Here is a 115,343-nt window from a genome sequence, read left to right as displayed (position 1 = left end):
TTCCAGAAGCAACCAGGCGATTACAATCTTCGTTTGAAGGTCTATAACCATGCGCCGGGCGGTGGGCAAATGGTCCTGGCGTTCCTCAGTGGCTTCACGTTCACGATCATTCCTGCGTTGGCAACCGACCAGTACACCATGAGCCTGGAAACCCTGGACGAGCAGGGCCAGCCGTTGGGCAAGGCCAGCAATCATGATGCGATCAACACCTGGATGGGCATCTGGTTCCTGCCCCTGGCAGGTAATACGCCCAAGGCGGCCATCACCGACACCTTCAACCGCCAGGTCAATGCTCTGTTGAAGAACTGGGTCGACAACAACCGCATAAAATACTCCGCTGTCGACACCCGCATTCCACGGGGCTGACACCGATAGAAAAAGAGCCGCAATCGCGGCTCTTTTTTTAATTACTTCAACGCTTGAGTGAACTGCGGGTCGTTGTACAAGCTCTTGAGCAGGTCTTGCACCATTGGGTTGTAGTTGTTCGCGGCCGCCGGAATGGCGATCGGACCGAAGAAACTGCTGTCCCAATCACGCTGCACGTCTTTAGTGGTTTCGTATAAAACCTGATCACCTTTACGCAGCGTGAAGCGCGCAGCCACTTCGCCATGGCCGCTGCTCATGCCTGCGGTGAGCTGGCTCTTGACCAACTGAACCTGCAGCTGCCGATCAGCCCGAGGGTCCAACAGACCCGCCTGGCGGAGCTCATCGTTGATCGCGGCCTGGATGTGCAGTGGAACGCTGCCCTCGGGCGACGAAATCGGGTTCAGGCGCACCATCAGCGACCCTTGACCTGAATCCGCATTCACCTGCGTCTCGCGCAAGGGCTGCATGGGTGCATTTTTCTTGAGCTGCTGAACGTTCTGAAAGTTGGGTTCATAGCGGGTCATGGTCACACCACAACCTTGTAGCAGCAGCGCGCAGAACGGTAGAGCCAAGTAGAGCTTCTTCACAGCAAATCCTTATGTGCTTTTTTAGAAGGGGTGATTATCGACTGGTGGCCTTGAGCTATCAATGGTGAAGTGCGGTTTAGAATGCAGTGGATGATGAGAACGAGGGGGAAGCGAAGGCCGTCTTCGACCTTATCGGTCGACTGGAGGGTAGGATACAGCCTGTCATAGATCTCTGTTCTCCTGGCAGGCCGTACGCATTCGTCGCCCAGCCGAGGCCTTCGTCGTCACTCGGCATGTGGGCGATTTGCGCGTGGGCCTGTATGCTACGGCGGGGCTACTCGAGCACCGAGGATGGCCTCGATGCGCAAAGGAACTGAGCGAATACCCAGTTATCGGACCGGACCGCAACCTGGCGGAGCAGGCGTTCCAGGCACAACAGGGCTTTGCCTGTACAGGGGAACATGCGGTATTTCGCAGCGACGATCACCTGGCCCAATTCGCAGCGCTCCGCTCAGGGCTGGGCATTGGCGTGTACTCAAGCCAACTGGCGCGCCGTCATGCGCTGGCGCGCTTGCTGCCCGAGCAGGTGGACTTCTCGGTGGACGTCTGGATCGCGATGCAGTACGAGGCGGAACTATTTAAGATATTCCATGCGTCGTTTGGCCCTGTAACAGTCATTGGTATCGATGGCCTTCTGGTAATACTCCAAGCGCCGCGCACGATTGCTGTCGCCCTGTAAACGGTAGATCTCAGCTTGATAATCACGACCGTTGCCCCACTGCATGGCGAAGCCGACCGGTTCCTCACGCTTGCACTCAAGCCTGACAACAGGCTGTGGAAAATATTTTTCGTAAAGCGGCATGCTGGTTTCTATGGCTTGCAAGGCTTTTTGGTACTCGGGCGTATCGGTAAACGCCAAGCACCAGGAGGCAATTTCAAGTGCTGGTGGAGCAAAGCCTTGGGCGAGGCTTCGTTCGAACAAGGGGCAAGCTTTCTCTTTGATCACTTCGCTCGGAGATAGCATCGCGTAAATCAATCCGAGACGATATTGGGCCACGGGATGATCAAGGGCCGCTGCTTGTTCAAGCAAGGTAAAAGCTGGCTTGAGTAGCGCACCTCCTTCTTCGGCTAGGGTGAGGGAGCGCTGCCTTTCCTCCTCGCTTGTCGTTGGGGTATCGGCTGTCACTGCTTCAAGCTTGTCATTCGCTTGTAGCAGGTATGGGAGAGCTTCCTGATAAAGGCTCTCGCCACGAGGATCGATATGCAGTGTGCTGGCCAGGCTCAATTGTGGCAGCAAACAAATTAGTAGGATGTAGCTCCAACGATGTAGGTACACAGATTGGCCTTCTTGCATCAGCTATTAAGGTACGGTCTAGACAAACTGTCCGGTGGTTTTTTCGCCGCCAGAGGCATTTAATTTGGCCGACCGCCGGCTAGTATCGGCCGGTTCGCTTCAAAAATTAGCTGCGCTGTCTGACCGACAGCAAAATTTTTGTATTGGCCGGCGGGGGATCGCGGCACGATGAGACAGTTATCAAGTGGGTGGGAGCGGATGTTTTACTCGTTCAACCTGGGGAAGATGGGCTGGGGCTGTGCCGTCGTTTCTTGGGTACCATCCCCCCGACGAGGGCGCTCTTTTTCTGGTAGCGTCACGCAGCCATCAAGGATGTGAATATCTACGACACGGTGCTTCATCTGGCAGACACTGGATGGACGCATAGCAGAAATCTAAACCACAGCGGCCTAACGATGTATTGCCCTGCTTAACTACTGGGGTTGGAATAAATCTCACTGATGCAACGCTCGTACTGCTGCTTGCTGCTCGAAGTTGTCAGCCTCGAGCAGGCCAAGCCAGGTGTGCTATATAATCCTCGTGCCGAAGCTTTCCCGGAATACGGTATTTAATATAAAAAAGCGGCACCTATTTCGACAATCAATGCCTAAAATGCAATTCTAACCGTTTGATCGCTGTCATCATTTACCTTTGGATTCGTAGATGGCAACAGGCTGTCAGAGGACATATTTCGCCTATCGCGCAAGCACGAATGTCAACTACCCTAATCAAAGTCGGGATGGATTTGCTTTCAATGTTTGAACTACGTCTTTCGGTTTCTTTTTGTAGCATTCAATCATATGCTTGCAATAATCACCGACAGTGTAAATTGTCAAATTTCCAGAGCTTATCGCTTTGCGTGCCTCTTTGGTGCATACATCCAGAATGTCGCCTTCAATTATATCGCACTCATTTGGGTTAAAGAAACCAGGAGCGCGAGTGGCGTTTAGGTCGCGTCCAAACACTGAGCTTTCAGTCAATTCATCTACAGAGATTTTGAATACACTTGCAATTCGCTGCATGGCGAGCCTGCGAATAGTGTCATCTTGGGTTGTCATATACTGACCTCATATTTATTTTGCGTAAATGCAATCGCCTGCGGAGGTGGTTTCCCAGGCAGCCCTTCCTATTACTCCCCAATCATAAAACCCCTCCATCACAACCGAAGCGGTGGCTATAGTGCTTGCTGCGACTATGGTTAGCGTGCGTCCAATAACTCTCAATGCTCTAGATTTGGAATCTACTTGGCCAACGACTTAATTGACTAGTTTACGGGTTTACCTCGCTTTTGGAATCCCGAGAGCTCTCATCTCACTTGAGGCTTTCACCTTTGATTGCATCGTATTTAGTTGGATTTAATAAAGCCAAGAGGGAGAGTGACTTTAAGGTCACAGCCAATACCAGGCTGTCATAAACTCGTTTGCAAAGATGTTGGTTTCACTTGAAACTCAAGGCAAGCTTGCGAAATGATTTTGCTTTGATTTTTAGTATTTTAACCTCATGCGTAGCCGACCCTGTTTCCTGTGGGACCTTGTCACTTGACGCATAGCGACTGATATAGGTATGTAACCTACCAAAGTTATTGTCGCGTACGTGCGGATTCCGTCAAAGCATTTTTAGCACTCTGCCGCACAATCTCGCAAAATTTTTCCGCCTCTGCATTGTTAATGCATGTATTGGAATTTAGTATGATCCTGTTCAGGTCGTCATCTGAAACGGTCGCATCGATATGCTGTATCGCCCAGCTTTGAAAATCAGGGTGTGTTTTTGCCAGTGAGACAAATGTATCGAATTGATCCCATCTTCTGGCGAAGAGGTTTGCCACGGCTTCAGAGTAGCCTTCGCCAAGCTCACCATCATCACAAGAAACGAAGGCCTTTTGATGTTTAAAAAGAGATGACCAATCTCCGCGTGCTTCAACTAACAAACCCGCTGCTCGGTTATTCATCTCGGGAGGGCACTTTCCGTACGCCGAAGCCTGGGAGAATGGCATATATCCCAATCCAAGTCCGAAGAGCAAGATCAAGAAGATCAGGGAGCGAGAACATATAAATCTGCTGAGCATCATGATTATCACCCTTTCGATCATACTACTGTTGTGTACCAAACTGAGGGGCGTTGGCGTTGTTATTGATAACGGTCATGGATGTTACTGGGTCAGTTGTTATGAGATTACGCACAAACCCCATAGCCGCGTCTGTCGTTCGGATACATCCCAGCGTCGGATGGTTTTGTGCACCGCTATTCGCTCTGCCTGAATGGAGCCCCATTCCTGTTCGCCCCGGAACGTTGAAGATAATAATTCCATGCGAGCCATATGGACCATTGGCACCGCTCTCTGGATGCGGATTAGAACCGCTGTAAGAATAAGTTCCATTTGGCCAAGGCCCGTTGCTTGTTGTCGTGGTGTTATTGTTTGCAGGGTAGGTTCCGACCGTATTTCCAGCGCTATCCCTGATGGTGACAGTGTGCGTTTGGCCGTCGTAACTGACCGATGAGAGACCGTTCGGGTCTACCCAGCTCATAGGGTTACCGCCCACATATGCGTACGTATTAATCCCCCCCGCAAGATCAATCGGATCTCCCGAGATAAACCGCCCAAAACTTGGAGAGTAATACCGTGCCCGATAGTAATAGAGACCCGTGCCATCATTTTCTCGACCGGTGTATTGCTGGCTGTTAACACTGACGGAGCCGCTGCTGCTGGTCTGGCCATAAGGATCATAGGTGTATTGAGTGGTGGATGCTCCGCTGCTGTCGGTGAGCGCCTGGGTGGAACCCAGTGCATCAGCCAAGTAGTTGTAAGTGCTGCCACTGGCTTCGGTGCGGCTAAATATTTCATCTAGGCCGCCCGTGAGGAGGTTGGCTTGCACCGTCGGGGGGGCGGTACCGGTCAGCTCTTGCACCAGGTTGGGGCCATCGAAAACATAGCCGGTGGTCTGTCCGGCAATCGTCTTCTGGCTTCGTCTGTTGGCCGCGTCATAACTGAAGCTGCCGGACATGGTGCCCGTAAGAGTGCTCAAGCGCTGGCGCGAATCCCATGTGTAGCTATTGCTGCCGTCACTGGTCATGTTGCCGTTGGCGTCATATAGCAAGGAGGCACTGCTCCATGCCGTCAACTGGTTAGCCGCATTATAGCTGGTGGTGCTCACGGCACCGGGGAGGGTGGTGCGGGCCAAGCTGCCGCCAAGCTGCACTCGTTGGCCGGCGTTGTCGTAGCCGTAGCTCAAATTACCAAGGCTCGTGCCGCCCTTGGCGTAATTGAGGTTAATCAACTGGCCGGCGTTATCATTAACGTAACTGACGGTCACCCCGTTGGGCAAGGTCAAGGTGGCACGACGGTTGTCCGCGTCATAGGTAAACGCCGCGCTCTGACTGCCGTTACTGAGACTGGTCAGGCGACTGCCAACGTCATAGGTGTAATTCACAGCGGCCTGGCCCGTCACAATAGATCCACCAGTGATGGCTTTGGAGAGCGAGTGCTCAGCCCTTGGTTTTCTTGGGGTCGGCTTTCCGGGGATAGGTTCGCTCCTCTTGGATTTTGCCGTCCTGTTTATGAATCTTCAGTGAGGCATTTTTACCGGCGAGGAACTCTCTGGCCACCGCCGTGATTTCGGCTTTGGTCTCAGCTGTCTTGGAGGCATGATCTGCGCCCTCCTTCTTGAGGGCCCAACCGTCGTCTGTTTTGGTGATGTGATAGTTATCCATGACTTTCTCCTTTTGATCGCTGGCGCTCTCGAACTTGAGAATCAGCATTGATGCTAGTAGTTCCAAAGGCTTCTCGCCGCATTGGGTCGCGCTCATGACCGGTACCAACCACCCTCGCAAGCCAAGCCTGGGTGCTGAGATTGCACGGGCTATGCCGTAATGCCACTATCACACGATCAGTTTGCGTGAACCTGCAGGCCAGATACGTCCGGCCGTAACGTCATTTGCATTGGTAACCGGCCACTAGAAGGGATTCGCATGTATCTACGGCAATTGGATGTCACTGGATTCAAATGCTTTGGTGAGCCGTTCACCATCGAGTTTCGAGACGGGCTGAACGTGCTCGTGGGAGAGAATGGGGCCGGCAAGACTGGCGTGGTCAGTGCAGTGCGTCAGCTCTTCAACGACTCGGAGTCAGGCAAACGAATCATCAGTGAGCGCGATTTTTACCGGGGTTTTGAGGCGGGCGCGGTCGCTGCTGAAAGCATCCAGATTCAGGCGACGTTTTCAGGTCTGGATGATCAGGACGCCATTGCGTTCGAATCCTGGTGTGGAAATCACGACGAGGCCAAGCTGACTTTTGAGGCGCGAAATCAAGAGTCTCGCGGGCGCTTCAGGCACCACACCTACGCGGGTCACGAGCATGCCAAACCGTTTGAGTCCGAGACGCTGGACTACATACATTGCATCTACTTGCCTCCGCTGCGTGACGCCGAGAACAAGCTTCGCGAAGGACGCCAATCCCGCCTTGCTCGACTCATGAAGGCCCTCTGCCGCAAGGATCTCGCTGCGGCCAGGAGGGCACAGACTCTTCATCCGCTGGAAGAGCATGTCGGGAACTTCAATCGTGAGCTTTCACAGAGCGACGAATTTGCGATCAAACAAGCCAATCAGCGAATCGGAGACAACCTGAAGGCAGCGCTGGGGCTCAATCTCTCTCAGGGCACCATGATTCAGTTCTCCGAGGTCAGCTTCTCCCGGATCGTGGAGGGATTGCGGCTTTTGTACTTTCCTAATCTCAGCGAGGCTGACACGACCCAATTCCGATCGCTGGAGGAGAACAGCCTTGGCTACAACAACCTCCTGTACATCGCATCGATCCTGGCTGAACTGATCCTGGAGGAAGAGGAGGATCGAGGCGAAGAGACCTATCTGCGGCTCCTGCTGATCGAGGAACCAGAGGCGCATCTTCATCCTCAGCTTCAACTACGCCTGCTTCGGCATTTGAAAACGGTGGCTGAAGAGCGCCGCATTCAGGTCATCATCACCACGCACTCGACTGTCATCTCCGCTGCCGTCTCCCTGGATCACCTCATCCACATCTCCAATGACACCAGGCCAGTTGCTATACCACTCAGCGCGTGCGGCCTTCCTGAAAACAGTCGCCGTTTTGTGGATCGCTGGTTGGACGTCACAAAATCCAACCTCCTTTTCTCCAAAGGGGCACTGCTCGTGGAAGGAATCGCTGAGGCCATGGTGCTGCCAGTGCTGGCGCGTATTGTCCTGCGCCCCTACGGCGAGGGAAAGAACTGCCTGGACGACTACGGCGTCTCCGTGATCAACCTCGGCGGCATCTACTTCAATCATTTCATGCAGCTGTTTTGCGATGTCACAGGTGATCAGGCGGGCGAGAATGTCCCGATCAGGTGTGCAGGTCTTACCGACAATGACCCTCCGAAATCTATCCGGTCGGTTGCGGGGGAGGACGGTAAAGAAGCTCCTGTTCCGTTCCTTCCCCATGATGATGACCTCCGGGTAGGGGACAATCCGGCATTGGCGTTGATAGCGCCGATCAGCCAATCGCAGTTCGGCAGATTGTTCGTGGGTAAGTACAAGACCTTTGAGTACGACATTGCGATGGAGGGTAACAACCTCAGATTGATGTCGACAGCAGCGGCCAGTCTCTGGCCTGTTCAAGGTGGGGGAGTGGTGAGGGAGCTGACTAGCCGCGCTGCACTGGACTACTCGACCATGAGTTCAGCGGAGAGGGCGCCGTACGCGAATGACATGCTTGATCGAATCGAAACCAAAGCAATTGGCAAGGGGTTCTATGCGCAGGCATTTGCGGATGCGCTGGCTAACGTGAGGGATGGCTTCATCGTGCCGGAATACATCCGCTTAGCCATCCTCTGGGCTTGCGGGATCGAGGAACAAGCCGAATGACCCAGGTCAGGCCTAAAGACTCGAGGCCGAAGGATGCCGGGCGATGAACTTTACCAAGGAGCAGTTGGAATACATCGCGGCGCCGCTTGATCAGCACAGCTACCTGAAAGCATGCCCAGGTAGTGGCAAGACCGAGGTGGTGGCTGCGATGGTCTCGCAAACCATTCAGGCGTGGTCACGTTCGCCTTCGGGTATCGCTGTTCTAACATTTTCCAACAGCGCGACCGACGAGCTCCGGAGCAGGGTGCACAAGTACTTGGGCGGGCCGATCGGCTTACCGCACTGCATCTCTACCTTCGACAGCTTCGTGTTGACCAGGTTGGTGGCCAGCATCGCCAGTGAACTGACGGGCTATCCAGGCAAGGAGGGCGATTACCGTATTCGGATCCTTGAGAGAGAAGCAGATATCTTCCAGACCCGGCAGCGGATTTGTGGTCGCCGCGTGTCAGCCTGCCGGTACAACTACGATCTTGAAGCAGGCCGGTTCAAGTTTGCGACGGGTGAGCGAAGGTTCGATCAGCAGCTCAATGACGCAGAGATCACTGGAGAGATCAAAGCTGATTTAGTAGCTACCAAAAGGCGACTCTGGCTTGCCGGTTACGCGACCTATGCTGACATCGACATGCTGGCGCTCATGGCATTCAAGGAGCGTCGCTTCGATGGCTATATCTCGCGTGTTGCCCGCCGCTTCCCTGTGGTGATCGTGGATGAATGCCAGGATCTCTCCGCCGAACAACTGATGATCGTACGCAAGCTCAGCGGGATAGGGGTTAAATTCCACTTCGTAGGCGATCTCAATCAGTCGATCTACGGCTTTCGCAGGTCGAATCCAGCCAATGTCAGCCAATTGATGGAGACACTCCAGTTCAAGCAGTACGAGCTGACAACCAACTGGCGAAGCGGCCAAGCCATTGTCGACCTCTGCAGTAACATCGTCGGTACTGAAAAGGTTTCGGGGAATCCTGAAATCGCCTCCATCCAGCCCAAGATTCTCGAGTACGTAGGCTGTCCGTCAGAGCTACTACCAACGATCCGCGCCCTGACAACGGAGTACGGTAAGGTCGTGATGGTTGCACGAGGGCATACGACCCTCCAACGGCTGCGCAACGGGAAGACCTTCGAAGGCATAGAGTTACTCGCAGTCGCCTGCATCGGCGCCAGCTCAGGAAGCCTGAATGACCTCAAGGTGAGTGTGAGAACATTTGCCTACTGGCTGGCGGGGAAGCTCCAGCTACAAGTCACAAAAGCAGGGCCCTATTGCCCGGTCTCAATGGAGTCCAAATTGAGCTGGCGCAAATTCCTCCACCAGAGCCTCCAGTTCTTGGTCGCCAATGGCGCCGGCGACGCTAACCAAACATGGACGGCATGGGTTCGTACCGCAAAGCTCGCGCTCCGGCAGCTACCAGATCAAGGCTTCGTGCCCGACGAAATACGGGAGGAGCTGCAGGAGTTGAGAGGGCTTAATCTCGTCGCCCAGCGTGGAGAGGGCAACAAACCGGTGTCCATACGCCTTTTAAGCCAGGAGATCCAGGATGGAGCACCGGAGACACTACGCTACGAGACAATTCACCAGGTCAAAGGCGAAACGCACGATGTCACCGTGGTTGTATCCTCCAAAACCCGAGGCAAGCACGAGTCCCATTGGGCCGACTGGCTCTCTGATCGCAAATCTGAAGCCGCAAGCTTCGCCTACGTTGCAAGCTCCCGCCCCCGGCATATGCTCATCTGGGCGGTGAAAAAACTGAAGCCGAAGGAGCGCCAAGCATTGGCCGAATTAGGCTTTGAACTACCCTGAGCAATACGCTGGCTTAGCTTGGTGGTGCTCTTATTTGGGAGGCGACGCCGGCGGTGCCCAGAGTCGGTGTAAACCTATTTGTTTACCTGTTAACTGCTTTGATTTACAGCTCAGAGAATAGGTTTACACCTTTCCAAGACGCTTGTTCGAAGGTCGCTCTGGTGTGGAAAGAAGGAGACTGCGATCACGAGTCCAACCCACACCTGAGTGCTTACTCATCAAGGGAGTGCGAGATGAAATACGCCTTCGTAGGCGGTACAAGGGTGCAAGCCGAGCCAAAACTACGCGGCGTTTGCCCATCCTGTGAGTCGGAAGTGATATCCAAATGTGGCAAGCACGTGATCTGGCACTGGGCGCATCGATCACGCTCGAGCTGCGATCCCTGGTGGGAGAATGAGACGGTCTGGCATCGTGGATGGAAGAATCGATTTCCAGCGGAGTGGCAGGAGGTAACACACCAAGATCCTGTCAGTCGCGAGCGCCACATCGCCGACGTGAAGACCAGCCATGGTGTAGTCGTCGAGTTCCAGCGCTCCACCATTGTTCCCATGGAAGTGACGGCCCGAGAACAGTTCTACAAACGAATGGTCTGGGTCATCGATGGCACTCGCAGCGAGCTAGATCCATCGATCTTCAACCTTTCACGCGGGACGCTTAGAGAAGACGGCCTCGCTCATTTGAAATGGTGGGGACGGAGTCGGCTATTTCACCGGTGGCACACCCGTACTCCAGTCTTCGTGGACTTCGGTGATGCGGGCTTTTGGAGGGTATGCCAGTTCAATCCAGCAACCAAAGAGGGAATCGTCGGTATCGTCGATCGGGATCAGTTCTGCCACGGACTGATTCTTGGAGAGACAGACTTCAGCCGGGGAGGCGGCCCCGCTGGGATGCCTTGAAAGCTGGGGCTGTACGGCCTTCGCTCCAAAGGTAAACTAAACCAACCGCTCCGATCTCCTCACCGCTTGCCACGGCCCTTAGGACAACTCGTTTTCAATTGTAACAACCAGGTATCAAGATGAGTGAGAACCTAACAGAGGAGGATATGCGCCGTGCCTTGTTTGGCGGTGCATCGCCAGTTCCAACCGCCAGCTATTCGTCGAGACAGGAAGTCCAAGCGCGATCACGCCCATCAGCGCCCACCACGAAACCTACAAGATCTGGGACTTCTAAGCTTCGCGTGATACTCCATGTCAGCAAGGAGTATGAAGGAGAAGTCGAGGAATTCGTCCATGACGTCAGCACCCTCAGCACACTGCTCGCTGAACAGGAAGCCAAGGCTGCGGCGAGGAAGAAAAGGTACAAGTACATGGAAGTGCTATCGGTGAAGGCGATCTAAACTGTCCAGCCGCAGCGACATGAGCAATACATTCAGCCCATGACTAAGTGAGCGCGGGGTAGCTATGGCAGTGGTGTTTTTTCTACCTTGGATAGCGGCTACTGAGGAGCTAAGGATCGCAGACATGCGCCTCATCCCTTACGAGCGCGGTCGACTCCCTGGCGAACTGCTGGGCATCCCTCAGGCAGCTTTAGACGGCGTTCTAGGTAACTATGGCGACCGGGGAATTGGCTCTCACCCCGCGCAGCCAATCGATCAAGCGACCCTAATCATCTGGGACGCGGACACGCCGGGCCTGGACGCATCGGATGCCCAGATCCAGGAGCGGTTGGTTCAGGGTTCCTACCTAGCATTTTCCGCCCTAACACAACGCAAGTTCTGCTCCACGAATGAGTACTACAACGCAGACACCCTACAGGTCGTGGCGCAGCGGTTTGATGTCGGCACGCCGACTTACTCTTGCATGACCACGCGCCGGCGTGACGGCAATACGCAAAACATGCTGGCGGGAAGCGGGGGGCTCAAGTTCGTTCGGCCGTACCACGTCGACAACCTCACGCGCATAACACTCGACACACCACTGCTGGAAGCTTTGCTCAAACTCCCTGACGGAGAACTGAAGGAGCGCATCGACGAAGCGATCATCTCGTACCTCAGGGCCAACACTGATGCCCCGTCCATGGATGACCGATCGGAGTTGATCCTGATGAGGGTCGCCATCGACGCGCTGCTGGCCGTTCCGCATGACAAAGCAGCCTTTCGCAGGGCCATCAATGAACACTTCGACGAGCTACCAAACCCGCCCATCTGGTACAAGGGCAATTTGGACGAATCCTGGTGGTGCAAACACTGGGACAGCAACGTCAGCCGCCCACTCGACGCCTGGGTTCATGATTTCAGTGCCGCTCGCAATGCTGCCGCGCATGGCCCTGGTACAGGTCAGAAGGGAAGCGTCTGGCCTCGCCATAACCACCTAATTTTCTCTGCGTGGTTGTTGCCGCTGATCGTCAAGAAGCTGCTCGTCCAAGCAGGGCTTTATGAGCTCTGCTCCGAAGATAAGGTCGCACGGGCAGGATTTGAGGTGTTTCTGGCCCACGATCTGCTGGCGTTTACCGACAAGCATGAGAACAAGGTTTGGTGGCAAATAGCCGAGTCCGAGCTTTTTCTGCCTCTGTTTGCTGAGCAATTGCACCGAGCATGCGAATGACCAAACCATGGCGTTGTGGACTTGAGTCAGCGTGTGCTGTCACGCCGTAGAAGACGGGGAGGGAATCCGGGAAATAAGTGAAGGGCTAGCTTGAAAGCAGCCTCGACACTGCTTGTAAACCAATTTTTCAATGTGTAAACCACAGAGCTTTACAGGTCAAAAAATTGGTTTACACATTTTCTGAGATGTCTGCCTGATGCCAACGTAACCACCTACCAGGATCGTAGTAACAGGCACGCCTGAATCTGGCACCAGGGGGCTCGTGCATGAGAGGGGGACAGAGGGCGGATGGCGATAGTGTAGGATAGAGCTAGACCATCCAAGGACTGTACTCATGAGCACTTTGCCCCCCGATCAACAGGCCCGTTATTTGGAAGTGCTCGACGCCGCAAAGAGCTTGTATGGCGGCGATTTCGACGCAGCCATGCACTGGATGACACGTCCGATAAAAGCATTTGGCGGCAAAGCCCCTGCCAGCATGATCACCAGCAGTGTGGAGACTGAGACCACTGTCGAATATGCCAGGCGTTTGGAGCATGGATTCGTTGCCTGATAGGCCTGGATTTGCGTACTGAAGCATTCATGCGGACTGCCGCCGGCTCCGATACTCAAGCTCAAGCCGAGGCTGGTCGACCGTCTACTAAGTCAGGCCCCTGACCCTAAATCGTCGCACGGCTGCGCCCGGGCGACCTCACGGTATGGCCCACGGAGAGCAGGCGAAGGAAGGGACGCCGGCAATGAGCTCGGAAAGAGATTGCAAGGATGATGGCCAGGATCGAACGCCTGCAACTATTCAGGTTCAGCAGGTGATCATCGCGCGCAATATGATTCGCGAAGTTCAGTCCTAGACAGCCAACCTTTAGCCATGGGCCGGGTTGGATTTTCGGAAAGTGAGTTGCTCTTTCAACGAAAGTGCGGCTCGGCTCTACTGAACTTGAAACCAGAATGCGTGAGTTTTGCCATGTGGCAGGACTCATGTTTTTTATCGCACGATAGTCAAGGCTTCTTTCTGAAAGGCTGGTTATGAAATCCATAGGAGCTGCGAGGGCAGCTCCCTTCTTTAAATCTCCTACTTAACGTAAGCCTTTTTCAGCGACCCCATATTTGCAGGTCACTTGGCGCTGGAACGCCCCACGGCCACCTACCTGGATAATATAATTGATGCGCTCTATCTCCAGGTCTTTAGCACACTGCTTTAGCGTTTTTGCTATGTCGTAATGAATTTTACGGACATCCTCGGGGAAGTTTGTAATTGAATTCTGGATATTCAATCGCCCAAACAGTGTCGACACTATCTAGTTTAACCCATTCTTTTTCGGCCAGAAACCCGTAAGCTTTCTTGCGAACAGCGTTCGCATTTTCAAAGTCAAGCGACAGTGTTACGTGAGTCATATTAATTTCCTTAACGACCTCGCTACCGGGTGGTAGCAAGTCCATAAAGATCATGTCAGAGACTTTATTTAACTTTCCACCCATAGTTAGCACCTGCGCTCACATTGTCCTCCATGCACTACAAAGTGCGCATGGATTGCCAATTGTCCGCGTCAGAGGAAATTCGGGCTGGACAGCCCAGAAGTTGACGATATCATTGCGCCACTAGCAAGGACGTGGCCGCATGACAACAGACGCTATCGCACCAGGAAGCGAAATCCTCAAGAAAACCCAGCGTGGGCTGAGCGCGAACCTTCTCCGTGCTATGCAGGTATCAGGCATCACCGAGACCGGCGAGCCAAAGAAGCTGACGCAGCAGCACCTCTCGAATGACTCAGGCATCGCGCGATCAACGATCAGCAAATACCTGACGCAACACACCGATGCCAATCCTGACCTCGAAACGCTCTGTCGACTGGCCTCTGCGCTAAACATTTCTCCGGCGCTGCTCTTGATGAGTGAGGAGGACTGGCTGCAGTTAGCACGTGCGCTGCTTGAAGTCGGTCATGTTCGGAATAATGAGTCCATCCGCACCATGATTGAAGCGCTGGGCAATGAGCAGAACAATCGCCCTTTGACACGAGCGGCGACTGTGTTGCGTATGGCCAAGTACGTGGGGGTTGAGAATCGCTCTGATTCGAACCTGGGAAGGAAGGTACAGCAAGGCATTCTTGCTGCCGCTGCGATGCCAGCGCATCCGGATTTCGAGCAAGGCATCTACACGCATCTTTTACCGCTGTGCATCGTGATGGGTGCACGGATCATTGACCGGGGAGCAACCCATGAATCTTGATGAAATCTTGTCGACCTCCAGCATTGAGGCGATTCTGTCGGTCTCCGATGTTGAGGACATCAGCGCAGTTGTGAATTACCTCACCGACAATGGGGAAGGTCGCCTGGCCCTAGATGGTGACGTCTGCAAACGACTTGTGGCTGCCCGCGATGCAGGCCGCTACACAGATGCTGATCACCAGCTAATCGCAAGAGAGATTCGTCTGTTCGGTGGTAACTCGCTGCTCAACTTATTCCGCAAGGACGGAGTCGCGTACGACGAGATCGTCAATGATGTGGCTAAGCATCTTAAGGTCAACCATGCAGACGATCCCGTTAACGTGGTGGAGCAGGAGATTCTCGGGAAAATTCTGTCCCGCGCATTCGAGCAAATGACTGACGCGGAACGCAAAGCGGTGTTGGATGAGTTGGGCGTCGTGAGCTATTCCACTGCAGGCCCTGCAGCGGCGATCGCCGCGATCTGTGCCGCAAAAGCCGGAGGCTTTGCGACTTACAAAATCGCAGCGATCGTGGCCAACGCCATAGCCAAGGCCATACTCGGCAAAGGACTTTCATTTGTAGCTACCGGCCAGCTCATGAGGAGCATCAGTGTTGCGATTGGGCCTATCGGGTGGGCGATAACTGCGTTGTGGACAGCTGCTGATCTGGCCAGTCCGGCCTATCGGGTAACGGTTCCGTGTGTGGTGCAACTGGCCTACATGCGTCAGAAGGCAATCATGTTGCGCACAGTGAAAACTTGCAGCCAATGTCAGCATCCAATTGCCCACACTGCACGCTTCTGTTCAGAATGCGGCAACGCTGCGGCTGCTTAATCACCAATGAAAGATATGAGATGGAGAGGTGCGCGCCCCATCTCAAGGAAAGGTAATGCTTGGGACAATTAAATTAAGAACCTACTGGCGTAGGGTTGACTCATTCGAAATGGCCGTTGACGACCTTCATAGGCTCAGAGCTCATATTGTGTCGGAAACCGAGGAGCCCATCCGTATTGGCTCTAAGGTGTTTAGGTTCTCCAACGGGTTCACGTTTTTTGCGGACAGTGGCATCCCTCAAGACCTGCATTTTGATGAGTCGCCTGAAGAAGTTATTGCATTAATTGACGCTGAGCTGAATAGAATATTGGCAGGAGTGCATAGTTAGTCAGGCCAGCAGGAGCAGACTGTTATAGGTTACGGATAAATGATGCACTTTTCTATCGTGCCATGCTCCATCGCTAAATTCCCTCGAAACAACCGAAAAGTTCAGAAGCGTCCTGGGGATAAATATCAATGGGCAGAGACTTCCAAACAGCATCAGCATCAGCATGCAGATCGCAGTCTCGCTTACGCGGTGCGGAGTTTATTGACCTTTAAGGAGGGGCCATGGTCTCAATAACGTACGTAGTTGTCCTGCCAGTCGGCGATAGTATGAGCATGTTCCAAGGATGGCATAGAGATGTCATGGCTTGGGAGACTTTAAGCATCCTCACCGCCGTCACTATGGGGCCTTTTGATACGGCTGAAATATTTATGAGTCAAGAGAGCCTAATAGAATATAGAAAGAAGTCTAGAGGAAGAATCGTTAAGGTGATCGGCGGGCACCTTATAGAATCCATTCCGAATCTGGTAGAGAGCCCGATGGCGATCATTCTTTATCCTAAGAGGTACTCAAGCGACGTGTCTAGGCTGGTATTACCTGAAGGGGTATCAGCCATTTTTGCTACAACGGGAGAGGTTCGCGGCGCGATTAATCTGGAAAATTTAGAAAATAGATTTTCGGTGCAAAATTTCGACTATGATATTTATAAAAAAATCAAGCATGCGAGGGTCTCGGCTGGCATCTTAAAAAAAATGCCGAAGCTCAGGTCGGCGTACAAAGTCGGTGCGGACTTAACGTTTTTCGGTGCGGGCACGACGATAGCGAATGAGTTTGTCCTTGCATCTCTTGGGTATGACTACCCAGACACTGAGTACATAAATCCGCTTGAGAATCAAAATTATTTCGATGCCATCGCTTCCGGCGCCGAGACTGTTCTTGATGTTTTGAAGAGTGATGGCAAGCGGGGTGTTGTTTTATATTCCCCGGCTATCGTTAGCGAATTGTACAATACAGGATCGCATCGCTGGAATCAGTTGCTGAGAGAAATAAAGAGACCTCAGCATCGAAACTTTATTAAGAATGCCCTAATAAAAAACCCTGGGTATTCAGGGTATATTGTGCCGGAGGGGCACACAGCAGAGGATCATCCGAATACAGATCCGCTGACAGTAACCATATTAAACGAGAGGCAAAAGGAACTAAAAGTAACTAATTACTCCGTAGCTTTGCTAGCAAGTTCCTTAGGAGTTCCGGCCATCAGACTCCCTAATTCAGTGAACTTACAAATGTCTAGCCTGCGGGAAATAGAGCGTTTGCACGATGGTTGGGGAGTGACAGGAAACAAAAAACTGCAGTCGAAATTCAAGGCTCTGTCTGATGGTTTGGGCAGTGTATTTAGTGAGCGATTTAAATACTTATTGAAGAAAAGGATCGATGGGTGTGTTATTTGCAGCGACTCTCCGTTAGAGTGGGCTATTGTAGATGATTTGCCGCTTATGATTAGTCATGAGGTCTGTCGAATACCAATGACGCCAGGGAATATGTTGTTACAGTTCTCAGCAGTTGGCTCGACCCATGAACTGCCCGTTGAAAAACTGCGGGACATCTTGGTCATTCGCTCTTTTAAGCGAGGAGACAAGCTTGAGGGAGTTTTGCAGCGCGCAGTGGAAGCCTTTCCCATGTCGGATAAGATTTCCGTAAAATTCGTAGATGTATGTAGTGTAGGTGAGGTTGTTGCCGCCCTGAATGAATACTCCGGCGGCATGGTGATATTCGATTGCCATGGGCACCATGATGGCATCAGCGATATCGGTTGGTTGAGCATTGGGGATGAGCAGCTCAACACTTGGACGCTCCATGGTGTAGCTAGAATTCCGCCAATCGTGGCTCTGAGCGCTTGCTCAACCTCTTCAATTGCGGGGTCATATGTTTCTGTCGCCAATGGATTTATGCGATGCGGCGCTTTGAGTGTTATAGGCACATATCTTCCCGTTGATGGCTTACACTCATCAGCATTCATGGCTAGGATTATCTTCAGAATAGATATGTTTTTATCTTACCTTCAACATAACGAATATGAAGTAATTAGCTGGCGCTTATTTATTTCGCACTTTATGCGCATGTCATATGCTACGGATGTCTTGATGCACTTCGTAGAGTGCGATATTTTGACTACTGAAGATTATGCCTCGATCCATGTGCAGGCGAATGAACTAATTAATGGCTTCGATGAAAATTGGTATGAATTCTTAATTGGCAAAGTGGCAGAGATCTCTGGGAGTCAGCCGGTAGAATTGAAGCGCCAGATTCGGGAGGACTTAGCTCTTACGGAGTCAATGCTTTATTGCCATCTCGGACGTCCAGACTTGCTTAATATAATCCTCAATTGAAATCCGCTTAGAGTGCGAATTGCATGCCAGAAATGGTTCTGGCTTACTCAGATTGTTGTATTGGGTGGCTACCAGAGACTGGAAGACGAAGTCAGTTGACTTGGGAATAATTTCGGACTTTTTTGCTACACAACCAGCTCGATGGCCGACTAGCCGGAGTTCTGAGTGAGGGCCTCCATAGCAGATGGAACTCCTCGACACATGGTTGATTTCTGACACTTATGCGAGCGCAGCCGAAGGATTGTGCCAGACACATCCTTCAGCGCAGAGAGGATGTTAGCTTTGGTTCAGAATTTGGCTTGAATCTTCAAGCCCGCCACTACCGCGTTATCAACTTCAGATACGTCTCCAGGATGGCGAACATATTGAATGTTCGGACGAACCGTCATCCAGTCAGTTAGATGAACGCCGTAATACAGCTCCATATCGTACTCGGCACGCTGTATGGGCATGAATCGTGGGTCATCATAATTGCTGACGCCGTTTGCATCGTTCACGTGGCCTTGCCGTGTGGAGACGTCGTCGTTGACGTGAATTCTTGCTAAGGCCAGGCCGATGTCATCCTTTGGTCTGGAGGCGAAGGGGCCGTCACGAAGAACTTCGCAGCAGCATTCGCACAGCGGCATCTGGCCGTGCCCATTGGCTTTTTAGTTAATATATTTATTTAAACGCTGAAATGGGTTTGAGCGCAAAATACCAGCCTGCACTAGGTGGATGTAGCAAGCATTGCACCAGTTCACGATCATACCGGCGCGAGGAACATTGTTTTCTTTGCCCGGCCGAAGCTTAAGAAATGGCCGCCATAAAATACTCGATCTAGGATAGATCCGCGCGCCGCCCCACTGCGCTGGAGGATTCAAGCAGAATAGGTAAAACGATTTGGCATCTGACGCATCAAGATCTGCCGGACTCTTACCAGCTACAAGGGTCGACCAAAGGGTAAGCTTTTCAAACGCGCGAAGATTCAGATAGTTCGGCTCCCTCTGAACAAATAAACAAAACAGTGACGCTCCAGCCGAGCAAATCTCCTTACGGCCAGCTGGATTAAACGAGGTCAAAAAGTAAGTTATTACTTTTTCAGGCAATTGCGCTGTGACTCCTTCTTTTACGAGATACAAAGGGACTGGCGTAGCAGCGGTGTCATGGTTAACGTTATTAGACTCTTGGTAGAGCCGTTCAATAGTAGAAAAAGCCTCCTGCTTATTAACGACTTTATTTCTGTATTTTTTGCTTCTATCAAAGCTGCTCAGGAGTTGACCTTCCGGCTTACGACACCGTGCGCAACCCTCATTAAAAGCTCTTAACATTGTTGTGGGAAGCACACCATTTACGTCAAATTTTGGAAGATAAGCTGTCGGGTAATTTTTTGCTCGCCGATGAAACAATGGTTGCATTTCATCAGGTGTGGGGTAGGGCAGCAGTTGAGAAATCTGTGTCCAGCGAAAAAAATATTCCATATAATGTTCAGGGATTCTTCCGGAAATCGATCCTTTACCTGTGTTGACTTTGAATCTTCCATTGGTTCTGTCCGAAAAATCAAAGCAATCGAAAGTTAGATATTCAAGGCAATCCCTCAAGGGTATTTTGAGATAAAACGAGGTGGCGAACATAAACAAGCCAAGCTCTAACCCCTTCTTTCCTTTCGTGATTTCTTTTAACGCACCGAGGTATTCGCAGCACAGCGACTCTGCATCGGTGCAACTGCATGTATTCACATGAGGAGTTTGGGTTGGACTAGGAGGACAAAGGACAAGGCCGATGACTTCAGAGTTAAAACCAAAAAAACGATTAATAACGCACCTGACTCCATGCGAGCGTAAGGGAGAGTGAAATGGACGCCATTCTGGGTTGGCTTTTAGAAGGCCAAATTCTTTTACAAATCTATCGTTGCTCTTTGACATCCATGATTCAGGAGGGGCATTGCAGAAGCTCAAAAAAATCTTGCACATCGCTATTATTTAGTTCCGCCAGGGGCTTCGTTTTAACAATGAAGCTCCAAAGCAAAAACTTTTCTAAAACCGATTGATTCCACCGCGCCTGAGCGGGCGCAGCCTTGGTAGCCAGCGCATAATCAGTCATCAACGCATAGCTTTCTTGAGCACGCAAAGCCGACGGAAGACTTTGGAGGTAAACACGCACCAACTCCTTTTCTGCACAAGACCGTTCGCTGGCGCCCTCGGCAGGCGAGTCAGGGTGCGTCAGCAGTCCATGAAACCTCAGAACCATAATATGCATCCCAAATGCGGGCCGGCAATTGCGAAGGCTAACAGCCTTGAGCCTTAGAGATTTCAGCATCTGAATCTATACAGTAGGTGCTATGAACGCAAACATCTGGGCGCATCAGCCATGCAGGCGAATTTTGTCCGATTAACTCTCGTCAATCGCCCAGAGTACGGGAGCAGCTTAGGATATTGACGCGGAAATAAGTTTATTGAAAACAGGGGTATGCGCCGAGGCCGGTATGGCTGAGTTCTATTTTCTAATTTACTTTCGCCACGCGGTACGCCAGGGAGAGATTTGGTCGCAGGCGGCGGACACCAGAAATCAGGGGGCTACAGAGCGGTTTTTCCAATTTAGTACTGACAGAAAAGGCGTAGCCGGGTTGAGATAGTACGTCAGTTGTGCAATCTAACTGCTTGGCGTGGAAAGCTTTCCGGTTAAGTCGTCCACGCTTCCAATTAATCAGTGGGGGTCACACACAAATCCAGTGCATAGGTTAGTGGAAACAGACAAGCAGGTATGTCGAATCTCACATAACATCAGATTTAACATAATATACATTACACGTAACAGTATATTCAGATTCTGCCTGGTTACCCCATGCAGCCATTCTCAAACGGCTGCCACTCGACTTGGCTGGACGCCGCTGCATTGGGCAAGTCGATGTTCAATTTCAAGCGCGCGCCGATAAGCTGGAGAAAATATGAGGCCATTATCCATTGGTCTGGCGCACCAGTGGTTCCGGGCTAGAGTGATTCCTTCAGGATATTTTTGAAGGATGCAGACATGGCCAGCACTTACAGCGCCCCGGGGATCATGATCGTCGATATCGCCGGGCACACCGATAATGTCCAGGACATGATCTTACAGCCCGACGGTTCAGTACTGATCGCCGGCTTCAGTTACCACAGCGATGACCTGGATGACGGCAAGGATTTTTCCCTGACCCACCTCTACGCCGATGGTAGTTTGGATACGACCTACGGCAACGCTGGTCGGCTGGTGATTCACAAGCAAATCCCCCTCGACAAGGCGTACAGCCTTCAAGTCCAGGCCGATGGCGCCGTGGTGACGGCTCACGAAGGCCACGATGACACCCCTATCGTCCAGCGATGGGGGCCAGACGGTAAAGCCGATACCGCGTTCAACAGCAATGCCCAAGCCAGCCTGTCCAGCGGGTTCGGCGCCGCGCCGCTAGTGGACGTCAACGCCGACGGCAGCTTGCTGGTCGGTGCAATCGAGGGCAATACGTTGAAAGTGGCGCAGCTGCTTGCCGACGGCACGCGGGACCTGTCCTTCGGCACGGATGGTGTATTGACCTTGCAGGCCCAGGGAACGTTTGCATTCATGCAGGGCATCACCGTCCTGAAGGATGGCGGCGTGTTGGTCCAAGGCGCGCCAGGTTTTGACAACAGCCTGCTCAAATACACTGCCAGCGGGGAGCTGGACAGCCACTTTGGCGATAATGGCGTCGTCGCGCTAACCCACTTTGCCAGCTACAACGGCAACGTGGCTGTACAAGACGATGGCAAAATATTAGTCGCCAGCACTGTAGCTTACGATGATTTTTCCGTACTGCGGCTCAATGCCGATGGCAGCCCCGACACCAGTTTCGGTAATCAAGGGCTGGTCAGCATCGACTTGCCCGGGGTTTCGGCGGCAGCCAACGAAATCACCCTGCAGAACGATGGAAAATTTTTGCTCAGTGGAAGCGCTTTTGCCAACGGCGGCAGCGACTATGCGGCCGTTCGGCTCAATGCCGATGGCAGCCTGGACACCACGTTTGGCAGCGCGGATGGCAACACAAGACTTACCGGCTCCTCTGGCCATGATGAATTGCAAGGCTTGGGTACTGACGAAATCCTGCGCGGTCTTTCAGGGGACGACGTGCTACAGGGCAATCTCGGCCGTGACCTGCTATCCGGCGGCTCGGGAAGCGATGTATTCAACTACGCCAATGTGGCCGACAGTTTTCGCACCGCTGACAGCAGCGGCAGTGACCGCATACTCGACTTCAACCCCACTGAGGATCACATCGACCTCAGTGCCCTGGGCTTTACGGGTATCGGGAACGGATACGACGGCACCCTGGCGATCGGAACTAACGCAGACGATACCCGCACGTACCTGAAAAATTTCGAGGCCAATGCCGACGGCCAACGCTTCGAGCTGGTGCTCGACGGCAACCTTGCCGCACAGCTCAACGACAGCAACCTGATATTCAGCACGGCGAGCGACGCCGCCCGCTCCGGCTTCGATGCTGCCAAGGGCCAAGTCGAGCTTTACGCGCCTGAACACGTGGAGCTGACGCTGATAGGCAGCGTGAATTCACCCAGCCATGACCTGACCTGATCGGCCACGCAGTGGCTGAGCCAGCCTTCATCCCCATTAATGTCCTGCTCAACGCTGCTTCAAATAAACCCCCGTCAACATATCCGGGGAATCTGGCGCAGCGTTGTAATTGATGACCGCAAAATTCTTCACAAGCTGTATGTGATATGGGCCATTTTTCTCGGAAGCTTGCGGCTCGCGCACGATGATCAGGTTGTCGCTTTCCATCGGTACGATGTGATGCTCGGTCACGCCGCCCTTCAAGGTCACGGTGAATTCGGTGACTTCTTTCCCGTTGGCGTCGCGGTCCGGCAGGATCTTCAAGTCCAGGTCCGCGTCGCGCCCCAGGGTGTCCTGGCGCATCTGGTAATGGCCGCTGCGCAGGTCACGGTCGACGTCGTCGATTTTGTCGCCATCCAATTCGCGCTCTTCATCGTGCAGCAGGATCGCCAACTTGCGGTCGTCGCCCTGAGTGCCGCTGACCCAGGTGCCGGTGTGATTGTAGGGTTCGACGTTTTCCCGGGAGATCCTCCAGGTACCCGTTTGACGACCGTCATCGGCATATTCGTGGAGGCTGATGAGGTCGTCGTCGGCGTCTTCCCGGGTTCCCAGCAGCTTGATCGGTTCGCCACTGCCCGCCTGGGTATAGCGCACCTCGCCAATGATCACGACACCTTGCGCCTGGTACCAGAGTTCTACCGGGGTCTTGGCATCGAGGGTTCCGGCAAGAATCACCGGATCCTCCTTTTCCGGGCCTTCCAGGCTCGATTGTTCGCGCCACTGGCCATCTTTCAATTCGCCGGTGGTGCGTAGCGTGTAGCCGCTGGGCATGCTGGTATTTTCGCCTGGCTCGGTCGGCTGGATCTGCTCCTCGGTGTCTGAGTGAAGCAGGACCAATTCGTCGCCGCGCATTTTCCAGTGGGTGGCGCGAGTCCAGCAGCAGTCACGGTCGGTTTGCGAAAGCAGGACGCCGTCCAGCGGGCTGACGGCGAACATGCCTTTGCTGTCCTCCTTTGCCAGGCCCGTCAGCGCAGGGTTGAGGACCCACTGGGTTTTCTGCGGGTCTTGCAGGTAGACGTCGAACGCCGGTTTGTAGCTCGCGTCGGGATCGTTGCCGTTACGAATCGCCAAGTCCAGGCGGCCATCGAAGTTGAAGTCGTCGAAGTACAACAGGCTCTGGGGGCCGAGTAGCCAGTTGTCGACTTTGCCGTTGCGGTCCACGGGCACATTGCCGGCGGGCGTCTGCAACTGCTGCAAGGCTTCGTGGGTGGCGTTGTCGCGAATGGTGATAAACGCGTGCGCCAGTTGATGCGGGTCTTCCGGCGGTTCCGGGAACAACACTTCGACCAGGTATTGGCCGCTGCGATCATTCACCGAAAACGCCCTTGGCTCGGCCATGACCGGGGCTACCAGCGTCATGGAAAGAAGCACACTGCTGACAAGCGAACGCATCCACCCACTTCCTTGCTGAAATTCGGGCCAGTAGTTTAGCGATTACCGTGATGCATCGCGAGAAACGACTGTTGCTATCAGATTGGCCCGGACTGTAACTGACGCCCTCCTCGTCATTCGCTTACTGTCGTGGCTCATCCCACGGAGTGATCCCCATGCCGGATACCGCCAATCTCTACCTGTTCGTGGTTGCTGTCGTGCTTCTGCTGATCGTCCCAGGGCCCAACATGGCCTTCGTCACCAGCCATGCGCTGGCCCACGGCTGGCGTGCCGGCGTTGCCGCCGCCCTTGGCATTTCCTTCTCGGACGTGCTCATGACGATGATGGTCAGCGCGGGCATTGGTGCGCTGGTGATGAGCTGGGCACCGGCGTTCGACATCCTGCGCCTGGCCGGGGCTGGTTATCTGCTGTGGCTTGCCTGGCAAGCACTGAGAACGCCAGCAGCGACTCAGGATAGCCAGCTCCAGTCGGCTTCGCTGTGGAAAATCTTCTGCCGCGGCGCCCTCAACAGCCTGTTGAATCCCAAGGCGCTGCTGTTCTTCATGGTGTTCCTGCCCCAGTTCGTCAACGTCAAGGTCGGCGGCGTGAGCCTGCAGTTGATCTTCCTGGGCGCGCTGCTGGCGCTGATTGCACTCATCTTCCATACGCTGCTGGGTGTTTGCGCCGCACAGCTCAGGGCGAAACTGGCAAGCGGCGGGATTTCAAGGCGCTTGGGCACGTATGGTTTTGCCGGGGTCATGGCAGCGCTGGCGGCACGCCTGTTGTTTCTTGACCGCCCGCTTTGAGCACTGGCTTCCCTGCGCCAGCGATTGGCCTATGCTTAGCCAATCCATTGCGGAGCTGGATCAATGTCATCCTCGGAAACCACCCTCCTTCAAAGCTGGCACCACAATGCCCAATCCTGGATCGAAGCCATCCGTACAGGTGCCATCGAAAGCCGGCTGACGGTCACGGACCAGGCCATGCTACTGGCGGTACAGAGCCGCCAGCCCGAGCGCGTGCTCGATCTGGGTTGCGGCGAAGGTTGGCTGTTGCGGGCGCTGGCTGAACGGGGCATCGAAGCGGTCGGTGTGGATGGCGACGCGACGCTGGTCGATGCGGCGCGGGCGGCGGGTTCCTCGCCAGTGCATCTGGCAAGCTATGACGCGCTGGTGGAGGCGAAGGTGGACGTCGGCAGCGGCTACGACCTGATCTGCGCCAATTTCGCCCTGTTGCACCAGGACATCATCCCATTGCTCGCCGCGATGAATGCTCTGCTCAGCCCAGGCGGCGCGCTGGTGGTTCAGACGCTGCATCCATGGACCGTGGCGGCGGGCGATTATCAGGACGGCTGGCGAGAAGAAACCTTCGATGGGTTCAAAGGCCAATGGCAACGTATGCCGTGGTACTTCCGCACCTTGTCCAGTTGGCTCAACGCCCTGGACATGGCCGGTTTCCGATTGGTGGTCCTGCAGGAACCGCAGCATCCACAAAGCCCGATGCCGCAGTCGTTACTGCTGGTGGCCGAGCAATCCCCGTCATGGCGTTAGCGACTCGACGGTAAAACACCCCGAGCGATACACCCTGCGCGCCTGCAGTCCGCGCTTTTGCAGGGTTTTCCTGACAGTTCTGAGAAACATGCCGTGGGAGATAACGATCGTGGTCTTTCCCGGTTCGCCGCAGCTGCTGTAAAGCTCATCGGCGACACCGAGCGCCCGCTGGTGTTCGGCTTTCCGGCTGGCGGCTCCCAGTGAAATCCCCAGCAACCACAGGATCCTGTGCAAGGCGAACCAATGCCTCACGCCCATTTTCAAGACGGGAATGCTGCTCAGCCGCAGGTCGTATTCACGTAGTCGAGCATCCTGTTGGATACGTGTGGCTTCGAATAGCCGGCATGCCGTCGCGTAGGCTCTGTTGACGGGCGAGGAAATGATGTTGGCTTCGGTCGCCAAAAGCACTTGGGACAAGTCCGGTTGGCTCAGGAATGCGGCAATTTCACCCTCATCGATGGACGAGGTCTGATTGTATTCATCCAGCAGCAGCTTGGCCGAATGCGCATTGCAGGGTTTGTAATCGATCAGCGGCGTGGCATGGCGTATCAGGTAAATCACAGCGACAGCTCCCTTGTGTTGTCTTGAAAATCCCTTTCGAAGCGCACCTGTATACAGGCAACGACGCCATTGATCGAGTGCAATGCTATTTTTATTCAAGGAGTGATGACCCTGTGGCGAGGGAGCCAGCTCTCTTGCCACAGGATCGGTTTTACCGGCGATCTCTTTACCAAAGCGCCATCGTGTAGCTGACAATCAACCGGTTCTCATCCAGGTCATTGCCAAAATTCGAGCGCACCGTCGCGTTGCGCCATTTCAAGCCCAGGCCCTTCAACGTTCCGTCCTGTACCACATAGGCGATATCCGTGTTGCGCTCCCATTCCTTGCCTTCGCCCGGTGCGCTGCGCTGGACGTTGTCGCCGGTGATGTAGCGGGTCATGAAGGTCAACCCGGGTACGCCAATGGCCGCAAAATTGTAGTCATAGCGCGCTTGCCAGGAACGCTCGTCGATGTTGGCGAAGTCGCCGATCTGCACGAAGTTGACCAGGTAGGGATCGCTGCGTCCGATGTACGGGAACGGATCGTCGCCGCTCATGCGCTGGTAGCCCAGGCCCAACGCATGGCCCGCCAGGCTGTAGGTGAACATGGCGCCGAAGGCCTGGTTGTCGAGTTCGCGAAAACTGCCGTCTTCGGTGCTGCGCGAATAGCGCACGTCACTCTTGAACGACTGGCCTGCGCCCAGGTCCAGGGTGTGGACGAAGCCGAGGTAGTTCTGCTGGTAGATGTCTTCCAACAGGCTATAGCGGTATTGCGCGGTGAGGTTCGGCAGGAACTGATAGTCCGCTCCGGCGAACTGGAACTTGTCGCTGCTGCCGCCGATGCGGTTGGCGGTCATGTCCTGGTAGTCGGTGGAGTCGACAAAATTGATCTGCGTGAGTTGCCCGGCGGTCAGCTTCAAGCGATCGATTTCCTGCACGCTCAGCAAGCCGCCCTTGAAGGTTCCTGGCAACAGGCGCGTGTCGTTGGAACTCACCGCAGGGTCCTTGATCTGCAACGTTCCCAGTTTCAAGGTGCTGTTGGACACACGGACTTTGGCGGTCAGGCCCAGTTCGCCATAGCGGTCTTGCGAACCGCCAGACAAATCCGCTGGCAGCAGGTTGGTGCCCGCCGTACCGCCCCCGGAGTCCAGTTTGAAACCGGCCATGCCCAAGGCATCGAGGCCGAAACCCACGGTCCCGGCGGTGTATCCCGACTCCATCCGCAGCAGAAAGCCCTGCGCCCATTCTTCGGCCTTGTCCCGTGCCCCTTCCTGGCGAAAGTCACGGTTGAAGTAGAAGTTGCGGGCCTCCAGGCTGCCTTTGCTGTCGGCGATGAAGTCGGCCTGGGCGTTCGGCACGCCGATCAGGCTCAGGCCCAGCAACGTACCGGCGGGGGTATAAAACCAGGTGGATGTGAAATGCCCCATGGCATGCTCCTTTTTTATGGACACGAGCGAACCCTCTCGGGGGCGTTGCAATCGCGTCCGATGGTTGTTGTTTTAAGGGGTGTAGCGGCGTCCGCGCTGTGCACGGACGTCACAGGTAGTCAGGACTCGAGTTGTCTGCCGCGGGTTTCCGGCAGGCTCAACGCCGCCAGGATCACCACGCCATAGGCGCCAGCGGCGAATACGCCGATCCCGGTGCCGATGGGCAAGGTGTTGCTCAACGCGCCGATGAACAAAGGGAACAGCGCCGCGATGGAACGCCCGGCGTTGTAGCAGAATCCCTGCCCCGACCCGCGCATGCGGGTGGGAAACAGCTCGGTCAGGAATGCGCCCATGCCGGCGAAGATGCCCGAGGCGAAGAAGCCCAGTGGAAAGCCCAGCCAGAGCATCCAGGTGTTATCGATGGGCAACTGGGTGTAGGCCAGGACGATTGCCATTGAGCCGACTGCGAACAGGATGAAGTTCTTCTTGCGGCCGATGGCATCGGTCAGCAATGCACTGGTCACGTAGCCGATGTAGGAACCGACGATGACCATCGCCAGGTAGCCGCCAGTACCGAGCACACTAAGGCCGCGTTCGGTTTTCAGGTACGTCGGCAACCAAGTGGTAATGGCGTAGTAGCCACCCAGCGCGCCGGTGGTCAACAGCGAGGCGCGCAACGTGGTGCTGAGCATCCGTGGGGCAAATATCTCGAAGAATGCCCAGCGAGAGCCCAGTTCCGGCTTGGCCTGACGCTCCCGCACCGCATGTTCGAAGGTATCCGACTCCTTGACCAGTCGACGGATCACCAGCACAAACAACGCCGGCACCAGGCCGATCATGAACAACGCCCGCCAGGCGTCTTCCGGCGGCAGGAAACTGAACAGCCCGGCATACAACAGCGCCGTCACTCCCCAGCCCAGCGCCCATCCGGCCTGCACCATGCCCACTGCTTTGCCACGGTCCTTGGAGCGGATCACCTCGCCAATCAATACCGCCCCTGCGGTCCATTCACCGCCGAAGCCAAAGCCCATCAAGGTCCGGGCCACCAGCAATTGCTCGTAGTTCTGCGCCAGCCCACACAGGAAGGTGAAGAATGCGAACCACAGGACCGTCAATTGCAGGGTCCGTACCCGGCCGATGCGGTCGGACAGGATCCCGGCAATCCAACCGCCGGCCGCCGAGGCCAGCAGCGTGCAGGTGCCGATCAAGCCGGCGTCGCCCTTGGAAATCCCCCAAGTCGCGATCAGGGTCGGGATGACGAAACTCAGCATCTGCGTATCCATGCCGTCCAGGGCATAGCCGATCTTGCAGCTCCAGAATGTACGTTTTTCATTTTTCGACAGGGGGCCGTACCAACTGAACGGGCCCGTGCGCCCTGTCCCGGTGGTTACGCAGTCAGTCATGGTCTTTTCCATGGAAGGTTCCTGCGGCAGCAAGCGAAGATGACGGACACGCCTCGTTATTTTTTTGTGAAGGCGTTGTCGTTGGGGATGCGGACGCAGTGGCTGCGTCGTGGAGCGGATTCTTGGTGGCGAATCGGCACAGCGTCAAACGGGAAAAACAACAGATGGGACATAAGAAAATTTGATGCCCCAACGGCCCGATCTGGAGTAACAATTGCAAAACAATTGCAACATAAGAACCACACGCCCCCAGAGAGCCTTCATGAACCTCAAATTCCTCGAAACCTTTGTCTGGGTCGCCCGGCTACAGAGTTTCAGCCTCACCGCCGAGAAGATGTTCAGCACCCAGGCGGCGATCTCCAGCCGGATCGCTTCGCTGGAAGAGGAGTTGGGCCTGCGCCTGTTCGTACGGGATTCACGCGGGGTTTCGCTGACACCCGAAGGCCTCAAGGTGCTCGACTACGCCGAACAGATGCTCGAAGTGCAGCGGGCGTTGAAGCAGTCACTGGACACCAGCAGCCCGCAACAAGGCCTGGTGCGCATCGGCGTGATGGATACGGTGATCCACACCTGGCTCAGCCCGTTGATGTCGATGCTGATGCAAGCCTTCCCCGCCGTGGAAATCGAAATCACCGCCGATGCCGCGCGCAATCTCTGCGAGCAATTGCAGAAAGGCTACCTGGACATCGTGTTCCAGACCGATCTGGTCCGCCACGAAAGCGTGCGCAACCTGGAACTGGGGCACTATCCCATGCACTGGATCGCCGCCAGCCAGTCGATCTATGCCCGCCCCTATGCGTCGCTGGTGGAGATGGCCGGTGAGCGCATCATCACCTTCGTCAAGCATTCGCGACCGCATCAGGATGTGCTCAACCTGTTGTACGCCCATGGCGTGAGTGCGCCGCGGGTCAGTTGCGTCAACTCGGTATCGGCCATGACCCGGCTGATTCGTGACGGATTCGGCATCGGCGCCCTACCCGCCGCGCTGGTGGCCAAGCCCCTGGCCAGCGGCGAATTGATCCAGCTCGAACCCGGCACCGCCCTGCCCCAACTCGACGTCGTCGCCTCGTGGCGCGCTGGTGTCGGCCTGGAACTGATCGAGAACATCGTCCAGATGAGTCGCCAGGTGGTCAGCCAATACGCCGTTGATGTCGGGCCGCTACGCATGGTGGCGGCCCCCGGCCTGAACAGCCAACCTCCTCTTGAATAACTTTTAGTTGTCACGGGGTAGCAATATTCCTTGTTGGACGTCATCGCCACGGTGTTCTCAAAGTAGCGAACGAACGCTTGGAGAGCCCCGTAATGATGTCCTTCGAACAACTGCAGCAATGCACGCCCCTGGCCCTGCGCCAAAACATCGCCGCCGGCCAGTACCAGGGCCATACCAGCGGCCTGGGCCAGGGCCGCGTGCAAGCCAATATCGTGATCCTGCCCGGCGACTGGGCCAATGAATTCCTGCGCTACTGCACCCTCAACCGCCAGGCCTGTCCGGTGCTTGATGTGACCGAGCCAGGCGATCCGTTCTTGCGCAACCTGGGCGCCGCCATCGATATCCGCCACGAGGTGCCTCAATACCGGGTCTACCGCCACGGCGAGTTGAGCGAAGCGCCGTTGGACATCGAGCACCTGTGGCAGGACGACCTGGTGGCCTTCGCCCTCGGTTGCTCGTTCTCGTTCGAACAACCCCTGCTGGAGGCCGGCATCCGTTTGCGGCACATTGAGTTGGGGCGCAATGTCGCGATGTTCCAGACCAACATCGACACACGCCCCACCGCCCGCCTGTCTGGCAAAATGGTGGTGACCATGCGGCCGATGAAAGCCGCCGCGGCCATCCAGGCGATCCAGATTACCGGGCGCATGCCCAACGTTCACGGCGCCCCGGTGCACATCGGCGATCCGTCACTGATCGGCATTCAATCCCTGGACTCGCCGGATTACGGCGATGCCGTGCCGGTGGCAGCGGACGAGATCCCGGTATTCTGGGCCTGCGGCGTGACGCCTCAATCGGTGGTCCAGGCCTCACGTCCACCGCTGTGCATCACCCACGCCCCGGGCTGCATGCTGGTGACGGACTTATGGAACAGTGATTTGTAAACCTCGGACGAGGCTGTTTTTCAACTTGAAGGGACACACGATGAACACCGCTCAGCAATCGATTCAACAGTACATCAGCGCCAAGGACGGCAACCGCCCTCACCTGCTGGACCAGGCTTTTACACCGACTGCTATTCTGCACATGGTGGTGCGCACCGGCTCCATCACGTTTCCCGACCACGTCGAAGGCCGTACCGCCATTGGCGACGTGCTGGTCAGTCGCTTTGGCCAGACCTTCGAAAACGTCTACACGTTCTGCCTGGCCGCCCCGCCACCGGCCAACGCCGAGGCGTTCCAGTGCAAATGGCTGGTGGCGATGTCCGACAAGAACAGTGGCGAGGCACGCGTCGGTTGTGGCCTGTATGACTGGCAGTTCGATCCGGCGTCGAGCCTGGCCGAGCGACTGACCATCACCATCGAACACATGAAGACCCTGCCGACGACCGATCTGCCGATGATCATGGCCTGGGCATCGCGGCTGGAGTATCCATGGTGCCGGCCTGAGGCGGTTATCGATAACGTGCCGGATCTGGACGAGTTGCAAGAAGTAGTTCTGTACATGGCTAATGCCGAGCAGTGAAGAATATGAAGCTTGCCTAGCCACTGTGCGAAGGACTTTTCTGTGGGAGCAAGGCTTGCCCGCGATGCAGGCGCCTCGGTCCCAGGGAGAGCGCATTGACCTCATCGCGGGCAAGCCTTGCTCCCACAGGGTGTGGAGACACTCCCCGCGCCACAGTTTCTATGCTCCCATGACTGCGCCAAGGAATCGCCCCAAATGAACATCAAGTTTCTCGAAACCTTCGTCTGGGTCGCCCGCCTGAAGAGCTTTCGCCTCACCGCGGAAAAGCTGTTCACCACCCAGGCGTCCATTTCCAGTCGGATCGCCGCCCTGGAGGACGAAATGGGTGTGCGCCTGTTCGTGCGCGATTCCAAAGGTGTGTCGCTGACCTCCGAAGGCCAGCGCGTGCTGGAGTACGCCGAGCGCATCATGGACACCATGCAAAGCATGAAAGCCGTGATCAAGGATCCGCGCCAGGTGCGCGGCCGGATTCGCATCGGTGCGATGGATACGGTGATCCACACCTGGCTCAGCCCCTTGGTGACACGCCTGATGGAATGTTACCCGGCCCTGGAAATCGAACTCTCGGCCGACACCGCGAGCAACCTGTGCTCGCAACTGGAAAAAGGCTACCAGGACATCATTTTCCAGACCGACATCCTGCGCCTGGACAGCGTGCGCAACGCGCTGCTGACCCGTTACCCGATGCACTGGGTGGTGCGCACCGGCTCCGCCTATGACCGGTCCTATGCATCGCTGGAGGACTTGTCCCAGGAACGCATCGTGACGTTCTCGCGCAACTCACGGCCCCACCAGGACATCCTCAACCAGTTGCACTCGGCCAACATCGTCTCGCCACGCATCAACTGCGTGAACTCGGCCTCGGCCATTACCCGCCTGGTTCGCGACGGCTTTGGCATTGGCGCCATGCCCGCGGCGCTGGTCGTCGGCGAACTGGCCCAAGGCACATTGACGTTGGTGGACGGTGTGCCGCTGCCATCGGTCATGGACATCGTGGCCAGTTGGCGGACCGGCGCGGGAATGGAACGGGTGGAAGACATCGTCAGCCTGACCCGCGAAGTGGTCAGCGAATTCGTCGCACAATTACCGGCCGGGTACCGACTCGATATGAATTAAGCCGCACATTCATTTCGTCATCAGATATTCACACCGGTGACATACCGTGGGCACCGATTGATCCCGTCCCTCGATCGGTGAGCCATCTGCCTGATGCAAGCATTCCTGAAAAAAACAACGCCCAACGCGCCGACTACAACGACGAATCATCGGGAACACAGGCATGACGCGCAGAACAGCGACAGATCCCGTGAAGGTGAGATCTGTGTTCGGTTCCTGTCGTGTGCAGACATCCCCTCGTTGCTTGAGCTCGAGCAAAAGAAATGGACGGACGATCAGCGGGCCGATGCCGCCATGCTGGCCTCGCGAATCGCTGCATTCCCTGCCCTGAGTGTCGGTGCGTTTTGCACACGCAGCGGCACCGCGCATGCATCGCTGTTCATGAAACCGACCCGGCACGATCATATTCGCCAATGCCCGACCTGGGCAGACTGCGCGAGGAAACAGCAGGGTGACGAAGCGGCCGGAACGGATGCGTTGTTTGGCATCAGCCTGAGCAGCGTCGACCCGAAAGCGGCCAATGCGATTTTCGAGTTCTTCTGGCCCTACGCGCTGAAACAAGGCTGGTCGGTCATCTACCTGGGATCCCCTGTCCCGGGCCTAAGGGATTGGCGCTCGAAAAACCCGGGTATCACGCTGGCGCACTACATCCTAAGTAAACGCCAAGGGCTGCCGTTGGACCCACAGTTGCGGTATTACTTCAAAAAAGGCTTTCGCAAGATTGTCGCCATCAAAGACAACTACTTCCCCCATGAACCTTCGCTGGATGTTGGCGTGCTGATCCAAGGCAAAGTGCCGCTGTCGGGCCTTTCGTTCATCTGGAAGAGAGTTCCGTTGCCCTGGTTGCAACGCATGAAAAAACTGGTCTTCGTGTGCCTGTGAACACCTCCCAGGCTGTAGACGTTGCGCGCGCAGTGGCTTTTCCTTCATCGAGCAGCAATCTTCCCAGCTACCTATTCATGATGCTGTGTGTCCTGAATAGCACCGCGATTGCCTGGCTGGCGACGCACGAGGCATTCGTATGGCTGGCTGTCGCGCCACTGATCGTGCTCCAGGCAATCCTGATGATCGGTGTCCAGGAGATCAAGCATCAAGGCGTGCATCGCCGGTTCCTCGTGGGCACACGGCTCAATGACGCAGTGGGTGTGTTCGCGGCGGGCATTTTTGCGGCCAACTTCGTGGGCTACCGCTACTTCCACCTCGAACACCACCGCAAGACCTGCCAGGCCGATGATCCCGAAGGCTTGATGTACGAACAGACCTGGCCGACCCGCTGGATCAGCCTGCTGGGCGCCGCAGAGCAACTCTGGGTGGCGATCTCCACCAACAGGATCTCCCGCCGCTACTTGCCGCCACACGCGGTCTGGCGCTGGCGCTGGAACAACGCCTTGATCGTCGTTTTTGCCGGTGCGCTGGCGTTCGGTCTCTATGAGGTGCCTCGCCTGGTCGTCTGCGTCTATCTGCTCCCGTATTGCCTGTTTGCCTGGATGGATTTCTGGCTGACGCAGGCCGAGCACTATGGCGTACGGATCTCGGCCCAAGGCCCGCGCCGCGCGCCCTGTGAGATCACCACAGACGTGCGCCTGCCAAAGGCCCTCTCCTGGCTGATCCTGCATCGCTCGCTGCATCGCACCCACCATCATGCGCCGGCAACCCGCTGGTTCCACGCGTACGCGCAATCGACGGTGCTTGCCAAAGACAAGCCCGGTGGCATGACAGACCTGCCCGCGTTCGTTGCGACATGGATGCGACTCGGCCCCCGACTCTGGAAATAAGCCATGAAAAACAATTGCGAGCCCTTCTGGAACGACACACCGATCAGGACCTACCTGTTCGATGCCTTTTCGGTGCTGCTTCCTGCCGGCGAACAATTCGTGATTTCTGTGGTGGAATCATCCGCTTTGCAGTTGCCGCCAACCTCGACACTGGCTGACCAGTCGCGCGACTTCGTGGCCGAGGAGCGCGCCCACCAGCGAGCCCATCGTCTCTACAACCAACAACTGGAAAAGCAGGGTTTTGAAGTCAAGAAATACGAACGCGAGATCGAAAAGGACCTCGATGCCCTGCGCGCCAAACTGTCACTCCATGCGCAGCTGTCCCTGGCCGCGGCGTTCGAGCATGTGACGGCCGTCACCTCGCGGATCGCTTTGCGCAGCGGCGGGCTGCTGTCTACCAGCGCCTCCCCGCAAACACGCCTGTGGCGCTGGCACTGCGCCGAAGAAGTGGCTCATCAGCACGTCACCACCGATCTGCTCCAGGCGCTGGGTGTTCCCTATTGGCAGCGGATTTTCTATTTTTTGGCCGCATCGGCGCTGATGACCTTCGATGTCCTGCGGCATCTGCACGGTTTTGCTCGCCTGGACGTTGCCCGCGGCCGCGTCAGCACCCGGCAACTTGGACGGGCCACGGGGCGCCTGCTGCTGCGCGATGGCGCGAACCTGGCGCTGCTGGCAGCCGGATGGGCTGCCTACTTTCTTCCGCTGAAAACGAATGCGGTGGCGGACTGTAAGTGAACTGCAACATCCCCGACTTATTCTGGACCGAGCGCACGGCGGCGAATGGCTGGTTGTGCATGTCGCCCGCTCGGAACGATCCAGGGAGTTCGCCATGAAAATCAGTGTATTCGGAAGTGGTTACGTAGGCTTGGTGCAAGCCGCCGTGTTGGCCGAAGTGGGCCATGACGTGGTGTGCATGGACATCGATGAGCGCAAGGTCGACAGCCTGCGCCAAGGCCAAGTGAGCATTTACGAGCCTGGCCTGGCCGCGCTGGTGCGTGAAGGCCTGGAGGCTGGCCGTTTGCATTTCACCTGCGACGAACAGCTCGCCGTGCAGCACGGCCAGGTACTGTTTATCGCAGTGGGCACGCCTTCCCGGGACGATGGCAGCGCCGATCTGAGCCAGGTTCTGGCCGTCGGCGAGGCCGTCGCCCGCTACCGCGAGCAACCGCTCATTGTGGTGGAGAAGTCCACCGTGCCGGTGGGCACCGGCGACGTTCTGCGGGCGCACATCGACAAATGCCTGCTCAAGGCCAGTCGCCTGCTGCAGTTCGATATTGTCTCCAACCCCGAATTTCTCAAGGAAGGCTCGGCGGTCGCCGATTGCCGTCGTCCGGATCGCATCGTGATCGGCTGCGAACGCGATGAAGTGCGCGAAACCATGCGCGACCTGTATGCCCCGTTCAACCGCAACCACGACCGGGTCCTGTTCATGGACCTGCGCAGCGCCGAGCTGACCAAATACGCCGCCAACGGCATGCTGGCGACCAAGATCAGTTTTATCAACCAGATCGCCGAACTGGCCGAGCACCTGGGGGCCGACATCGAGTCCGTGCGCCTGGGCATCGGCGCCGACTCGCGCATTGGCTATCACTTCATTTACCCGGGATGCGGCTACGGTGGCTCGTGCTTTCCCAAGGACATGCGAGCCCTGATCCACACGGCCGAGCAGGCTCATTGCTCCAGCGACCTGCTGCAAGCGGTGGAAGCCATCAACGGGCGGCAGAAACACAAGCTGTTCGAGCGGATCAATGCGTTCTACCAGGGCGACCTGCGCGGCAAGACCTTCGCCCTGTGGGGCCTGGCCTTCAAGCCCAACACCGACGACATGCGCGACGCACCGAGCCGCACCTTGCTGGAATCGCTTTGGGCCGCGGGTGCCAGCGTCCGCGCGTTCGACCCGGAGGCGATGCAGCAGACGCAATTGCTCTACCCCGACGAGCCCCGACTCATGCTGATGGGCACGCCGGAATCGGTGTTGCCGGGAGCCGACGCGTTGGTCATCTGTACCGAATGGCAGCCCTTCAAGGCGCCGGACTTCGACCTGATCCAGCAACGGCTCAAGGCCCCGGTGATTTTTGACGGTCGTAACCTGTTCGATCCGGAGCGCATGGCCGACAAGGGTTTCACCTATTTCCCGATGGGTCGCGGGCAGTCGCGCAACCTGCCTATCGCCCAGCAAACGTGGTTCCCAGCTTCGAGAAGCGCGTGAACTGTGGCGTTACCTCAAAATTAATGCACTCAACCAGCATTAATATGAATTTGTCAGCAGGGGTCGTGAACGGCACACTGTGCGCCGTTCCTCCCCCAACTGTTGGAACACTTAAAGGGCTTTCTGGGACTTTCCCGTAAGCCCCTTTTTTTGTTCGTTTTCTGGATTTTCGCTTAATGCTTTCTCGCTGGTTCCCCGCTGCTATCAATACCCGTCCCACCGAATGGAGCCGCGCCGCCATCGGCATGGCGCTGGGGACGATGTTCAGTGTCTGGCTTTGCGGGCAGGTATTTGGCCTTGAGGTGGCGCAACACCTCATCGGCCCCCTCGGCGCCTCAGCGGTGCTGTTGTTTGCAGTGTCATCGGGCGCCCTCGCCCAGCCCTGGTCGATTGTCGGCGGTTATCTGTGTGCGTCGGTCGTCGCGCTGCTGGTGGCCCATGTATTGGGCCGCACGCTGGGTAGCGCCTGCCTGGCGGCGGGCATGGCGCTGGTGTTGATGTGCTGGCTGCGTTGCCTGCATCCGCCGGCAGGCGCCCTGGCGGCGACGCTGGTGCTGGCGGCCCCGTCTATCATTGCCTTGGACTGGCAAGCCGTTGGTGCGGCGATGCTGGCCGGCTCCGGGCTGCTGGCCTTTGCGCTGGCCTACAACAACCTGACGCGGGTGCGCTATCCCAGGCGTGCCAGCGAACCGCTGGCCGTCATACCGGCTGACCACCCTCCCGTCGACCGCCAGGCGATCACGGCCGAAGACCTGAAACTGGCCCTGGCGGAAATGGAAGCATTCTTTGACGTCACACCGGAAGATCTTGAGCAATTGATCCACGTCAGCGAGCGAAATGCCAAGCGTCGCAGCATCGCGGAGGTTCTCTCTAGTCGCGGTTGAGCCTGTGGCTGCTATAAATATGCAGAAAGGACCTGCACGTATCCCGGTTGTGCAATGCAAATTTGCACTGGTACGATCCTGAATGGGTACGCGCGACACAATTCATAAAGAAGAATAAAAGCAGGGAGTTAGCGATGACAGCTCAGGTTTCATCACACGCTGCGGGAACCATCGAAACCGCGGCCTATGAGGTGCTGGTCGAAGTTCGCAATCACATTGGCCATTTGACCCTGAACCGCCCCGCCGGCCTCAATGCCCTCACCCTGGGCATGGTGCGCAGCTTGCAGCAACAACTCGATACCTGGGCCCTCGACCCACAGATCCGCGCCGTGGTGCTACGTGGCGCCGGCGAGAAGGCGTTTTGCGCCGGCGGTGATATCCGTTCGTTGTACGACAGCCACAAGCAGGGCGACACCCTGCACGAAGATTTCTTCGTCGAGGAATACGCCCTCGACCTGACGATTCATCACTACCGCAAACCGATCGTCGCCTTGATGGACGGCTTCGTGCTGGGCGGCGGCATGGGGCTGGCACAAGGTGCCGACCTGCGGGTGGTCACCGAGCGCAGCCGCCTGGGCATGCCGGAAGTCGGCATCGGGTATTTCCCGGACGTGGGCGGCAGTTACTTCCTGCCGCGCATTCCTGGCGAACTGGGTATCTACCTGGGCGTCAGCGGCGTGCAGATCCGTGCGTCTGACGCCTTGTATTGCGGGCTGGCCGACTGGTATCTGGACAGTCGCAAGCTTGAACAGCTCGATGCGCGCCTCGATCGCCTGGAGTGGGGTGATACACCACTCAAGGACCTGCAGAGCCTGCTGGCCAAGCTTGGTGTGCAACAGCTGCCTGCCCCGCCCCTGGCCGATTTGCGGCCAGCCATCGACCATTTCTTTGGCCTGCCCGACGTGCCGAGCATGGTCGAGCAGTTGCGCCAGGTCACCGTCGCCAACAGCCACGAATGGGCAATAAAGACCGCCGACCTGCTGGACAGCCGCTCTCCCCTGGCCATGGCCGTGACCCTGGAAATGCTGCGGCGCGGTCGGCATTTGAGCCTGGAAGAATGTTTTGCCCTGGAACTGCATCTGGATCAGCAATGGTTCGAACGCGGTGACCTGATCGAAGGCGTGCGCGCCTTGCTGATCGACAAAGACAAGAACCCGCGTTGGAACCCGCCGACCCTGGAGGCGCTGGACGCCGACCATGTGGCGAGCTTCTTCGACGGCTTCGACGACCACGGGAACTGAGCCATGCATGACCTCGAACTGACCGAAGAACAAGTGATGATCCGCGACATGGCCCGGGACTTCGCCCGTGGTGAAATCGCTCCCCATGCCCAGGCGTGGGAAAAGGCCGGCTGGATTGACGACGGCCTGGTGGCGAAGATGGGTGAGCTGGGCCTGTTGGGGATGGTGGTGCCGGAAGAATGGGGCGGTACCTACGTCGATTACGTCGCCTATGCCCTGGCCGTGGAGGAAATCTCCGCAGGCGACGGTGCTACCGGCGCACTGATGAGCATTCACAATTCGGTGGGTTGCGGGCCTGTGCTGAATTTCGGCACCGACGAACAAAAGCAGACGTGGTTGGCCGACCTCGCCAGTGGCCAGGCCATTGGTTGCTTCTGCCTGACCGAGCCCCAGGCCGGCTCCGAAGCCCACAACCTTCGCACCCGGGCCGAATTGCGCGATGGCCAGTGGGTTATCAACGGTGCCAAGCAGTTCGTCAGCAATGGCAAGCGAGCCAAACTGGCGATCGTGTTTGCCGTGACGGACCCGGAACTGGGCAAGAAAGGCATTTCGGCGTTCCTGGTGCCCACCGATACGCCGGGTTTCATCGTTGATCGCACCGAACACAAAATGGGCATCCGCGCCTCGGACACCTGCGCGGTCACCTTGAGCAACTGCACCATCCCCGAGGCCAATCTGTTGGGGGCTCGCGGTAAAGGCCTGGCCATCGCCCTGTCCAACCTGGAAGGCGGCCGCATCGGCATCGCCGCACAAGCCTTGGGCATCGCCCGTGCGGCCTTTGAAGCGGCGCTGGCTTACGCGCGCGATCGGGTTCAGTTCGACAAGCCGATCATCGAGCACCAGAGCATCGCCAACCTGCTGGCCGACATGCACACCCGCATCAACGCCACCCGCCTGCTCATCCTCCACGCCGCCCGCCTTCGCAGCGCGGGCAAGCCGTGCCTGTCAGAAGCCTCCCAGGCCAAGCTGTTTGCCTCGGAAATGGCCGAGAAAGTCTGCTCCTCGGCGATACAGATTCATGGTGGGTATGGGTATCTCGAGGATTATCCGGTAGAGCGCTACTACCGCGATGCGCGGATTACCCAGATTTATGAAGGGTCGAGCGAGATACAGCGGATGGTGATTGCCCGGGAGCTGAAGCACTACCTGGTGTAACGGCAGGAAAAGCATCGCGAGCAAGCTTTGCTCCCACTGAATCTACGCTGCAAACAGAATACTTGTGGGAACAAGGCTTGCCCGCGATAGCGGTGTATCAGCCATTTATAGGCTGAATGTACCGCCGCCATCGCGGGCAAGCCCAGCTCCCACAGGGTTCAGTGGTGTACACAGATACTGCGTACAGCCCAGATCCACTGTGGGAGCGAGCTTGCTCGCGATGGCGTCAGTGAGACCGCCGCGTTACTTGTCCTGGAACTCCGCCGCACGCTTGGCCACGAATGCCGCCATGCCTTCCTTCTGATCCTGCGTCGCAAACGCCGCATGGAATACCCGCCGCTCGAAGCGCACGCCTTCGGACAGGCTGACCTCAAAGGCGCGGTTGACGCTTTCCTTGACCATCATGCTGATGGGCACCGACTTGGAGGCGATCAACGCTGCAGTTTTAAGCGCCTCGTCCAGCAGCTCATCGGCCGGTAGGATCCGCGCGACGATGCCGCAGCGTTCGGCTTCCACCGCATCGATGAAGCGCCCGGTCAGGCACATTTCCATGGCCTTGGCCTTGCCCACCGCGCGGGTCAGGCGTTGGGTGCCGCCCATGCCTGGCAGCACGCCGAGGTTGACCTCCGGCTGGCCGAACTTGGCGTTGTCGCCTGCCAGGATGAAGTCGCACATCAACGCCAGCTCACACCCCCCGCCCAAGGCAAAACCGTTCACCGCCGCGATGATCGGCTTGCGACGGTTGGCCACGCGGTCGCTGTCGCTGAACAGGTCGTCCAGGTAGATCTGCGGGTAGGTCAGCTCGGCCATTTCCTTGATGTCGGCACCGGCGGCAAAGGCTTTTTTCGAGCCGGTCAGCACGATGCAGCCAATCTTCGGATCAGCCTCCAGGCTGTCCAGCGCCTGGTTCAGTTCGCTGACGATCTGCGCATTCAAGGCGTTCAATGCCTGGGGACGGTTGAGGGTGATCAGGCCGACGCGGTCCTTGATCTCCAATAAAATCGTTTCGTAGCTCATGCAGGACTCCTGTTCAAAGATTGCGCGAAATGACCATGCGCTGAATGTCGCTGGTGCCTTCGTAGATCTGGCAGACTCGCACGTCGCGGTAGATGCGCTCCAGCGGGAAGTCGTTGAGGTAACCGTAGCCGCCCAGGGTCTGCAACGCCATGGAGCAGACCTTTTCAGCCATTTCCGAGGCGAACAGCTTGGCCATGGAGGCCTCCACCAGCGCCGGTTGGCCACTGTCTCGCAGGGCGGCGGCGTAGTGCACCATTTGCCGGGCCACGGCGATCTGGGTCGCCATGTCGGCCAGGCGGAACGCCACGGCCTGGTGCTCGATGATCGGCTTGCCGAAACTGGAGCGCTCCCGCGCATAGTCCCGGGCCGCCTCGAACGCCGCGCGGGCCATGCCCACCGCTTGCGCAGCGATGCCCACGCGCCCGCCTTCCAGGTTCGCCAGGGCGATCTTGTAGCCCTCGCCCTCCTCCCCCAGGCGATTGCCCACTGGCACCTTCAAATCCTCGAAGAGGATCTGGCAGGTGTCGGAAGCGTGTTGGCCGAGTTTGTCTTCGACCCGGGCCACGCTGTAGCCCGGCGAATCGGTCGGCACGATGAACGCACTGATGCCACGCTTGCCGGCGCTCGGATCGGTCACCGCGAACACGATCACCACCCCGGCATTCTGCCCAGACGTGATGAACTGCTTGCAACCGTTGAGCACGTAATGATCACCCTCCAGCCGCGCCCGCGTCTTGAGGCTGCTGGCGTCCGAACCGGCCTGGGGCTCGGTCAGGGCGAAGGCGCCAAGCATCGCGCCACTGGCCAGGGGCGTGAGGAATTTCGCCTTCTGCTCATCGTTGCCGAACTTGAGGATCGGCACGCAACCCACCGAGTTGTGCACGCTCATGATGGTCGAGCATGCGCCGTCGCCGGCGGCGACTTCTTCCAGGGTCATCGCGTAGGCCAGGTAACCGGTGTCACAACCACCCCACTGCTCCGGCACCAGCATGCCGAAGAAGCCCAGTTCGGCCATTTCATCGATGGCTTCCCGGGGAAAACGGTGCTCGCGGTCCCATTCGGCGGCGAACGGTTTCAAGCGTTCCTCGGCGAATTGCCGAGCCATGTCGCGGATTTGGGTCTGTTCTTCAGTCGGGAGCATGGTGATTCCTTAATACAGGCATTCGACGGCCATGGCCGTGGCTTCGCCGCCGCCGATGCAAATGGCCGCGACGCCGCGCTTGAGCCCCTTCTGGCGCAACGCCGACAGCAGGGTCACCAGGATCCGTGCGCCAGACGCGCCAATCGGGTGGCCCAGCGCACAGGCACCGCCGTGGACGTTGACCTTGTCATGGGCAATCTCCAGCTTGTCCATGGTCACCAGACTCACCACGGCAAAGGCTTCGTTGACTTCGAACAGGTCGACTTGATCCAGCGACCAACCGGTCTTTTGCATCAGCTTCTTCACGGCGCCAATCGGTGCGGTGGGAAACAGGCTCGGGGTATCGGCAAACGCCGCGTGACCGTGAATCACTGCCAGGGGCTTGAGGCCACGCTGGACGGCCTGGCTCTGGCGCATCAGCACCAGCGCCGCGGCACCATCGGAAATGGAACTGGAATTGGCCGCCGTCACCGTGCCGCCCTCGCGGAATGCCGGCTTGAGCGAGGCGATCTTGTCGATCCGAGCCTTGGGTGGCTGCTCGTCGTGGCGCACGGTCACTTGTTCCTTGCCGACCATGACCTGCAACGGCACGATCTCGGCATCGAAACTGCCGTCCTTGATCGCCTGCTGGGCGCGGGTGGTGGACGCAATGGCGAAGGCATCCTGGGCCTCGCGACTGAAGCCATTGGCCTCGGCGCAATCTTCGGCGAAGGTGCCCATCAGCCGACCTTTGTCGTAGGCGTCTTCCAGGCCGTCGAGGAACATGTGGTCGAGCACCCGGCCATGGCCCATCCGGTAACCGCTGCGGGCCCGATCGAGCAGGTACGGCGCGTTGGACATGCTTTCCATGCCGCCGGCCACCACCACTTCGGCGCTGCCGGCGATGAGCATGTCATGGGCGAGGATCGCCGCTTCCATGCCCGAGCCACACATCTTGTTGAGCGTGGTGCAGCGGGTCGACTTGTCGAGGCCGGCACCCAGCGCGGCCTGACGCGCCGGTGCCTGGCCCAGGCCGGCGGCGAGCACGCAACCGAACAGCACTTCTTCAACCGCGTCGGGTGCGATGCCGGCACGCTCCACGGCGGCCTTGATGGCGGCGGCACCCAACTGCGGGGCGCTGAGGCTTTTCAGTTCGCCCTGGAAGCCGCCCATGGGTGTACGGACGGCGCTGACGATGACAATAGGATCGTTGGACATCATGAATCCTCCTGATTATTTGGCTGCCATACGCAAGGCACCGTCGAGACGGATCACCTCGCCGTTGAGCATGCTGTTCTCAATGATATGCCTGACCAGCGCCGCATACTCGGAAGGTTTCCCAAGGCGCGGCGGAAACGGCACGCCGGCGGCCAGGGAATCACGGACTTCCGGGGTCATGCCGGCCATCATCGGGGTCTCGAAAATCCCTGGCGCAATGGTCATCACCCGGATGCCAAAACGCGACAGCTCGCGGGCGGCCGGCAATGTCAGGCTGGCGATGGCGCCTTTGGATGCAGCGTAAGCCGCCTGGCCGATCTGTCCATCGAAGGCCGCCACCGACGCGGTATTGATGATCACCCCGCGCTCGCCGTCGGCGTCTGCCTCGGTTTCGGCAATGGCCGCAGCCGCCAGGCGCAGCAGGTTGAAGCTGCCGATCAGATTGACGTTGATCACCTGGCTGAAGCTGGCCAGCGCGTGGGGACCGTTCTTGCCGAGGATCTTCTCGCCGCGCACGATACCGGCGCAGTTCACCAGACCATTGAGACCACCGAACGCATCGACCGTGGCCTTGACCGCCGCTTCAGCCGCCGCTTCGTTACTGATGTCGGCCACCACGCTCTGGCAGCCCAGTTTTTGCGCCTGGGCGGCCACGGCGTCGGCGTTGAGGTCCACCAGCATCACTTTGGCACCGGCCTTGACCAGCATTTCGCCGGTGGCCGCGCCGAGGCCGGAAGCACCGCCGCTGACGAGAAAAATCTTGTTGTCGATCTGCATCATGGTTTCCTTGGATTCAAGCTGAAACGTTCTGCGCCGCAGCCTCTTGAGCTTTGGCGATTTCCTGGTTGCGCAAGATAAAGCGCTGCAACTTGCCGCTTGGGGTTTTCGGCAAGTCGCTGACAAATTCGATTTCACGGGGATAGGCATGGGCCGCCAGGCGCTTGCGCACGTGCTGGCGCAATTCTTCGGCCAGTTCCGCAGAGGCACGGTACTGCGCGCTGAGTACCACGAAGGCCTTCACCAGCTCGGTGCGTTCCGGATCAGGCTTGCCGATCACCGCCGCTTCCACCACCGCCGCGTGTTCGATCAGCGCGCTTTCCACGTCGAACGGACCGACCCGGTAGCCGGACGTGGTAATCACGTCGTCGCTGCGGCCTACGAAACTGATGCTGCCGTCCGGGTTCAGCTCCACGGTATCGCCGCTCAAGTAGTAGTCACCGACGAAGGCCTTGGTCGGCCCGCCTTCGTAACCGGCGAACCAGCACATGGGCGACTGGCTGCGGTCCAGTGCGAGAATGCCCGGCTGGCCTACGCCCAGCTCGCGCTGGTTTTCATCCAGCACCACGATCCGATGGCCTGGCGAAGCAAAGCCGGCCGCGCCCAGGTGCACCGGGTGTTCCAGCCCATGGTGGTTGCACAGCACCATGCCCAGTTCGGTCTGGCCGTAATGGTCGTGGATCACCACGTTCAGGTTGTCGGCGAACCAACGGATCACCTCCGGGTTCAATGGCTCACCGGCGCTGCTGACGATGCGCAGCTTGCCCTTGATCGAGCGGGCAAACTGCTCGCCACCGGCAATCAACAGGCGATAGGCCGTGGGCGAGCCGGTGAGGTTGGTGATGCCGTATTTGTTGATGACCCGGCAGGTGCTTTCCAGGGTGAACGGGCCATCGTAGAAGGTAATCGGATGCCCCATGGCCAGCGGCCCGGTCACGCCAAAATAGATGCCGTAGGCCCAGCCCGGGTCGGCGACGTTCCAGAAGGCGTCTTCGGGACGCAGGTCTACCGCGTCACGGGTGTAGTTCTGGAACGCAACGATGGCCTTGAGTGGCACCGACAGCGCCTTGGCAGGTCCTGTGGTGCCGGAGGTGAACATCAGCAGGAACGGGTCTTCGCCGGTGAGCATCAGCGGTTCGCACTGGCTGGAGTGGTTCGCCACCTCGGACCAGAAACTGTAGTCGCCACGCACGATGCCCTGGCCCTTTTCGCCGCCGACCGTGACGATGGTGGGACAACCGGCGACTTCGTCGAGCTTGGGACGGTTGACCGCATCGGTGACGACCAAGCGCGCTCCAGAACTGCCGAGGCGGTGCTCGATGGCCTTGGGCCCGAATGCGGTGAACAACGGTTGATACACTGCCCCAATGCGCCAGGTGGCGAGCACCACGATCAGCAGTTCAGCGGTGCGCGGCAACAGACCGGCCACTTTGTCGCCCTTGCCGATGCCTTGGGCGCGCAGGAAATTGGCGAACCGCGCGGCGTTGTCCTGCAGGTCACGGTAAGTCCAAGTTGCATCGCTGCCGTCACGGCCCTCCCAGAACAAGGCGATGCGCCCTGGCAACGCATGCCGGTCGCAACACTCTACGCAGGCATTGAGCGCCTCGAGCGAGCCGTGCAGTGCAGTGTTGACGGTGTGCAGGTAATCGAACTGCGAAGTGGCGGACGAATAATCGCGCATGACCAGCATCCCTCTGTGGTTTTTATTGGTTGGGGGAACCGTGAATAGCAGGCAAATACTCGCGCCGAAGGGCTGTGGCGGCAATGGTCAAAGCTTTCAAGTTGCTTGACTGGTTTGGCCATGGTTCAGGGATGTGGTGTTGTTTAGGCACTCATCGCGAGCAAGCTCGCTCCCACAGGGGATTTGTGATGGACCTCGATTTTGTGACCACCCAAGCACCAATGTGGGAGCGAGCTTGCTCGCGATGGCGGCAGTTCAGCCGCTACAAGGGCTGCTGCCAGGCAAACGAATACACCTTCTCCGGCGTTGGCGACTGGCAGCGCTGGTTGTCCGCATCAACCCCCACCAGGAACCACTCGGCCCTTGAGGTATTGCCGACCCGGCGAGCTTTTTGCGGGTCGTAACAGCGGGCCAGGTCCCGAGCGGGCACCAGGGCGAAGGCCTGCGGGTGGCTGCGTAGCCAGGTGGCGGATTGTTCCAGGGAGTTGCCGTTATAAAAGCCGAAATGCACGATGGGTTGCTGGGCGAACAGCCAATGGCCCTCACGCCAACCCACGAGCACCAACTCGGCATTTGCAGTCATTCCGGCGACATCGCGCATCAAGGTCTGGTGGGGGTTGATGCCTTCCTTGTGGGGCTCGACGAAGCCGCGCACAAACCAGGCACACAACCACAGCGCAACCAGCACATTGAAGACCGCCCTGCCCCTTGGGCGCGCGCCAAACCAGCGGCGTAGCAGCCACGGCACAAGCGGCGCCACCACCAGAATCAACGCGGGTAACGCGGGAAAGATATACAACTTGCGTTTGCCGCTGCTCAGGCTAAAGAACACCAACACCAGCAGTACCCAACCGAGCAGCACCAGCACCCGACCGTCATGCTTGAGCAATTGTCTGCGCCAGGCCGGCACCAGCCAGGGGAGCATGAACACAATCGGCAGCCAGTACTTCGGAATCACCTGGACGAAGAAGTACCAGAAAGGTTCGCGGTGTTCCCATGCGTTGGCATAACGCCCAGCGGTCTGCTTGAACAGGATTTCCTGGGCGTACGCCAGGCTGTCGGCACTGCCCTGCGCGACAATCATCAGCAAGGGCCCCAGCCATAACGCAATGGCGGCCAATGCTACGACCAGCCCCAGCCACCAGCGTCCTGCCTGGCCAGGCATGGCCACCACCCCTTTCCAACCTTTGCGCAGCGCATAGGCGTAGGGAATCAGCATCAGCACCGGCAGAAAACCCACGCCTTTGCTGATGATCCCGAACCCCATCGCCGCACAGGCCACGTAGTACCAACGCCAGGCCGGGCCGAGCAACACGTGCCGGCACAAGCCATAGATCCCCAGGATGGTCCAGAGCGCAAGGAAACCATCGATCTGCCCGGTGCGCAGGATGCTGTAGGTCTGGTAGGTCGCGAGAAACAAGAGCGCCGCGATCACCCCCACGCGCCGTCCCCACAAGCGTCGGCCCAGGTCATACAGGCACGCGGTGGTGACGGCGCCTGCCAGCAGCGCGGGCAAGTACAGGGCAACTTTGGGCAGGTGGGTCAGTTGCACGAACAGCGCCACCGTCCACATGAACAGCGGCGGTTTGTCGGCGTAGATTTCACCGGCGCGATGGGGAATGAACCATGAGCCGTTCTGCAGCATCTCCAGGGCAACGCCAAGGAAGCGCTCCTCATCGACGTTCATCGGTTGGCGCCAGCCAAGGCCAGCGCCCACTATGATCAAGGCCAATACCACCAACGCCAGGAGCTCGAGCCGCGAGGAAGATAATCGTATCCGCACCGGTTCAGCCCTTCTTGGTCAGTTCGGGGTTTTCCTGCTCATGATGCTTGGCGATCAACTGTAAATTGCGCAGGTAAACGATAAAGCCGAAAGACTGGCCGACAATGAACACCGGGTCTTCGCGGTAAATGGCATAGGCCAGCAACAGCGCGCTACCGATGATGCTCAGGTACCAGAAGCCAACGGGAATCATGCTGCGCTTCTTGTATTCGCTGTACAGCCATTGCAGGGCAAAACGCCCGGTGAATGCCAATTGACCACCGAAGCCAACGGCCAACCACAACGATTCTCTGCCCATTTCAAACCTCGGTTTCTTGTGCGTTGACATCCAGGCGGGTGCGCTTGATCAGCCACCACACCCCGAACAGATCGACAATGCCCACCAGCGCCCGGTCCAGATTGCCGTAGTTGGACACCCCGGCCCCGCGCTCACGGTGATTGACCGGTTGAACCAGCATTCGGCCGTTGTGACGGCGGATCAGCGCCGGGATAAAACGGTGCATGTGATCGAAATACGGCAGGCGCAGAAACGCCTCGCGCTCGATCAGCTTGATGCCGCAACCGGTGTCGGGCGTCTGGTCCTTGAGCAGGCTGGCGCGCAGTTTGTTGGCAAATCGCGAGGCCCAACGCTTGCTCGCCGTGTCCCGGCGGTTGACGCGATGCCCTGCCACCAGCTTGACGCCCGCGGGGGTGCCTTCGGAGCCGCGCACCAGGTCGAGCATTTTCGGCAGATCGGCCGGATCGTTCTGACCGTCGCCGTCCAGGGTTGCCAACCAATGCCCGCGTGCCACTTCAGCGGCGTGGTAGATCGAGGTGCTCTGGCCGAGGGAACGGGTGTGGCTGAGCACCCGCAATTGCTGGTAGCCACTGCCTTGTAAGGTTCTTAACTCAGCGGCGGTGGCGTCGGTGCTCCCATCGTCCACCACGATGACCTCAAAGTTCTCATTGGCCAACGCCGTGCGCACTTCTTCGAGAAGTGGGATGAGATTGCCTGCCTCGTTTTTGGCCGGAATCAGGACCGACACATAAGGGGTTTCGTGCATGATGCTCCAGAAAAGATGCTGGGAAATGAGGGGTTAGACGGCGTAATAGTCGCGGTACCAATCGACAAACGACTGCACACCGACCGGCACTGCGACCTGTGGGCGAAACCCCACCCGCTCCTCCAATTCACGAGTGTCCGCCCACGTGTTGACCACGTCGCCCGATTGCAACGGCAAGAAATTCTTTATCGCGCGGATGCCCAGCGCTTCTTCAATGCACTCGATAAACTGCAAAAGCTTCACCGGTGAGCCGAAACCGATGTTGTAGACCTTGTTGCGCACGCCCGTCTCATCGGTCGGCGGCAGCGGTATCAGCCGCACGAGGCCCTCGACGATGTCGTCGATATAGGTGAAATCGCGAGACATCGCACCGTCGTTGTAAACGTCGATGGTGCGACCGTTGAGGATGGCATCGGTGAATTTGAACGGCGCCATGTCGGGCCGTCCCCAAGGCCCATACACGGTGAAAAACCGCAGGCCGGTGGTGGGAATTCCATAGAGATGCGAGTAAGCGTGGGCCATCAGTTCATTGGCGCGCTTGGTCGCCGCATAGAACGATACGGGCCGATCGACGGGGTCGGTCGTGGCGTATGGCAGGCGGTCATTCAAGCCATACACCGAGCTGCTTGAGGCGAAGATCAGGTGCGCCGGCCGATGGGCGCGGCAGGCTTCCAATATGTTGAGGAAACCTACCAGGTTGCTTTGCGCATAAACGTCCGGGTTGTCGATGGAATAACGCACGCCGGCTTGGGCCGCGAGGTGAACGACTTGGTCGAAGGCATGTTCGGCAAACAACTCCAACAGCGCCTGCTTGTCTGCCACATCCAGCAACTGAAAGCGGAAATCGCGGCATTCGGTCAACTGAGCCAGTCGTGCCTGTTTCAGCTCGACGCTGTAGTAGCTGTTGAGGTTGTCGATGCCAATGACCTGATGGCCATCGCTGCACAGCCGCTTGGCGGTATGAAATCCGATGAACCCTGCGACGCCGGTGACGAGTACTTTCATACGTCTCGTCCTTGCGGACCTTTCCCAACGGCGTGACAGGACCTGACTTGCAAACCGACACAATCGCTACCCAAAACGGTCACTTGCATACATTACTCTGATGGATGGCCTGGCTTTTCCGGCACCTGCAGAGGCTTATATCAAACATAGATGACGGTTTTATGAGCGGTAAATGACGCGATCGAACCCTGGGGGAGCGAGCTTGCTCGCGATGAGGGCCTGATAGTCAATGAAGAGGTGGCTGGGCCACCGCTATCGCGAGCAAGCTCGCTCCCACAAGGGGACTTGGGCAGGCACAAGATTGGAGGCCACCCGATGGGTCAATCAGGGTCGTTGAGAATCAGGCTGCGATAATGCCCGGGGTTGGAGCCGGACCATTTGCGAAACGCCTTGTAGAAGGAGCTGGCATCGGCAAAACCCAGGCGCGAGGCGATTTCGACGAAACTGATGGAGGGCTCGGCCAGCCAGGTGATTGCCAGATCCTTGCGCACGCTGTCCTTGAGGCCCTGGTAAGTCTGGCCCTCCTCCGCCAGGCGGCGGCGCAGGGTGGACGCGGACACGCACAACTGCTGGGCCAGCGCCTCGGTTTCCGGCCACTGTTCGGCAGGCAACTGCCGCAGGTCGTGCCGGATACGGCTGGCCAGGCTTTGCGGGTTGCGGTATTTGACCAGGATGTTGGCCGGGGCCTGGGCCAAGAAGCGCTTGAGCTCATCAGCGTTGCGCCTGATCGGCAGGTCGAGGCATTCAGCCGCGATAATCATCCGGGTGCGCGGCCGGTCAAAACGCAGGTTCTGGGAGAACATCACCCGATAGTCGTCGCAGAAATCCGGTGCCGGGCAACGCAGTTCGACGGAAAGAATGGGAATGCGCCGCCCGGCCAGCCAGCAGGCCACGCCATGGACGATCATCCAATAGGTGAAATAGGTAAAGGCCCGGCGCGGTTCCTGATCGTCTTCCAGCAGCACGATCTCCGCCAGGCTTTGCTGGCGCATCCACTGGGCCGGCAGATGTTCGAGCATCAGCGACAGAAACCCCAGCCCCGCCGTCAAGCCGCTCGCCAGCGTGGGCTGGGCCATGGCGCACTGACAGAGAAACGCCAGGCTGCCGGACTTGAGCTTGCGCGGGTCCATGCCAAAAAACTCGTCATCCAGACGCCGGGCGAGCAAACGCCAGAGCCGCGCATAGGCATGGGCCGGCACCCGCGCCTGGGTGTCGTCGAGCAACGCAGGGTCTATGCCTACCTTGTTCAGGACCTCATCGGTAGCCGCTCCGGGGGCGCAGCTTTGCAGCAGCGCCTCTCGCACCAACTGGATGGAGATGGTGTCTTTTTTCGACATGGCGCGGGTGTTCACAGGATCCGGTAAAGCAGCCGTTCTATCCGCACCCGGCTGACCCGCTTCAGGAACCTGGCCACGGCGTCGGGGTAATCCGGCAGGGTTTCCAGGTCCAGGTAACGTTCGATCCGGCGGGTGTGGCGGTAGATCTGTTCAAGCTCGGCCTGGCGCGGCGCCAGCAACTCGCCCTTGGGGTCGTCCAGCAACAGCGCGTTTTCCAGGTCCAGGCGAAAGGCCCGCGGGTTGAGGTTATTACCGGTCAGCAAGGTGTAGCGCTCGTCGATCCACATGCCCTTGAGGTGATAGGTGTTGTCCCCGTCACGCCACAGGTGCAGGTTCAATTGGCCGCTGTCGATAGCGCGCTGATGGCGTTTGGCGAAGCGCCGCAAGCTGATTTCGTAGAGGTATGGCAGCGCCGCGATGATCTTGAACGGCTCGCTTGGCGGAATGTAGAAGTCGTTGGCGGTCTTGTCGCCGACGATTATGTCGATCTTGACCCCGCGGGCCAGGGCGCGATTGAGCTCCCGGGTCACCGCCAGGGGCAGGTTGAAATACGGTGTGCAAATGGTCAGTTGCAGGCGGCTGCTGGCGATCAGTTCGCCGATCACCCGGCTCAGCGGATTGTTCTTGCCCACCCCCAGCAACGGGCTTACCGACAGGCCGCTCTTGTCGAGGCTGCCAACGCTGGTGTCATAGGTCGCGTACTTGAGGCGACTGCGCAAATCGCCGATGTCCTTGCGCAAACTGCGGGTGCTGGGCAGGTTCGGCAGATCCAGGCGGTGCACGGCCCTGGAGGTGACCAGGCCGTGCTGCACCAGGTGATGCATCGAATCGGCCAGTGCCGTGTTCTGCAGCAGGTGATAGCGGTCGTAGCGGTACTTGTCGAACTTGTGCAGGTAGACGTTATTCAGGCTGGCGCCGCTGTAGAGCACACAGTCGTCAATCACGAAGCCTTTCAAGTGCAGCACGCCGAACAGCTCGCGGGTCTGCACCGGCACGCCGTAGATCGGCACTTCGCTGGCATGGGTGCGAGTCTGTTCCTGGTACCACGCCGAGTTGCCCGGCTGCTTCTTGGCGCCGATCAGCCCGCGCTGGGCCCGCAGCCAGTCCACCACCACGACCACATCCAGTTCCGGGCGCGCGGCCTTGGCGGCATGCAAGGCATCGAGGATTTCCTGGCCGGCCTCGTCCTGTTGCAGGTACAACGCGACGATGTAGATGCGCTGGGTGGCCTGGGCGATTTTCTCCAGCAGGCAACGGCGGAATTGGGCAGCGCCATCGAGGATGGTCACCGCGTCGGCGGTCAGTGCAAAGCTGCGCAGCTTGGGCAGCAGGGAGCGTTTGAAAAGCGACGGCATAGGGCTCGCAAAAGGTCGATTCCGAAGAACGGATGAGCTTACACCATGGATGGGTTTGGGTCTTCCTGTCCTCAAGAAAAAAGACTTGACCAAGGAGAACGATCATTCTACTTTTGTTTCATGAACGAAATCACTGGTAATGAAACACGAGACATCATCCTCGATGTCGCTGAAAAGTTGATCTATAAAAGTGGCATCGCCGCCACCGGCATGGACCTTCTGGTGAAAACCGCCGGCGTCTCCAGGAAAAGTGTCTATCGCTACTTCGCCAACAAGGACGACCTGATCGTGGCCGCCCTCAGGCGGCGGGATGAACGCTGGATGCACTGGTTCAGCACCGAGGTGGACAAGGCGCCGACCCCGACTGCACGGCTGCTCAACCTGTTCACCGTGCTCAAGGGCTGGTTCGACAGCGAAGGTTTCCGCGGCTGTGCCTTCATCAACACCAGTGGCGAAACCGGCGATCCTCAGGATCCGGTCCGCCTGGTGGCGAAGCTGCACAAACAGAAGTTGCTCGATTACATAACCCGGCTGTGCGTCGAACAAGGTGTCCAGAACCCGGACGCACTGGCCCGCCAACTGCTGATTCTGATTGACGGCGCGATTACCGTGGCGCTGGTCATGGGCGACCACAGCGCGGCTGACGACGCCCAGGACATGCTGAAGATGTTGTTACACGCCTGAGCTGTTGGACCTTGTGCAATTCATTGGAGATCCGCCATGTCTGCTTCTTCCGAAGTTCGTCCGCCGTTGCCGCCGTTCACTCGTGAATCGGCGATCGAGAAAGTTCGCCTGGCCGAAGACGGCTGGAACTCTCGTGATCCACAAAAAGTATCCCTGGCCTACACGCTGGATACTCAATGGCGTAACCGCGCCGAATTCGCCCATAACCGCGAGGAAGCCAAGGCGTTCCTGACTCGCAAATGGGCCAAGGAGCTGGATTATCGGCTGATCAAGGAGCTCTGGGCCTTCACCGATAACCGCATCGCCGTGCGCTATGCCTACGAATGGCACGACGACTCGGGCAACTGGTTCCGCTCCTACGGCAACGAAAACTGGGAGTTCGATGAGCAAGGCCTGATGTACAACCGTTACGCCTGCATCAACGACATGCCGATCAAGGAAAGCGAGCGCAAGTTCCGCTGGCCGCTAGGCCGCCGGCCGGATGATCATCCTGGGTTGTCTGAGTTGGGGTTGTAACGCTTTCGACTGACCTGCCGCCATCGCGAGCAAGCTCGCTCCCACATTGGATTTCAGCGAATACACATGGTGTGTCCGACATGGAACCCCCTGTGGGAGCGAGCCTGCTCGCGATGGCGGCCTGACTGAGTACATATCCATTTCTGCAGTAATGGCGGCTTAGGGTTCCGCCCTTACGGCGGGTCACTTTTGGAAGAGCCGGGAGCCGGACCAGCCAAAAGTAACCAAAAGCGCTTTGCCCCACCACTCGGAGCCTCGCTGCGGCCTTATAGCCGACCTGGCTCTTGGTGATACCGCATTTCTACTGTGGGAGCGGGCTTGCTCGCGAAGGCGGCCTTGCAGCCGACCTGGCTCTCCCGGTCGTACACCCATCAGATCTGTGGGAGCAAAGCTTGCTCGCGAGGCGGCCTAATAGTCGACCTGGCTCTTCCGGTCGTACTCCGATCCCATTGTGGGAGCGAGCTTGCTCGCGATGACAGCGGCATATCCGACAAAGGTGCAGGCTGACTCACCGCTATCACGAGCAAACTCCCACAGCAGCGCCAGACAAGTGGCCCCTCCAACAGGCTTGACCCACATGCCGCCAGGCATCACATTGCCTGGGCCGGCGATAAGCCCGCTGTTTCGTTGTGCAGCAGATTTTTGTGGAGCCCATGACCGCGTCGATTCCGATCCGTCCCCCCTGCCCGCCCGGCGTCTGCGATTGCGGCCGTGATGCCTTGCTGCAAGCGCCTGGCAGCGACCTGCGCATCCTTTGCTTGAATCGCCAGGAAGAAAAACGCCTGCTTGAACGCCTGGAGAACATCCAGAGCCTCGACGAACTCCAGCGCCTGCAGCAACGCCTGTACGAAAACCTGGGGATCCGCCTGAGCGTCGAGCCTGGCTATAACGAAGTGCGGACCATGCGCGGCATCGCCATCGAATTCCAGAACCAGCCCGGCCTGTGCCGCAAGATTCGCCAGTCGATTCCCGCCGCCATCCGCCGTGGGCTGGAAAAACGCCCCGAAATTGCCTGGCGACTGCTGGATGCTCACGATCTGTTTCGCGACATCTGAACCCAGGCGGCTCCTTCCCTGGAGCGGCACCTCGGCCTAGAAATCCACCGTTGCGGAAAGCAGGTAGGTGCGCGGGGTCGACAACGTCAATCCGGCCTCACTGTCATCCGACGCCCCGGCCGAACTCCAGTAGCGCTTGTCTGCCACGTTTTCGATGTTGGCCCGCAGGGTGACGTTCTTCTCGTCGACCTTGAATGCGTAGCGGGCGCCGACGTCGAAGCGTTCCCAGGAATCGATTTCCTTGGTGTTGGACTGGTCCAGGTACTGCGAGCTGGAGTAGATGCCCCGGCTGGTCAGGGTCAGGCCCTGTACCGTCGGCACGTCCCATTCGGCGCCGAGGTTGACGTTGTACTTCGGCGTGGCCGGTGCGCGGTTGCCATCGAAGGTGCCGTTGGTGGTTTGGGTCAGCTCGCTGTCGATGTACATCACGCCGCCGAGCAAGCGGGTTCCCCTCAGCGGTTCACCAAATACGCTCAACTCCACGCCGGTGTTTTCTCGCTTGCCGTTCGGGCCGAAGATACGCGTCGTGGCGTCGGTCGCATAGGCCGGCTGCTTGATCCGGAACAGCGCGGCGGTGACGGCGAATGGGCCGGCATCATACTTGGCGCCCACCTCGACCTGACGGCTGATGAACGGCGGGAAAATCTCATCCTCGTTCACCGACGTCGATGGCGCGATCTTGCCCTGGCTCAGGCCTTCCATGTAGTTGGCATACAGCGACAACTTGTCCGTCGCCTTGAACAGAATGCCGCCCGACGGTGAAACCTTTTCCTCATCGTAGGCAGTGTCGCCCTTGACGTTATTCGTCCAGTCGTCAACCTTCACCCGTTGCCAGCGAGCGCCGAGGGTCAGCAGCAAGCGATCGTCGAACAGCCCCAGGGTGTCGGACAACGCCACGCCACTGAAGCGGTTCTCGGTGTAGACCTTGTCGTCCTGTCGCGTCGGGTTGCTCGGCGTCGGGGTCTGCACCGGGTCATACAGGTTGCTGCGACCGTTGGCGTAACGGGCGCCGCCATTTTCGAAGTCCATGTAGAAATAGCTGGCAGCCAGGTTGACCTCATGGCTCACCGGGCCGGTATGGAACCAGTTGCGCACCCCGGCTGTGGCCGTGCGGACATTTTCGTCGCGGGTAAAGTCTCGGGGCTGGACGGTGAAGTCACCCGCGTCGTTGGTCACCGAAACGTTGTGCCGAAGGAAGTCGTGCTCGCTTTTGCGCGCCCCCACACCGCCATACAGCATGACGGAATCGTTGACGTCGAACTCAGCGTTCACAGTGCCGAAGGTGTCCTTGGTGCGCGCCTTGCTCCAGGACTGGGCGTAGTTGTCGCGCACATCACTGGCGTGAGGAACCTGCGCATTGGCGCCCACCTGCACGCGTTCCTGGGGCGCGTCGGTGTTACGCTCGGTGCGGCCAATGTCCGTCGAGAGCCGCAGGCGCTCACCGCGAAAATCCAGGCCCAGTACCGCCATCTCGCGGTCCACGCTCTGGTGATCCCATTCGGTGTCGCCCGCCTGCTTCACGCCATTGAAGCGAATACCGAACTTGTCATCCTCACCAAAACGCCGACCGACATCCACGGCACCGCCCAGTTGGTTGTTGGAGGCATAGCTGCCGGTGAACGAGGTGATGGGCTTGTCGGTGGCACGCTTGGGTACCACGTTGATCCCGCCCCCCACGCTGCCCCGCGGCGAGATACCGTTGATGAGCTGGCTCGGGCCCTTGAGGATATCGACGCGTTCGGCCATCTCCATGTCGATGGTGTAGGTCGGCAAGATGCCGTAGAGACCGTTGTACGCAACATCGCTGTTGAACAGGCTGAAACCGCGAATGGTGAACTGCTCAAAGCGCCCGCCCGCCGGGTTGGTGGCGCGGACCGACGGGTCGCTGGCGATCAGGTCGCCCAAGGTGCGCGCCTGCTGGTTCTTGACCGCCGCGCTGGTGTAGGTGGTCATGCTGAACGGTGTTTCCATGAAATCCCGCGAGCCCAGCAAGCCTTGCGAACCACGGCGAGCAACCTGGCCACCGGCATACGCCGGGCTGTCCGTCGACGTCGTGGCGCCTAGAATCGAAGTGGGTGCCAGTTGCAGGCTGCCGCCTTCCGGTGCCGGCATCAGGATATAGGCCTGCTCACCCACCGCTTGCAATTGCAGGCCCGAGCCCGACAACAGCCGGGCAAACCCCTCCTCTACGCCAAACTCGCCCGAAAGCCCGGCGCTGTTGCGACCACTCACCAGGGCCGGATCCACCGACAGGTTGACGCCCGCCAGCCCGGCAAACCGGGTCAACGCCGCGCCGAGGCTGCCGGCCGGCACCTGATAGCTGCGCCGTTCGGCTTCTTCGGCCAGGCTCGATGAGATAAAGAATGGGCTGGCGCTCAAGCTCAGCATGAGGCTCAGGTTCAACAGCGGACGCCAGCCGGCAAAGGCCGGGCGCAAACGCAAAGGTGCAACTGCGGACATTGGAAAGCGCTCTCATTTTTGTTCAGTTGCCTTGAATGACAAGCGAGACAAAAAAAGGGGACAGGCATCAGGCCATATTTTTGCGAAGCGTCAACGTGACCCAGTAGCGAGTGCGCATGTGCACGTCCAGCGGTAGGCTGGCCGCAAGCAGCGTGAGGATTCGGTCGGTGTTGTCCAGGCGGAAGCTGCCAGTGATTCGCAGGGCTTCCAGGGTTTCGTCCCAACGCAACACCCCGGGGCGATAGCGGCTCAGTTCCCGCAGGAAATGCCCCAGCGGCTGGTCCTGCGCTACCAATACGCCGTCACGCCAACCCAGCTGCGCCACATCGAACGCCTTCACTGGCCCCGCGCCTGAATCCTGGATGTTGACCTGCTGGCCCGCCTCCAAGCTCAGCAATGGCCCGCGCAGGGGTTGCAGTTGTGCCGAGCCGCTGACCACCGCCACCCGGCAATCGCCCTCGCCCAAGTGCAGGCAGACCTCGCCACGAGTGATGGTGATGAGTCCATAGGGTGATTGAACGGACAGCGGCGTGCTCCCGGCAAGCCTGAGGGCCATTTCGCCGCGCACCAACACCAGGCGTCGCGCCTTGAGGTCCAGGTCGACGGCGCTGTCGGTGTTCAGTTGCAGCGCACTGCCATCGACCAGCGACCAGCGCCGTTGCTCGCCCGTGTCAGTGTGCAAATCAGCGCGCCAGGCCTCCAACGGCAGCTCTCGCCCCAGCAGCCAAGCGGTCGGGACCAATGCGGCGACGCCCAATGCGCGCTTGAGCACCTCGCGCCGAGCCAGCACTGGGCGGTCCAGGGTTGCCATGCCCAGGGACGCGGGCACCCCGGCAAAACGCTGGCGCAATCGCTGGGCCTTCTGCCAGGCCGCCTCGTGATGAGCGCTGCTGTCGCGCCAGCGTTGCAGGGCCGCCGAGTCGAACGCATCCCCGTCGAACTCCATCAGGGTCAACCAGCGAGCCGCCGCCCGTGCCGCTTCGCGGGCTTCGGGTGAAGGGGCCGAGCGCATCAGAAGTCCACCAACAGGCAATGCTCATAGGCCTGGGCCATGTAGCGTTTCACGGTGCGTTCGGACACTTGCAGGCGTTCGGCGATCTCGCGATAACCCAGGCCTTCAAGTTGGCTCCAGAGAAAAGCCCGCCGCACCAGGGGCGGCAGGCCATCGAGCAGTTCGTCCAGGGCTTGCAGGGTTTCCAGCAGCAGCCAGCATTGCTCTGGCGACGGTGCGCAGGCTTCAGGCAGGCTCGCCAGAGCGTCGAGATACGCCTGTTCCAGATTGCGCCGGGTGTAGAAGTTGCTCAGCAGGCGTTTGCCAACGGTCAGCAGATAAGCCCGGGGTTCTTGCAGGTCAGCCAAGGTCTGGGAACTGGAAAGCACCCGCAGGAAGGTATCCTGGCGCAGGTCCGCCGCATCCCAGGCATTGCCCATGCGCCGCCGCAGCCAGCCTTCCAGCCAGCTACCGTGGTCACGGTACAACGCATGGAGGGAATGCTCCGTCGGCATAACTGCATCACACATGTCCAGAAGCCTGCGCAAAGTCTTAAATGAGACTGATTCTAATTAATGTTCGCGCGTTAATCCAAGCTCTTTGTACAAAGTGTGTCTAAACACGGGGATGGAATTGATAGAGGCCCTGTGGGAGCGAGCTTGCTCGCGATGGCGGTGCGTCAGAAACATCGATGCTGACTGATACTCCGCTATCGCGAGCAAGCTCGCTCCCACAGGCAGGTCTTTTATCAGTGGCTGGCGTGCAAGGTCTTCGGCACCTCAGGCATGGCCGATGAGTGATGGTTGATGATCTTCCACTGGCCATCGAGGCGCTCATAGAGGAAGGTGTAGCGCGCCTGGACCTCGCGCTTGGAACCGTCGGCCTGTGTGAGCGTGAAGGTATAGACACCACTGTCCATCGCCGCATCGGGGCCCAGATGGCGGATCTCCCGATAGTTGATTTGCCCCACCGGTTTGCCGGCCAGGAAATGCTCGAAATAATCCTGGATCTGCGCCGGCGTGTTGCGCACCTTGTTGGAAACAGTCGGTTGCAAAATCGCATCCGGGGCATAGAGGCCGGTCACGGCGGTGGCGCTACCGGTTTGCAGCGCGGCGTTCCAGCGGTCGAACAGTGCCGCGATCTCGCGGTCATTCACATTCTTGGGCTGCTCGGCCACTGTGCGATACACATAAGGCGTAGCCTCAAGCGCCTGGACAAGCGGCGCGGCCAGCAGGAATAAAGCAGCGATGGCGCAGGTTTTCATTTTCATCAACGTGGTCCTTTGGGTTTCAATGGGTCCACTTTGCCGGCCTTCCCTGCCTTCGCCATCGGCCAACCGGTGCCAATCGCCTATGCCGTTCGGCAGATAGGCTCGGTGCCGGTGACACGTTCTAATGACGCCATCGCGAACCGGACCGGTCCTCTTCCACGCTGGAGTTCCCCATGCAAAGCCCACCCCATGACCCCGGCAGTGCCCTGGCCATCCGCAGCCAATATCGCCAGTCGCAAAGTCGTGCCGCACGCCTGGGCCTGCTGCTGGGCACCGGCCATGAACTGACGCAGTTGCCCCTGTCGGCCATGCGCCAGCGTGCGCTGCAACGGGCGTGCGCGTTCATGGCCATGGACCATGGCCTGCTACTGGAGTGGGCGCCGGACCAGCCGTTGCGCACCCTCGCCAGCCACGGCAGCGCGGAACGACTCGAGCTGCTCGCCAACCTGGCCCAGCCACAAATGCCCGGCCCACAATGGCTGGAATCGCCCGGCAGCGCCCTGCCCCAGGTCTTGCGGGTACCGTTGCGTGCCTCCGACGGCGTAGAGTTCGGGGCGTTGTTGCTGGGCAACAGCGTGGCCCTCGGCGCGCCGGACAACGAAGACATCGAATCACTGCAATTGCTCGCGACGCTGTTGGCGGCACACCTGGAGAACAGCCGTCTGCTCGAAGCGCTCCAGGCCCGCGAACGGACCATGTCCGAGTTGGTCCACCGCTTGTTCAGCGCCCAGGAAGACGAACGCAAGCGCGTGGCCTACGACCTGCACGACGGCCTGGCGCAGAATCTCGCCGGTTTGCATCAGCGCTTGCAGGGCTTCGCCGGTCGCTGCCCGTCGCTACCGCCTGCACTGGCGAACGAGCTGCAAAGCATCCTCGACCTGGCCCAAGGCTGCGTCGGCGAAGGCCGGCAACTGATCAGCGGCCTGCGCCCCCACGTACTGGATGATTTCGGCCTGTACAAAGCCGTCGACAAGGAGGCCGATCGCCTGCGCGACGCCGGCCTGACGGTGAACTGGGCCGAACACAGCACCGCGCGCCTGCCGGGCAACACGGAGATCGCCCTGTTTCGCATTGCCCAGGAAGGCATCAACAACATTCTCAAGCACGCCCAGGCCAGCCATGTGCAGTTGGGGTTGGCGGTGGACGATGGCCACGCTTGCCTGCGAGTGGAGGACGATGGCCGTGGCTTTGCCCTGGAACAGCCCATCGAGACCAACGGCAGCTGCCATCTGGGGCTGGCCGCCATGCAGGAGCGCGCGCACTTGCTGGACGGTCACCTGAGCTGTTGCAGCCAGCCCGGTGGCGGCACCCGACTGCTGGCCAGCGTGCCGCTACCGGCCCACGGAGGACAACCATGAACCGACCTTGCGCCTGCTGCTGGCCGATGACCACGAAGTCACCCGCACCGGGTTTATCAGCATGCTCGCCGGCAACCCGGGATTCGAGGTCGTTGGCCAGGCCCGCGACGGCCAGGAAGCCCTCGACCTGTGCGAGCGGCTACAGCCGGACATCGCGATTCTCGACATCCGCATGCCCGTCCTCAACGGTTTGGGCGCGGCGCGGATCCTGCAGCAGCGCCAGCCCGGAATCAAAGTCGTGATCTTCACCATGGATGACAGCCCCGACCACCTCGAAGCCGCCATCGGTGCGGGCGCGGTCGGCTATCTGCTCAAGGACGCCAGCCGCGATGAAGTGCTCGACGCCCTCAAACGGGTCGCCCAGGGCGAAGAGGCGTTGAACAGTTCGGTCAGCGCGCGCCTGCTGCGCCGCATGGCCGAACGCGGTGCGAATGGTGCCACTCAAGTCCAGGCCCTGACCGCCCGGGAACGCCAGGTCCTGGGGCTGGTGGCCGGCGGTTTCAGCAACCGTGAAATCGGCGAGAAGCTGGGCATCGCACCCGGCACGGCCAAGGCCCACGTAGAGCGTGTCATCGGCAAACTGGGCGCCGCCGACCGGACCCAGGCCGCCGTGCGCGGCGTTGCCCTGGGCCTGGTGGCGCAACCTGCCGGGCAATGGCCATGAGGTTTCTCGCCGCCCGCCGCTGGGCCGACCTGCCCTTGCGCGGCAAGGCCCTGGTGGTGATCTCCCTGCCCCTGGTGGTCCTGCTGCTGTCGCTGGTGCTGATCTATATCACCGAACGCCAGACCGCCCGGGCCGAAGAGGATGTGCGTCGGGTGCTGCTGGTCCAGGGTGATATCCAGACAGTCCATACCCTGCTGGCCGAGGCAGCGGCCAGCGTGCGCGGCTACCTGCTGACCCGCCGCGAAGATTTCCTGCCCAGCTACGAGCAGGCTACGCCGCTGATCAACGCCGCGTTGCAGCGCCTGGACCACAACATTCGCGACGCCAGGATGCGCGAACACCTAAAGACCATCACTCCGCTGATCGCCGACAAACTCGACGGTTTGCTTGCGCTGCGCAATGGCAAGCGCGACGACCCCGAGGCCATCACCGCGATCCTGATCGAAAACAAACAGGTGCTGGACGTATTGCGCGAGCAGATCAGCACCATGCGCATACGCGAGGACGCCCTGCTCGCCGACCGCAGCGCCGCCGCCTCGGCCACGCGCATGCGCCTGTTGTTCGCCACCTTGCTGGCGGCGGTGTGCGGGCTGCTGGGGGCGATTGTCGCGGTGCTGTTCCTGTCCAAGGGCATTGTCGCCCGGGTCCAGCAGGTGCAAGGCAACGCCCAGCGCCTGGCATTGGGCCAACCCTTGTTGCCACAACCGCCGGAGCAGGACGAAATCGGCCAACTCGGCACGCGCCTGGTGGAGGCCGGGCAGTTGCTCGCCGAACGCGAGCGGGCCCTGCGCGATAACGAGGAGCGCTTGCGGCTGATCATCGATGGCGTGAAGGACTACGGGATCTTCGCCCTGGATGCCCAAGGCTACGTCACCACCTGGAACGCTGGCGCGGAACGGATCAAGGGCTACACCGAGCAGGAAATCCTCGGCCGGCATTTTTCCCTGTTCTACCTGGCCGAAGAGTGCCCGGCGCACCCGGAGATGGCCCTGCGCGAAGCCACCCGCGACGGTCATTACATGGAAGAAGGCTGGCGTTGTCGCAAGGACGGCAGCCGCTTCTGGGCCAGCGTGGTCATCACTGCGCAATACGATGGCACCGGCGCCCTGCGCGGTTTCTCCAAGATCACCCGCGACATCACCGACCGACGCGCTGCCGAGATCGCCCTGCGCACCGCCCGGGAAGAAGCCGAAAGCGCCAGCCGAGCCAAGAGCGAGTTTCTCTCGCGCATGAGCCACGAACTGCGCACGCCACTGAACGCCATCCTCGGTTTCGCTCAATTGCTGGACATGGACTCCACCGCCGGCCAACGCCCTCAGGTCAGCCACATCCTGCGGGCCGGCCAGCACTTGCTGGCGTTGATCAACGAAGTGCTGGACATTGCCCGGATCGAGGCCGGGCGCCTGCCGCTGAACATCGAACCGATCGCCCTGTCGACGGTGCTGCACGAAGCCCTGACCTTGGTTTCACCGATGGCCGCCGACGCCGGGATCCACTTGGCCGAGCTGCCAGCGCTGCCTGACGACAGCGGCGTGCTCGCGGACCGCCAGCGCCTGGTGCAAGTGCTGCTCAACCTGCTGTCCAACGCCATCAAGTACAACCGGCCCGGCGGTGAGGTGCGCATCGAAGTCAGCGTCCAGGCCCATCAGGTAAGCATCGCCGTCAACGACACCGGCCATGGCATTGCCCCGGAACAGCTGGACCAACTGTTCAAGCCTTTCGAACGCCTGGGCGCCGATCCCCAGGTCGAAGGCACTGGCCTGGGGTTGTCATTGAGCAAGAGCCTGCTGGAAATGATGCAGGGCAACCTGCAGGTCCACAGCGAACCCGGACACGGCTGCTGTTTCACCCTGCAACTGCCCGGCACCCAGGTGGTTGGCGCGCATCTGCCACCCATCGCCGCCCTGGCGGTGACGCGTTCGCCTGTGGACTATCACGGCAAAGTCCTGTGCATCGAAGACAACCTGTCGAGCCTGGCGCTGATCGAAACCCTGATGCAACGCCGTCCTGGCATCCAGTTATTGTCGAGCATGCAAGGCCAGATGGGCCTGGACCTCGCTCGCCAGCACACCCCGCAACTGATCCTGCTGGACGTCAGCCTGCCGGACCTCGAAGGCCTGGAAGTCTTGCGGCGCCTGCGCCAATCCCCGGCCACTGCCGCCACGCCCGTGCTGATGATCACCGCCGATGCCAGCGACCTGACCCACCGCGCCCTGCGTGACGCCGGCGCCACGGCGATCCTGACCAAACCTATTCATATCCAGGCCTTCCTGGGCCACCTCGAGCACTATCTACCGGAGCCCGCATGAATCGCGACTTGCGCATTCTGATCGTCGACGATCAGCGCCCCAACCTGGACCTGATGGAACAACTGCTGGCCCGCGAAGGGTTGCACAACGTGTTGAGCAGCACCGAACCGTTGCGCACGCTCGATCTGTTCAACAGCTTCGAGCCGGACCTGGTCATCCTCGACCTGCACATGCCGGCGTTCGACGGCTTTGCCGTGCTCGAGCAACTCAACCGGCGGATCCCGGCCAATGACTACCTGCCGATCCTGGTGCTGACTGCCGACGCGACCCGAGACACGCGCCTGCGGGCCCTGGCCCTCGGCGCCCGGGATTTCATCAGCAAACCCCTGGACGCGCTGGAAACCATGCTGCGCATCTGGAACCTGCTGGAAACCCGTGCGCTCTATAAGGCGTTGCGCGAGTTGATTCCGTCCCAGCAGATCGAACTGTTGCGCCAGCACCGTCCCGCCGCCGGCCCGTCTTGACCTGGCGGCCGTTCCATCAAGGCATTCGATGCATGAAAGTCACTGAACGAACATCGGCAACCGGCCTGCAGGCACACATTCGCGGCGAGCGCCTGGCGACGTCCGACGGCGTATCGGCCAAGGATATCCTGGTCGAAATCTTTGTCCGTGAGCGCAGCGAAGCACACATCGTCGTGCCGGCAGTGGCCGAACCGCTGCTTGTCTGGGTGTTGTCCGGGGAAGCCATCGTCGAGGAGCGTATTGCCAACGAGGTGTGGGAAACGAATACCGTGGTCGCCGGTGATTTTTTCCTGACCACATCCCCGGTTCCTTATGAAATGCGCTGGCAAGTGACCAGCCGCGAGCCATTCGTGGTCATGCATCTGTACCTGGGGTTGGCGTTATTGGAGCGCGCCATTGCCGAAACCGGTGGCAGCCGCGCGATCCAGCTGCGGGAAGTCTCTGGCGGGCGGGATGAAGCACTTTCAGCCTTGCTCGAACAGATTCGGGAGGAATTGACCCGGCGCGGTGAAACCAGTGCCTTGCTGATCCAGGGCGTGGCGCAATGTGTGGCGGTGCACCTGGCGCGGCATTACCGGGATGCCAATGCCGACGACATGTCCGGACGTAACGCCCTGCCCGCTTTCAAGCTCAAGCGGGTGATCCAGTTGATGGAACAACACCTGGCCGCCCCCTTCAGCCTCGGTGACCTGGCCCAGGCCATCGGCATGAGCGAATACCACTTCAGCCGCTTGTTCAAGCGCGCCACCGGGCGTTCACCTTCGCAGTACTTCATCCAGCTGAGAATGGCCCGGGCCCGGCAACTGCTGCTGGAAACCGAGCGCAGCATCATCGATATCGGCCTGGAGGTTGGCTATGGCAGCGCCAGCCATTTCTCCCAGATCTTCCGCCGTGAAGTGGGCGTGGCGCCGAGTCATTACCGCAAGTAAAACCTTTCGGCTGGCTGATCGTGGCTGATCGTTCCCACGCTCTGCGTGGGAATGCATCCCGTGACGCTCTGCGTCACATCCAGAAGCGGAACGCGGAGCGTCCCTGGCGGCATTCCCACGCAGAGCGTGGGAACGATCGACACTGACTACTGTGGGCATGTTCTCATTTGATCCGGTAGTGAAAAGTATTGCGCACTGCCGGCACCGTCACTGCCTTGCCATCGATGATTCGCGGCTGATAACGAAACGTCTGGGCAGCGGCCAGGGACGGTCGGATGAACAATGGGTGGCAACCGTCGAGCACCTTGGGGTTATCGATCCGCCCGTCCGGCGTCACGCTGTATTCCACGGTGCAATCGCCTTCCAGGCCCTTGTCCAGGGCGCGTTGCGGATAGTCCGGGGCTTGCTTGCTCAGCGGTTGGTAGCTGCGGCTGTCGGCGGCGGCCTGGCGCGCCTGCTCGGCTTGGCGTTGTTCGGCGAGTGCTTGTGCCTGCCGGACCTGCCGCTGTTGTTCGGCGGCCTGCTGCTCGGCGTCTTGCCTGCGTCGTTCGCTTTCCTGGCGTTCACGCTGCTGTTGGGCCTGTTGCTCGCGCTTTTGCTCCTCGACCCGTTTGCGGGCCAGGGCCGCCTGTTCCAGTTTCTGCGCCTGGACACGCGGGTCGACAACCGGCTGGGTGGGCGCGGGACGCGGCGCTTCTACCGGCGCCGAGGTCGGCTCGACCGATGGCGGTGCAACAGGCGCGACAGGAACCGGGACAAGGGCTTCGGGCGCTGGCGGCAGCATCACCAGTTGCGTGTGCAACACCCTGGGCGTCTCGGCGGCTGGCTTCTCCACGCTCCACCCCAGCACCAACAACGCCACCACACCCGCGTGCAGGGCCACGGCGAGCCCCGCCGCCAGGCTGTTTTTCCAAAAGCGACGGCCCAGCGCAGGTACGCTCAAGGAGGGACTGTCCATGATCATCGCCGTCATTGCGGCGCCTCGGTCACCAGCCCCAGGTTGCTCACGCCGCCCTGTTGCAACGCGGCCATGGCTGCAACGACCCGACCGTAATCGGCATGCGCGTCGGCACGGATGTACACCTGGGTATCGCTGCGCTCGGCGACGACCTGCGCCACCTTGGCGCGCATCTGCTCCAGGTCCACGGCGCTGTCGGTCTGGTGGTGGGTGTCCAGCTCACCGCCCAGGTTCCAGTAGTAACCGCCCTCGGCCTTGACCGACAGGGTGAGGATTTGCTGGCGACGGTCGTTGGCCAGTGCTTCGCTGGCGACCTTGGGCAGTTCGATCTTCACCCCCTGGGTCAGCATCGGTGCGGTGACCATGAAAATCACCAGCAGCACCAACATCACGTCGATGTACGGCACCACGTTCATTTCGGCCTTGGGACCGTGCTTGCGTTGTGGCTTGACGAGCATCTGCCCTCTCCTTTCAAGCGGCCGAGGCCAGGTTCACCGGGGCACCGTGCAGCTTGCGGTGCAGACGCGCCTGCAGCTCGTTGCCAAAGGCGTAGTACCGGGTCAGCAGGGTCTGGCCGCGAGCGGCAAAACGGTTATAGGCAATGACCGCCGGGATTGCCGCGAACAGGCCGATGGCCGTGGCGATCAACGCTTCGGCAATGCCCGGCGCCACAGTGGAAAGGCTGGCCTGTTGCACTTGGGACAGGCCGATAAAGGCATTCATGATCCCCCAGACGGTGCCGAACAAACCGATGTAAGGGCTGACCGAACCGACGGTGGCGAGAAACTGCAGGCCTTTTTCCAGCTGTATTTCCTGTTCGCTGATCGCCACTTGCAGCGCGCGCTCGACACCTTCAAGCACCACTTGCGGCGTGCTTGAAGGTTGGTTGAGCTGAGTGAAGGCCAGCACACCCGCCTGGAAAATCGGCGTGACACCACCGTCGTCTTCGCGGACCTGTGCGTGTTCCCGATACAGGGGTAGCAGATCCTGGGTGCCGCGAAAGCGCTGCATGAAACCGTTGAGCTGGCGTTCGTTGCGTTGCAGTACGGCGCTGCGCTGGATGATCAAATACCAGCTCAATAGCGAGGCCAGCAGCAACGTGAGCATGACCGCCTTGACCAGCAGACTCGCGTCACTGATCAGGCCCCAGATCGTCATGTGTTCCAGAGTGGCTTGCATGGTTGAAACTCCTGTCTGGCGGTTATTCGATGAAATGTTCGTGACCGGTTGATGACAGCGTCGCTCAAGGCAGGCGCAGCGCTTTCGCCACGTCGGCCCAGGGCACGAACTTGAAGTTCTGGGTCTGCTCGGGCATGCGCTTGCGGCCGTCCTGGACCACCAGCATGCCCTGGCTCCAAGGCCCGCCGAGGTTCACCGAGGTCACCTCCAGGCCATCGGTTTGCGACGCGCCATCGATGCCCGCGGCCGCGTTCAGACCGACCCGGAAGGCGCCGCGCACGGCATAGGGAGGCTGTGCATCGAGCACCAGGTAGCTGTCGTTGCCCTGGCTGGAGATCACCAGGTAGTCGCGGCCGTTGGCCTGGTACAAGGCCATGCCCTCGACGTCAGCGTGCAACGATGGGCCAACCTTGATCACGCTATTCAAGGTCGCCGGTTGGTCGGCCCGGGCATCCACTGCCCAGACGCCGACGTCCTCTTCACCGAGAAACAAGCGTTGGCGCTGCTCATCGGCGACACAACCTTCAGGCTGGCTGTCGACGCTGAACTGGCGCACCAACTGGCCTTTCACCACGCCGTCCGGCGCGCTCAGGCGGTACTGCACGAAGCGCCCGTCCTTGCCGTTGGCGAAGGCATACAGTTCGCCTTCAGCAGGCTGGAACAGGCAGATGCCGTAGATTTCTTTCAATGACGTCGCAATCTCACCGGCTTCGCGCAACTCGCCGCTGGTGCGGTCGATGCTGAACAGGCTCAAGCTGTTGCGATCTCGGTTGCTGGCCACGGCCAGATCGACGGTTTGCGTGCCCAGCTTGAAGTTCGCCCGCACATCGACGTTATTCAGGCGCCCGACCGCCAGTTCCTGCAGCAACTTGCCTTGCAGGTCATAGGCCAGCAGGCCTTGCTTCTTGTTGGTGCCCAGCACCCGGCTCAGCCCGGGCGTCGTCGGATGCACCCAGATCGCCGGGTCATCGGCGGCATCGCCCTGGCGGGCCACCGGTTCGCTCTGGACGATGGCAGCCACAGTGGGCAGTACCGGCGGCAAAGGCGCTGGCGTGGGTTTCCAGCTGATTTCGCCTTGGTACAGGTGTCCGTTGTCATCGTCGCGCAGCAGCACTTCAATGCCATTTTTCGTCAACCGCGCCGCGAGATTTTCCGGTTCCTTCAGGCCCGCCAACGGCAGGTTGGCTTTGGCGCTCCAACCCTCGTCCTGTTGCTGGTACACATGCAGTTGCGCCGCTTCCGGGTCCAGCCCAAACAGGCCGCCCGGCAGCACGGCCATGGCCCCGGCGCTTTGCTGGAGGTCGCCAAACGGCGCACGCATCGCCACGGGTACCCGCACGGTCTCGGCCTCTGAGGATGCCGGATAGGCCCACCAACCCACCCGCTCCTCGTTGACGAACAATTGATTGGCGCTGTCCTGCACCTGGCAGGTCTTGGCGTCCGGCGGCAATGGCAAGCCGCGCACCCGTTGCGCGCTGTCGCTCAGGCGCTCGCCATTGCCTACCAGCCATTGCTCGCCCTTGCCCTCCTCGCCGACCAGGAACACAAACAGGTTGCTCGCCTCGTCGCGATACAGGCACAGGCCGTTGACCGGGAAATCCCGCGTGGGCAGGTACAACGGCACGCCCCACTGACGGTTTTGTGGGTCGAGGCTGACCACCAGGGCTTGCTGACGCGTGCTGTCGAGGCTGGCGACCAACACGTTCGCGCCTTGGGCACGGCTATCGACACCTTCAAAGGTGCCCTCCAGGCGCGTCAGTTCGCGACCTTGGGCATCGAGCAAGAACAAACCTTCGCGGGCACTGGCCAGTCGCTCGGTCGTCGAAGGGCCGGGCAGGAATGCCAGGGCGTTGATCGACAGTTGCTCGGCTTGAGACCAGGGTTGCAGCTTTAGCTTGGGCGCTGGGTCAGCCGCCAGGGTGGCGGCTGATGCCAGGCTGATCGCCATCGCCAACAGGTAGCGCTTGGGTAAGAAAAACATCGTGTTCAACGGGAAAATCCTTGTCGTTCAGTCAGGCTCAAACGGGCTTGTTGCTCACTTCTATGGCCAGGGAACTCATCTGTGGGAGCAAAGTCCCCTTGCCAAAAGTGATCAGGCACGCGATTCAGAAATGGGTAAAGGTCAGCCCCAGCTTGTAGGTCGGGCCGTACTCTTCGTACTGGCCGTTGTAGGAGCGGTGGCCGGTGTAGACGAAATACGGCTCGTCGGTGAGGTTCTGGGCTTCCAGGCTCACTTGCAGGTTTTTGGTCAGCGAATAACGCGCGCTGAAGTCGACGAAGGTCTGGGCGTCGACGTGCAGGTCATGGTCGCGGTCGCTGATGGACGCCAGCTCGAACAGGTACGCGGACTTGTAGTTGGCCGACAGACGTAGGCTCAGCTTGTCGTTTTCCCAACCCAACATCAGGTTGCCGACCGTGTCCGACTGGTTCGGCAAGTCGATGCTGCGCTTGCGCTGGGTACCACTGGCTTGGTCGAAGCCTTCGATCTCGGCGTCCGAACGACTGAAGGTGGTGTTGGCGCCGAGCAGCAGGCCGTTCCAAGGTGCCGGCAGCCAGTCGAATTTTTGTGAATAGGCCAATTCCAGGCCATACAGCTTGGCGCTGTCGCCGTTGGCGTAGCTGTGGGCTTCTGAAAAATCGGTCCAGGCACCGGTGCCGGCCAGATCGGTGTTGTAGACGAAGTTCTTGATGTCCTTGTAGAACACGAAGGCCGAGACCGTGCCGGCGTGCCCCATGAAGTGCTCGATGCCCAGGTCCAGGTTGCTCGATTCCAGCGGCTTGAGCTCCGGGTTGCCGAACGTCGCCTCGTCATCGTCGATGACAAAACCCGGCGCCAATTGCCCGAAGGTCGGACGCACCACGGATTTGGTCCAGGCCGCACGCACCTGGGTGTTCTTGTCCAGCTGATAGCGCGCGTGCAGGCCCGGCAACCAGTGGTGATACTTGCGGCGGGTCTCGGTGTCGGTGAATACGCCGTCGGTGGCGCCGGTGCCCTTGGCTTCGAACTCGGTGCCTTCGTAGCGCATGCCGGCGATGAAGCGCCAGTCATCGATATCGACGGTGTTCATCAGGTATCCGGCGTTGATGTCCTCGCTCATCTTGAAGTCGTTGACTCGCGACTCCTGCTCGTCAAAAAACTCATCGCGATTCAGACCGCCGAGCAACTGCTTGATCGCGTCGGCGCTGATGCCCGGGCCGAAGCGGCCGAGGCGATAGTCCACGTTGCCTTTCTGGAACTGCCCAAGGTTCAACTGCTCGTCGGTAAACCCCAAGTCGTCGAAATCCTTGTAGACCCAGGCATTGAGGTCGTTGTCCTTGTTACGTCGGCTGACTTTGCCACCGAACTTGACCTGGGACGCATAGCCACGCAGGTCATAGTCCCGGGCCAGGTCCAGGCGCAGGTTTTTCTCGGTGTCGGTGGTCTTCTGTTCTTCCCAATCCACCTTGTCGAGGCTGAAGTTGGCCGGATCGTAGAACCCCGAGCCGATGATCGGCCGCGGTTTGTCGCTGTCGTAGAAGCCGCCGTTGAAACCGTCGATGCCTTCGAAAGTGGCGCCGGCGATGTGGCCGGGGCTGTCTTCGCTGGATTGGCTATAACCGCCCTGGCCACTCAGGGTCCAGAGCCCGAACATGCGTTCGCCACCGAGCACGTAGGATTGGATTTCCTGGGTTTCTTCACGTTGCTTGAGTTTGCGCTTGCCCTCGGCATCCCCCAGTTCACCGGCGGCTTGCGGGTCTTCGAAGGCAATGCTGGCGGCGTTGCGGGTTTCACTGTCCTTGTAGCGGCTGTACAGCGTGCGCAGGTAATAGCTGCTGAAGTCATCGGGCTTGTAGTCGAAGTTCAACCCGCCACCGGCACGCTCGCGACGGATGTCGTAGTCGCGCTGTTCGAACTCTTCGAGGCGCGAGCCTTGCTCGAAATCCCAGGCGCCGCCGGTTTCGACATTGTCCGAACCGAAGTCACGCTTCTGCCAGCTCAGCGCCGCAGCCACGCCGAAATTGTCGATGCCGTCGCCGAGGCTGAAACGATCACTGATGGCGCCGGAGAATTTCGGGCTGGTCTGACTGGTGTTCTTGTCATAGCTGGCTTCGCTGCTGCCGGTGTAGAACAGGCCCTTGTGGTCGAAGGCCGAGAGGCTTTTGACGTCCACCGTACCGCCCAGGGAATTGGCGTCCATGTCCGGCGTCAGGGTCTTGATCACCGACAACGATTGCACCAGCTCCGAAGGCAGCACATCCAGGGCAACGGCCCGGCGTTCGCTCTCCGGGGCTGGCACCAGCGTACCGTTGATGGTCACGCTGTTGAGGTCCGGTCCCAGGCCGCGCACGCTGACAAACCGGCCTTCGCCCTGGTCGCGCTCGACGCTGACACCGGGCAGGCGCTGCACCGCTTCGGCGACGTTTTCATCCGGCAACTGCGCCACGCCGTCTGCATGCACCACGCTCTTGATGCTGTCGGCGCTGCGCTGTTCCTTGAGGGCCTGATCGATACTGGCCGCCTGGCCGACCACTTCAACGTGTTCAGTGGCCGCCTGCTCGGCGGCGCTCAGTCGCTCACTGGCAATGGCCATCGCCAATGCGGTGAACGTGAAACCGACGAGCCCGGCAGTGCTTGTGCGGTGATACATGGTGGTCCTCCCCAGGAATCCGGAAATCCGCCAGGCAATGGCCCGGCAACTGGGAGGGCACGCTAGGGGTGGGGAATGACGGTTCTGTGACAGGGTTTGGCTGGAGGGGCTGCAATCGGCTGATTTAGGGGGGCTGGAGAACCGGAATGAGCTGAAATGACCTGTTTTACAGGTTCAGGGAATCTGAAGGGCGAAGGAATTTGGCGAAACGTCGCACCGCTGTGGGAGCAAAGCTTGCTCGCGATGCAGGCGCCTCGATTCCCTGAAAAACCGCGTCGTCTTCATCGCGAGCAAGCTTTGCTCCCACAAAATCCCCTTGCCACAATGAGATAGGTGGCGATGTCATGCATGAAAAGTTCAAACTAAGGATGAGCTGATTCGACCTCCCCCACCCCATCCCCCGCCGTCACCGCACTGTCACATCCATCTGCTGTGCTGGGTCGCATTCCGCTTCTGGCAAAGGATTCCGGCCATGTTCTCCGTGCTGCGCCCGCACCGCCTCAAACTCGCCCTGCTCCTGCTGGCGGCCAACCTCGGGTTGATCCTGCACTTGGCCAGCGGCGAACTCAAACCCGTCGCCGAATGGGTCTGGCTGGACATCCTCGGCGAAGGTGGCTCGGCGCTGCTGGCGCTGGTCTGGCTGGGGTTGGTGCTGAAAAGCCGCCCGGCCGGACGGGTCACCAACTACCTGATCCTGGGCCTGGGCTGCATCTTCTTTTCCTGGTGGATCGACAGCCTTGATGAATTCATCCGCCTGCCCGACAGCATCACCTGGGACCACTGGCTCGAATCCGGGCCGATGCCGGTGGGCATGATCCTGCTGACCCTCGGCATCTATCACTGGCACCGGGAGCAACTGGCGATCAACGGGCAGATGGAAAAACGTGAGCGGCTGTTCCGCGAGCATCGCCTGTTCGACAAACTCACGCCGTTGGGCGGCGCCGACTTTCTCAAGCACGAACTGTCCGCCAGCCTGGAAGACAGTCGACGCCGCCAGCAACCCTTGTCGTTGCTGGCCCTGGACCTGGACAACTTCACGGCCATCAACCAGCGTTTCGGCCACGGCGAAGGCGATGCGGTGCTCCAGGCCGTCAGCCAGTTGCTGGTATTGAACCTGCGACGCCAGGATCTGCTCTGCCGCCTGGCCGGCGATCGCTTCGTGGTGCTGCTGCCCGACACCGGCGAGAGCCAGGCCCGGCGCCTGGCCCTGGAACTGGAAATTGCGGTGCGCAGCCTGGCCCACAAGACCCGGCAACACAGCGAACGGTTACAATTGGTCGCCAGCACGGCGGTGGTCATGGCGTTCGACGAATCCCCCGAGGCCTTGCTCAAACGCCTGAACCTGGCGCTGGCCCAGTCCCGGACCACATTGGCGAAAAGCGCATGACGCTCAAGACGTGCTGGTACGAAACCGACAGCCGCTTCATTCCGGGGCACTATCAGCCTGCCGCGCTGATCGACCTGGCGCTGTCGCGGGACATCGACAGCCATCGCCTGCTGCGCGGCACCGGGTTGTTTCACGACGATATCCTCGCCGGACAGAGCCGTATCAGCCCGCAGCAGTTCCTCGGCCTGATCGACAATAGCCGGCGCCTGCTGGATGCCAGCGACAGTAGTTTCCTGTTTGGCCAGCGGCTGTTGCCGGGCCACTACGGGCCTGCGAGCCACGCCTTGCGCCACGCGCAGAATCTGCATCAGGCCCTGCAGACCCTGATCGACCAACAGGCGCTTCTCAGCCCGCTGGCCGCCCCGAGGCTGCTGTTGGACGAGCACTATGCCTATGTCCATTGGCTGGACAGCTGCGGCGCCGATGAACAATGGCGCTTCGTACTGGAGGCGAGCATGACCTCGATGGTGGCGATGAGCGCCTGGCTCAGCGGCGAACGCCTGCCCTGGCAGTGCAGCTTTCGCCACAGCGAACCGCGCTACATCGAGCAATATTGGGTGCATCTGGGTGAGCACACCCAGTTCGACCGCCCCCTGGACCTGATGCGCCTGCCCCGCCACTGCCTCGCCAAGCCCTGGCCCAACGTTTCCGCCACCGCCGGCCAGGTGGCGCGGATCGAAGCCCGGGAACAGCTCGATCAACTGGGTTTCGCTTCAAGCTTCCTGGATTGTATCTATGACTACCTGCACACTCATGTGCAGCAGACGCCCAGCCTGGAGCAGACCGCCCAGGCCTTCGCCATGAGCCCGGCAACCCTCAAGCGCAAGTTGCACAAGCACCACACCGGGTTCCAGCAACAGGTGGACCGGGTACACACCCATGTGGCGTTGTATTTGTATCAGGTCAAGGGCTTCAGCAACGAGGAAGTGGCGCAGTACTTGCGCTTCAACGATACGGCGAACTTTCGGCGCTCATTCAAGCGCTGGACCGGCAGCACGCCGAATCTGATCCGGCAATTGCTGATGTTGGGCTGAACTGTGGGAGCAAGCCTTGCTCCCACAGATAAATTCCCTGCGGGCTCAGTGCCCGCGGATGTAATGCTCCAACTGCCGGATCAAATCCGCCTGCTCGACAATCGCCTCTTTCACCAGGTCACCAATGGACAGCAGGCCGATCAACTGCCCGTTATCCAGCACTGGCAGGTGCCGCAAGTGGCTGTCGGTCATGACTTCCATGCAGCGGTCGATGCTCTGCTGGCTGTCGGCGGTGACCACTGGCGCGCTCATGATGGTGCGCACCGTCGTCCCCACCGATGAGCGCCCCTTGAGCACCATCTTGCGCGCGTAGTCCCGCTCGCTGAACACACCCACCACCTGGCCGTCCTCGATCACCGGCAGCGCGCCGACATTTTTTTCGGCCATGATCTGCAGCGCTTCGAGCACCGTCTGCTCCGGTGCGATGCTGTGGACCTGCTGGTTTTGCACGCTCTTGAGTCTTACCAGTTGGGCGGCGGTTTTCATTACTAATCCCCAGGTTGCGAATCAAACAATAATTCGAGCTAAACCATCCCCTCGCCACAAATGGGTAAGCTGGTCAGTCTTCGCCAATCTCCACCACATCGCCATTGAGCCGCACCGGCCATACCCGCAGGCTTTGCTCCGGGTACTCCAGGCAGTGGCCGTCTTCCAGGCGGAAATGCTGCTTGTACATCGGCGAGGCAATCACCAGGTCACCCTTTATGCTGCCCAACAAACCGCGGCCGATAACATTCGCACCCGACTTGGGGTCGCGATTGTCGATGGCGTACAGCGGCTTGTCCTGATGCTCGGGCAGGTACAGCAACGCCACTTGGCTGCCGTCGTGCCAGGCGACCACACCCGAGTTGGGCACCAGGTCCTCGCGGCTGCACAGGGCACGCCATTGCAAGGGTTCTTGAGCGACATCACGGACAGGAATACGAACAACGTTTGACTGGCTCATCAGAGCACCTCCTCGGTAACGGGAATCAGGTGGAGTTCGTGGGCGTGGACCGGCCGACGCTGGCCGCGCTCCCTGACGAAGTGAACATCCGGATCGCCGCGCCCGTCGTTGACGAAGGTGCGGAAACGCTTGAGTTTTTCCGGATCCTTGAGGGCATTGGCCCATTCGCATTCGTAGCGGTCGACCACCAGTTGCATCTGCGCTTCGAGCTCGGCGCCCAGGCCCAGGCTGTCGTGGATGATCACGTCCTTGAGGTAGTCCAGGCCGCCTTCCAGGCTTTCGCGCCAGACCGAGGTCCGTTGCAGCTTGTCGGCAGTACGGATGTAGAACATCAGGAAGCGGTCGATGTAGCGGATCAGCGTGGCATCATCCAGGTCGGTTGCGAACAGCTCGGCGTGACGCGGGCGCATGCCGCCGTTGCCAGCCACGTAGAGGTTCCAGCCCTTCTCGGTGGCGATCACGCCGACGTCCTTGCTCTGGGCCTCGGCGCACTCGCGGGTGCAACCGGACACCGCGAACTTGAGCTTGTGCGGCGAGCGCAGGCCTTTGTAGCGATCCTCGATGGTCAGGGCCATCTGCACGCTGTCCTGCACGCCGTAGCGGCACCAGGTGCTGCCCACGCAGGATTTCACCGTGCGCGTGGATTTGCCGTAGGCATGCCCGGTTTCGAAACCGGCTTCGATCAGCTCGGCCCAGATGTCCGGCAACTGGTGCAACTGGGCGCCGAACAGGTCGATGCGCTGGCCGCCAGTGATCTTGGTGTAGAGGTCGTATTTCTTGGCGACCACGCCGATGGCGATCAGCTTGTCGGCGGTGATTTCCCCACCGGCGATACGCGGTACCACCGAGTAGGTGCCGTTTTTCTGCATGTTCGCCATGAAGGTGTCGTTGGTGTCCTGCAACGGCACCAGAGACGGGTCCATGATCGGCTGGTTCCAGCACGACGCCAGGATCGAGCCCACCGCCGGCTTGCACAGGTCGCAGCCGGTGTGGCCACGACCGTGCTTGGCCAGCAGTTCGTCGAAACTGATGATGCCTTCCACCCGCACCAGCGCATACAACTCCTGGCGGGTGTAGGCGAAATGTTCGCACAGGCTCTTGTCGACGCTGACGCCGCGGGCAGTCAACTCATGCTCGAACACTTGCTTGACCAGGGCCGCACAACCACCACACCCGGTACCGGCCTTGGTGTCACATTTGAGCTGGCCCAGATCAGTGCAGCCACCGTCGATGGCCGAGCAGATCGAGCCCTTGGTGACATTGTGGCACGAGCAGATGGTGGCGGTTTCGGGCAGCGCCGCAGGGCCCAGGGTCGGGGCGCCTTCGGACGACGGCAGGATCAGGCTGGCAGCGTCCTTGGGCAAGGCGATGCCGTTCTGCATGTATTGCAGCAAGGTGTCGTAGTAGCTGTTATCGCCCACCAGCACCGCGCCGATCACGCGCTTGCCGTCGGCGGCCACCACCAGTCGCCGGTAGCTGGCGCTGGTTTCGTCGATGAATTGGAAGCTGCGCGACCCCGGGGTGTTGCCATGGGCATCGCCGATGGAGCCAACGTCCACACCCAGCAACTTGAGCTTGGTCGACATGTCGGCCCCGGTGAAGGCTTCCGCGCTTTCGCCGCACAGCCGGGCCGCGACGTTGCGGGCCATCTGGTAGCCCGGGGCGACCAGGCCGAAAATGCTGCCGTTCCAGGCCGCGCATTCGCCGATGGCGTAGATGTCCGGGTCGCTGCTCTGGCAATGATCGTCGATCACCACGCCACCGCGCGGACCGATCTGCAGGTCGCTTTGGCGAGCCAAGGCGTCCTGGGCACGAATGCCGGCGGAAAACACGATGAGGTCGGTTTCCAGGAAATCGTCGTCGCCGAAGTTCATCCGATAACGGTATTGCTCACCGACGCTGATGGACTGGGTGCCCTTGGACAGGTGCACGCCGACGCCCAGCTTCTCGATACGGGCCTTGAGGGCCAAGCCGCCCTGGGGATCCAATTGCACCGGCATCAGTCGGGGGGCGAATTCCACCACGTGGGCTTCCAGGCCCAGGGTCTTGAGGGCGTTGGCCGCTTCCAGGCCCAGCAGGCCACCACCGACCACCACGCCACGACGGGCATTGCTGGCGGCGGCGCGGATCGCGTCCAAGTCCTCCAGGGTGCGATAGACCAGGCACGAATCGCCTTCGGCGCCTTCAATCGGTGGCACGAACGGGTAGGAACCGGTGGCGAGCACCAGTTTGTCGTAGTGAAGGCGATCATGGGCGGTCACCACCTGATGCGCGTCACGGTCGATTTCCAGCACCGGCACACCCAGGTGCAACGTGACGCCGGGGGTCTGGTACAACGACGCTTCGCCAAGGGCCAGGGACTCGGCATCGCGGCCCGTGAAGTATTCGGACAGGTGCACACGGTCGTAGGCACGCATCGGCTCTTCGCTGAACACATGCACACGGTAATGATTGAGGGCACCGCGCTCGATCAGTTGCTCGACGCAGTGATGGCCGACCATGCCATTGCCGATCACGATCAGCGTTTGCAGCTTGTTCAGAGAAGCAACGTTGGAATTCATAAAAAGCACCCGGCAAAAGCCCATCACGATTTTGAAAGCAAAAAAAAGACGCCTGAAACCTTGCGGTTCCAGGCGTCTTTGCCTGTTCTGTGCGGTATCGGCCCGGCGACTGCGCCCCGACCTACCGTTGTCCCCCGGCCTGCTGGCACTCGATCTTCGTTGACCGACGGGGTTGCCCACTCGACTGTATTCGCGGTGGGCCTGGATAGCCTCTTGCAGCGAGCGTGCCAAACCTCGTCCAGCCCCTATTCACGGTCGCGCATGCACCGCTAATCCCCTGTGAGAGCGGGCCTGCCCGCGAAGACGCGGATTCAGTCACTGCAAGCCGAACGGCGCCCGCCACCGCTGCGCAAGCACCGCCAACTGCCTTGCGATGGTGCGATCACCCCGCCTGCGGCTTCATAAAAGTGCAGCCTGCCCTCAAGAGGAGCTTGCTCTCGATATCAGTCGGTCAGTTGGCAAAGAGGCTGAATATGCCGCCGTCATCGCGAGCAAGCTCGCTCCCACAGGGGTAAGTGGTGGTCGTGGGGTTGGGGGCGGTACAAATTTCCTGTGGGAGCGAGCTTGCTCGCGATAGCGGTAGTTCAGCTTGAAGGGGTGTCGACGGTCCTGTTCACCATTGCAACGATACTGACCAGCAGCTCTTCCTTCGCCTCGCCAGCGCTGATTTCCCCAGTGGCAGCGGCATTGGACAGCGCCTCCGCAGCCCCCAGCATCGCCCGCAAACCGGCCTGGGTGATGCCCTTAGTGCCGGCGAACGGCTCCAGCACGGCGCGGCACTTGTCGAGGAAAATTCCCTCGTATTCGCGCTTGATACGTTCCAGCTCCGGCGAGCTGGTCAATGCCGCGATCACCCCGGGAATCTCTCGGCCCTGCAACAGCACGCACTCGACGTAGGAAGTAGCAATCACCGCCGCCCGGCTTTGCAGGGTCGCGTCGCTGGCGTCCAGGGCCGCGTCCATCAACGCAGTCTGGCGGGCGTCGAAATCCTGGTACAGCGCCGCCAGTAACCCGGACCGGGTGATGAAGTGGTCGTAGACGATGGGCTTGGTCACCCCCGCCTGATCTGCCAGCCGCGCCAGCGTCAGGGCGTCGCTGCCCTCCTCGCGCACCAGTCGCCAGGCGACATCCAGCAATTGTCGCTGCCGGTCATGCCGGGATAAACGACGACGAGGTGAAGACTGCGGATTTTCATCAGTGCTTGACATGCTAACTTTACCAATCGTAACTTACTAACCGTAACTTAACCCAGCATACCTGTCTTCCAGACTGCGTGACCAGAAGGAGTTTCGCCATGCATGCATTGATCGTTGTGGCTCACCACGACCCTCGTTCCCTCACCCACAGCCTGGCCGGAAAAATCGCCGAGGGCATCACCCGCGCCAACCCCGCCGATACATTCGAGATCGCCGACCTGGCCGCCGAAGGCTTCGATCCGCGCTTCAGCTTTGCCGACCATGCCGTCCACCACCGCGAAGCCTCGCCGCCCGCGGATGTGCTGGCCGAACAAGCCAGGATCGATCGTGCCGATACGTTGGTGCTGGTCTATCCGATTTACTGGTGGTCCATGCCGGCGCTGCTCAAGGGCTGGATCGACCGGGTGTTTTCCAACGGCTGGGCATTCGATTTCAGCCTCGACAAGCCGTTTGTCCAACAACTGCAGCACTTGCGGGTGCACCTGGTGGCGGTCGGTGGCGCCGATGCCGATAGCTTCCAGCGCCACGGCTATGGCGAGGCGATGACCACGCAGATCGACCATGGCATTTTCGATTACTGCGGCGCCCGCGTGGTGAGTTCCCAACGTTTGCTCGAATCGGAAACCGCCGATCCGCACCAGCATTTGCAGGCCGCTAGCGTTATCGGCCAGCGGCTGTTCACGACGCTCGACGAGACCACACACGCCGCCACCGCCTGCGCTTGACCTCAGAATGCCCGCCCCTGGGCAGCAGACAATGTCGCGTCACGAGCATAGATATCCGGGATGTACAACGGCTGGCCCTGGCTGTCCGCTTGTGCTGTCCAGTACCCCAGCAGGATCGGCACGGGCCGGGCCAACCGGAATTCATGGGTCGTCTCGCTGGCCAGCAGCGTATCGGTACGAGCGCGTTCGGCCGGGCTTACCAGCAAGTCACGCAAGTGCATCACTTGCTCGATCCGCACGCAGCCTGAACTGAAGGCTCGCGGACCTTTGCTGAACAGCGCCTGGCTCGGGGTGTCATGCAGATACACCGAGAACGGATTGGGAAAGCGGATCGCCATTTTGCCCAACGGATTCTTCGGACCTGGATCCTGGCGCAGCATGAGGTTGCCCGGGTGCTCCCAGTCGATATCCTCTGCCAGCAACGGCAGGCCTTCACTGTCGAGAATCCGCAAGTTATGACGGGCGAGAAACTCCGGATCACGGCGGATCTCAGGCAGTTTGTCTTCGCGCATGATGGTGGGGGGGATGGTCCAGGTCGGGTTGAGCGTCAGTCGGGTGACGTGGGACTTGAGCAACGGTGTCTGCCGTTGCGCACGGCCCACCTGGGTGCGGGTTTGCCAGATTGGCTCGCCGCCTCGATAAACCGTCAACTGGGCCGCCGCCACGTTGACCAGGACGCTGTCGTTCTCCACGTCCTGGGCGAGCCAGCGCATGCGCTCCAGATTGATGCGCAACTGCTCGCGACGCATGGCCGGGCTGATGTTCAGCTCGGTCACGGTCCACGGCCCCACCACCCCATCGGCCTGCAGCGAATGCTGGAGCTGGAAGCTCTTCATCGCCTCCACCAGCGTGGGACTGTAGTGCTCGTCTGTCACCAACGGTGGTGTACTCAAGTAACCTTCGTTGAACAGTCGCTGGGCCAGGGCGGGTACGCGGGCGTCCTGCTTGTCCGGTTGCAGCAGCGGCCCGCCGGGCACGGGTTGCCAGTCGGATAAAGGCTGTTGCCGCAGCCGGGCATAAAGCCCGCGCAGGTTGCGATAAAGGTCAAGGTTCGGCCGGGCCTGTTCAAAGGCACTGGCGACGTTCTGCAGGCCTACCCCTGCGATGGCCAGAACCACGGCCTGGTGATCCTGTGGCGGCGGGTTGGCCTTCCATACCGGTTCCAGACGCTCTTGGGGCAAATAGCCGAAACGCAGGTCATGCAAGGCTTGCAGGTAGCGTTGGCTGATGGCGATGTCGACACAATGAGCACCCTGGTCTGCCCCCTGGGCCGGTAGGTTATAGCGGGTTGGATCCAGGCCGTCGTCGGCCAGTTGTTGCAACTGGACCTGCAACGCCATCCGTCGTTCGTCGTCCGCCCAGGCTTCCTGGCCTGCGTTTTGCTGATAGAACGCCTGCAAGTCGAGCAACGCCTGAAAGTCGACACTTGCCGCTACTTTTGGACACGCGACCGCCAATTGCGCCAGTGTCGTCTGCACGAGCGCCGGATCGCTGTCTTCGGCTGTCGCGACCAATGGCGCAGTGAGCAATAAAAGGCTCAGGTAACATGCGGACTTTTTGAACAACTGCTTTACTCCACTCCATGGCCGTCTCGCTGACGGTGAATTTTGCGACAGGTACGACCCGCCATCATGCAAACAAACGAAATCGGACGGGATGCCGCGAACGAACACCACGCTGGAAACGCTTCGCCTGTACAGGGCTTTTTGCGCCGATTCTGTCTGGTCATGCTGGGCCTGGGCGTGATTTGCAGCCCGGTACTGGCCGAAAAAGAAGACGAATTCGCAAACGCTCTACAACAGCCTCGCCCACGCAGCGCCGGAACTCAATCCCCTGGCGCTCAAAAGTGCCTTGAGCGCCATGCAATGCGCAGTCGCCAATGGCGCCAGCCAAGCCCGCCACCTGGCGGTCATCGACTACTCGCAACCCTCCACGGCCCGTCGCCTGTGGATCTTCGACCTGCGTCAGCAGAAGTTGGTATTGCGCGACCTGGTGGCCCACGGGCAAAAATCCGGGGAAAACTTCGCGACGCAATTCTCCAATCGCCTGGGCAGCTACCAATCCAGCCTGGGTCTGTTTCGCACCCAGGAAAGCTACCAGGGCACCCACGGCTATTCGCTGCGCATGGACGGCTTGGAGCCCGGTTTCAATGACCAGGCCCGTGATCGGGCAATCGTGATCCATGCCGCCGATTACGTGAACCCTTTGTGGAGCGTGCGCCAGGGACGCATCGGGCGCAGCCAGGGCTGCCCTGCCGTACGTCCCCAGGTAGCGCGCCAGGTGATCGACAAGCTCAAGGGCGGTCAATTCATGTTTTCCTGGTACCCGGACCCCAGTTGGCTCAAGCGTTCGGCGTACCTCAACTGCCAGCCGCAACAGGTTGCCAGCATTCTTGGCAGCAGTGGCAGTTAAGGTGGCAGGGATTGCGCCGGGGTAGCCTGCGGTTAAAATGCCGGCCTTTCAAATCCCTGGCGTTGCCTGAATGAATTGCGTAGCCCTTCAAACCCTTCACGCCCATTTGCTGACAGCCCTGGAGTCAACGCCAGAAGAAACCCGGCGCCTGTTCCATGGCCGCGGTCGCTGCTGGCCGGGCCTGGAGCAAATCACTGTCGACTGGTTGCAAGGGGTGGTGCTGGTCTCGCTGTTCAAGGAGCCGGAACCCACGTACCTGGACGATTTGATCGCGACACTGCTGGCGCTCACTGCGTCGCCGGCCTGGCAACACAGCAAGGCCCATACGCTGGCGGTACAGCACCGCTACCTGCCGCAAAGCCTCACCCAATGGCTGGTGGGCGAGCCCATTGACGAATGGACCCTGACCGAAGGTGGCCTGCGTTACCGGATCGACCTGGGCAAGAAGCAGAACAACGGCCTGTTCCTCGACATGCGCTATGGCCGCGACTGGGTCCGGGCCAACGCCGAGGGCAAACGGGTACTGAACCTGTTCGCCTACACCTGTGGCTTCTCGGTGGCGGCCATCGCCGGCGGCGCCCGGCATGTGGTCAATCTGGACATGTCCCGTGCGGCCCTGAGCCGAGGTCGCGACAACCATCGACTGAACGGCCACGACCTGAGCCAGGTGAGTTTCCTCGGCCACGACTTGTTCAAGTCCTGGGGCAAGGTGATCAACAGTGGCCCGTACGACCTGGTGATCATCGATCCGCCGACCTTCCAGAAAGGCAGCTTCCTGCTGACCAAGGACTATCAACGGGTATTGCGCCGCCTGCCGGAACTGCTGACGGCCCACGGCACAGTCCTGGCCTGCAGCAACGACCCGGCCACCGGCGCGGATTTCCTCATCGACGGCGTTACCCAGCAAGCGCCGGGGCTGGTCTTCGAGAAACGCCTGGAAAATCCGCCGGAATTTCCCGACATCGATCTGGAGTGTGGCCTCAAGGCCCTGGTCTTCAAGACGACGCCTGGCCACTGACCTGCGACGCCACCAGGCCCACAGCACCTGTGTAGGAGCTGTGTAGGAGCTGTCGAGTGAAACGAGGCTGCGATCTTTCCCCAGACACCTGAGTCCCAAGCGAAAGATCAAAAGATCGCAGCCTCCGGCAGCTCCTACAACGTTCCCGACGTCCACCAGGCGCTGACCAGCTCAGTCGTTATCCGACGCACCAGCGCCTCGACCTCCCGGCTCTTGAGCGAGCGATAGATCGCCATGGTACGTCGCAACTGATCTTCGGTGAGCGTCACCGGCTGGCCCGCAGTCCAATTCACATCCGCGACAGCCTCGAGCCCTGCGCGGCGCCAGACGGTGCGGTCGCCCTGCGTGAGGGACTCCAGTGGGCTGGGCAGGTCGGCATCCGGGCGCGCCAGGTTATCCAGCAGCCCCCGGGGCCAACGGGATGGATTCACCGGTTCACTGAACGCGTCCACCAAATCGTCATCGACCGTTTCCCAGACCGCCAACCCTTCGGACCAGTCGCGAGACATCAACCCCAGGTAGGGACGCCAGGTCATTTCTCCGGTACGGGGGGATTGATCATTGTTGTTGAAAGTGTCCTGCGCGTCGCAGAGCCAGTCGATGAACGCCGCCCGCGTCATATGCGCCTGGCGCAGCTCGATGTTCGGATAACGCTCCGCCAGCATGTGGTTCCAAAAGGCGTAGTGCTCGATAAGGAAGCCTCCAAAAGGTACGCCCTGCCGTTCGAGGCGAGCACGCTGGAGTGCTTCGAACATCGTGAAATGCAGTTCCAGCTCAGCAAGGTCTGGCTGTTGCCGGTCCAGACTGCGCGCTTGCAGCCGCACGCGCAGTTGCCCCAGTTGCTGATCGAAATCCGCGATCAAGTCCGGCAAGGGCGCATGAGCGTTCTGGTAGCCGATATAGTGCTGCAAAATAGCCGCCGCCCTCTGGCGATCGCCAAAGCTCAGCCCGAGAGACGAACGGGCATCGGCTTCCTGCATAGCGCCGGAGAACCAATCGATGAACCGTCGGTTTCCGGCGTTATCGCGGGCAACTTCCAAGGCCCGCTGAAGGCTGGGGGAGATATACAGCCAATCGTCGATGGTGTAGCGAAAAGCCTCGGGCACCATTGCGCGAAGGGCCTGGATTTGTGCGCTTGGCAACGGATTATCCTCCAGCCACAGCCCAACGGGATCTTCCCTCGGCCACTGGACCAGGGCAGGCAGTAGGTCATCCTGGATGTTGGCGATACGGTTTTCCCTGAGGTCGAGAATGAGCATGTCGGATGAAGGTCTCGATAACACCGTCAAAACCAGTGCCGGCACTCGATCAAGCCCGGTACTGGAAAGCTCCAGTTCCTGCAGGTTCACAAGCTCCGACAAATCCGGCAGGTCCCGGCAGTTGTTACCGCTCAGGCGCAGTTCCTCCAGGCCGACGGCCGTGCGCAGGAACGCACTGCCCTGCTGATCCAGGCGCAGACCACAGCGCGCCAGGTCCAATGTACGCAACCCGGGTAACGCGGTGATGGCCTGCAGCTCCTGGCGGGTGAAATGCAAGTTGTCAGCCCATACCAGCTCACGCAGGGAGATCAATCCGTCCAGGCGATCGATAGCGGCGACCATGGCTGCACTGGCCCCCGCCTCCCCGCCGCTGCTGATTCCAGACAGGTGCAGCGTCCGTAAATGAAGCGCAGAACCGGCACCGAGCAGGGGCGCAAAGACATCCTCGTCCATCATGAGCGGATTGTTGCTCAGTGACAGCTCTATCAGCCCGGGCAGCTCGCCCGCGGCCATGGGCACCGCGGTGAGGTTGTTGCCTTGCAGGTGCAGCGTGTCCATGTTGGGGAACAGCCGCAGGAACGTCGAAGGGTCCTCGCTCAGGCCCATGTTCACCAGAAACAACTCTTCTATATGTTCAAAACTCGTGCTGATCGGCGGCAGACGACCGATGTTGTACCCCACCAGCCGCAATGCCAGCTCACTGCCCTCTTGACCTGGATCCGGTGCGCGTCGCCAGGCGCGGCGAATTTCCGCGGCTACGGCCCGGCGCAGCGAGAGCCGTGTCTCGGTGTCGAGGCTGTTCTCGGCCGGATGATGAGCGCCCTCATGGACCTCCCACTGACGCAGCTCATGATCCAGTGCGGTCCATTGGTTTTCCAGTTGGGCGACCAGGTTCTCCAGGCTCAGGCGCTGGCGACTGGCTTGTCTGGCCAGGGTCTCTTGAAGCCGCGCCAGTTCACTCCCGGCATAGCTTGGATAGAGTCGCTCAAGACGCGCTTCCAGGCTTCCACTCCAAACCTGCAAGGGAAGCCGTCCACGCCCGCTGAACGGATAACCCAAGCGCCCGTTCAGCCATTGCGGACGGGCGCCACGGGTGCCCAAGGGTTTTATCAGCAAATAGGGACGCAGGCCTGGCCGATCGTCAAGGGCTTGTGCGAGCAACCAGGTCCGCAGGGTGTCGCCCTGCCAGATGTTCAAGCCAAGCGCCCGGCGAGCGTCGTCCGGCAGCGCTCTGAGCAACGCCGCTTCCAGATCCAGGGCATCGGCCAGTTCATGCCCCTCTTCGTCAAAGGAGCGGTACTGTTCGCCTTCCTGGCGGATGATTTTCAACGGCCCGGTTTCCCCCACCTCCAGCGGATTCGCAAGCTCGCGCAGAAACAGGCGCAGGCGCACCCGGCCTTGCAATTGGGGAGCGCTACCCACCAGCCCCATGATGATGCGATCCCGATCAACGCTGCTCTCACCGCGTTCCAGGGCACGCAAGGCACGGCTCAGGCGCAGCTCGCGCAGGGCTTCGGCGCATTGACTGCCCAAGTCTTCTCCCACCCGGCCCTCAGTCAGGCGCACGCGGTCCTGGCCGATAGCCTGGCTGGCAAGCTCGTTGGCCATGGATTGCGGCAAGCCCGGAAAAGCCCGGACCAGCGGGACGGCCAGGGAATCTAGCCCGATGGTACGGAGCATGGCGTCGATCACCCGCCGTGTATTGCGCTGCAGATGCCTGGCCCAGTGCCCGGCCAACAGCCGACTGCGCTCCACGGGCGGCAAGCCGAGACTGCCTTGGCCCAGCAGCGAGGTCTGTTCAGCCGTGCTCAGGCCGGCCAGGACACGCTCGGCCCACGCGTCGTGTTCCAGGTCCGCTTTGCGCAGATAGAGCGAGCGCGTGTCGGCCAGGTCACCAATGGGATGAAGGGCCACGCCGTCGTGGTAGCGCAACGTCAGGTCGCTTGGCCAACCCGGCAACTCCACAATCGTCTGGACGATGCGAAAGTGCCCGCTTTGCGGCGTTTCATTACGCAGCAACCGTTCAATGGTGTACCGCACCTGCTGCCAACACCTGACCTCGTCCAGGGTATTGGCGAGTATCGCCGGCATCGGCTGCCCCTCTACTTGCAAGTAGCGCAGATGCGCGTCGCTGATGCCGACCTGTCGCTGCATAACGAGGATCGTCCTGTCGTCCAGCTCGGCCGGCGTCTCGGCGAAGTTGCGCAACAGCTCCAGGCGGCCCCGTTGCAAGGGGTTGCGATGCGCCCATCGCCAGCCACGGGCACGACTCCACTCCAGGGGTGGGCGCACGCCTTTATGTCCCGCAGGCAGGCGCAGGTCCAAGGCATCGCCCGTGCCTTGGACTTGGAAGTAGCGGTCCTCGATTCGCACCCACGCCTCGTTTGGCGTGCGCCAGACACCCCAGGCGTCCTGCTCCGCTTCCACAGGCGGCAAGTGTCTCGCTTCAAAAGGCCTGACATCGCCATTCCACAGGCGCGTGGTGCCGTCACTCACGGGCATGGGTTCCACCGTCCCACCGACGAAACCCAGGTAGGCACCTTGAGCAACGCCGAACAACACGTTGAAGATATGTTCGATGCCTTCCTGGGCGTGACCTTCGTTGAAGGCCTGGATACCTTCGAAGATTTCATACACCAGCCGCACGCCCCCGACCGCTGCCGCCGTCATGCCGAGGGGCGCGCAGAACGGGAAGAAGGTCGCCGCGAGCATGAGCGTGCGCTCGACAAGGCTTTCCCAATACGCGAAGCGAGCCTGCAGCGCCTGCCAGTCCTGGTCCCGGGTCGGGACCATCAGCGCCGCGGCGTTGGCCAAGGCATGGCCACGCCATTCGTGATAGCCGGCTGGCCAAGGTGGCTCACGCAAATCACTCAAGCCCCAGGCCACCTTGGGCAGGGGTATCCGAATGCGGCTGCCGTCCTCGCCCCGTTCGCCCTCGCGCCACCCCGTGATACGGGCATGGATTTCCTGTAGCACATTTGGGTGAGTCTCCAGCCGCCACTCCACTTGATCATGCAGGGCCGTCCCCAGCCAGGCCTGCAAACGCAGCGGCAGGTAGCGCATCAGGCTTTCTCGATAGCTGCGTCTACGTACCCGCTCGGTCAACTCCGCAGACATGGCCTGCAAACTGGTGAATTGCTTGAGCGGTGCCACCGCATCATGGGGCATGTGCAGAACGATCGGGCGCACACCTCTGGCGTCCCCTTGCACGCCCCAATACACCCGCGCACCGAACAGCGGCACGGACAGCAACTCCAGCGACTTGACCTCGCAGGCCAGAGGCGCAATGGACCGGGCTTGGAGTTGAATGCCGGCGTAGGCCAGCAGGCGCTCACCGGCTTCATCGAGGCGCCCGTCCAACTTTGCCTCGTAGGCGTCATGGGTGAGCAGGCTGCGTGCGTACGCCATGTAGGCGCTGGCAACGGCAGGCACCTCGGCGCCGATGCGCGGCAACCGCCGTTCAAGCACCGTGCGGTAGGCGCCACCGGCATCCATGCGCCGACACAGGCGGGCGAATTCAGCCGGGGTCGTGGGTAATAAGACGGTATCCGACGGCACGTTCCATGGGCGGAACTCTTGCGGTTTTCCCTGAATGAACAGCTGGCCCGTGTTGTCGAAATCGCTGCCGGTGACCGCCTCGGTGGGCGCGTAATTGCGCATGGCCGCTTCCACCACTGACAGCGAGGGCTCATAGCGGAAGGCGCCGCGCCTGACCCTTGCCCGGCGTATGGCATCGGCAGCACCGCCGGTGCCATTCACCGCTGGCCAGGCCTGTATTTCCGGCTGGGCTTGCAGCAAGTTGCGCGTGAAGGTCTCCGGCGCCGGCAGGTCGACAAGCAGTGCATTGAGCGCATCACTGTCACGCTGCAGTTGCTGGGCAAGGACCTTGAAACGCTCCTGGTCGGCCCGTGACGCGCGTTTCAGCCAGGTGGGCAACCTGGCCTGGATAAAATCGACATGGGTATCTTGAGTGGACATGATGGACCTCCTTCCTTGGGGTCGATTGAGCATTCGAGATGCTGAGGCACACTGAATTGATGTGCCTGCGATGCTCGCGAAAACAAGCGCTTTTTGAAACCGCCCAACCGTTGCAAGGGGTTGCGGTCCCAATCAGTCCCCCGCTCGCCCGCTTGCCTTGCTGCGCAGCAAATCGATGAACAGTCCCAACTCCCGGCTCACCGGTTCACCCTTGCGGCGCAGTAACCCGAACGGCGCCAGTTGCACGTCGAGCGCCACCGGCAACGCCACCACCAGGCCCATCTTCAGGTAATCGCGCAAGGCGGTTTCCGAGAGCACCATGATCGCGTCGGTCAGTTGAATCAGTTGCTGCATGGAATACACCGAGCTGCACTCGATGATGTCCGCTGGCGTTGGCAGCGCCAGGCGTTGCAAGGCCTGATCGAGGCCGATGCGTGCCGGACTGGTTTCCGGTTGCAGGATCCACGGCCAGTCGCTGACCAGTTCAGCCAGCGCCAGTTTCTTGCGTCGCGCCAGGGAATGCCCGGCGTGAACCACTACCAGCAAGCGTTCGTTGCCCAACTGTTCGAACTCGTAGTGCTTGCTGTCGGTGGCCGCGTTGCGTCGGGCGATGGCCAGGTCGATACGGCCCTGTTCCAACAACTGGATCACCTGGTCGCTGGTGTCGCCCATGATGCGGATCCGCAGTTGTGGGTTGAGGGCCTTGATGCGGGCGATGGAGTCCATCACCAGGTCCGGTGCGGCCCCCATGATGGTGCCGATCGACAGATAGCCGTAACCGCCCTGCTGACGCGCCAGCAGGTCTTCGGCGCAGCGGTCCAGGCCACTGAGGGCCAACTCGGCGAAGCGGATCAGTTCCTGGCCCAAGGCAGTCGGGCGCATGCCCCGGGGCAGGCGCTCGAACAGGTCGCAACCGAACATGTCCTCGATCTCGTGCAGCATCCGGGTCGCCGCCGGTTGCGACATGTTCAGGCTCTGGGAGGCGCGATGCAGGTTCTGGCTGGCACTCAGGGCCACCAGCATGTGCAGATGTTTATAGCGCAGGCGGTTGAACAGGCTGCGGGACAGCACGGGATGGGTCATCGAGGGCCTCTTTATCGATACCTTGAGGGTATCGCTTGTTAGCGAGATTCGATTTGTAACGCATCGTTAGCCGGCCGTACAGTCCAGCCCATAAGAACAAATACCTGCTAAAGGAACCCCGCGATGAAGACTCTTCCTGCGTCTGTGCTGGCCAAGATTTCCTGGCGCCTGCTGCCCTTCCTGTTGCTGATGTACATCATGGCCTTTCTCGACCGCGCCAACGTCGGGTTCGCCAAGCAAGCCTTCCAGGCCGACACCGGTATCGGCGATGCAGCGTTCGCCTTTGGCGCCGGGGTGTTCTTTGCCGGCTACGCCTTGTTGGAGGTGCCGAGCAACCTGATCCTGCACCGCGTCGGTGCCCGGTTGTGGATGTGCCGGATCATGGTGACCTGGGGCCTGGTGTCGGCGGCCATGGTCTTTGCCCACAACGAAACGAGTTTCTACGTGCTGCGCTTCTTGCTGGGCGTGGCCGAAGCCGGGTTCTTTCCCGGTGTCATCCTCTACCTCACCTATTGGTTCCCCTCGGCGGCCCGGGGCAAGGCCATGGGCTTCTTCTACTTCGGCGCGCCGCTGGCGTTCATCTTCGGCAGCCCGCTGTCGGGCCTGTTGTTGGAGCTGGACGGTTTTGTCGGTGTCCACGGCTGGCAGTGGTTGTTCGCCGTTGAAGGCCTGATGGCTTCGGCTGTGGGCATCTGGGCCTATTGGTATCTGGACAACCGCCCCGCCGATGCGAAATGGCTGACGGCCGAAGAACGCCGGCAGGTCCAGGCGTTGCTCGATGCCGAGGACCAGCACAAACAATCCCACGGCCGCAGCCTGCTCAGCGTGCTGTGCCAGCCTTCTGTGTTGTACCTGTGCCTGATTTACCTGCTCATCCAGGCCAGCGTCTATGGCGTGGTGTTTTACCTGCCGACCCAGGTCGGCGGTCTGTTGGGCAGCAAGGTCGGGCTGATGGTGGGGCTGGTCACGGCAATTCCGTGGATCTGCGCCCTGTGCGCGGCCTACCTGATTCCCGGTTACAGCGACCGCACCGGCCAGCGCCGCCGTACCGCCGCGCTGACCCTGCTGATGGCGGCCGTCGGGATCGCCTGCTCGGTGAGTGTGTCCAGCCCATTGCTGGGAATCATCGCCCTGTGCTTCGCCGCTTCCGGCTTCATCGCCGTGCAGCCGGTGTTCTGGACCTTTCCGTCCAGCTACCTGGCCGGCAGCGCGGCAGCAGCGGGTATCGCGTTGATCAATTCCTTTGGCGCCCTCGGCGGCTTTATCGCCCCGGTGCTGAAGAATTGGGCCGAAGGCGCCTTCCACTCCCCCGCCGCGGGCCTCTACCTGCTCTCTGTTACCACCGTTATCGCCGCGTTGCTGGTGCTGGGTATCCACTCGCCCGGCCAACGTGCTTCGAAGACGCCCGCCACTGTTTAACTCAAGGAGCTGCACACATGGGTATTCCCACAATCAAACACGTTCGCGCCTTCGTGCTTCGAGGCGGCGGCGCCGATTATCACGATCAGGCCGATGGCCACTGGATCGACGATCACATCGCCACGCCCATGAGCAAGTACCCGGACTACCGCCAGAGCCGCCGCAGTTTCGGCATCAATGTGCTCGGTACCCTGGTGGTGGAAATCGAAGCCAGCGATGGCACCGTCGGGTTCGCCGTGACCACCGGTGGCGAGCCCGCGGCGTACATCGTTGAAAAGCACTTGGCACGATTCGTCGAAGGCGCCCGGGTGACCGACATCGAGAAGATCTGGGACCAGATGTACCAGTCGACGCTCTACTACGGCCGCAAGGGTCTGGTGATCAACACGATTTCCGGCGTGGACCTGGCGCTCTGGGACTTGCTCGGCAAGATCCGCCAGGAGCCGGTGCATCAACTGCTCGGCGGCGCGGTGCGTGATGAATTGCAGTTCTATGCCACCGGCGCACGGCCGGACCTGGCGCAGAAAATGGGTTTCATCGGCGGCAAGATGCCTTTGCATCATGGCCCGGCCGAAGGCGAGGAAGGCCTGCGCAAGAATCTCGAAGCCCTGGCAACCATGCGCGAGCGGGTCGGCCCCGATTTCTGGCTGATGCTTGATTGCTGGATGAGCCTGGACCTCAACTACGCCACCCGGCTCGCGATCGGCGCCCACGAGCACGGTTTGAAGTGGATCGAAGAGGCGTTGCCGCCCGACGACTATTGGGGCTACGCCGCGCTGCGCAACAACGTGCCCAAGGGCATGCTGGTGACCACCGGTGAGCATGAGGCCACCCGTTGGGGCTTTCGCATGCTGCTGGAGATGGGTTGCTGCGACATCATCCAGCCGGACGTTGGCTGGTGTGGCGGCCTCACCGAACTGGTGAAGATCTCGGCCCTGGCCGACGCCCACAACGCGCTGGTGATTCCCCACGGCTCCTCGGTCTACAGCTATCACTTCGTCGCCACCCGGCATAACAGCCCATTCGCCGAATTCCTGATGATGGCGCCCAAGGCCGACGAAGTGGTGCCGATGTTCCATCCGCAACTGCTGGGCGAACCGGTGCCGGTGGAAGGCCGCATGCGCCTGTCGGTCCTTGATCAGCCTGGCTTCGGCGTGACGCTCAATCCGGATTGCCAGTTGCACCGACCTTATCACCGCGAAAGGAGCACGCCATGAACATGCCCCGCAACGCCTTCAAGGCCGCGCTCAGCTCAACGCAAACCCAGTACGGTATCTGGGCCGGTTTCGCCACCGGCTATGCCGCCGAGATCATCGCCGGCACCGGTTACGACTGGATGCTGATCGATGGCGAACACGCGCCCAACACCGTACCCAGCGTACTCGGCCAGCTCCAGGCCGTGGCGCCCTATGCCACCGCGCCGGTGGTGCGCGCGGTGACTGGCGACGCCAACCTGATCAAGCAGTTGCTGGATGTCGGCGCCCAGACCCTGATGGTTCCCATGGTCGAAACCGCCGAGCAGGTCCAGGCCCTGGTGCGTGCCATGCGTTATCCGCCCCATGGTATTCGTGGTGTGGGCGGCGGCCTGACCCGCGCCACTCGTTGGGACGGTGTGGCGAACTACCTCACCACCGCCCATGAAGAACTGTGCCTGATCGTCCAGGTGGAATCGCGCGCGGGCGTGGAAAACGTCGAAGCGATCGCTGCCGTCGAGGGCGTGGACGCGGTGTTCATCGGCCCCGCCGACCTGTCCATCGGACTCGGCCATGCAGGCAACCCGGGACATCCCGAGGTACAGGAGCGCATCCGGCACGCGGTCGACGCCACCCTCGCAGCGGGCAAGGCCTGCGGCATCCTGGCGCCCAACGAAGCCGATGCGCGTCGCTATCAGGCTTGGGGCTGCCAGTTCATTGCGGTGGCCATCGACATCAGTCTGCTGCGCCAGAGCGCCCAGGCCACCCTCGCCCGCCATCGCGAACCTGCCACCGTCCAAGTGCCGTCGCGCACTTACTGAAGGAGCCTGTCATGTCATCAGTTCCTGTGTTCCAGAACTTCATCAACGGCCAGTTCACCCACAGCGAAGCGCACCTGGACGTGTACAACCCGGCCACCGGCGCATTGCTGTCCCGGGTCCCGGCCTCCACTTGCGCCGATGTCGATCAGGCCTTGGCTGGCGCCCGCGCTGCGCAGAAAGCCTGGTCGGCGAAACCGGCCATCGAGCGCGCCGGTTACCTGCGGCGCATCGCCAGCAAACTGCGGGAGAACGTTGCGCACCTGGCGCGCACCATCACCCTGGAACAAGGCAAGATCAGCGCCCTGGCCGAAGTGGAGGTGAACTTCACCGCCGACTACCTCGACTACATGGCCGAGTGGGCCCGGCGCATCGAAGGCGAAATCATCACCAGCGACCGGCCCGGGGAAAACATCTTCCTGTTCCGCAAGCCCTTGGGCGTGGTCGCGGGCATCCTGCCGTGGAACTTCCCGTTCTTTTTGATCGCCCGCAAGATGGCGCCGGCCCTGCTGACCGGCAACACCATCGTCATCAAGCCCAGCGAAGAAACCCCGAACAACTGCTTCGAATTCGCCCGGTTGGTGGCCGAAACCGACTTGCCTCCCGGCGTATTCAACGTGGTGTGTGGCGACGGCCAGGTGGGCGCGGCCCTGAGCGGCCACAAAGGCGTGGACATGATCAGCTTTACCGGCAGCGTTGATACCGGCTCGCGGATCATGACGGCGGCTGCGACGAACATTACCAAACTCAACCTGGAGCTGGGCGGCAAGGCCCCGGCCATTGTCTTGGCGGACGCTGACCTGGCGTTGGCGGTCAAGGCAATTCGCGACTCACGGATCATCAACACCGGTCAGGTCTGCAACTGTGCCGAGCGGGTCTACGTGGAGCGCAAGGTCGCCGATCAATTCATCGAACGCATCAGCGCGGCCATGTCCGCCACCCGTTACGGCGACCCGCTGGCCGAGCCCGATGTCGAGATGGGCCCCTTGATCAACCGCCAGGGCCTGGACAGCGTCGAGCGCAAAGTGCGGATCGCCCTGCAGCAAGGTGCCAGCCTGATCAGCGGAGGCCGCGTGGCAGACCGCCCCGACGGTTTCCACTTCGAACCCACCGTGCTCGCCGGTTGCAACGCCTCGATGGACATCATGCGCGAGGAAATCTTCGGTCCGGTACTGCCCATCCAGATCGTCGACGACCTGGACGAAGCGATCGCCCTGGCCAACGACTGCGACTATGGCCTGACCTCTTCGGTCTATACCCGGGACCTGGGACGCGCCATGCACGCCATTCGGGGCCTGGACTTTGGCGAGACCTACGTCAACCGCGAAAACTTCGAAGCCATGCAGGGGTTCCATGCCGGAGTGCGCAAGTCCGGGGTTGGCGGGGCCGATGGCAAGCATGGCTTGTATGAGTACACCCATACCCATGCGGTGTACTTGCAAAGCTGACCGGCGATTGCCCTTCAGGGGGAACTTCGCCCCCTGCGGGAGCCAGCGCCCTCGAGACTCAGACCACCAAGGTCAACCACGCCGATACCAGCAGCATCACCGCCATGACCCGATTGAACCGTCCCATCGCCACGGCGGAGCGGCAGAACCGTGCGGCGCCGCGGCCCAGGTAGGCCCAGGCGGTCATGCACGGGATCGAAATGGCGAAGAATGCCAGGGACAGCCAGAGAACCCGCACGGTGCGGTCGGCCTCCGCCCCCGCGAAGACGCTGACCACCGCCAACGCCATCATCCAGGTTTTCGGGTTCACCAACTGCAACCCGGCAGCCCCCGCCAAGCCCAGCCGCGGGCCTTCGACGGGACGGTCCGGGTCGATGGCCTGGGCCGGTGCGCTGAAAATCTGCCAGGCCATCCAACTCAACCAGGCGATGCCCGCCCATGAGAGCAGTGTCTGAATCGTGGCATGGCGCGCCAGCACGTCTCCCAACCCGGTGCCGACCAAAAGCACCAGCAAGGCCGCCGCCGCGCAGGCACCGAGGATGATCGGCACAGTGGTTGCCAGGCCGAAGCGCGAGCTATGGCTCAGCACCAGGATATTGGTCGGGCCCGGGGTGATGGAGGCGACAAACGCGAACAAGGTAAACGGCAGTAACTGGTCCATGGAGCAAGATCTCGGTGAATGATCGATGGCTTGATCATCCCCACGAAGCCGTGGTCAGTCTGGAACAATTGAGCAGCGCTTGCGGTAGTCCGCCGGGCTCAGGCGATAGGCGCGCTGGAACCAGCGGCCCAGGTGGCTTTGGTCGGCAAAACCGAGCATGGCCGCCACCGCCACGACGCTCTCGCCACCGGCCAGCAAGCGCCGGGCGCGGGCCAGGCGCAACTGGATCAGATAGGCATGGGGCGCCAGGCCGAAAGCCGCCTTGAACGCACGGGTCAGGCGGAAACGATCCACGCCGGTGACCTGCGCCAAGTCGTCCAGCCCGATGTCTTCGCTCAGGTGACTGTGCAGATAATCCCGGGCCTGCTGCGCCACCAATGGCAGCCGCGGATCCGGGTTGATCCGCGTCCGCCAGTGCAGGTGTTGGGTCAGGTTGGCCAACAGCGTATCGAGGGCCGTCTGGCGCACGATGCGGATCTCCTGCTCGTGCAGGCTCTGGAAGGCCATGGCCGTGGCACTCGCCAGCCGCGCATCGTCAGTCAGGGTCGCGGCAAACCCCAGTTGGGAGTTGTCCGGCGCCACGTCGAACAAGGAACGCAACTCGCGCTCCAGCCATTGAGGCTCCAGGTACAACGTGCGATAGGTAAACCCGTGGTCGTGAGGGGCGTTGCCGTCATGCAGCTCGCCGGGCTCGAGCAGGAACACTTTGCCCGGCGTGCTGTTGTGCTGCTGGCGGCGGCAATGAAACTGCTGCACGCCCTGCTCGGTCACGCCCACCAGATAGGTGTCATGCCAGTGGGGATCATAGGCATGCCCCTCGAAATGCGCGCGCACGGTCTCGATACCGGACGTGGCGTCCTGCTTGAGATCGATCCAGTTGCGCGCTGTCATGCCCTATCCCGCTTGGTGAATGTGCTCTTGGCAGATTAACTGCCGATGAGGAGCGTGTCTGGAAGATTTGTGCACACCTTGTGGAGTTTGGGTCTGCTCGCGATGGCGTTCGGTATGTAGATGCATCTGTGACTGATCCACCGCCATCGCGAGCAAGCTCGCTCCCACAGGTTTATAGCCGCCTCAGGCATCCGGAGTGATCGCTGGCAACACCGTCTCCACCGCCAAACGAGCCAATTCAGCATCCTGCTCAGCCTTGACCCCAGACACCCCGATGGCACCAATGCACTGGCCGTCATGACGAATGGTCACCCCTCCTTCAAGCATGCCCTGCAGGTGCGGAGCGCTGAGAAACGCGTAACGACCACCATTGATCATGTCTTCGAAAACCTTGCTATCACGCCGCCCCATGGCGGCCGTGCGGGCTTTTTCGGTAGCGATGTAGGCCGACAACGGCGAGGCATCGTCCAGGCGCAGCAGCCCCAGGGGATGACCACCGTCGTCCACCACACAGACCGACACTGCCCATTGACGCTGGTGAGCCAGCTCCTTGGCCGCCACCAGCAATTGCGCAACGTCCTGCTCAGTGAGTACCGCTTTGGTCTTCATGAATCACTCCGTGTTGTACAACAGCAAGCCCGCGAGACAAAACCCACGGGCCGAGGATTATTCGCCGTAGATATCGAAGTCAAAGTACTTCTGGCGAATCCGGTCGTAAGTGCCGTTGGCGCGAATGGTCGCCAGCGCCTGATTGAAGCGGCTCGCCAGCGTATCGTTCTTGCGTACCGCAATGCCGATGCCCGTGCCGAAGTATTGTTCCTCGGTGAAATTGGGACCGACAAACTCGAAATCCTTGCCCTCTGGACGCTTGAGCAGGCTCTCGTCGATCACTACCGAACTGGCCATGGTCGCGTCCAGGCGCCCGCCCAGCAGGTCGAGGAATATTTCGTTTTGCGAACCATAGCGCACTACCTCGGCGCCCGCCGGGGCAAAGCGATCAGTGACATAGCGATCGAAGTTGGTCGCCCGCTGCACCCCGATCCGCTTTCCTTTGAGTTGTGCCGGAATATCGTTGATGCCACTGCCCTTGCGAAACACCAGGCGCGCCGGGATGCGGTAGTAGCGATCGGTGAAGTCCACCGACTTCAACCGCTCGGGGGTGATGGACATGGAGGAAATCACCGCGTCGACCTTCTTCACCTTGAGCGCTGGAATCAAACCGTCGAATTCCTGTTCCTGCCAGACACAACGGACCTTCATCTCGGCGCAAAGTGCCTGGCCGATGTCGTAGTCGAAACCGACGATGGCGTTGTCCGGGGTTTTCGAGGCAAAAGGCGGATAAGCCGCCTCAATGCCGATGCGCAACGATGACTCGGCGGCTTGCAGGCTCGTACCGAAAGCCAGCAGCGAGACGAGGCCCAGTTTCAAGGCGATGCGTTTAACGTTCATTCATTTGCTCCAGATGCGATGTTATTGATTTCGGACGCTCCACAGAAGTCGTCCGTTATGGCAGCAGCAATGTGAACAAGCCCGAGCGGTTACTCTGGTGGTCGCCTGCCCGGTGACAGCACAACGGTGATCCGGCCGACGGCCTCAGACCGCCGCCGTGACAATCAGCTCCAGCAAAATTTCCGGGTCGTCGAATGCCACCTGGGCCGTGGCCCGCGCTGGCGTCTGCGAGACATCGACCCACTCGCTCCACAGCGCGTTCATCGCGGCGAAATCCCGGCCCATGTCCTTCATCCAGATCTGCACACTGAGCAGCCTGTGCTTGTCGCTGCCAGACGCGGCCAGCAGCTCATCGATCCGCTGCAGCACCTGACGGGTCTGGCCCTGGATGTCCTGACTGCAATCGGTGGCCACGACGCCGCTGAGCCAGGCCACGCCGTTGTGCACGACACTGCGGCTCAGGCGTGGGTTGCTTTCGATGCGTTGAATACTCATGAAGGTTCCTCGACGAAAAGACGCTCGCCGGCCAATTGGGCGAGCGTGATGGGTTTGAGGGGCGAACGGATGCGGTAATAGCCCACCTCGGCTGGTGGCACGTGGCGGCGTTCGGCGATGATTTCAGTGACGCTCAGACCGCATTGGCGCCCCTGGCACGGGCCCATGCCGCAACGGCCGAAGGCCTTGGTCTGGTTGGGACCCAGGCAACCCAGGTCGACGTAACGGCGAATGTCGCCAGCACTGACCTCTTCGCAGCGGCACACCGTGACGTCATCAGCAGGGATGCGATTCTGGGACCGGGGGCGATACAGGGTGTCGAGCAGAGGCCGTGCGGCGCGGGCGCGGCGTAACAGCCGCTGCAGAGCGCGCGCGTGCGCCGGCTGGCCGGCGATGGCCAACGCGACCAGGCGCCCCTCCAATTGCGCCACCTGGGCCCCGCCGATGGCGCCACCGTCACCGGCGATAAAAATGCCCGGCACACTGCTTTCACCCCATTGATTGCGGCGCGTAATCCAGCACAGTTGCTGTTCATTCCAGTCATGCTCCAGACGCAACGACCAACTGACCTGGGTGTTCGGCACCACGCCTTGATGCAACAGAATCAAATCGGCGCGAATGCGCTGCGAGCGGCCTTGACTGTCGAAGCTCAAGGCGCAGGCCCGATCCGTGCCGTCAACCTGCAGGTTGCAAGCACCGCGAAAATGCTGGATGCCGGCACGCTTGAGCTCCGTCAGCAGCCCCAGTCCTTTGAGCAGGTCGCGCCAGCCGCGCAGCGCACTGGGCACTTGCCGCCAGGCCCGCAGCAGATCGCTTCGATGGCTCGTATCCACCAGGGCTTCAAGCGCGATCCCGGCGCGCAGGTATTGCACCGCCAGCAAGTAGAGCAATGGACCACACCCGGCCAGCACCACTGGAGTGGCCGGCACCATGGCAGCGCTCTTGAGCAGGATCTGCCCGGCCCCTGCGGTCATGACGCCCGGCAAGGTCCAACCGGGAATCGGCATCGGCCGTTCGAAGGCCCCCGTGGCAATCAACAGATGGCGCCCTTGCAAGACTTCGGCACGCCCCTCGAACAGGTAGTGCACCTGACGCTGCGGCGTCACCTGCCAGATGGCTGCGTTGGGCAGATAGCGGGCACCGCATTCCAAAAAGTCGGCGGCCAATTTCGCCCCGGCCACGTAGTCGTCACCCAACACGGCGCGTAGGCGCGCGTCAGCCTGGAGCACCTGGCGATAAATCTGCCCACCCGGGCTGGCCTGTTCATCCAGCACGACGACCGACAGGCCGTGGGCCCTGGCTTCGAGCGCAGCGCTCATTCCCGCCGGACCCGCGCCGATGATGATCAGGTCGATGACTGCATTACTCATCGCCGCCCTCCTGCCACGGTGCAAGGCAAGCGGCTCCGCGTTGGCGACGCACGCGCATGCCGGAGCGCACCGGCACCAGGCAAGCCTGGGCATTGGCTTGTCCGTCCACCTCGACCAGGCATTCGAAGCACGCGCCCATCATGCAATAAGGGGCACCGGGGCGACCGTTGATCGCGCTTTCGCGGGTGTGGCGAATGCCACAGGCCAACAGCGCCGCCGCCAGGGATACCTCGGCAGGTACCGTGAGCAGTCTGCCTTCGAATTCGATATGCACGGTGTGATCTTCCGAAGCCAGTGGCCGGAACAGACTGTCAGCCGACATGGCGCACCTCTGTTTGCAGGTTGAAACGGTGCAGCCCGAATGGCTTCACCGCCGGGTCATCGAATTCGCCGGCGATCCAGGGCGCCAGGCGCAAGGCGTGGGCGGCGGCCAGCGTCACACCACTGTGGCAACTGACAATCGACAGCCCCGGGCAGCCCTGGGGCATTTCGTAGATCGGAAAGCCATCGGCGCTCATCACCCGCAACGCCCCCCAGGCCCGCACCAGTCGTACCTGGCCCAACCGCGGAAAACACTGCACCGCGCGCCGGGCAATAGCCGCCATGACCTGGCTGCCGGTGCCGTCATCGAAGCCCGTTGACTCGTGGGAATCACCCAGTTGCAGCGTGCCCTCGTCGGTCTGGCGGACATACGTAGTGGGGTACTGCAGAAATGGCTCAAGCCGCTCGGTGACCAGAATCTGCCCACGGTTCGGCTGCACCGGCACGTCCAACCCTACCCTGGCCCCCAGCGTCCGATTGCCGAGGCCAGCGGCCAGGACCACCTGGCGGGCAGCCCAGCGCTGCTCTCCTGCCCGCAGTTCGAAGCCCCTGGTGCCCGTGTCGATAGCCTCGACGTGATGACCGTTGATGAGCTTGACCCCGCGAGCCTGGCAGGCGGCGTAGAGCGAGCGCAGCAGCTTGAGCGGGTTGACGTGGCCGTCCATGGGCGAAAAACAGCCGCCCACTACATCAGGCCCAATGCCGGGCAAGCGGGCGCGCAGTTGCGTGGCGTCCAGCAGTTCAAAGGGGTAGTCGCCAGCAAAGGCGTCACGCAGCCAACCCAGCCGATGACTTTCCTCGGCCATTTCCACGTCGCTCAGGCACAACTGGAAGCCACCCTGTTGGCGCAGGTGGACGTCGATGCCGGTATCGGCTTGCAACGCCGCAGCGAATCGAGGCCAGAGCGCCACCGATTCCCGCGTCCATTGCGCATAAGGGCTCATCCGGTAGCCCTTGCCCTGGACCCAAAGCAACCCAAAGTTGCCCCGGGCAGCGCGGATGGCGTCGTCGCCTTCGTCGAGCACGCTCACCTGGCGCCCGAGCAAGGCCAGCCCAAAGGCGATGGACATCCCCACCAGGCCACCTCCTACGACAATGACATCAGTTTTTTGCATGGCTTTCTTATCGCTGTTTTCGGCGCTTCTCATTCAATCAAGAGCCGGCCCATGGCTGGATTAAGTGGTTGCGCTCGATCCTAGGGCCATGACAACGCCTTGAAAAATGCTTTATTTTGGCAACCTCATGTCTTTTTGTTATGGATTGGATTGGCCTATGAACCTCCGTCAGTTGGAAGCCTTTCGCGCCGTGATCCTGGGTCAGACCGTGACCCGGGCCGCCGAAATGCTGCACATCTCGCAGCCGGCGGCGACACGGCTGATCGCCAGCCTGGAAGAGGACATCGGCTTCAGCCTGTTCGACCGGGTCAAGGGGCGACTGCAACCCACTGCCGAGGCCATGACCCTGTATCAGGAAGTGCAGCGTTCGTTGTTGGGCGTGGAGCGCATTGCGCGTACCGCCCAGGACATCCGCACGCTCAAGCGCGGTTCACTGCACATTGCCTGCGCACCGGCCATGGGTTTGTCGTTCGTGCCCCGGGCAATTGCCGCGTTCATGGCCGAACACGATCAAGTGCAGATATCGCTGGTGGTGCATTCGTCCCGGGAAGTCGTGGACCTGGTGGTGGGCCAGCGCTGCGACCTGGGCCTGATCGTGCTGCCCAATACGTACCCCAGCCCTCGCGCGGAAAAATTGCTGGCCACGCGCATGCTCTGCGCCCTTCCCGCCGGCCATCGCTTGCAGAACCAGGCGACGATCCGCCCGGAAGACTTGCAGGGCGAACCGTTCATTTCCTACCCGCAGTCGATTGCCTCGCGCCAGCACATCGATGCGATCTTCGCCGCCCATGGTGTGGACCGCGAACTGCGCCTGGAAACCCAACTCTCGCTGCCCATGTGCGCGTTTGTGGAACAGGCCCTGGGCGTGGCACTTGTGGATGCCATCAGTGCCGTCGAGTACCGCGGCCAGGGCATCGTCTTCCGGGCCTTCGAACCGGCGATAGAAATGGACTTCAGCATGCTCCTGCCCATCCAGGGGCCGGTTTCCAGGCTGCAAGCCAGCTTTCTGGAGCACATGCAGCGGTTCATCGAAGCGCAGGTGCCGGCGGCCTATCGGTTCTGATTTGACCGCCAATCGCCCACTAATGGATCCACTGATCAGATAAATCGGCTATTTGTCCAGCAATACCGTTGACAATGAAATTAGTTAAGAGAGTTAATGGATCCACAGACAAAAACAACATCCGCCTGGAGATCCCTCATGTACCCCAAAAATGCCTGGTACGTTGCCTGCACCCCCGATGAAATCGCCGACAAACCCCTGGGTCGCCAGATCTGTGGTGAGAAGATGGTTTTTTACCGGGGGCATGAAGGCAAGGTCGCGGCGGTGGAAGACTTCTGCCCCCATCGCGGCGCCCCGCTCTCCTTGGGTTATGTCGAAAACGGCAACCTGGTGTGCGGCTATCACGGCTTGGTGATGGGCTGCGACGGCAAGACTGTCGAGATGCCGGGGCAACGGGTACGAGGCTTCCCCTGCAACAAGACCTTTGCGGTACAGGAACGGCATGGGTTCATCTGGGTCTGGCCCGGTGACCAGGCGCTGGCCGACCCGGCGCTGATCCATCATCTGGAATGGGCCGAAAGCGATGAATGGGCCTACGGTGGCGGCCTGTTCCATATCCAGTGCGACTATCGCCTGATGATCGACAACCTGATGGACCTGACCCACGAAACCTACGTCCACGCCTCGAGCATCGGCCAGAAGGAAATCGACGAGGCGCCGCCGGTGACCACGGTCGACGGCGATGAAGTGGTCACCGCCCGGCACATGGAAAACATCATGGCCCCGCCATTCTGGCGCATGGCCTTGCGCGGCAACAACCTGGCCGATGACGTGCCGGTGGATCGCTGGCAGATCTGCCGTTTCACCCCGCCCAGCCATGTGCTGATCGAAGTCGGCGTGGCCCATGCCGGCAACGGCGGTTATCACGCCGCGCCGCAATTCAAGGCGTCGAGCATCGTGGTGGATTTCATCACACCCGAAACCGAGACGTCGATCTGGTACTTCTGGGGCATGGCCCGGCACTTCCAACCACAGGATGAAGCACTTACCGCGTCCATTCGCGAAGGCCAAGGCAAGATTTTCAGCGAAGACCTGGAAATGCTCGAACGCCAACAGCGCAACCTGCTGGACCATCCGCAACGCAACCTGCTCAAGCTCAACATCGACGCGGGCGGCGTACAGTCTCGCCGGGTACTGGAGCGCTGGATTGCACGGGAACGGGAAGCACAGGCCGGGTTGATCGCCAGCAGCCATCAACCACAGCTGGCGGAGCAACGGTCATGATCGAAGTCCAGGTCGCGGCGCGACACAACGAAGCCCTCGATATCTGCAGCTACGAATTGACGCGTGTCGATGGTGAGCCGCTGCCGGCCTTCACCGCCGGCGCCCATATCGATGTGCACTTGCCCGGCGGGCTGATTCGCCAGTACTCGCTGTGCAACCACCCCGAGGAGCGGCATCGCTATCTCATCGGCGTGCTCAAGGACCCGACATCCCGCGGTGGTTCGCGCAGCCTGCATGAGCTGATCCAACCAGGTATGCGCTTGCACATCAGCGAGCCGCGCAACCTGTTCGCTCTCGCCCCGCAAGCCCGCCGCAGCCTGCTGTTTGCCGGCGGCATCGGCATTACGCCGATCCTGTGCATGGCCGAGCACCTGGCCCAGAGCGGTGCAGCGTTCGAGCTGCATTACTGCGCCCGCGCCCGCGACCGCGCGGCCTTTGTCGAGCGCCTGCGCCAGTCTCCTTATGCCGACCGGGTCTTCCTGCATTTCGATGAAGAACCTGAAACCCTGCTGGACGCCGCCAGGGTGCTGGCCGCGCCCGGTGACGACGTGCACCTCTACGTCTGCGGCCCTGGCGGATTCATGCAACACGTCCTCGACACCGCCAAGAACCAGGGCTGGCAGGAAGCCTGCCTGCACCGCGAATACTTCGCCGCCGCCCCTACCGACACCCGCGCCGATGGCAGCTTTTCGGTCAAACTGGCCCGCAGCGGCCAAGTGTTCGACGTGCCGACGGACCGCAGTGTGGTGCAGGTGTTGGAAAGCCATGGCATCGAGATTCCGATCTCGTGCGAACAAGGTGTCTGTGGCACCTGCCTGACGCGTGTACTGGAAGGTGTGCCGGAGCATCGGGACATGTTCCTGACCGAGGCTGAACAGGCCAGCAACGACCAGTTCACGCCGTGTTGCTCCAGGTCCAAGACACCCGTCTTAGTACTGGACCTCTAACACCGGACATTGTGGGAGCGAGCCTGCTCGCGATGGCGTCGGTTCTGCAGCATTGATGGTGACTGACAAACCCGCTATCGCGAGCAAGCTCGCTCCCACAGGGGGATTTGTGGTGAATGGCAATCCAGCTGTTACCTGCAACCGGGCGGGTTACTCCGAGCGCAGAATCACCGTCATCCGCTCGTCAGCCAGCGTCGAGCCGAACACTTCGGCGTAGCGCAGGGTCGCGTTGGCATGCTCGCGCATGATTGCCTCGGCGCGGCCGCTCTGGCGGTTGATCAGGGCGTCGAACACCGAGTGGTGTTGCATATGGGCATAGTTGAAGCGGCGAAATTCGCCGGCCATGTTCTGGCGATCCACCGCCAGGGCGGTGACTGAGGCGAATGGCAAATGATCGTTGCGGGCCAGGGCATCGGCAATCGCCGGGTTGTGGCTGCCTTCGACGATCACTTGGTGAAAACGCATGTTGAGGTCGTGATAGACCTCCAGGTCGTCCTCGGTCACATAGCCCTTGGCGAACAGTTCATCGCCCTGCACCAGGCATTGCTCGAGTATCGCGCGGGCTTCTTCAGACAAGCCGTGCTCGGCTGTCTGCCGTGCCGCCAGGCCTTCCAGCACACCACGCACCTCCACCGCCCCGGCGATCTGCTCGGCACTGACCGAACGCACCTGGAAACCTCGTCCGCCGAAGCGCACCAGCAACCCTTCCTGCTCCAGGGTTCGGAACGCCATGCGCACCGGCATGCGCGAAACGCCGAACAGCTCGGCCGTAGGTATTTCCATCAAGCGCTCGCCAGCGGCCAACTCGCCCGAGGCGATCATCTTGCGCAGCGCAACCAGCACCGTTTGGCCGGGCTTACTCATCCAGGCGATTCCACAGAAAAGAAGCCGTCATAGTAGAAGGCTTGGCGCAGCGTGTCACGGCAAGGCGGTGGCAGCCAGGCTGGCCGCCACAGCGGGTTGTTCAAATCCCTGCCAACTCGCGCAATTGCGCCAGGGTCTGCTCGCCCAGGCTAATCCCATGCTCATTGGATTTGCTGCGTTCGCGATGGCGACGGTCTCCCGGTAAGCGCCGCAACCCAACGCCATGCATCTGCCTGACCAACTCCTGGCTGCGCTCGGCGAAGTTTTGCCCGGCGGTCTTGCTCGGGTCGATCACGATCAACAACTGTCCGGTCCACGGGGTCTTGGCGCCCGGGTGGTCGTGCCAGTCGAATTCGAAGGAAAAATTGCCGCCAGTCAGGGCTGCCGCCAGCAATTCGACCATCATCGACAGCGCCGAGCCCTTGTGCCCACCAAAAGGCAGGAGCGCGCCACCTTCGAGAATCGCCTTGGGGTCGCGGGTCGGCTGGCCAAGGCTGTCCACGCCCATTCCTGGCGGCAACAACTCGCCCTTGCGTGCAGCAATCTGTACGTCGCCGTGGGCAATGGCGCTGGTGGCGAGGTCGAAGACAATCGGCTCACCGTCAGCCCGTGGTGCGGCGAAGGCAATGGGATTGGTGCCGAACAATGGGCGGTCCGCGCCATGGGGCACCACACACGTCATGCTGTTGACCACACTCAACGCCACCAGGCCTTCATAGGCGAACGGCTCGACATCCGGCCAGAGGGCGGCAAAGTGATGGGAGTTGCGAATGGCCAGGATGGCAATGCCGGCGCTGCGGGCCTTCGCCACCAGCAATGGACGCGCTGCGGCCAGGGCGGGCTGGGCAAACCCGTTGCCGGCGTCCACGGCGACAAACCCTGACGCGACGTCCTCGACCACTGGCACGGCCTTGCCGTTGACCCAACCGCTGTCGAGTGTCGAGACATAACCGGGAATGCGAAATACCCCATGGCTGTGGGCACCGTCGCGCTCGGCCCCGGCGCAGTTTTCAGCCAGGCACCGAGCGACTTCGGTCGACGTGCCATGACGCAGGAAAATTTTCTCCAGCAAGCTCACCAGAGCATCGAAAGACAAGGTGCAAGAAGCGGCATGATCGGATGGCGCAGACATCTGAAGCTCCAGAATGATTGTTGGAGGTAGCAACAGCGTAAAGGGACCCGCCGGGTGATTAAACACCGTTTCAGGCGCGCACTGTCAATCCTTGTCCGCGGCATTTGCCCGGCCTGGCAGGTCGAAACCAGCTTGCGGTAACTATGTACCACCTTTGCTCATTCATCGTTGCCTAGTCTGGCGGCTTCCTCCATGTTCGCGCCGCTCTGAGGCGCCCTGATCGAGAAGCAACGATGCTCACTGAAACCACGCCACTTTTATTTCCCGAGGTATTGCACCCCCATCGCCTGGACGAATTGACCGCCACCCACGGTCTGACGCAGGCAGACCTCGACTGGTTGCAGCACATCGCCCTGCCCGACCACACCCAGCGCGCAGCGCAGACACCCCCGATGTTCGCCGAAACCATTCTGTTGCAAGCCGATGAAAAACCGCCCATTGCACTGGCCGGCTGCTTTGTCCTCAGCACCTCGTCGAACAGCGCCGAAACCAGCACCCACCCGGTGTTCCTCTACACGCCAAGAGGTGGCATAAAAAAGTTCGACAACCTGGCCTCCCTCGAAGAACAGATTGACCACATGCGCCGGGACACCGCGCAACGCGACGACCTGTTCCGCCTCTTGTCGATTTCCCAGCGCAGCGAACTGAACAGCACCACCAACATCAGGCTGACCCGGCAACTCATCGAAGAGGATGTTTTCAAGACCCAGCTCGAATCCATCGAGTACGCCCAGAGCCTCAACGCCCTGGCCATGGTGAATGAACTGATCAAGTTGCCCTCCTTGAGATCAATGCTTGACCAGATCTTGAACGAGGCGCTGCCGGACCTGGATCATCGACAGATCCGCGTGGCCTTCGGCAAGGGGCTCGCCCGGGAAATCCAAGGGCCATCCAGGTGACCGAAAGCATCCCACTGAGCGATGCCATCCTGGGCTATTTCCATCATCAGGGCTGGCCTGTCGGGCATGACATCGATCTGACTCATCCGGGGACACTTGCATCGTCCTACAGCCCGCAGCAATGGGAAAACATCATAAAGGACGTTGCCAGGAAACTGATTCCGACGCTCATCGGCTGCCTCGATGCCTTTTGGGAGAACACGACGACTCACTTCTATATGTCTCGACGCAAACTGCTTTCCCAAGTCATCCACGATGGACTCTGGGCAACCATCCTGGTCGAGCGGGAAAAAAGACAACTGACGGAGGAACAAAGTCGTGAGCTGCTCCGGCTGTTCAGACCTTCCCGTCGAGACGAGACACTGCTGTTCATCGAAACGATTCGCCTCTGGGAATATGAGCCGCACTTCGTAGAACTTGCAGGCTCCATGATGATCAGCGCCAAAGGCAACTATCTCTACACGCCCATGCATGGTCTTCAGAAAATAGACAACCATCTCGGTTTCAAGGCTGCGCTGTTCGGTAACCCCGCAAGCACCGCACAAAAGGAAGCGCTCTATAGCCTGCTGAGCCTGGAAGAGCGCAACCGTTTCCTGCGGTTTGACGAGCCACAGCTTTCGGGCAAGCCACTGGACTTGCCAGTGGCCGAATCCCTGGCGAATACCATCATCGAAAAACAGAAGAATAATCTTCATTACGCACTGGAAATGTCTCGCCAGGGCGATGTCGATATCCACCCGCTCATCGACAAGGCGTTGGATATACGCACCTTCATCAACAAAAGCCTGTTGGACCAGCCTACTGCCGGACACTGGGGCACTCATCCCGCTTTTCATGGAAGTCTGCGCCCGTCCAACTTCATGGCTGATCAGATGCAAAGAAAGGTCAAGAGTTACACCGATGTCGAAGCGGCTTTCGATAACCTCTTTACCCGGTTGCCGACCTCCCACAACGTTTCGCTGCGCAATGGGCTCAAGCAATTACTGGCTGAACTGACCAATGTTTTTTCCTTGGGGATACGTGCCGAGGCCGAACTCAGGGAACTTAACGCGAGCCTGCCGTCGATTGCTAATGACCTGATCAGAGCGGTTTTTGCCTACGATTCAGAATACCCGGACCGCGCACAACGGATAGGCGTCAGGGGCTTTCGGCCGGATGTCTATTCATTGACGCTGGCTTGTAGCGAAGATGGTCGAACGGTTTATCTACCCCTTGCCAACTGCTTTTTATTAACTGAACGCGGAGGCCTCGACACCCCCTATTCGGGCATGGCAATCCTCTGGACGCCCGCCGATGGCTTGCAGGCGTTTTCGTCTGTTGAAGTTGCCACCCAGCAATTGAATCGACACCTGCTCGACTCCCGGAAACGCTTTGGTTTGCTCGCTAATCTCACGCCGGCACAACGCCAACCTCATGGGCATTATCAACTCCAGGCGTATGAGCTGATCGAGGGCAACGTGCTGGTGAATCGGATGAATTCGTTCATCAAACACTTTGAGGCCGAGCATGCTTATCTGAGCACCTTGAAGGCCGGGAGCTGGCAACTGACCGGCAAGGCACTGTCGAGAAGCCTTCAGGCATTGCTGAACAAAGGCGCGCCCACCAACCTCGAGCGCGCCTCACACATTGCCCAGGCCAACAAGCAGCAACAGCAACTCCCCGCCTGGCTCGGTACAGCGGCACTTGACGATCAACGCCTGCACGTCGAGTTGCTTGAGCAATATAAAAACAGCGTGGTCGATGGCAAGGACTATCTGGACGGTATCGAGCCGCTGCGCACCTATGTGCGTAATAAACTGAAAGCGCTGCTGAGCGCACGCTTCGCCGCAAACAACCTTGACCCCGACACCATCCAGATCACACCGAACCTTGCCATCGTCGGGCCGGCCAGTTCGCTAACCGACTTCGCCATGCATCACATCGAAGTGACCCGGGAAGGATTCAAGGTTTCTTCAACGTCCACGCAGAAACTGCCGGACGGCCTGAACGAGATCACCGTCCGGCAGATGCTGTCTTCGTTGGATATCTCCACCGACTTTAAAAATCAGGTGGCGCAGAAACTGTCCGGCACCACTGCGCAGGCCCGGCAAAGGAAAGCGGCCTTCCGCCAACAAATGCCCTGGCAGTTGCTGCAATACGCTCACGCACGCTATCTGCAACAACACCTTTCCCCCCTGGCCTTTGATTTGATCCGTCAGGTGGTGGACATGCCCGATGCCGTCGCTCGCAAAGCCGTTGACGGCGCCAACGCGTTTATTCGCCCGCTGGAGTTGATCAAGACCGACGGTGCCGTACCGGTCAAAGTGCAGGGGCTCTACTTGATCGGTTCGAGCGTCGATGCGACAAGTCCTCAAGTCCTGTATTCGCCCTACCATGAGGGGGATCACCTCACCGAATTCAAGGATGAAAAGAGCGTCATTGCCGCATTCAATACGCCAGGGATACTTCAGGACCTGCTGATTCGCCGGCTTCCCGAGCACCAGCAGTCCACATTCAAGCACCTGTTCGCCGCCACGCTCGGGCAGCGATCGGAAATCACCCTGGCCTCGAACCCTATCCAGACCAACCTGCTCGACACATTGTTCGACGACAACGCAGCATTGTTATCGGACATGCTGACCGCACAAACCAATGAAAATCGACAGTTTGACTGGGGAACGGTCCTGCACCTGCTCAGCTCCGGCATCAAGTTGGTCGGGGGACAGTTGTCGGGCAAACTGACTTTTATCGAAACGCTTTGGGAAAGCTACCAGGACTTCAAGGCTTCAGCCGAAGCCTTGCAGCAACATGACTGGAGAACAGGCCTGCACGACTTTATCGCTGGCGCCGCGGAGATGGTGTCGCTGGGCCTGATGAACCGCGAAGACACATTCGGCCTGCTCGATCCCGTTGAACCTCTCTCCCAAGGCGCTACGTTGGCCTATCGCTGGAAGGACATCGCTTCCACCGCCCAGATCCGAACCGACTTGAGGGTTTTCGAGGCCATGGGCATCAGCCTGTCGGACCTGCAACTGGACCTGATCGACGGAACCTACAAGGCACTGGAAAACGGCAGGCTGTACATCCCCCTCGCCGGCAAAGTCTTCCAAGTAGCGAAAGCCGGCCAAACCTGGCGAATCGTGCATGAGCACGCAGAGGGGCCGTTATTGAGAAAGTCGCCTGACGGCCGGACATGGGCACTCGATCCACAACGCCAGACCATCCGCTTCGGTAAAGCCGGCTCGAAGATGGCCGTCACCTACAGCGACTTCAAGGCCAAGGGTTCACTGAATATCGAAGCAAGGGGCATGGCTGAGATACGCAGGAAATATCCGTATCGTGCAAATGCAATTATGCAGGCACTGGAGACCGCGAGGTTCTATTCATTCAACGCCCTTCACAACTTTGATCAATTCAAGCGACAACCACTTGTGGGCTCTCGGCTGGATAATTTCCTGAGATTGTTTTTTGGGGTCAACAGCGTCGATGCCCGTCTTATCGGCAAGATAGAGGCGGCGATCTCGCCTATATGCCGGGCGTTGGCCGATCCATCCTGGGCGCTCCAGAATGCCGACCGCATCGTGATCGGCAACCTCAAGCACCTGGAAGATCGAGCAACCGCCTTCGTACTCGAGCCGGCAGCCGTCGGAAGAATCTATATCACGCAGTTTTTTTTCGACATGGGCTTGGACTGGTACAAGGCCGTCGTACCCGAGTTCTTCAATGTCGATGCACATGCCCAGGGAGCGACCTTCATTCACGAAATTTCCCATCAGTTGTTCAATACGTTCGACATCATCTACCTGGACGCCGCACTGCCATTTCTCGATTTGATTTCAACAGTGACTTACGCCGGAAAGTTGCAATACGACAAGCAAAAGGACCTGCAACTCAACGGGCTTTCATTGACCACGCCAAAGTCAAAACTGTTCACGCAATGGGACAGCACGGATAACACCTACAAGAAGCTGGAGCTGTTGCCTGGATACCGGCAAACCACCCGGGAAATCCTGAAGATAACCGGCGCCAGAACCATGGATAACGCGCGTGATGATTTTCTCGATCCGATTTTGCCGGACAAGCGCATCGACGTCATACTTCGCAACGCCGACTCGCTCACGCTCTTGATTTGTGAATTGGGACGCCAACTCGACTCCACTCCATCACGGCAAATTGCCGTGCCGTGAAGGGTTTGAGTGGTTGATCTTTTTTTCACGCAATGTATGCGACGGTAGGCCACGACGAATGTTTGAGAAAAAAAGGCTCATTGATGCGTAAACGCCATGACGGCTGTTCTCGGCAGCTCATGCCGAAGGTTAGAATGCGGCAAACCAGGAAGAGTCAATGACCGAACATCCCCTCTCGGAAGCCGAATACGACGCCATTACCGATGCCGCGGCCCATTGGTGCATGCGTTTGCATGCCGTCGATTGCACCGATGCCGAACGGCAGGCGTTCAAGCAATGGCACGATGCCGATCCCCTGCATGCTTTCGAATACGAAGCCATGCTGGAGATCTGGGCTGTTGCCGATCATCTGCCGCGCGTCGAGTCGGCGCCAGCCGCCCCAGCACGCCGCAGCCGGTCGCGCTGGAGTCGGTTGGCGGTCGCCGCTGCGGTGTTCGTAGTCGGCATGCCGCTGGCCGTTTACACCGGTTGGAACCTGGGCTGGGTTGCCAATTCCTACCAGCGCTTCGAAGCCGGCGCAAGCGTACGCCATGTCACCCTGGGTGACGGCAGCCAGGTCGAACTCAACCTGGGCAGTGAGCTGGTATTTGCCAACTACAAAAACGAACGCAGGGTGACGCTGAAAAAGGGTGAGGCGTTTTTTGACGTCAGCCACGACAAACAGCACCCGTTTGTCGTTCGGGCCGGCCAAGGCCAGGTGCGCGTGACCGGTACTCGCTTCAACGTATGGATGTACCAGGACCAGGTCCGGATCACGCTACTGGAGGGCTCGGTGAGGGTGACCAGCAACCAGGCGAACCCCCGTGACGGCCTGCCGCTTTCCCCGGGCATGCAGGCAAGCTACAAGGCCGGCGACCAGCAACCGCAAGTTCGTGAGACAGACCCCAACGACAGTTCGCTGGCGTGGCGCAACGGCAAGCTGGTGTTGGATAACCTCGCCCTGAGCGATGCACTGCCGCTGATCAACCGCTACCTCGACCGGCCCGTCATGCTGGCCGACAACAGCACCGGTGGCTTGCGTATCGGTGGTGTCTACAACATCAGCGAAGTGCAGAACCTGGTGCCTTCGCTGCCCAAAGTCCTGCCGGTCTATCTGACCCGGAACAAGGACGGCAACCCGGTCCTCAACTCCATCGGGCAACGACCGGCCACGAACTGAAAGCTTTTCTCTGTGGGAGCAAAGCTTGCTCGCGATAGCAGAGGGACAGTTTGCCTCGATGTTGAATGTGCCGCCGTCATCGCGAGCAGGCTCGCTCCCACAATTTGGATCAGTGCCAGCCTGCGATTTCCCGGCCAACACAAATCCCCTGTGGGAGCAAAGCTTGCTCGCGATAGCAGAGGGACAGCTTGCCTCGATGTTGAATCTGCCGCCGTCATCGCGAGCAAGCTTTGCTCCCACAGTTTGGATCGGTGCCAGCCTGCGATTTCCCGGCCAACGCAAATCCCCTGTGGGAGCAAGCTTTGCTCCCACAATTTTGATCGGTGCCAGCCTGCGATTTCCCGGCCAACACAAATCCCCTGTGGGAGCAAAGCTTGCTCGCGAAGGCGGTGGATCAGTCTACATCCAGTTTGAATGTGACCGCACACAAGCGGCTATTGCGTCGCCACCCTGCCCGTCTCATCACGCTCGCGGATAATCAGCGCCTGATAGTGCGGATCGGCCTTGATCTGCTGTTCAGTGAATGGCAGCACACTCCACTGCTTCTGCGAAAAGGCCTGGGTCTGGTCCGTCGAATACGGCGATGCCGGGTCGCTGGAGAGGGAGAATGCCAACAATCCCAGGGCCTGCGGACCTTTGCCGTCAAACGTCACCACTTGCAGATAGCTGGTCCCGCTGACCACTTCCCGCTTGCCGTTCGCCCCGGGCACACTCTGGATCGCGTTGTAGATGCCCAGCTCCCCGGGACCGCCGTGAATCGGTGTCTGGCGGCTGCCGCTGCTGGCCACCTGGACGTCTTGCCATTGGCTGTTCTTCGACAACCCGGCAGCCTTCACCGCCTCCACCGAAGCCAGCATGGCATCGCGCACGGCCTTGAGTACTGCCGGCCGCTCGACCGCCAGGCCACGCGGGGTGTGTTGCGGATCTCTGGGATCGAAGGCGACGCGCCATGAATCAGGCACCGCCTGCAACCGGTCCATGATGTGCTGGAAATGCACGAACCCCAGGCCGCTATTCAGGCCGGCCTTGCGATCCCAGGCCTCGAGGCTGGCACAAGCCTCGACCAATGCCGAAGCATCGGCCCCCAGGTCACCGGCGCACACGCCGAGCAGGTCCGGCATCACCTGGTCAGCCAGGTAAACCTGGTCGTCCATGACCATGCGCTGCAAATCCTCCACCTTCACCGGCCCGTCCTTGGCCAACTGGCCCATCCGGTCCAGCGCAAAACGCGCCCGCAGTCCCAGCGGCTGACCTTGCTGGCTGATCAACGGGGAGTAACCGGACAGCGGCTGCGCAGGGTTGACCATCCAGGCCGAATCGTTGGAGTTCTGCACATAATCACGGCGCAGCAACTGCGGAAGCCTGTCGGCGGCATAGGTGCCTTTTTGCACCGCTTTGGAATCGATGCCCCAGGCACACTCGCTGCGAGAGCCATCCAGCACGATCAGTCGCAACCCGGCCCGGGGATCGCTGCACCGGGCCAGTTTGTCGGCGTCGACGTTCGGCACCACCGACACGTTCATGTAAAGGCTTTGCCCCTGGTCGTCCACCGCCAGGGTATTGACCCAGGGAATGCCCTGGATCTTATGGACGGCGTCCTGCAGATCCTTGAGCGTGACCGCCTTGTTCATGGCGTACCACTGGGCCAGCACGCGATCGTTTTCCAGGTTCGCGTCCCGCAGGCTGTAGGCGAACCGGTTATCCCAGTCCAGCCGGCCAGGCCATTGCACGATCGGGCCGAACTGTGAGCCATAGACCACTCGGGAGACCGTCTGCACCTGGCCGTCAGGTTGCTTGACGTCTACCACGACCGTTTGCTGGCTCATCGGCACAGACTTGCCGTCGAGCAGATAGCGGGTCGGGTCCTTCGGATCGAGTTGCAGGCGGTACAGGGTGAAGTGTTTCGAGCTGTCGACGGTGTGGGTCCAGGCCAGGTGCTGGCTGAAACCGATGTTGATCATCGGCAGACCTGGCAGCGCCGCGCCCATGACGTCCAGCTTGCCGGGAATGGTCAGGTGCATCTGGTAGAAACGCATGCCGCCTACCCACGGAAAATGCGGGTTCGCCAGCAACATCCCACGACCATTGAACGAGCGCTCGCTGCCGATGGCCAACGCATTGCTGCCGCGCTCCAGGGCAAAACGCTGCTGCCGGGTTGCGGCGGCCGCGAAACCGGTGACCGGGGTGCCCGCGAGTGCGGTCGCCTGGGGCGGTTGCGCGCCGGCCAGGGCCTCGGCGAACTGGCCGACGCCCCCTTCCACCAACAGCCGGCGGGTCAACTTGACCAGGTCCAGCGCCGTGATCGGCCGTACCCATTCGCTGGTACATTGTTCGGGCAGGCCTTTGGCCTTGCGTTCGACCAGCGCACGGTTGTAACCCGCCACGTAGCCTTCGACCAGTTGTTGCACCTGGGGCGTCTGGGCCTGCCAGAAACCGGAAACCGCTTGTGGCGTGTTGAGCCAACTGAAGAACAGATCGCTGACGCGGTTCTCCCGCTGCTCGAGCGTGACCTGCTCCGGCCCGAAATAGCGCGAGCGCTGGGCGTTGACCGTGACGATCTCATTGGCCAGCAGGCACAGGTTGTCCTGGGCGTAGGCGTAGCCGATGCCATAACCCAGCCCACGTTCATCCTGCGCCCGGATATGCGGTACGCCAAAACGGGTGCGACGGATCTCGGCACTGGCCTGCTGCCCATCGTCCTGCGCATTGACCACGGGGCTGAGCCCGAGGGCGATCCCCAGAAAAGCGCCTGCGAGGCCAACCCTCGATAACTGCCCGGACATTCTCACGTTCACTCCTGATGAAAACTTCAGAAACCAGGACGGCTACCGGTGCGACAGAAGACAAACACTCGGCCCGCCTGGGAAATCACATGCCGCGTGCTGAACCGGAATGTGCCTACCTTGAAAACGAACCGGATGAAAAAAATTAATGGCTGGCGGCCTTTTGAAAGCGAGGGTTTGACACAGCAAGGGCATTTTTTTCACATCACGGCCCTCATGATTGTGCGTCCTCGTTCGTCCTATTACAGGAGAGTATCCGTGACCTTTTCTGATCAGGCTGGTAAGGAGTTTTTGCATGCGTAACGCGCAACTGCCCATGGAGGGCAAGCCAAGGGCGACCGGCGTCTCGCTGAACGCCCCCCACCGTGTATTCGACAGGCCGGCGGAACGAGGCGGCAATGACCACATCAGGCGCTTGCTCAAGAGCTTCGGGCTCAGGACCA

At 60.1% G+C, this 115,343-nt stretch carries 99 protein-coding genes and 2 pseudogenes (2 of these 101 cut by a window edge); 49 read left to right on the top strand and 52 right to left on the bottom strand.

What is annotated here, in order from left to right:
• Positions 1-366 carry the 3' portion of a hypothetical protein gene (locus AB4O22_RS11055; protein ID WP_223472301.1) on the top strand. The gene continues 270 nt to the left of window position 1, outside the view, so the window shows 366 of its 636 coding nt (coding positions 271-636); its start codon lies off the left edge, out of view; it ends in the stop codon at positions 364-366.
• A 41-nt stretch (positions 367-407) separates the two neighbouring features.
• On the opposite strand, the gene AB4O22_RS11050 is transcribed toward AB4O22_RS11055, so the two are convergent.
• Positions 408-953, bottom strand: a complete 546-nt coding sequence (locus AB4O22_RS11050) for a hypothetical protein (protein ID WP_024618963.1) — start codon at positions 951-953, stop codon at positions 408-410.
• Positions 954-1,125: 172 nt separating this feature from the next.
• Here AB4O22_RS11050 and AB4O22_RS11045 point away from each other — a divergent pair, with 172 nt between their 5' ends.
• A complete protein-coding gene (locus AB4O22_RS11045) occupies positions 1,126-1,632 on the top strand; it encodes a LysR substrate-binding domain-containing protein (protein WP_460158254.1) in 507 nt (168 codons plus the stop codon).
• On the opposite strand, the gene AB4O22_RS11040 is transcribed toward AB4O22_RS11045, so the two are convergent.
• From AB4O22_RS11040 to AB4O22_RS11020, 5 genes are all read right to left on the bottom strand, one after another.
• Complete coding sequence (locus AB4O22_RS11040; RefSeq protein ID WP_460096316.1) at positions 1,528-2,229, bottom strand: hypothetical protein; 702 nt, start codon at positions 2,227-2,229, stop codon at positions 1,528-1,530. The genes AB4O22_RS11045 and AB4O22_RS11040 overlap by 105 nt on opposite strands.
• A 725-nt stretch (positions 2,230-2,954) precedes the next feature.
• Complete coding sequence (locus tag AB4O22_RS11035) at positions 2,955-3,284, bottom strand: hypothetical protein (RefSeq protein WP_223472303.1); 330 nt, start codon at positions 3,282-3,284, stop codon at positions 2,955-2,957.
• Positions 3,285-3,805: 521 nt separating this feature from the next.
• Positions 3,806-4,294: a hypothetical protein gene (locus AB4O22_RS11030; protein WP_223472304.1), complete on the bottom strand. Its 489-nt coding sequence runs from the start codon at positions 4,292-4,294 to the stop codon at positions 3,806-3,808.
• 22 nt (positions 4,295-4,316) lie between these two features.
• On the bottom strand, positions 4,317-5,654 hold the full coding sequence (locus tag AB4O22_RS11025; RefSeq protein WP_460096315.1) for an RHS repeat-associated core domain-containing protein: 1,338 nt from the start codon (positions 5,652-5,654) through the stop codon (positions 4,317-4,319).
• Between the two features lie 55 nt (positions 5,655-5,709).
• Positions 5,710-5,934 (bottom strand): DUF2188 domain-containing protein, encoded by a 225-nt coding sequence (locus AB4O22_RS11020; protein ID WP_460097811.1) that lies wholly within the window; start codon positions 5,932-5,934, stop codon positions 5,710-5,712.
• A 258-nt stretch (positions 5,935-6,192) separates the two neighbouring features.
• Here AB4O22_RS11020 and AB4O22_RS11015 point away from each other — a divergent pair, with 258 nt between their 5' ends.
• The 6 genes from AB4O22_RS11015 to AB4O22_RS10990 all read left to right on the top strand — a co-directional run bounded on the left by AB4O22_RS11015 (position 6,193) and on the right by AB4O22_RS10990 (position 12,988).
• A complete protein-coding gene (locus AB4O22_RS11015; RefSeq protein WP_460096314.1) occupies positions 6,193-8,097 on the top strand; it encodes an ATP-dependent nuclease in 1,905 nt (634 codons plus the stop codon).
• Between the two features lie 43 nt (positions 8,098-8,140).
• The gene (locus tag AB4O22_RS11010; protein ID WP_460105618.1) at positions 8,141-9,892 is read left to right on the top strand and encodes a UvrD-helicase domain-containing protein; all 1,752 of its coding nucleotides are present in this window, start codon (positions 8,141-8,143) and stop codon (positions 9,890-9,892) included.
• Between the two features lie 233 nt (positions 9,893-10,125).
• A complete protein-coding gene (locus tag AB4O22_RS11005) occupies positions 10,126-10,788 on the top strand; it encodes a competence protein CoiA (protein WP_460096312.1) in 663 nt (220 codons plus the stop codon).
• A gap of 119 nt (positions 10,789-10,907) precedes the next feature.
• Positions 10,908-11,228, top strand: a complete 321-nt coding sequence (locus AB4O22_RS11000) for a hypothetical protein (RefSeq protein ID WP_460096311.1) — start codon at positions 10,908-10,910, stop codon at positions 11,226-11,228.
• Positions 11,229-11,352: 124 nt separating this feature from the next.
• The gene (locus AB4O22_RS10995) at positions 11,353-12,435 is read left to right on the top strand and encodes a hypothetical protein (RefSeq protein WP_460096310.1); all 1,083 of its coding nucleotides are present in this window, start codon (positions 11,353-11,355) and stop codon (positions 12,433-12,435) included.
• Between the two features lie 334 nt (positions 12,436-12,769).
• Complete coding sequence (locus AB4O22_RS10990; RefSeq protein WP_460096309.1) at positions 12,770-12,988, top strand: antitoxin Xre/MbcA/ParS toxin-binding domain-containing protein; 219 nt, start codon at positions 12,770-12,772, stop codon at positions 12,986-12,988.
• A gap of 671 nt (positions 12,989-13,659) precedes the next feature.
• Here the strand turns inward: AB4O22_RS10990 and AB4O22_RS10985 are convergent.
• The gene (locus AB4O22_RS10985; RefSeq protein WP_460105619.1) at positions 13,660-13,911 is read right to left on the bottom strand and encodes a hypothetical protein; all 252 of its coding nucleotides are present in this window, start codon (positions 13,909-13,911) and stop codon (positions 13,660-13,662) included.
• Positions 13,912-14,050: 139 nt separating this feature from the next.
• Between AB4O22_RS10985 and AB4O22_RS10980 the strand changes: the two genes are divergently transcribed.
• From AB4O22_RS10980 to AB4O22_RS10970, 3 genes are all read left to right on the top strand, one after another.
• Positions 14,051-14,659: a helix-turn-helix domain-containing protein gene (locus tag AB4O22_RS10980; RefSeq protein WP_460096307.1), complete on the top strand. Its 609-nt coding sequence runs from the start codon at positions 14,051-14,053 to the stop codon at positions 14,657-14,659.
• On the top strand, positions 14,649-15,470 hold the full coding sequence (locus AB4O22_RS10975; RefSeq protein WP_460096306.1) for a ubiquinol-cytochrome C chaperone family protein: 822 nt from the start codon (positions 14,649-14,651) through the stop codon (positions 15,468-15,470). Before AB4O22_RS10980 ends, AB4O22_RS10975 begins: the two co-directional genes overlap by 11 nt.
• 549 nt (positions 15,471-16,019) lie before the next feature.
• Complete coding sequence (locus AB4O22_RS10970; protein WP_460096305.1) at positions 16,020-18,125, top strand: hypothetical protein; 2,106 nt, start codon at positions 16,020-16,022, stop codon at positions 18,123-18,125.
• 287 nt (positions 18,126-18,412) lie between these two features.
• Here AB4O22_RS10970 and AB4O22_RS10965 read toward each other — a convergent pair.
• From AB4O22_RS10965 to AB4O22_RS10955, 3 genes and pseudogenes are all read right to left on the bottom strand, one after another.
• A pseudogene (locus AB4O22_RS10965) lies at positions 18,413-18,712 on the bottom strand (carbohydrate porin); the annotation flags it as partial.
• A 60-nt stretch (positions 18,713-18,772) separates the two neighbouring features.
• On the bottom strand, positions 18,773-20,026 hold the full coding sequence (locus tag AB4O22_RS10960) for a hypothetical protein (RefSeq protein ID WP_460158249.1): 1,254 nt from the start codon (positions 20,024-20,026) through the stop codon (positions 18,773-18,775).
• Between the two features lie 7 nt (positions 20,027-20,033).
• Complete coding sequence (locus AB4O22_RS10955; RefSeq protein WP_460158248.1) at positions 20,034-20,420, bottom strand: hypothetical protein; 387 nt, start codon at positions 20,418-20,420, stop codon at positions 20,034-20,036.
• A 711-nt stretch (positions 20,421-21,131) separates the two neighbouring features.
• Here AB4O22_RS10955 and AB4O22_RS10950 point away from each other — a divergent pair.
• Positions 21,132-22,697, top strand: coding sequence for a delta-60 repeat domain-containing protein (locus AB4O22_RS10950; RefSeq protein ID WP_460096303.1), 1,566 nt, complete (start codon positions 21,132-21,134; stop codon positions 22,695-22,697).
• A gap of 48 nt (positions 22,698-22,745) precedes the next feature.
• On the opposite strand, the gene AB4O22_RS10945 is transcribed toward AB4O22_RS10950, so the two are convergent.
• Positions 22,746-24,128 carry an XAC2610-related protein gene (locus tag AB4O22_RS10945; protein WP_013693395.1) on the bottom strand — a complete coding sequence of 461 codons (1,383 nt, stop codon included), beginning with the start codon at positions 24,126-24,128 and terminating at the stop codon, positions 22,746-22,748.
• 155 nt (positions 24,129-24,283) lie between these two features.
• On the opposite strand from AB4O22_RS10945, the gene AB4O22_RS10940 reads away from it, so the two are divergent.
• Together AB4O22_RS10940 and AB4O22_RS10935 are read left to right on the top strand one after the other, a co-directional pair.
• On the top strand, positions 24,284-24,913 hold the full coding sequence (locus tag AB4O22_RS10940; protein WP_027913091.1) for a LysE family translocator: 630 nt from the start codon (positions 24,284-24,286) through the stop codon (positions 24,911-24,913).
• 63 nt (positions 24,914-24,976) lie between these two features.
• Entirely contained in the window at positions 24,977-25,657 is a 681-nt protein-coding gene (locus tag AB4O22_RS10935; protein WP_003201980.1) for a class I SAM-dependent methyltransferase, read from the top strand.
• Here AB4O22_RS10935 and AB4O22_RS10930 read toward each other — a convergent pair.
• The 3 genes from AB4O22_RS10930 to AB4O22_RS10920 all read right to left on the bottom strand — a co-directional run bounded on the left by AB4O22_RS10930 (position 25,646) and on the right by AB4O22_RS10920 (position 29,026).
• On the bottom strand, positions 25,646-26,317 hold the full coding sequence (locus tag AB4O22_RS10930; RefSeq protein ID WP_177327720.1) for a histidine phosphatase family protein: 672 nt from the start codon (positions 26,315-26,317) through the stop codon (positions 25,646-25,648). The genes AB4O22_RS10935 and AB4O22_RS10930 overlap by 12 nt on opposite strands.
• A 67-nt stretch (positions 26,318-26,384) precedes the next feature.
• Entirely contained in the window at positions 26,385-27,623 is a 1,239-nt protein-coding gene (locus AB4O22_RS10925) for an OprD family porin (protein WP_258687976.1), read from the bottom strand.
• A gap of 119 nt (positions 27,624-27,742) precedes the next feature.
• A complete protein-coding gene (locus AB4O22_RS10920; protein WP_027913093.1) occupies positions 27,743-29,026 on the bottom strand; it encodes an MFS transporter in 1,284 nt (427 codons plus the stop codon).
• A gap of 262 nt (positions 29,027-29,288) precedes the next feature.
• Between AB4O22_RS10920 and AB4O22_RS10915 the strand changes: the two genes are divergently transcribed.
• From AB4O22_RS10915 to AB4O22_RS10865, 11 genes are all read left to right on the top strand, one after another.
• On the top strand, positions 29,289-30,236 hold the full coding sequence (locus AB4O22_RS10915; RefSeq protein ID WP_003201988.1) for a LysR family transcriptional regulator: 948 nt from the start codon (positions 29,289-29,291) through the stop codon (positions 30,234-30,236).
• A gap of 92 nt (positions 30,237-30,328) precedes the next feature.
• Positions 30,329-31,120 (top strand): putative hydro-lyase, encoded by a 792-nt coding sequence (locus AB4O22_RS10910; RefSeq protein WP_013693398.1) that lies wholly within the window; start codon positions 30,329-30,331, stop codon positions 31,118-31,120.
• Positions 31,121-31,160: 40 nt separating this feature from the next.
• Entirely contained in the window at positions 31,161-31,700 is a 540-nt protein-coding gene (locus AB4O22_RS10905; protein WP_460096302.1) for a hypothetical protein, read from the top strand.
• A gap of 195 nt (positions 31,701-31,895) precedes the next feature.
• Positions 31,896-32,816 carry a LysR family transcriptional regulator gene (locus AB4O22_RS10900; RefSeq protein ID WP_460096301.1) on the top strand — a complete coding sequence of 307 codons (921 nt, stop codon included), beginning with the start codon at positions 31,896-31,898 and terminating at the stop codon, positions 32,814-32,816.
• Positions 32,817-33,110: 294 nt separating this feature from the next.
• Positions 33,111-33,698 carry a hypothetical protein gene (locus AB4O22_RS10895; protein ID WP_223472312.1) on the top strand — a complete coding sequence of 196 codons (588 nt, stop codon included), beginning with the start codon at positions 33,111-33,113 and terminating at the stop codon, positions 33,696-33,698.
• The gene (locus AB4O22_RS10890; RefSeq protein WP_223472313.1) at positions 33,695-34,591 is read left to right on the top strand and encodes a fatty acid desaturase family protein; all 897 of its coding nucleotides are present in this window, start codon (positions 33,695-33,697) and stop codon (positions 34,589-34,591) included. Before AB4O22_RS10895 ends, AB4O22_RS10890 begins: the two co-directional genes overlap by 4 nt.
• Positions 34,592-34,594: 3 nt before the next feature.
• Positions 34,595-35,329, top strand: a complete 735-nt coding sequence (locus AB4O22_RS10885; RefSeq protein ID WP_003201999.1) for a metal-dependent hydrolase — start codon at positions 34,595-34,597, stop codon at positions 35,327-35,329.
• 94 nt (positions 35,330-35,423) lie between these two features.
• On the top strand, positions 35,424-36,803 hold the full coding sequence (locus AB4O22_RS10880; protein ID WP_003202001.1) for a UDP-glucose dehydrogenase family protein: 1,380 nt from the start codon (positions 35,424-35,426) through the stop codon (positions 36,801-36,803).
• 176 nt (positions 36,804-36,979) lie between these two features.
• Entirely contained in the window at positions 36,980-37,687 is a 708-nt protein-coding gene (locus tag AB4O22_RS10875; RefSeq protein WP_003202003.1) for an HPP family protein, read from the top strand.
• Between the two features lie 134 nt (positions 37,688-37,821).
• Entirely contained in the window at positions 37,822-38,928 is a 1,107-nt protein-coding gene (locus tag AB4O22_RS10870; RefSeq protein WP_003202005.1) for an enoyl-CoA hydratase/isomerase family protein, read from the top strand.
• A 3-nt stretch (positions 38,929-38,931) separates the two neighbouring features.
• Entirely contained in the window at positions 38,932-40,083 is a 1,152-nt protein-coding gene (locus AB4O22_RS10865; protein WP_003202007.1) for an acyl-CoA dehydrogenase family protein, read from the top strand.
• A 243-nt stretch (positions 40,084-40,326) separates the two neighbouring features.
• Here AB4O22_RS10865 and AB4O22_RS10860 read toward each other — a convergent pair whose 3' ends face one another.
• From AB4O22_RS10860 to pssA, 11 genes are all read right to left on the bottom strand, one after another.
• A complete protein-coding gene (locus AB4O22_RS10860) occupies positions 40,327-41,100 on the bottom strand; it encodes an enoyl-CoA hydratase (RefSeq protein WP_003202009.1) in 774 nt (257 codons plus the stop codon).
• 13 nt (positions 41,101-41,113) lie between these two features.
• Entirely contained in the window at positions 41,114-42,241 is a 1,128-nt protein-coding gene (locus tag AB4O22_RS10855; RefSeq protein ID WP_003202012.1) for an acyl-CoA dehydrogenase, read from the bottom strand.
• Positions 42,242-42,250: 9 nt separating this feature from the next.
• Positions 42,251-43,441 carry an acetyl-CoA C-acyltransferase gene (locus AB4O22_RS10850; protein ID WP_161796641.1) on the bottom strand — a complete coding sequence of 397 codons (1,191 nt, stop codon included), beginning with the start codon at positions 43,439-43,441 and terminating at the stop codon, positions 42,251-42,253.
• 12 nt (positions 43,442-43,453) lie between these two features.
• Positions 43,454-44,215, bottom strand: a complete 762-nt coding sequence (locus tag AB4O22_RS10845) for an SDR family NAD(P)-dependent oxidoreductase (protein WP_460096300.1) — start codon at positions 44,213-44,215, stop codon at positions 43,454-43,456.
• 16 nt (positions 44,216-44,231) lie between these two features.
• Complete coding sequence (locus tag AB4O22_RS10840; protein ID WP_460096299.1) at positions 44,232-45,896, bottom strand: AMP-binding protein; 1,665 nt, start codon at positions 45,894-45,896, stop codon at positions 44,232-44,234.
• Between the two features lie 262 nt (positions 45,897-46,158).
• Complete coding sequence (locus AB4O22_RS10835) at positions 46,159-47,583, bottom strand: ArnT family glycosyltransferase (protein ID WP_223472317.1); 1,425 nt, start codon at positions 47,581-47,583, stop codon at positions 46,159-46,161.
• A gap of 100 nt (positions 47,584-47,683) precedes the next feature.
• A complete protein-coding gene (locus tag AB4O22_RS10830) occupies positions 47,684-47,977 on the bottom strand; it encodes a lipid-A-disaccharide synthase N-terminal domain-containing protein (RefSeq protein WP_003202020.1) in 294 nt (97 codons plus the stop codon).
• 1 nt (position 47,978) lies between these two features.
• Positions 47,979-48,722: a glycosyltransferase family 2 protein gene (locus AB4O22_RS10825; RefSeq protein WP_003202022.1), complete on the bottom strand. Its 744-nt coding sequence runs from the start codon at positions 48,720-48,722 to the stop codon at positions 47,979-47,981.
• Positions 48,723-48,755: 33 nt separating this feature from the next.
• A complete protein-coding gene (locus AB4O22_RS10820; RefSeq protein WP_460096298.1) occupies positions 48,756-49,727 on the bottom strand; it encodes an NAD-dependent epimerase in 972 nt (323 codons plus the stop codon).
• 320 nt (positions 49,728-50,047) lie between these two features.
• Complete coding sequence (locus AB4O22_RS10815) at positions 50,048-51,064, bottom strand: AraC family transcriptional regulator (RefSeq protein ID WP_460096297.1); 1,017 nt, start codon at positions 51,062-51,064, stop codon at positions 50,048-50,050.
• Positions 51,065-51,075: 11 nt separating this feature from the next.
• Entirely contained in the window at positions 51,076-52,419 is a 1,344-nt protein-coding gene (gene pssA / locus AB4O22_RS10810) for a CDP-diacylglycerol--serine O-phosphatidyltransferase (RefSeq protein WP_460096296.1), read from the bottom strand.
• A gap of 120 nt (positions 52,420-52,539) precedes the next feature.
• Here pssA and AB4O22_RS10805 point away from each other — a divergent pair, with 120 nt between their 5' ends.
• From AB4O22_RS10805 to AB4O22_RS10795, 3 genes are all read left to right on the top strand, one after another.
• Positions 52,540-53,103 (top strand): TetR/AcrR family transcriptional regulator, encoded by a 564-nt coding sequence (locus AB4O22_RS10805; protein ID WP_003202031.1) that lies wholly within the window; start codon positions 52,540-52,542, stop codon positions 53,101-53,103.
• Between the two features lie 36 nt (positions 53,104-53,139).
• On the top strand, positions 53,140-53,619 hold the full coding sequence (locus tag AB4O22_RS10800; RefSeq protein ID WP_046062452.1) for a nuclear transport factor 2 family protein: 480 nt from the start codon (positions 53,140-53,142) through the stop codon (positions 53,617-53,619).
• Positions 53,620-54,272: 653 nt separating this feature from the next.
• On the top strand, positions 54,273-54,674 hold the full coding sequence (locus AB4O22_RS10795; RefSeq protein WP_223472982.1) for a hypothetical protein: 402 nt from the start codon (positions 54,273-54,275) through the stop codon (positions 54,672-54,674).
• A gap of 36 nt (positions 54,675-54,710) precedes the next feature.
• On the opposite strand, the gene AB4O22_RS10790 is transcribed toward AB4O22_RS10795, so the two are convergent.
• From AB4O22_RS10790 to AB4O22_RS10775, 4 genes are all read right to left on the bottom strand, one after another.
• Positions 54,711-57,134: a TonB-dependent siderophore receptor gene (locus AB4O22_RS10790; RefSeq protein ID WP_460096295.1), complete on the bottom strand. Its 2,424-nt coding sequence runs from the start codon at positions 57,132-57,134 to the stop codon at positions 54,711-54,713.
• Positions 57,135-57,201: 67 nt separating this feature from the next.
• Positions 57,202-58,146 carry a FecR domain-containing protein gene (locus tag AB4O22_RS10785; protein WP_460096294.1) on the bottom strand — a complete coding sequence of 315 codons (945 nt, stop codon included), beginning with the start codon at positions 58,144-58,146 and terminating at the stop codon, positions 57,202-57,204.
• On the bottom strand, positions 58,146-58,655 hold the full coding sequence (locus AB4O22_RS10780) for a sigma-70 family RNA polymerase sigma factor (RefSeq protein ID WP_460096293.1): 510 nt from the start codon (positions 58,653-58,655) through the stop codon (positions 58,146-58,148). Before AB4O22_RS10780 ends, AB4O22_RS10785 begins: the two co-directional genes overlap by 1 nt.
• 218 nt (positions 58,656-58,873) lie before the next feature.
• A complete protein-coding gene (locus AB4O22_RS10775; RefSeq protein WP_013693409.1) occupies positions 58,874-59,395 on the bottom strand; it encodes an SgcJ/EcaC family oxidoreductase in 522 nt (173 codons plus the stop codon).
• A 173-nt stretch (positions 59,396-59,568) separates the two neighbouring features.
• On the opposite strand from AB4O22_RS10775, the gene AB4O22_RS10770 reads away from it, so the two are divergent.
• From AB4O22_RS10770 to AB4O22_RS10750, 5 genes are read left to right on the top strand one after another with little or no spacing between them, the layout of a single operon-like run.
• Positions 59,569-60,753, top strand: coding sequence for a sensor histidine kinase (locus AB4O22_RS10770; RefSeq protein WP_013693410.1), 1,185 nt, complete (start codon positions 59,569-59,571; stop codon positions 60,751-60,753).
• Positions 60,754-60,760: 7 nt separating this feature from the next.
• Positions 60,761-61,417: a response regulator gene (locus tag AB4O22_RS10765; RefSeq protein WP_460158247.1), complete on the top strand. Its 657-nt coding sequence runs from the start codon at positions 60,761-60,763 to the stop codon at positions 61,415-61,417.
• Positions 61,414-63,726 carry an ATP-binding protein gene (locus tag AB4O22_RS10760; RefSeq protein ID WP_460096292.1) on the top strand — a complete coding sequence of 771 codons (2,313 nt, stop codon included), beginning with the start codon at positions 61,414-61,416 and terminating at the stop codon, positions 63,724-63,726. Before AB4O22_RS10765 ends, AB4O22_RS10760 begins: the two co-directional genes overlap by 4 nt.
• Entirely contained in the window at positions 63,723-64,190 is a 468-nt protein-coding gene (locus AB4O22_RS10755) for a response regulator (RefSeq protein WP_003202053.1), read from the top strand. The genes AB4O22_RS10760 and AB4O22_RS10755 overlap by 4 nt, the downstream gene beginning before the upstream one ends.
• 32 nt (positions 64,191-64,222) lie before the next feature.
• On the top strand, positions 64,223-65,119 hold the full coding sequence (locus AB4O22_RS10750) for a helix-turn-helix domain-containing protein (RefSeq protein WP_460096291.1): 897 nt from the start codon (positions 64,223-64,225) through the stop codon (positions 65,117-65,119).
• A 163-nt stretch (positions 65,120-65,282) separates the two neighbouring features.
• On the opposite strand, the gene AB4O22_RS10745 is transcribed toward AB4O22_RS10750, so the two are convergent.
• The 5 genes from AB4O22_RS10745 to AB4O22_RS10725 form a co-directional block, all read right to left on the bottom strand.
• Entirely contained in the window at positions 65,283-66,092 is an 810-nt protein-coding gene (locus tag AB4O22_RS10745) for an energy transducer TonB (protein WP_003202058.1), read from the bottom strand.
• Positions 66,089-66,535, bottom strand: coding sequence for a protein TolR (gene tolR / locus AB4O22_RS10740; RefSeq protein ID WP_003202060.1), 447 nt, complete (start codon positions 66,533-66,535; stop codon positions 66,089-66,091). Before tolR ends, AB4O22_RS10745 begins: the two co-directional genes overlap by 4 nt.
• A gap of 13 nt (positions 66,536-66,548) precedes the next feature.
• Complete coding sequence (gene tolQ, locus AB4O22_RS10735; RefSeq protein ID WP_003202062.1) at positions 66,549-67,256, bottom strand: protein TolQ; 708 nt, start codon at positions 67,254-67,256, stop codon at positions 66,549-66,551.
• Positions 67,257-67,320: 64 nt separating this feature from the next.
• A complete protein-coding gene (locus AB4O22_RS10730; RefSeq protein WP_460097810.1) occupies positions 67,321-69,237 on the bottom strand; it encodes a phytase in 1,917 nt (638 codons plus the stop codon).
• 124 nt (positions 69,238-69,361) lie between these two features.
• A complete protein-coding gene (locus AB4O22_RS10725) occupies positions 69,362-71,884 on the bottom strand; it encodes a TonB-dependent receptor (RefSeq protein WP_003202065.1) in 2,523 nt (840 codons plus the stop codon).
• 472 nt (positions 71,885-72,356) lie between these two features.
• Between AB4O22_RS10725 and AB4O22_RS10720 the strand changes: the two genes are divergently transcribed.
• Positions 72,357-73,271 carry a GGDEF domain-containing protein gene (locus AB4O22_RS10720; RefSeq protein ID WP_003202067.1) on the top strand — a complete coding sequence of 305 codons (915 nt, stop codon included), beginning with the start codon at positions 72,357-72,359 and terminating at the stop codon, positions 73,269-73,271.
• Complete coding sequence (locus AB4O22_RS10715; RefSeq protein WP_013693416.1) at positions 73,268-74,305, top strand: AraC family transcriptional regulator; 1,038 nt, start codon at positions 73,268-73,270, stop codon at positions 74,303-74,305. Before AB4O22_RS10720 ends, AB4O22_RS10715 begins: the two co-directional genes overlap by 4 nt.
• 45 nt (positions 74,306-74,350) lie before the next feature.
• On the opposite strand, the gene AB4O22_RS10710 is transcribed toward AB4O22_RS10715, so the two are convergent.
• From AB4O22_RS10710 to AB4O22_RS10695, 4 genes are all read right to left on the bottom strand, one after another.
• Positions 74,351-74,791 carry a CBS domain-containing protein gene (locus tag AB4O22_RS10710; protein WP_003202071.1) on the bottom strand — a complete coding sequence of 147 codons (441 nt, stop codon included), beginning with the start codon at positions 74,789-74,791 and terminating at the stop codon, positions 74,351-74,353.
• A 73-nt stretch (positions 74,792-74,864) separates the two neighbouring features.
• Positions 74,865-75,251: a nitrite reductase small subunit NirD gene (gene nirD, locus AB4O22_RS10705; protein ID WP_003202074.1), complete on the bottom strand. Its 387-nt coding sequence runs from the start codon at positions 75,249-75,251 to the stop codon at positions 74,865-74,867.
• A complete protein-coding gene (gene nirB / locus AB4O22_RS10700; RefSeq protein ID WP_460096290.1) occupies positions 75,251-77,812 on the bottom strand; it encodes a nitrite reductase large subunit NirB in 2,562 nt (853 codons plus the stop codon). The genes nirD and nirB overlap by 1 nt, the downstream gene beginning before the upstream one ends.
• Positions 77,813-78,396: 584 nt before the next feature.
• A complete protein-coding gene (locus AB4O22_RS10695; protein ID WP_460096289.1) occupies positions 78,397-79,020 on the bottom strand; it encodes a TetR/AcrR family transcriptional regulator in 624 nt (207 codons plus the stop codon).
• Positions 79,021-79,106: 86 nt separating this feature from the next.
• Between AB4O22_RS10695 and AB4O22_RS10690 the strand changes: the two genes are divergently transcribed.
• Positions 79,107-79,733 (top strand): NAD(P)H-dependent oxidoreductase, encoded by a 627-nt coding sequence (locus tag AB4O22_RS10690; protein ID WP_013693418.1) that lies wholly within the window; start codon positions 79,107-79,109, stop codon positions 79,731-79,733.
• Between the two features lie 2 nt (positions 79,734-79,735).
• Here the strand turns inward: AB4O22_RS10690 and AB4O22_RS10685 are convergent, their stop codons facing one another.
• Positions 79,736-81,298 carry a L,D-transpeptidase family protein gene (locus tag AB4O22_RS10685; protein ID WP_460096288.1) on the bottom strand — a complete coding sequence of 521 codons (1,563 nt, stop codon included), beginning with the start codon at positions 81,296-81,298 and terminating at the stop codon, positions 79,736-79,738.
• A gap of 162 nt (positions 81,299-81,460) precedes the next feature.
• On the opposite strand from AB4O22_RS10685, the pseudogene AB4O22_RS10680 reads away from it, so the two are divergent.
• A pseudogene (locus AB4O22_RS10680) lies at positions 81,461-82,145 on the top strand (murein L,D-transpeptidase catalytic domain family protein).
• Positions 82,146-82,215: 70 nt separating this feature from the next.
• Positions 82,216-83,163 (top strand): class I SAM-dependent methyltransferase, encoded by a 948-nt coding sequence (locus AB4O22_RS10675; protein WP_460096287.1) that lies wholly within the window; start codon positions 82,216-82,218, stop codon positions 83,161-83,163.
• A gap of 134 nt (positions 83,164-83,297) precedes the next feature.
• On the opposite strand, the gene AB4O22_RS10670 is transcribed toward AB4O22_RS10675, so the two are convergent.
• Together AB4O22_RS10670 and AB4O22_RS10665 are read right to left on the bottom strand one after the other, a co-directional pair.
• Complete coding sequence (locus AB4O22_RS10670; RefSeq protein WP_460096286.1) at positions 83,298-88,400, bottom strand: dermonecrotic toxin domain-containing protein; 5,103 nt, start codon at positions 88,398-88,400, stop codon at positions 83,298-83,300.
• Positions 88,401-88,532: 132 nt separating this feature from the next.
• Complete coding sequence (locus tag AB4O22_RS10665; protein ID WP_460096285.1) at positions 88,533-89,483, bottom strand: LysR family transcriptional regulator; 951 nt, start codon at positions 89,481-89,483, stop codon at positions 88,533-88,535.
• Between the two features lie 123 nt (positions 89,484-89,606).
• Here AB4O22_RS10665 and AB4O22_RS10660 point away from each other — a divergent pair, with 123 nt between their 5' ends.
• From AB4O22_RS10660 to aldA, 4 genes are read left to right on the top strand one after another with little or no spacing between them, the layout of a single operon-like run.
• Entirely contained in the window at positions 89,607-90,902 is a 1,296-nt protein-coding gene (locus tag AB4O22_RS10660) for an MFS transporter (RefSeq protein ID WP_460096284.1), read from the top strand.
• A 17-nt stretch (positions 90,903-90,919) separates the two neighbouring features.
• Complete coding sequence (gene rhmD / locus AB4O22_RS10655) at positions 90,920-92,119, top strand: L-rhamnonate dehydratase (RefSeq protein WP_003202093.1); 1,200 nt, start codon at positions 90,920-90,922, stop codon at positions 92,117-92,119.
• Entirely contained in the window at positions 92,116-92,916 is an 801-nt protein-coding gene (locus AB4O22_RS10650; protein WP_460096283.1) for an aldolase/citrate lyase family protein, read from the top strand. Before rhmD ends, AB4O22_RS10650 begins: the two co-directional genes overlap by 4 nt.
• Before the next feature lie 11 nt (positions 92,917-92,927).
• The gene (aldA, locus tag AB4O22_RS10645; protein WP_013693422.1) at positions 92,928-94,361 is read left to right on the top strand and encodes an aldehyde dehydrogenase; all 1,434 of its coding nucleotides are present in this window, start codon (positions 92,928-92,930) and stop codon (positions 94,359-94,361) included.
• 58 nt (positions 94,362-94,419) lie between these two features.
• Here aldA and AB4O22_RS10640 read toward each other — a convergent pair whose 3' ends face one another.
• From AB4O22_RS10640 to AB4O22_RS10605, 8 genes are all read right to left on the bottom strand, one after another.
• Complete coding sequence (locus AB4O22_RS10640; protein ID WP_460096281.1) at positions 94,420-95,022, bottom strand: LysE family translocator; 603 nt, start codon at positions 95,020-95,022, stop codon at positions 94,420-94,422.
• Positions 95,023-95,076: 54 nt separating this feature from the next.
• Positions 95,077-95,913, bottom strand: coding sequence for an AraC family transcriptional regulator (locus AB4O22_RS10635; protein WP_038859398.1), 837 nt, complete (start codon positions 95,911-95,913; stop codon positions 95,077-95,079).
• Between the two features lie 183 nt (positions 95,914-96,096).
• Complete coding sequence (locus AB4O22_RS10630) at positions 96,097-96,522, bottom strand: GlcG/HbpS family heme-binding protein (RefSeq protein ID WP_003202104.1); 426 nt, start codon at positions 96,520-96,522, stop codon at positions 96,097-96,099.
• A gap of 57 nt (positions 96,523-96,579) precedes the next feature.
• Positions 96,580-97,362 carry an ABC transporter substrate-binding protein gene (locus AB4O22_RS10625; RefSeq protein WP_003202106.1) on the bottom strand — a complete coding sequence of 261 codons (783 nt, stop codon included), beginning with the start codon at positions 97,360-97,362 and terminating at the stop codon, positions 96,580-96,582.
• Positions 97,363-97,506: 144 nt separating this feature from the next.
• Positions 97,507-97,857 carry a RidA family protein gene (locus AB4O22_RS10620; RefSeq protein ID WP_003202108.1) on the bottom strand — a complete coding sequence of 117 codons (351 nt, stop codon included), beginning with the start codon at positions 97,855-97,857 and terminating at the stop codon, positions 97,507-97,509.
• Positions 97,854-99,227: an FAD/NAD(P)-dependent oxidoreductase gene (locus tag AB4O22_RS10615; RefSeq protein ID WP_460096280.1), complete on the bottom strand. Its 1,374-nt coding sequence runs from the start codon at positions 99,225-99,227 to the stop codon at positions 97,854-97,856. The genes AB4O22_RS10620 and AB4O22_RS10615 overlap by 4 nt, the downstream gene beginning before the upstream one ends.
• Positions 99,220-99,549, bottom strand: a complete 330-nt coding sequence (locus AB4O22_RS10610) for a (2Fe-2S)-binding protein (RefSeq protein WP_003202113.1) — start codon at positions 99,547-99,549, stop codon at positions 99,220-99,222. Before AB4O22_RS10610 ends, AB4O22_RS10615 begins: the two co-directional genes overlap by 8 nt.
• Complete coding sequence (locus AB4O22_RS10605) at positions 99,539-100,663, bottom strand: NAD(P)/FAD-dependent oxidoreductase (RefSeq protein ID WP_431093225.1); 1,125 nt, start codon at positions 100,661-100,663, stop codon at positions 99,539-99,541. Before AB4O22_RS10605 ends, AB4O22_RS10610 begins: the two co-directional genes overlap by 11 nt.
• A 157-nt stretch (positions 100,664-100,820) precedes the next feature.
• Here AB4O22_RS10605 and AB4O22_RS10600 point away from each other — a divergent pair, with 157 nt between their 5' ends.
• From AB4O22_RS10600 to AB4O22_RS10590, 3 genes are all read left to right on the top strand, one after another.
• Entirely contained in the window at positions 100,821-101,726 is a 906-nt protein-coding gene (locus tag AB4O22_RS10600; protein ID WP_460096279.1) for a LysR substrate-binding domain-containing protein, read from the top strand.
• Between the two features lie 138 nt (positions 101,727-101,864).
• Entirely contained in the window at positions 101,865-102,950 is a 1,086-nt protein-coding gene (locus AB4O22_RS10595) for a Rieske 2Fe-2S domain-containing protein (protein ID WP_460096278.1), read from the top strand.
• On the top strand, positions 102,947-103,897 hold the full coding sequence (locus tag AB4O22_RS10590) for a PDR/VanB family oxidoreductase (protein WP_223472227.1): 951 nt from the start codon (positions 102,947-102,949) through the stop codon (positions 103,895-103,897). The genes AB4O22_RS10595 and AB4O22_RS10590 overlap by 4 nt, the downstream gene beginning before the upstream one ends.
• 150 nt (positions 103,898-104,047) lie before the next feature.
• On the opposite strand, the gene AB4O22_RS10585 is transcribed toward AB4O22_RS10590, so the two are convergent.
• Positions 104,048-104,761 (bottom strand): GntR family transcriptional regulator, encoded by a 714-nt coding sequence (locus AB4O22_RS10585; RefSeq protein WP_003202123.1) that lies wholly within the window; start codon positions 104,759-104,761, stop codon positions 104,048-104,050.
• Positions 104,762-104,861: 100 nt separating this feature from the next.
• Positions 104,862-105,893 (bottom strand): Ldh family oxidoreductase, encoded by a 1,032-nt coding sequence (locus tag AB4O22_RS10580; protein ID WP_460096277.1) that lies wholly within the window; start codon positions 105,891-105,893, stop codon positions 104,862-104,864.
• Between the two features lie 233 nt (positions 105,894-106,126).
• Between AB4O22_RS10580 and AB4O22_RS10575 the strand changes: the two genes are divergently transcribed.
• The 3 genes from AB4O22_RS10575 to AB4O22_RS10565 all read left to right on the top strand — a co-directional run bounded on the left by AB4O22_RS10575 (position 106,127) and on the right by AB4O22_RS10565 (position 112,117).
• A complete protein-coding gene (locus AB4O22_RS10575; protein WP_460158246.1) occupies positions 106,127-106,792 on the top strand; it encodes a hypothetical protein in 666 nt (221 codons plus the stop codon).
• Positions 106,789-110,958: a dermonecrotic toxin domain-containing protein gene (locus AB4O22_RS10570; protein ID WP_460158245.1), complete on the top strand. Its 4,170-nt coding sequence runs from the start codon at positions 106,789-106,791 to the stop codon at positions 110,956-110,958. The genes AB4O22_RS10575 and AB4O22_RS10570 overlap by 4 nt, the downstream gene beginning before the upstream one ends.
• 157 nt (positions 110,959-111,115) lie before the next feature.
• The gene (locus AB4O22_RS10565; RefSeq protein ID WP_223472225.1) at positions 111,116-112,117 is read left to right on the top strand and encodes a FecR family protein; all 1,002 of its coding nucleotides are present in this window, start codon (positions 111,116-111,118) and stop codon (positions 112,115-112,117) included.
• Between the two features lie 434 nt (positions 112,118-112,551).
• Here the strand turns inward: AB4O22_RS10565 and pvdQ are convergent, their stop codons facing one another.
• Positions 112,552-114,900 carry a bifunctional acylase PvdQ gene (pvdQ, locus tag AB4O22_RS10560; protein ID WP_460096275.1) on the bottom strand — a complete coding sequence of 783 codons (2,349 nt, stop codon included), beginning with the start codon at positions 114,898-114,900 and terminating at the stop codon, positions 112,552-112,554.
• Positions 114,901-115,195: 295 nt separating this feature from the next.
• Between pvdQ and AB4O22_RS10555 the strand changes: the two genes are divergently transcribed.
• Positions 115,196-115,343 carry the 5' portion of a hypothetical protein gene (locus AB4O22_RS10555; protein WP_003202132.1) on the top strand. 233 nt of this gene lie beyond the right edge of the window, so only the first 148 of its 381 coding nucleotides appear in the window; the start codon lies at positions 115,196-115,198; its stop codon lies off the right edge, out of view.

This window comes from Pseudomonas sp. S3_B11 (genome assembly GCF_054667715.1).
Note: the sequence above shows the minus strand (reverse complement) of the source record. Positions and strands in the feature narration are given on the sequence as shown.

Coding starts and splice junctions, on each gene's coding strand:
- AB4O22_RS11035 (WP_223472303.1), bottom strand. CDS start 3,284: ATGACAACCCAAGATGACACTATTCGCAGGCTCGCCATGCAGCGAATT.
- AB4O22_RS11030 (WP_223472304.1), bottom strand. CDS start 4,294: ATGATGCTCAGCAGATTTATATGTTCTCGCTCCCTGATCTTCTTGATC.
- AB4O22_RS11020 (WP_460097811.1), bottom strand. CDS start 5,934: ATGGATAACTATCACATCACCAAAACAGACGACGGTTGGGCCCTCAAG.
- AB4O22_RS11015 (WP_460096314.1), top strand. CDS start 6,193: ATGTATCTACGGCAATTGGATGTCACTGGATTCAAATGCTTTGGTGAG.
- AB4O22_RS11010 (WP_460105618.1), top strand. CDS start 8,141: ATGAACTTTACCAAGGAGCAGTTGGAATACATCGCGGCGCCGCTTGAT.
- AB4O22_RS11005 (WP_460096312.1), top strand. CDS start 10,126: ATGAAATACGCCTTCGTAGGCGGTACAAGGGTGCAAGCCGAGCCAAAA.
- AB4O22_RS11000 (WP_460096311.1), top strand. CDS start 10,908: ATGAGTGAGAACCTAACAGAGGAGGATATGCGCCGTGCCTTGTTTGGC.
- AB4O22_RS10995 (WP_460096310.1), top strand. CDS start 11,353: ATGCGCCTCATCCCTTACGAGCGCGGTCGACTCCCTGGCGAACTGCTG.
- AB4O22_RS10990 (WP_460096309.1), top strand. CDS start 12,770: ATGAGCACTTTGCCCCCCGATCAACAGGCCCGTTATTTGGAAGTGCTC.
- AB4O22_RS10985 (WP_460105619.1), bottom strand. CDS start 13,911: ATGGGTGGAAAGTTAAATAAAGTCTCTGACATGATCTTTATGGACTTG.
- AB4O22_RS10980 (WP_460096307.1), top strand. CDS start 14,051: ATGACAACAGACGCTATCGCACCAGGAAGCGAAATCCTCAAGAAAACC.
- AB4O22_RS10975 (WP_460096306.1), top strand. CDS start 14,649: ATGAATCTTGATGAAATCTTGTCGACCTCCAGCATTGAGGCGATTCTG.
- AB4O22_RS10970 (WP_460096305.1), top strand. CDS start 16,020: ATGGTCTCAATAACGTACGTAGTTGTCCTGCCAGTCGGCGATAGTATG.
- AB4O22_RS10960 (WP_460158249.1), bottom strand. CDS start 20,026: ATGTCAAAGAGCAACGATAGATTTGTAAAAGAATTTGGCCTTCTAAAA.
- AB4O22_RS10955 (WP_460158248.1), bottom strand. CDS start 20,420: ATGCTGAAATCTCTAAGGCTCAAGGCTGTTAGCCTTCGCAATTGCCGG.
- AB4O22_RS10950 (WP_460096303.1), top strand. CDS start 21,132: ATGGCCAGCACTTACAGCGCCCCGGGGATCATGATCGTCGATATCGCC.
- AB4O22_RS10945 (WP_013693395.1), bottom strand. CDS start 24,128: ATGCGTTCGCTTGTCAGCAGTGTGCTTCTTTCCATGACGCTGGTAGCC.
- AB4O22_RS10940 (WP_027913091.1), top strand. CDS start 24,284: ATGCCGGATACCGCCAATCTCTACCTGTTCGTGGTTGCTGTCGTGCTT.
- AB4O22_RS10935 (WP_003201980.1), top strand. CDS start 24,977: ATGTCATCCTCGGAAACCACCCTCCTTCAAAGCTGGCACCACAATGCC.
- AB4O22_RS10925 (WP_258687976.1), bottom strand. CDS start 27,623: ATGGGGCATTTCACATCCACCTGGTTTTATACCCCCGCCGGTACGTTG.
- AB4O22_RS10920 (WP_027913093.1), bottom strand. CDS start 29,026: ATGACTGACTGCGTAACCACCGGGACAGGGCGCACGGGCCCGTTCAGT.
- AB4O22_RS10915 (WP_003201988.1), top strand. CDS start 29,289: ATGAACCTCAAATTCCTCGAAACCTTTGTCTGGGTCGCCCGGCTACAG.
- AB4O22_RS10910 (WP_013693398.1), top strand. CDS start 30,329: ATGATGTCCTTCGAACAACTGCAGCAATGCACGCCCCTGGCCCTGCGC.
- AB4O22_RS10905 (WP_460096302.1), top strand. CDS start 31,161: ATGAACACCGCTCAGCAATCGATTCAACAGTACATCAGCGCCAAGGAC.
- AB4O22_RS10900 (WP_460096301.1), top strand. CDS start 31,896: ATGAACATCAAGTTTCTCGAAACCTTCGTCTGGGTCGCCCGCCTGAAG.
- AB4O22_RS10895 (WP_223472312.1), top strand. CDS start 33,111: ATGCTGGCCTCGCGAATCGCTGCATTCCCTGCCCTGAGTGTCGGTGCG.
- AB4O22_RS10885 (WP_003201999.1), top strand. CDS start 34,595: ATGAAAAACAATTGCGAGCCCTTCTGGAACGACACACCGATCAGGACC.
- AB4O22_RS10880 (WP_003202001.1), top strand. CDS start 35,424: ATGAAAATCAGTGTATTCGGAAGTGGTTACGTAGGCTTGGTGCAAGCC.
- AB4O22_RS10875 (WP_003202003.1), top strand. CDS start 36,980: ATGCTTTCTCGCTGGTTCCCCGCTGCTATCAATACCCGTCCCACCGAA.
- AB4O22_RS10870 (WP_003202005.1), top strand. CDS start 37,822: ATGACAGCTCAGGTTTCATCACACGCTGCGGGAACCATCGAAACCGCG.
- AB4O22_RS10865 (WP_003202007.1), top strand. CDS start 38,932: ATGCATGACCTCGAACTGACCGAAGAACAAGTGATGATCCGCGACATG.
- AB4O22_RS10860 (WP_003202009.1), bottom strand. CDS start 41,100: ATGAGCTACGAAACGATTTTATTGGAGATCAAGGACCGCGTCGGCCTG.
- AB4O22_RS10855 (WP_003202012.1), bottom strand. CDS start 42,241: ATGCTCCCGACTGAAGAACAGACCCAAATCCGCGACATGGCTCGGCAA.
- AB4O22_RS10850 (WP_161796641.1), bottom strand. CDS start 43,441: ATGATGTCCAACGATCCTATTGTCATCGTCAGCGCCGTCCGTACACCC.
- AB4O22_RS10845 (WP_460096300.1), bottom strand. CDS start 44,215: ATGCAGATCGACAACAAGATTTTTCTCGTCAGCGGCGGTGCTTCCGGC.
- AB4O22_RS10840 (WP_460096299.1), bottom strand. CDS start 45,896: ATGCGCGATTATTCGTCCGCCACTTCGCAGTTCGATTACCTGCACACC.
- AB4O22_RS10835 (WP_223472317.1), bottom strand. CDS start 47,583: ATGAACGTCGATGAGGAGCGCTTCCTTGGCGTTGCCCTGGAGATGCTG.
- AB4O22_RS10830 (WP_003202020.1), bottom strand. CDS start 47,977: ATGGGCAGAGAATCGTTGTGGTTGGCCGTTGGCTTCGGTGGTCAATTG.
- AB4O22_RS10825 (WP_003202022.1), bottom strand. CDS start 48,722: ATGCACGAAACCCCTTATGTGTCGGTCCTGATTCCGGCCAAAAACGAG.
- AB4O22_RS10820 (WP_460096298.1), bottom strand. CDS start 49,727: ATGAAAGTACTCGTCACCGGCGTCGCAGGGTTCATCGGATTTCATACC.
- AB4O22_RS10815 (WP_460096297.1), bottom strand. CDS start 51,064: ATGTCGAAAAAAGACACCATCTCCATCCAGTTGGTGCGAGAGGCGCTG.
- pssA (WP_460096296.1), bottom strand. CDS start 52,419: ATGCCGTCGCTTTTCAAACGCTCCCTGCTGCCCAAGCTGCGCAGCTTT.
- AB4O22_RS10805 (WP_003202031.1), top strand. CDS start 52,540: ATGAACGAAATCACTGGTAATGAAACACGAGACATCATCCTCGATGTC.
- AB4O22_RS10800 (WP_046062452.1), top strand. CDS start 53,140: ATGTCTGCTTCTTCCGAAGTTCGTCCGCCGTTGCCGCCGTTCACTCGT.
- AB4O22_RS10795 (WP_223472982.1), top strand. CDS start 54,273: ATGACCGCGTCGATTCCGATCCGTCCCCCCTGCCCGCCCGGCGTCTGC.
- AB4O22_RS10790 (WP_460096295.1), bottom strand. CDS start 57,134: ATGTCCGCAGTTGCACCTTTGCGTTTGCGCCCGGCCTTTGCCGGCTGG.
- AB4O22_RS10785 (WP_460096294.1), bottom strand. CDS start 58,146: ATGCGCTCGGCCCCTTCACCCGAAGCCCGCGAAGCGGCACGGGCGGCG.
- AB4O22_RS10780 (WP_460096293.1), bottom strand. CDS start 58,655: ATGTGTGATGCAGTTATGCCGACGGAGCATTCCCTCCATGCGTTGTAC.
- AB4O22_RS10775 (WP_013693409.1), bottom strand. CDS start 59,395: ATGAAAATGAAAACCTGCGCCATCGCTGCTTTATTCCTGCTGGCCGCG.
- AB4O22_RS10770 (WP_013693410.1), top strand. CDS start 59,569: ATGCAAAGCCCACCCCATGACCCCGGCAGTGCCCTGGCCATCCGCAGC.
- AB4O22_RS10760 (WP_460096292.1), top strand. CDS start 61,414: ATGAGGTTTCTCGCCGCCCGCCGCTGGGCCGACCTGCCCTTGCGCGGC.
- AB4O22_RS10755 (WP_003202053.1), top strand. CDS start 63,723: ATGAATCGCGACTTGCGCATTCTGATCGTCGACGATCAGCGCCCCAAC.
- AB4O22_RS10750 (WP_460096291.1), top strand. CDS start 64,223: ATGAAAGTCACTGAACGAACATCGGCAACCGGCCTGCAGGCACACATT.
- AB4O22_RS10745 (WP_003202058.1), bottom strand. CDS start 66,092: ATGACGGCGATGATCATGGACAGTCCCTCCTTGAGCGTACCTGCGCTG.
- tolR (WP_003202060.1), bottom strand. CDS start 66,535: ATGCTCGTCAAGCCACAACGCAAGCACGGTCCCAAGGCCGAAATGAAC.
- tolQ (WP_003202062.1), bottom strand. CDS start 67,256: ATGCAAGCCACTCTGGAACACATGACGATCTGGGGCCTGATCAGTGAC.
- AB4O22_RS10730 (WP_460097810.1), bottom strand. CDS start 69,237: ATGTTTTTCTTACCCAAGCGCTACCTGTTGGCGATGGCGATCAGCCTG.
- AB4O22_RS10725 (WP_003202065.1), bottom strand. CDS start 71,884: ATGTATCACCGCACAAGCACTGCCGGGCTCGTCGGTTTCACGTTCACC.
- AB4O22_RS10720 (WP_003202067.1), top strand. CDS start 72,357: ATGTTCTCCGTGCTGCGCCCGCACCGCCTCAAACTCGCCCTGCTCCTG.
- AB4O22_RS10715 (WP_013693416.1), top strand. CDS start 73,268: ATGACGCTCAAGACGTGCTGGTACGAAACCGACAGCCGCTTCATTCCG.
- AB4O22_RS10710 (WP_003202071.1), bottom strand. CDS start 74,791: ATGAAAACCGCCGCCCAACTGGTAAGACTCAAGAGCGTGCAAAACCAG.
- nirD (WP_003202074.1), bottom strand. CDS start 75,251: ATGAGCCAGTCAAACGTTGTTCGTATTCCTGTCCGTGATGTCGCTCAA.
- nirB (WP_460096290.1), bottom strand. CDS start 77,812: ATGAATTCCAACGTTGCTTCTCTGAACAAGCTGCAAACGCTGATCGTG.
- AB4O22_RS10695 (WP_460096289.1), bottom strand. CDS start 79,020: ATGTCAAGCACTGATGAAAATCCGCAGTCTTCACCTCGTCGTCGTTTA.
- AB4O22_RS10690 (WP_013693418.1), top strand. CDS start 79,107: ATGCATGCATTGATCGTTGTGGCTCACCACGACCCTCGTTCCCTCACC.
- AB4O22_RS10675 (WP_460096287.1), top strand. CDS start 82,216: ATGAATTGCGTAGCCCTTCAAACCCTTCACGCCCATTTGCTGACAGCC.
- AB4O22_RS10670 (WP_460096286.1), bottom strand. CDS start 88,400: ATGTCCACTCAAGATACCCATGTCGATTTTATCCAGGCCAGGTTGCCC.
- AB4O22_RS10665 (WP_460096285.1), bottom strand. CDS start 89,483: ATGACCCATCCCGTGCTGTCCCGCAGCCTGTTCAACCGCCTGCGCTAT.
- AB4O22_RS10660 (WP_460096284.1), top strand. CDS start 89,607: ATGAAGACTCTTCCTGCGTCTGTGCTGGCCAAGATTTCCTGGCGCCTG.
- rhmD (WP_003202093.1), top strand. CDS start 90,920: ATGGGTATTCCCACAATCAAACACGTTCGCGCCTTCGTGCTTCGAGGC.
- AB4O22_RS10650 (WP_460096283.1), top strand. CDS start 92,116: ATGAACATGCCCCGCAACGCCTTCAAGGCCGCGCTCAGCTCAACGCAA.
- aldA (WP_013693422.1), top strand. CDS start 92,928: ATGTCATCAGTTCCTGTGTTCCAGAACTTCATCAACGGCCAGTTCACC.
- AB4O22_RS10640 (WP_460096281.1), bottom strand. CDS start 95,022: ATGGACCAGTTACTGCCGTTTACCTTGTTCGCGTTTGTCGCCTCCATC.
- AB4O22_RS10635 (WP_038859398.1), bottom strand. CDS start 95,913: ATGACAGCGCGCAACTGGATCGATCTCAAGCAGGACGCCACGTCCGGT.
- AB4O22_RS10630 (WP_003202104.1), bottom strand. CDS start 96,522: ATGAAGACCAAAGCGGTACTCACTGAGCAGGACGTTGCGCAATTGCTG.
- AB4O22_RS10625 (WP_003202106.1), bottom strand. CDS start 97,362: ATGAACGTTAAACGCATCGCCTTGAAACTGGGCCTCGTCTCGCTGCTG.
- AB4O22_RS10620 (WP_003202108.1), bottom strand. CDS start 97,857: ATGAGTATTCAACGCATCGAAAGCAACCCACGCCTGAGCCGCAGTGTC.
- AB4O22_RS10615 (WP_460096280.1), bottom strand. CDS start 99,227: ATGAGTAATGCAGTCATCGACCTGATCATCATCGGCGCGGGTCCGGCG.
- AB4O22_RS10610 (WP_003202113.1), bottom strand. CDS start 99,549: ATGTCGGCTGACAGTCTGTTCCGGCCACTGGCTTCGGAAGATCACACC.
- AB4O22_RS10605 (WP_431093225.1), bottom strand. CDS start 100,663: ATGCAAAAAACTGATGTCATTGTCGTAGGAGGTGGCCTGGTGGGGATG.
- AB4O22_RS10600 (WP_460096279.1), top strand. CDS start 100,821: ATGAACCTCCGTCAGTTGGAAGCCTTTCGCGCCGTGATCCTGGGTCAG.
- AB4O22_RS10595 (WP_460096278.1), top strand. CDS start 101,865: ATGTACCCCAAAAATGCCTGGTACGTTGCCTGCACCCCCGATGAAATC.
- AB4O22_RS10590 (WP_223472227.1), top strand. CDS start 102,947: ATGATCGAAGTCCAGGTCGCGGCGCGACACAACGAAGCCCTCGATATC.
- AB4O22_RS10585 (WP_003202123.1), bottom strand. CDS start 104,761: ATGAGTAAGCCCGGCCAAACGGTGCTGGTTGCGCTGCGCAAGATGATC.
- AB4O22_RS10580 (WP_460096277.1), bottom strand. CDS start 105,893: ATGTCTGCGCCATCCGATCATGCCGCTTCTTGCACCTTGTCTTTCGAT.
- AB4O22_RS10575 (WP_460158246.1), top strand. CDS start 106,127: ATGCTCACTGAAACCACGCCACTTTTATTTCCCGAGGTATTGCACCCC.
- AB4O22_RS10565 (WP_223472225.1), top strand. CDS start 111,116: ATGACCGAACATCCCCTCTCGGAAGCCGAATACGACGCCATTACCGAT.
- pvdQ (WP_460096275.1), bottom strand. CDS start 114,900: ATGTCCGGGCAGTTATCGAGGGTTGGCCTCGCAGGCGCTTTTCTGGGG.